At 72.4% G+C, this 102,694-nt stretch carries 86 protein-coding genes and 3 pseudogenes; 51 read left to right on the top strand and 38 right to left on the bottom strand.

What is annotated here, in order from left to right; all coding sequences use genetic code 11:
* Nucleotides 1-1,037 precede the first annotated feature (1,037 nt).
* Nucleotides 1,038-2,174 (bottom strand): threonine aldolase family protein, encoded by a 1,137-nt coding sequence (locus AVW11_RS08795; RefSeq protein WP_076043691.1) that lies wholly within the window; start codon nucleotides 2,172-2,174, stop codon nucleotides 1,038-1,040.
* A gap of 54 nt (nucleotides 2,175-2,228) precedes the next feature.
* Here AVW11_RS08795 and AVW11_RS08790 point away from each other — a divergent pair, with 54 nt between their 5' ends.
* From AVW11_RS08790 to AVW11_RS08770, 5 genes are read left to right on the top strand one after another with little or no spacing between them, the layout of a single operon-like run.
* Complete coding sequence (locus AVW11_RS08790) at nucleotides 2,229-3,194, top strand: Rossmann-like and DUF2520 domain-containing protein (RefSeq protein ID WP_381785869.1); 966 nt, start codon at nucleotides 2,229-2,231, stop codon at nucleotides 3,192-3,194.
* Nucleotides 3,191-4,183 carry a pantoate--beta-alanine ligase gene (gene panC, locus AVW11_RS08785; RefSeq protein ID WP_030846091.1) on the top strand — a complete coding sequence of 331 codons (993 nt, stop codon included), beginning with the start codon at nucleotides 3,191-3,193 and terminating at the stop codon, nucleotides 4,181-4,183. The genes AVW11_RS08790 and panC overlap by 4 nt, the downstream gene beginning before the upstream one ends.
* Complete coding sequence (locus AVW11_RS08780) at nucleotides 4,180-5,916, top strand: L-aspartate oxidase (RefSeq protein ID WP_060176984.1); 1,737 nt, start codon at nucleotides 4,180-4,182, stop codon at nucleotides 5,914-5,916. The genes panC and AVW11_RS08780 overlap by 4 nt, the downstream gene beginning before the upstream one ends.
* Before the next feature lie 2 nt (nucleotides 5,917-5,918).
* Nucleotides 5,919-6,887: a carboxylating nicotinate-nucleotide diphosphorylase gene (nadC, locus tag AVW11_RS08775; RefSeq protein WP_030846085.1), complete on the top strand. Its 969-nt coding sequence runs from the start codon at nucleotides 5,919-5,921 to the stop codon at nucleotides 6,885-6,887.
* 3 nt (nucleotides 6,888-6,890) lie between these two features.
* Entirely contained in the window at nucleotides 6,891-7,700 is an 810-nt protein-coding gene (locus AVW11_RS08770) for a type III pantothenate kinase (RefSeq protein ID WP_030846082.1), read from the top strand.
* Nucleotides 7,701-7,900: 200 nt separating this feature from the next.
* Here AVW11_RS08770 and AVW11_RS39075 read toward each other — a convergent pair.
* A pseudogene (locus AVW11_RS39075) lies at nucleotides 7,901-8,185 on the bottom strand (ATP-binding protein); the annotation flags it as partial.
* Nucleotides 8,186-8,371: 186 nt separating this feature from the next.
* Here AVW11_RS39075 and AVW11_RS08760 point away from each other — a divergent pair.
* Nucleotides 8,372-9,223, top strand: coding sequence for a helix-turn-helix domain-containing protein (locus AVW11_RS08760; RefSeq protein WP_060176986.1), 852 nt, complete (start codon nucleotides 8,372-8,374; stop codon nucleotides 9,221-9,223).
* A 13-nt stretch (nucleotides 9,224-9,236) separates the two neighbouring features.
* Nucleotides 9,237-9,437 (top strand): DUF397 domain-containing protein, encoded by a 201-nt coding sequence (locus AVW11_RS08755; protein WP_076043690.1) that lies wholly within the window; start codon nucleotides 9,237-9,239, stop codon nucleotides 9,435-9,437.
* A gap of 83 nt (nucleotides 9,438-9,520) precedes the next feature.
* On the opposite strand, the gene AVW11_RS08750 is transcribed toward AVW11_RS08755, so the two are convergent.
* The gene (locus tag AVW11_RS08750) at nucleotides 9,521-9,730 is read right to left on the bottom strand and encodes a hypothetical protein (protein ID WP_030846073.1); all 210 of its coding nucleotides are present in this window, start codon (nucleotides 9,728-9,730) and stop codon (nucleotides 9,521-9,523) included.
* A 198-nt stretch (nucleotides 9,731-9,928) separates the two neighbouring features.
* Between AVW11_RS08750 and AVW11_RS08745 the strand changes: the two genes are divergently transcribed.
* Together AVW11_RS08745 and AVW11_RS08740 are read left to right on the top strand one after the other, a co-directional pair.
* Nucleotides 9,929-11,053, top strand: a complete 1,125-nt coding sequence (locus tag AVW11_RS08745) for a DUF5937 family protein (protein WP_060176988.1) — start codon at nucleotides 9,929-9,931, stop codon at nucleotides 11,051-11,053.
* A 250-nt stretch (nucleotides 11,054-11,303) separates the two neighbouring features.
* Nucleotides 11,304-12,854 (top strand): M28 family metallopeptidase, encoded by a 1,551-nt coding sequence (locus tag AVW11_RS08740; RefSeq protein WP_030846067.1) that lies wholly within the window; start codon nucleotides 11,304-11,306, stop codon nucleotides 12,852-12,854.
* 62 nt (nucleotides 12,855-12,916) lie between these two features.
* Here AVW11_RS08740 and AVW11_RS08735 read toward each other — a convergent pair whose 3' ends face one another.
* A complete protein-coding gene (locus AVW11_RS08735; RefSeq protein ID WP_076043689.1) occupies nucleotides 12,917-13,816 on the bottom strand; it encodes a hypothetical protein in 900 nt (299 codons plus the stop codon).
* 158 nt (nucleotides 13,817-13,974) lie between these two features.
* On the opposite strand from AVW11_RS08735, the gene AVW11_RS08730 reads away from it, so the two are divergent.
* The 5 genes from AVW11_RS08730 to AVW11_RS08710 all read left to right on the top strand — a co-directional run bounded on the left by AVW11_RS08730 (nucleotide 13,975) and on the right by AVW11_RS08710 (nucleotide 20,891).
* Nucleotides 13,975-15,225, top strand: a complete 1,251-nt coding sequence (locus tag AVW11_RS08730; protein ID WP_240528151.1) for a CapA family protein — start codon at nucleotides 13,975-13,977, stop codon at nucleotides 15,223-15,225.
* A gap of 125 nt (nucleotides 15,226-15,350) precedes the next feature.
* Nucleotides 15,351-17,585 (top strand): HAMP domain-containing protein, encoded by a 2,235-nt coding sequence (locus tag AVW11_RS08725; protein WP_076043695.1) that lies wholly within the window; start codon nucleotides 15,351-15,353, stop codon nucleotides 17,583-17,585.
* A 6-nt stretch (nucleotides 17,586-17,591) separates the two neighbouring features.
* Nucleotides 17,592-19,277 carry a poly-gamma-glutamate synthase PgsB gene (pgsB, locus tag AVW11_RS08720; protein ID WP_076043688.1) on the top strand — a complete coding sequence of 562 codons (1,686 nt, stop codon included), beginning with the start codon at nucleotides 17,592-17,594 and terminating at the stop codon, nucleotides 19,275-19,277.
* Nucleotides 19,274-19,756, top strand: coding sequence for a poly-gamma-glutamate biosynthesis protein PgsC/CapC (locus tag AVW11_RS08715; protein ID WP_030028214.1), 483 nt, complete (start codon nucleotides 19,274-19,276; stop codon nucleotides 19,754-19,756). The genes pgsB and AVW11_RS08715 overlap by 4 nt, the downstream gene beginning before the upstream one ends.
* Before the next feature lie 64 nt (nucleotides 19,757-19,820).
* On the top strand, nucleotides 19,821-20,891 hold the full coding sequence (locus tag AVW11_RS08710; protein WP_060176991.1) for a C40 family peptidase: 1,071 nt from the start codon (nucleotides 19,821-19,823) through the stop codon (nucleotides 20,889-20,891).
* A 34-nt stretch (nucleotides 20,892-20,925) separates the two neighbouring features.
* Here the strand turns inward: AVW11_RS08710 and AVW11_RS08705 are convergent, their stop codons facing one another.
* Nucleotides 20,926-21,915: an SAM-dependent methyltransferase gene (locus tag AVW11_RS08705; protein ID WP_076043687.1), complete on the bottom strand. Its 990-nt coding sequence runs from the start codon at nucleotides 21,913-21,915 to the stop codon at nucleotides 20,926-20,928.
* 106 nt (nucleotides 21,916-22,021) lie between these two features.
* On the opposite strand from AVW11_RS08705, the gene AVW11_RS08700 reads away from it, so the two are divergent.
* Together AVW11_RS08700 and AVW11_RS08695 are read left to right on the top strand one after the other, a co-directional pair.
* A complete protein-coding gene (locus tag AVW11_RS08700) occupies nucleotides 22,022-23,224 on the top strand; it encodes a sensor histidine kinase (RefSeq protein WP_030846044.1) in 1,203 nt (400 codons plus the stop codon).
* Between the two features lie 17 nt (nucleotides 23,225-23,241).
* Complete coding sequence (locus AVW11_RS08695) at nucleotides 23,242-23,916, top strand: response regulator transcription factor (protein WP_030846041.1); 675 nt, start codon at nucleotides 23,242-23,244, stop codon at nucleotides 23,914-23,916.
* 168 nt (nucleotides 23,917-24,084) lie between these two features.
* Here AVW11_RS08695 and AVW11_RS08690 read toward each other — a convergent pair whose 3' ends face one another.
* Both AVW11_RS08690 and AVW11_RS08685 read right to left on the bottom strand, forming a co-directional pair.
* The gene (locus tag AVW11_RS08690) at nucleotides 24,085-25,392 is read right to left on the bottom strand and encodes a PH domain-containing protein (RefSeq protein WP_420856370.1); all 1,308 of its coding nucleotides are present in this window, start codon (nucleotides 25,390-25,392) and stop codon (nucleotides 24,085-24,087) included.
* Between the two features lie 146 nt (nucleotides 25,393-25,538).
* Nucleotides 25,539-26,030, bottom strand: a complete 492-nt coding sequence (locus tag AVW11_RS08685) for a PH domain-containing protein (RefSeq protein ID WP_060176993.1) — start codon at nucleotides 26,028-26,030, stop codon at nucleotides 25,539-25,541.
* Between the two features lie 31 nt (nucleotides 26,031-26,061).
* Between AVW11_RS08685 and AVW11_RS08680 the strand changes: the two genes are divergently transcribed.
* From AVW11_RS08680 to AVW11_RS08670, 3 genes are read left to right on the top strand one after another with little or no spacing between them, the layout of a single operon-like run.
* Complete coding sequence (locus tag AVW11_RS08680; protein ID WP_076043686.1) at nucleotides 26,062-27,204, top strand: NADH-quinone oxidoreductase subunit D; 1,143 nt, start codon at nucleotides 26,062-26,064, stop codon at nucleotides 27,202-27,204.
* Nucleotides 27,205-27,250: 46 nt separating this feature from the next.
* Nucleotides 27,251-28,132, top strand: a complete 882-nt coding sequence (locus AVW11_RS08675; RefSeq protein ID WP_030846031.1) for an arylamine N-acetyltransferase family protein — start codon at nucleotides 27,251-27,253, stop codon at nucleotides 28,130-28,132.
* Nucleotides 28,133-28,160: 28 nt separating this feature from the next.
* Nucleotides 28,161-28,376 (top strand): hypothetical protein, encoded by a 216-nt coding sequence (locus tag AVW11_RS08670; protein ID WP_076043685.1) that lies wholly within the window; start codon nucleotides 28,161-28,163, stop codon nucleotides 28,374-28,376.
* Between the two features lie 19 nt (nucleotides 28,377-28,395).
* Here the strand turns inward: AVW11_RS08670 and AVW11_RS08665 are convergent, their stop codons facing one another.
* Nucleotides 28,396-29,277: an NAD(P)-dependent oxidoreductase gene (locus AVW11_RS08665; protein WP_420856371.1), complete on the bottom strand. Its 882-nt coding sequence runs from the start codon at nucleotides 29,275-29,277 to the stop codon at nucleotides 28,396-28,398.
* A gap of 99 nt (nucleotides 29,278-29,376) precedes the next feature.
* On the opposite strand from AVW11_RS08665, the gene AVW11_RS08660 reads away from it, so the two are divergent.
* On the top strand, nucleotides 29,377-29,970 hold the full coding sequence (locus AVW11_RS08660) for a TetR/AcrR family transcriptional regulator (protein ID WP_030846022.1): 594 nt from the start codon (nucleotides 29,377-29,379) through the stop codon (nucleotides 29,968-29,970).
* Nucleotides 29,971-30,069: 99 nt separating this feature from the next.
* Here AVW11_RS08660 and AVW11_RS08655 read toward each other — a convergent pair whose 3' ends face one another.
* The 4 genes from AVW11_RS08655 to AVW11_RS08640 form a co-directional block, all read right to left on the bottom strand.
* Nucleotides 30,070-31,068 carry a hypothetical protein gene (locus tag AVW11_RS08655; protein ID WP_206281890.1) on the bottom strand — a complete coding sequence of 333 codons (999 nt, stop codon included), beginning with the start codon at nucleotides 31,066-31,068 and terminating at the stop codon, nucleotides 30,070-30,072.
* A 97-nt stretch (nucleotides 31,069-31,165) separates the two neighbouring features.
* Nucleotides 31,166-32,146 carry an ABC transporter substrate-binding protein gene (locus tag AVW11_RS08650; protein ID WP_030846016.1) on the bottom strand — a complete coding sequence of 327 codons (981 nt, stop codon included), beginning with the start codon at nucleotides 32,144-32,146 and terminating at the stop codon, nucleotides 31,166-31,168.
* Between the two features lie 32 nt (nucleotides 32,147-32,178).
* Nucleotides 32,179-32,847 carry an ABC transporter permease gene (locus AVW11_RS08645; RefSeq protein WP_060176996.1) on the bottom strand — a complete coding sequence of 223 codons (669 nt, stop codon included), beginning with the start codon at nucleotides 32,845-32,847 and terminating at the stop codon, nucleotides 32,179-32,181.
* 3 nt (nucleotides 32,848-32,850) lie between these two features.
* Nucleotides 32,851-33,549, bottom strand: coding sequence for an ABC transporter permease (locus AVW11_RS08640; RefSeq protein ID WP_030846012.1), 699 nt, complete (start codon nucleotides 33,547-33,549; stop codon nucleotides 32,851-32,853).
* A gap of 150 nt (nucleotides 33,550-33,699) precedes the next feature.
* Between AVW11_RS08640 and AVW11_RS08635 the strand changes: the two genes are divergently transcribed.
* Entirely contained in the window at nucleotides 33,700-34,665 is a 966-nt protein-coding gene (locus AVW11_RS08635; protein WP_060176997.1) for an ABC transporter ATP-binding protein, read from the top strand.
* Between the two features lie 75 nt (nucleotides 34,666-34,740).
* Here the strand turns inward: AVW11_RS08635 and AVW11_RS08630 are convergent, their stop codons facing one another.
* On the bottom strand, nucleotides 34,741-35,850 hold the full coding sequence (locus tag AVW11_RS08630) for an alpha/beta hydrolase (protein WP_030846009.1): 1,110 nt from the start codon (nucleotides 35,848-35,850) through the stop codon (nucleotides 34,741-34,743).
* A gap of 152 nt (nucleotides 35,851-36,002) precedes the next feature.
* Between AVW11_RS08630 and AVW11_RS08625 the strand changes: the two genes are divergently transcribed.
* The 6 genes from AVW11_RS08625 to AVW11_RS08600 all read left to right on the top strand — a co-directional run bounded on the left by AVW11_RS08625 (nucleotide 36,003) and on the right by AVW11_RS08600 (nucleotide 40,997).
* On the top strand, nucleotides 36,003-37,853 hold the full coding sequence (locus AVW11_RS08625) for a phosphatidylglycerol lysyltransferase domain-containing protein (RefSeq protein WP_030846007.1): 1,851 nt from the start codon (nucleotides 36,003-36,005) through the stop codon (nucleotides 37,851-37,853).
* A gap of 160 nt (nucleotides 37,854-38,013) precedes the next feature.
* Nucleotides 38,014-38,886: a dihydropteroate synthase gene (gene folP, locus AVW11_RS08620; RefSeq protein ID WP_030846005.1), complete on the top strand. Its 873-nt coding sequence runs from the start codon at nucleotides 38,014-38,016 to the stop codon at nucleotides 38,884-38,886.
* Nucleotides 38,887-38,915: 29 nt separating this feature from the next.
* Nucleotides 38,916-39,359 (top strand): nuclear transport factor 2 family protein, encoded by a 444-nt coding sequence (locus AVW11_RS08615; RefSeq protein WP_030846003.1) that lies wholly within the window; start codon nucleotides 38,916-38,918, stop codon nucleotides 39,357-39,359.
* Between the two features lie 132 nt (nucleotides 39,360-39,491).
* The gene (folB, locus tag AVW11_RS08610; RefSeq protein WP_030010912.1) at nucleotides 39,492-39,851 is read left to right on the top strand and encodes a dihydroneopterin aldolase; all 360 of its coding nucleotides are present in this window, start codon (nucleotides 39,492-39,494) and stop codon (nucleotides 39,849-39,851) included.
* Nucleotides 39,848-40,456 carry a 2-amino-4-hydroxy-6-hydroxymethyldihydropteridine diphosphokinase gene (gene folK, locus AVW11_RS08605; RefSeq protein WP_030846001.1) on the top strand — a complete coding sequence of 203 codons (609 nt, stop codon included), beginning with the start codon at nucleotides 39,848-39,850 and terminating at the stop codon, nucleotides 40,454-40,456. The genes folB and folK overlap by 4 nt, the downstream gene beginning before the upstream one ends.
* A 52-nt stretch (nucleotides 40,457-40,508) precedes the next feature.
* Entirely contained in the window at nucleotides 40,509-40,997 is a 489-nt protein-coding gene (locus AVW11_RS08600) for a DUF3180 domain-containing protein (protein ID WP_030845999.1), read from the top strand.
* Between the two features lie 21 nt (nucleotides 40,998-41,018).
* Here AVW11_RS08600 and folE read toward each other — a convergent pair whose 3' ends face one another.
* The 6 genes from folE to dacB form a co-directional block, all read right to left on the bottom strand.
* Nucleotides 41,019-41,627 (bottom strand): GTP cyclohydrolase I FolE, encoded by a 609-nt coding sequence (gene folE, locus AVW11_RS08595; RefSeq protein WP_030845998.1) that lies wholly within the window; start codon nucleotides 41,625-41,627, stop codon nucleotides 41,019-41,021.
* 105 nt (nucleotides 41,628-41,732) lie between these two features.
* Nucleotides 41,733-43,757 (bottom strand): ATP-dependent zinc metalloprotease FtsH, encoded by a 2,025-nt coding sequence (gene ftsH, locus AVW11_RS08590; protein ID WP_030845996.1) that lies wholly within the window; start codon nucleotides 43,755-43,757, stop codon nucleotides 41,733-41,735.
* 204 nt (nucleotides 43,758-43,961) lie between these two features.
* Nucleotides 43,962-44,522, bottom strand: a complete 561-nt coding sequence (hpt, locus tag AVW11_RS08585) for a hypoxanthine phosphoribosyltransferase (protein ID WP_030228417.1) — start codon at nucleotides 44,520-44,522, stop codon at nucleotides 43,962-43,964.
* Between the two features lie 65 nt (nucleotides 44,523-44,587).
* Nucleotides 44,588-45,658 carry a tRNA lysidine(34) synthetase TilS gene (tilS, locus tag AVW11_RS08580; RefSeq protein ID WP_030845994.1) on the bottom strand — a complete coding sequence of 357 codons (1,071 nt, stop codon included), beginning with the start codon at nucleotides 45,656-45,658 and terminating at the stop codon, nucleotides 44,588-44,590.
* Between the two features lie 312 nt (nucleotides 45,659-45,970).
* Nucleotides 45,971-47,122: a zinc-dependent metalloprotease gene (locus AVW11_RS08575; RefSeq protein WP_030845992.1), complete on the bottom strand. Its 1,152-nt coding sequence runs from the start codon at nucleotides 47,120-47,122 to the stop codon at nucleotides 45,971-45,973.
* A gap of 38 nt (nucleotides 47,123-47,160) precedes the next feature.
* Complete coding sequence (gene dacB / locus AVW11_RS08570) at nucleotides 47,161-48,633, bottom strand: D-alanyl-D-alanine carboxypeptidase/D-alanyl-D-alanine endopeptidase (protein ID WP_079250562.1); 1,473 nt, start codon at nucleotides 48,631-48,633, stop codon at nucleotides 47,161-47,163.
* Nucleotides 48,634-48,766: 133 nt separating this feature from the next.
* Here dacB and AVW11_RS08565 point away from each other — a divergent pair, with 133 nt between their 5' ends.
* Together AVW11_RS08565 and AVW11_RS08560 are read left to right on the top strand one after the other, a co-directional pair.
* A complete protein-coding gene (locus AVW11_RS08565; RefSeq protein ID WP_030031597.1) occupies nucleotides 48,767-49,261 on the top strand; it encodes an inorganic diphosphatase in 495 nt (164 codons plus the stop codon).
* A 177-nt stretch (nucleotides 49,262-49,438) separates the two neighbouring features.
* Nucleotides 49,439-51,082 carry a threonine/serine exporter family protein gene (locus AVW11_RS08560; protein ID WP_030845983.1) on the top strand — a complete coding sequence of 548 codons (1,644 nt, stop codon included), beginning with the start codon at nucleotides 49,439-49,441 and terminating at the stop codon, nucleotides 51,080-51,082.
* A 138-nt stretch (nucleotides 51,083-51,220) separates the two neighbouring features.
* Here AVW11_RS08560 and AVW11_RS08555 read toward each other — a convergent pair.
* From AVW11_RS08555 to AVW11_RS08530, 6 genes and pseudogenes are all read right to left on the bottom strand, one after another.
* Nucleotides 51,221-51,901, bottom strand: a pseudogene (locus tag AVW11_RS08555) (VTT domain-containing protein); the annotation flags it as partial.
* Between the two features lie 118 nt (nucleotides 51,902-52,019).
* Nucleotides 52,020-52,778 (bottom strand): MerR family transcriptional regulator, encoded by a 759-nt coding sequence (locus AVW11_RS08550; RefSeq protein ID WP_076043682.1) that lies wholly within the window; start codon nucleotides 52,776-52,778, stop codon nucleotides 52,020-52,022.
* A 79-nt stretch (nucleotides 52,779-52,857) separates the two neighbouring features.
* Nucleotides 52,858-53,370, bottom strand: a complete 513-nt coding sequence (locus tag AVW11_RS08545) for a DinB family protein (protein WP_060177000.1) — start codon at nucleotides 53,368-53,370, stop codon at nucleotides 52,858-52,860.
* Nucleotides 53,371-53,456: 86 nt separating this feature from the next.
* Nucleotides 53,457-55,556 carry a penicillin-binding protein 2 gene (mrdA, locus tag AVW11_RS08540; RefSeq protein WP_078094816.1) on the bottom strand — a complete coding sequence of 700 codons (2,100 nt, stop codon included), beginning with the start codon at nucleotides 55,554-55,556 and terminating at the stop codon, nucleotides 53,457-53,459.
* Between the two features lie 96 nt (nucleotides 55,557-55,652).
* Nucleotides 55,653-57,110 (bottom strand): aldehyde dehydrogenase family protein, encoded by a 1,458-nt coding sequence (locus tag AVW11_RS08535; RefSeq protein WP_076043681.1) that lies wholly within the window; start codon nucleotides 57,108-57,110, stop codon nucleotides 55,653-55,655.
* Nucleotides 57,111-57,199: 89 nt separating this feature from the next.
* Nucleotides 57,200-58,078 carry a helix-turn-helix domain-containing protein gene (locus AVW11_RS08530; protein ID WP_060177001.1) on the bottom strand — a complete coding sequence of 293 codons (879 nt, stop codon included), beginning with the start codon at nucleotides 58,076-58,078 and terminating at the stop codon, nucleotides 57,200-57,202.
* Between the two features lie 338 nt (nucleotides 58,079-58,416).
* On the opposite strand from AVW11_RS08530, the gene AVW11_RS08525 reads away from it, so the two are divergent.
* Nucleotides 58,417-58,926, top strand: a complete 510-nt coding sequence (locus AVW11_RS08525) for an ATP-binding protein (protein WP_076043680.1) — start codon at nucleotides 58,417-58,419, stop codon at nucleotides 58,924-58,926.
* 102 nt (nucleotides 58,927-59,028) lie between these two features.
* Here the strand turns inward: AVW11_RS08525 and AVW11_RS08520 are convergent, their stop codons facing one another.
* Together AVW11_RS08520 and AVW11_RS08515 are read right to left on the bottom strand one after the other, a co-directional pair.
* The gene (locus tag AVW11_RS08520) at nucleotides 59,029-59,274 is read right to left on the bottom strand and encodes a DUF397 domain-containing protein (protein ID WP_030656519.1); all 246 of its coding nucleotides are present in this window, start codon (nucleotides 59,272-59,274) and stop codon (nucleotides 59,029-59,031) included.
* Nucleotides 59,275-59,449: 175 nt separating this feature from the next.
* Nucleotides 59,450-60,625 carry a DUF2786 domain-containing protein gene (locus AVW11_RS08515; RefSeq protein WP_076043679.1) on the bottom strand — a complete coding sequence of 392 codons (1,176 nt, stop codon included), beginning with the start codon at nucleotides 60,623-60,625 and terminating at the stop codon, nucleotides 59,450-59,452.
* A 147-nt stretch (nucleotides 60,626-60,772) separates the two neighbouring features.
* Between AVW11_RS08515 and AVW11_RS08510 the strand changes: the two genes are divergently transcribed.
* The gene (locus AVW11_RS08510; protein ID WP_076043678.1) at nucleotides 60,773-62,488 is read left to right on the top strand and encodes a bifunctional 3'-5' exonuclease/DNA polymerase; all 1,716 of its coding nucleotides are present in this window, start codon (nucleotides 60,773-60,775) and stop codon (nucleotides 62,486-62,488) included.
* Nucleotides 62,489-62,551: 63 nt separating this feature from the next.
* Here AVW11_RS08510 and AVW11_RS08505 read toward each other — a convergent pair whose 3' ends face one another.
* Both AVW11_RS08505 and AVW11_RS08500 read right to left on the bottom strand, forming a co-directional pair.
* Entirely contained in the window at nucleotides 62,552-63,004 is a 453-nt protein-coding gene (locus tag AVW11_RS08505; RefSeq protein ID WP_076043692.1) for a SigE family RNA polymerase sigma factor, read from the bottom strand.
* Between the two features lie 100 nt (nucleotides 63,005-63,104).
* Nucleotides 63,105-64,358, bottom strand: a complete 1,254-nt coding sequence (locus AVW11_RS08500; protein ID WP_076043677.1) for a serine hydrolase domain-containing protein — start codon at nucleotides 64,356-64,358, stop codon at nucleotides 63,105-63,107.
* 143 nt (nucleotides 64,359-64,501) lie between these two features.
* Here AVW11_RS08500 and AVW11_RS08495 point away from each other — a divergent pair, with 143 nt between their 5' ends.
* The 12 genes from AVW11_RS08495 to AVW11_RS08440 all read left to right on the top strand — a co-directional run bounded on the left by AVW11_RS08495 (nucleotide 64,502) and on the right by AVW11_RS08440 (nucleotide 80,760).
* A complete protein-coding gene (locus AVW11_RS08495; protein WP_076043676.1) occupies nucleotides 64,502-66,073 on the top strand; it encodes an outer membrane protein assembly factor BamB family protein in 1,572 nt (523 codons plus the stop codon).
* Between the two features lie 34 nt (nucleotides 66,074-66,107).
* On the top strand, nucleotides 66,108-66,941 hold the full coding sequence (locus AVW11_RS08490) for a DUF8017 domain-containing protein (protein ID WP_076043675.1): 834 nt from the start codon (nucleotides 66,108-66,110) through the stop codon (nucleotides 66,939-66,941).
* Nucleotides 66,942-67,130: 189 nt separating this feature from the next.
* A complete protein-coding gene (locus AVW11_RS38255) occupies nucleotides 67,131-67,541 on the top strand; it encodes a hypothetical protein (protein WP_078094808.1) in 411 nt (136 codons plus the stop codon).
* 109 nt (nucleotides 67,542-67,650) lie between these two features.
* Nucleotides 67,651-69,006: a type VII secretion integral membrane protein EccD gene (gene eccD / locus AVW11_RS08480; protein ID WP_030845926.1), complete on the top strand. Its 1,356-nt coding sequence runs from the start codon at nucleotides 67,651-67,653 to the stop codon at nucleotides 69,004-69,006.
* 21 nt (nucleotides 69,007-69,027) lie between these two features.
* On the top strand, nucleotides 69,028-70,389 hold the full coding sequence (locus AVW11_RS08475; RefSeq protein ID WP_076043674.1) for a MinD/ParA family ATP-binding protein: 1,362 nt from the start codon (nucleotides 69,028-69,030) through the stop codon (nucleotides 70,387-70,389).
* Nucleotides 70,390-70,391: 2 nt separating this feature from the next.
* The gene (eccCa, locus tag AVW11_RS08470; RefSeq protein WP_076043673.1) at nucleotides 70,392-74,366 is read left to right on the top strand and encodes a type VII secretion protein EccCa; all 3,975 of its coding nucleotides are present in this window, start codon (nucleotides 70,392-70,394) and stop codon (nucleotides 74,364-74,366) included.
* Between the two features lie 16 nt (nucleotides 74,367-74,382).
* Nucleotides 74,383-75,801, top strand: a complete 1,419-nt coding sequence (locus AVW11_RS08465) for a DUF6177 family protein (RefSeq protein ID WP_076043672.1) — start codon at nucleotides 74,383-74,385, stop codon at nucleotides 75,799-75,801.
* 131 nt (nucleotides 75,802-75,932) lie between these two features.
* Complete coding sequence (locus AVW11_RS08460) at nucleotides 75,933-76,265, top strand: hypothetical protein (RefSeq protein ID WP_030845914.1); 333 nt, start codon at nucleotides 75,933-75,935, stop codon at nucleotides 76,263-76,265.
* Between the two features lie 61 nt (nucleotides 76,266-76,326).
* On the top strand, nucleotides 76,327-76,641 hold the full coding sequence (locus AVW11_RS08455) for a pore-forming ESAT-6 family protein (RefSeq protein ID WP_030845909.1): 315 nt from the start codon (nucleotides 76,327-76,329) through the stop codon (nucleotides 76,639-76,641).
* A gap of 56 nt (nucleotides 76,642-76,697) precedes the next feature.
* On the top strand, nucleotides 76,698-77,126 hold the full coding sequence (locus AVW11_RS08450; protein WP_030845906.1) for a DUF6507 family protein: 429 nt from the start codon (nucleotides 76,698-76,700) through the stop codon (nucleotides 77,124-77,126).
* Nucleotides 77,123-79,900 (top strand): hypothetical protein, encoded by a 2,778-nt coding sequence (locus AVW11_RS08445; protein ID WP_076043671.1) that lies wholly within the window; start codon nucleotides 77,123-77,125, stop codon nucleotides 79,898-79,900. The genes AVW11_RS08450 and AVW11_RS08445 overlap by 4 nt, the downstream gene beginning before the upstream one ends.
* Nucleotides 79,900-80,760 carry an immunity 49 family protein gene (locus tag AVW11_RS08440; RefSeq protein WP_225884896.1) on the top strand — a complete coding sequence of 287 codons (861 nt, stop codon included), beginning with the start codon at nucleotides 79,900-79,902 and terminating at the stop codon, nucleotides 80,758-80,760. The genes AVW11_RS08445 and AVW11_RS08440 overlap by 1 nt, the downstream gene beginning before the upstream one ends.
* Before the next feature lie 80 nt (nucleotides 80,761-80,840).
* On the opposite strand, the gene AVW11_RS08435 is transcribed toward AVW11_RS08440, so the two are convergent.
* From AVW11_RS08435 to AVW11_RS08425, 3 genes are all read right to left on the bottom strand, one after another.
* On the bottom strand, nucleotides 80,841-81,509 hold the full coding sequence (locus AVW11_RS08435) for a DUF5825 family protein (RefSeq protein WP_076043670.1): 669 nt from the start codon (nucleotides 81,507-81,509) through the stop codon (nucleotides 80,841-80,843).
* Nucleotides 81,509-83,422 (bottom strand): RiPP maturation radical SAM C-methyltransferase, encoded by a 1,914-nt coding sequence (locus tag AVW11_RS08430; protein WP_051700198.1) that lies wholly within the window; start codon nucleotides 83,420-83,422, stop codon nucleotides 81,509-81,511. Before AVW11_RS08430 ends, AVW11_RS08435 begins: the two co-directional genes overlap by 1 nt.
* A gap of 163 nt (nucleotides 83,423-83,585) precedes the next feature.
* Nucleotides 83,586-86,714, bottom strand: a complete 3,129-nt coding sequence (locus AVW11_RS08425) for an AfsR/SARP family transcriptional regulator (protein WP_158076122.1) — start codon at nucleotides 86,712-86,714, stop codon at nucleotides 83,586-83,588.
* Nucleotides 86,715-86,885: 171 nt separating this feature from the next.
* Between AVW11_RS08425 and AVW11_RS37345 the strand changes: the two genes are divergently transcribed.
* The 8 genes from AVW11_RS37345 (at nucleotide 86,886) to AVW11_RS08385 (ending at nucleotide 98,517) form a co-directional block, all read left to right on the top strand.
* Nucleotides 86,886-87,095 carry a hypothetical protein gene (locus AVW11_RS37345; RefSeq protein ID WP_076043669.1) on the top strand — a complete coding sequence of 70 codons (210 nt, stop codon included), beginning with the start codon at nucleotides 86,886-86,888 and terminating at the stop codon, nucleotides 87,093-87,095.
* A 53-nt stretch (nucleotides 87,096-87,148) separates the two neighbouring features.
* Nucleotides 87,149-88,486 carry a SidA/IucD/PvdA family monooxygenase gene (locus AVW11_RS08415; RefSeq protein WP_076043668.1) on the top strand — a complete coding sequence of 446 codons (1,338 nt, stop codon included), beginning with the start codon at nucleotides 87,149-87,151 and terminating at the stop codon, nucleotides 88,484-88,486.
* A gap of 11 nt (nucleotides 88,487-88,497) precedes the next feature.
* On the top strand, nucleotides 88,498-89,877 hold the full coding sequence (locus AVW11_RS08410) for an aspartate aminotransferase family protein (RefSeq protein WP_030845874.1): 1,380 nt from the start codon (nucleotides 88,498-88,500) through the stop codon (nucleotides 89,875-89,877).
* Nucleotides 89,874-90,692, top strand: a complete 819-nt coding sequence (locus AVW11_RS08405; protein ID WP_076043667.1) for a homoserine O-acetyltransferase/O-succinyltransferase family protein — start codon at nucleotides 89,874-89,876, stop codon at nucleotides 90,690-90,692. Before AVW11_RS08410 ends, AVW11_RS08405 begins: the two co-directional genes overlap by 4 nt.
* Nucleotides 90,693-90,748: 56 nt before the next feature.
* On the top strand, nucleotides 90,749-91,963 hold the full coding sequence (locus AVW11_RS08400; RefSeq protein WP_143568823.1) for an aspartate kinase: 1,215 nt from the start codon (nucleotides 90,749-90,751) through the stop codon (nucleotides 91,961-91,963).
* A 21-nt stretch (nucleotides 91,964-91,984) separates the two neighbouring features.
* Nucleotides 91,985-93,286: an MFS transporter gene (locus tag AVW11_RS08395; RefSeq protein ID WP_060177016.1), complete on the top strand. Its 1,302-nt coding sequence runs from the start codon at nucleotides 91,985-91,987 to the stop codon at nucleotides 93,284-93,286.
* Between the two features lie 74 nt (nucleotides 93,287-93,360).
* Nucleotides 93,361-97,446, top strand: coding sequence for a non-ribosomal peptide synthetase (locus AVW11_RS08390; protein ID WP_076043665.1), 4,086 nt, complete (start codon nucleotides 93,361-93,363; stop codon nucleotides 97,444-97,446).
* A 186-nt stretch (nucleotides 97,447-97,632) separates the two neighbouring features.
* Complete coding sequence (locus AVW11_RS08385; RefSeq protein WP_076043664.1) at nucleotides 97,633-98,517, top strand: helix-turn-helix domain-containing protein; 885 nt, start codon at nucleotides 97,633-97,635, stop codon at nucleotides 98,515-98,517.
* Nucleotides 98,518-98,553: 36 nt separating this feature from the next.
* Here the strand turns inward: AVW11_RS08385 and AVW11_RS08380 are convergent, their stop codons facing one another.
* The 6 genes and pseudogenes from AVW11_RS08380 to AVW11_RS39215 form a co-directional block, all read right to left on the bottom strand.
* Entirely contained in the window at nucleotides 98,554-98,886 is a 333-nt protein-coding gene (locus AVW11_RS08380; RefSeq protein WP_076043663.1) for a hypothetical protein, read from the bottom strand.
* Nucleotides 98,883-99,395: a hypothetical protein gene (locus AVW11_RS08375; RefSeq protein ID WP_076043662.1), complete on the bottom strand. Its 513-nt coding sequence runs from the start codon at nucleotides 99,393-99,395 to the stop codon at nucleotides 98,883-98,885. The genes AVW11_RS08380 and AVW11_RS08375 overlap by 4 nt, the downstream gene beginning before the upstream one ends.
* On the bottom strand, nucleotides 99,392-100,615 hold the full coding sequence (locus AVW11_RS08370) for an ABC transporter permease (protein ID WP_076043661.1): 1,224 nt from the start codon (nucleotides 100,613-100,615) through the stop codon (nucleotides 99,392-99,394). Before AVW11_RS08370 ends, AVW11_RS08375 begins: the two co-directional genes overlap by 4 nt.
* Nucleotides 100,612-101,496 carry an ABC transporter ATP-binding protein gene (locus AVW11_RS08365; RefSeq protein WP_076043660.1) on the bottom strand — a complete coding sequence of 295 codons (885 nt, stop codon included), beginning with the start codon at nucleotides 101,494-101,496 and terminating at the stop codon, nucleotides 100,612-100,614. The genes AVW11_RS08370 and AVW11_RS08365 overlap by 4 nt, the downstream gene beginning before the upstream one ends.
* Nucleotides 101,489-102,067: a methyltransferase gene (locus AVW11_RS39220; protein WP_076043659.1), complete on the bottom strand. Its 579-nt coding sequence runs from the start codon at nucleotides 102,065-102,067 to the stop codon at nucleotides 101,489-101,491. The genes AVW11_RS08365 and AVW11_RS39220 overlap by 8 nt, the downstream gene beginning before the upstream one ends.
* Nucleotides 101,958-102,500 (bottom strand): annotated as a pseudogene (locus AVW11_RS39215) (methyltransferase family protein); the annotation flags it as partial. The gene AVW11_RS39220 and the pseudogene AVW11_RS39215, both read right to left, overlap by 110 nt.
* Nucleotides 102,501-102,694 lie beyond the last annotated feature (194 nt).

Here is a 102,694-nt window from a genome sequence, read left to right as displayed (position 1 = left end):
CGGCGGGGGCGGCCAGCGGCGGCGGGGGCCGGCCGACAGCAGCGGGGCCGGCCGACGGCCACGGCAGGGGTCCGGCCGGCAGCGGCGGGGCCGGCCCGGCAGCGGCGGGGGTTCGGCCGGCTGCCGCGGGGGCGTCCGGCTACGGCGGGGCCCGGCCTGCGGCGGCGGGGCCGGTTGGGCACCTTCGGGGCCAGCCGGCGGCGAAGGCCCGGCCGACAGCTGCGGGGGCGGCCGGCGGCCACGGCAGGGGTCCGGCCGGCAGCGGCGGGGCCGGCCCGGCAGCGGCGGGGGGTCGGCTGGCTACCGCGGGGGCGTCCGGCTACGGCCGGGGCCCGGCCGGCGGCGGGTCCGGCCGGGCAGCTTGGGGGGCCGGCCGGCTGCCGCGGCAGGGGTCCGGCCAGCAGCGGCGGGGGTCCGGCCGGGCGGCCGCGGGGGCAGCTGGCAGCGGCGGCGGGAATCCGGCCGACTGCGTCGGGGCCCGCCCGGCGGCAGCAGGAGTCCGGCCGACAGCCGCGGGGGCGGCCGGCAGCGGCGGGGGTCCGGCCTGCGGCGGCGGGGGCGGCCAGCGGCGGCGGGGGCCGGCCGACAGCAGCGGGGCCGGCCGACGGCCACGGCAGGGGTCCGGCCGACAGCGGCGGGGCCGGCCCGGCAGCGGCGGGGCCGGCCCGGCAGCGGCGGGGGTTCGGCTGGCTACCGCGGGGGCGTCCGGCTACGGCCGGGGCCGGCCGGCCGCGGCAGGGGTCCGGCTGGCAGCGGCAGGGGTCCGGCTGGCAGCGGCGGCGGGAATCCGGGCCGACTGCGTCGGGCCCGCCCGGCGGCAGCAGGGGTCCGGCCGACAGCCGCGGGGGCGGCCGGCAGCGGCGGGGCCGGCCGGCGGCCACGGCAGGGGTCCGGCCGGCTGCCGCGGCGGGAGTCGGGCTGGCAGCGGCAGGGGTCCGGCTGGCAGCCGCGGGGGCGGCCGGCAGTGGCGGGGCCGGCTGGCTGGCGCGGGGGTGGCCGGCTGTGGCTGGGCACCGGCCGGCCCCCGGCGGGCGGGGTCAGATGCGGGTTGTGAAGGCCGAGACCGCCTCGTGGACGTCGGATTCCGTCCACGACAGGCCCGGTTCGGTGACGTCCACCTCGGTCACCGCCAGGCCCGGCGGGCCGCCGGGCGACCAGCGGCGGAAGAGGACCGTGCCCGTCTCCTCGGCCTGCCGCAGGGCCGCGTCCGTCAGCCGGTCCGGCTCGTACGGCAGCCACACCTGGAACTGGTGCGTGTGCGGCTCCTCGGGGTGCACCCGCGACCACGGGACGCCGGACTTCGCCAGGGCCTCGCGCAGCGCCCCGGCCACCATCCGCGCCTGGGCCACGTACGACGGCAGCCGCGGCAGTTCCCGCTCCAGCCCGGCCAGTGCGGCCAGGGCCTGCGGGAACTGGCGGAAGATCTGGCCCCCGTAGCGGTGGCGCCAGACCCGGGTCTCCTCCACGAACTCCCGCGGCCCGGCCAGGGCCGCCCCGCTCAGGCCGCCGAGCGACTTGTAGAACGAGACGTACACGGAGTCGGCGAGCCCGGCGATCTCCGGCAGCGGGCGGCCGAAGTGGACGGTGGACTCCCACAGCCGGGCCCCGTCGAAGTGGATCGCCGCCTCCCGCTCCCGGCCGGCCTCCACCAGCGCCCGGAGCTCCTCCCATGTGGGCAGCAGGAACCCGGCCTCGCGCAGCGGCAGCTCCAGCATCAGCGTGCCGAAGGGCTCCCGGACGTCCTCGACCTCCTCCGCGGTCATCTGGCGCGACTCGGTCGTCGGGTGGACGACCCGCAGCCCGGAGACCGTCGACAGGGCCTCGCCCTCCCACATCTCCGGATGGCTCAGCGGGTGCAGCGCCACGACCGGGTTGCCCGTCCGGCCCGCCCAGCAGCGCAGCGCGACCTGCTGCGCCATCGTGCCGCTGGGGAAGAACGCGGCGTCCTGCGTCCCGAGCAGCTCCGCGACGCGCCGCTCCAGCTCGGCGACGATCCCGTCGCCGTAGATGTCGCCCGGCGCGTCCATGTCGTAGGCGTACGGGGCCTCGGCGAGCCGTGCCAGCGACTCCCCCACCGTGGCTTCGCGCGGGCTGCGGGTCAGGGTCCTGCCCGCCGCCCGCCAGGCCGCCACGAGCCGGGCCGTGCGCTGCGCTTCGTCGTTGCTGTCGTTCATGACCCCTGATCCTCGCCCCTCGTCCCCGACCGGCCAAGAGCCCCACGGGCTAGCATGGCGGCGTATCGTCCGGTACCCCCGCGGACTGGAACGGAAGGCATTCCCCGCGTGAATCCATCACAGCAGCCACGCCCTGCCCGGCTCACCGTCGGCGTCGTCGGGGCGGGCCGGGTCGGCCCGGCGCTGGCCCGCGCGCTCCAGCAGGCGGGCCACCGTCCCGTCGCCGTGTCGGGCGTCTCCGACACCTCCGTGCGCCGCGCCGCGCGGATGCTGCCCGACGTGCCGCTGGTGCCACCCGCCCAGGTGCTGGAACTGGCCGACCTGGTCCTGCTGACCGTGCCCGACGACGCGCTGCCGGCGCTCGTGGAGGGGCTCGCGGAGACCGGAGCGGTCCGCCCGGGACAACTCCTCGTGCACACCTCGGGCCGGTACGGGACCTCCGTGCTCGACCCGGCGCGCCGGGCGGGCGCCCTGCCGCTGGCCCTGCACCCCGCGATGACCTTCACCGGCACCGAGGTCGACGTGCAGCGGCTGGCCGGCTGCTCCTTCGGCGTCACCGCCCCCGACGAGCTGCGGCTGGCCGCCGAGGCCCTGGTCATCGAGATGGGCGGCGAACCGGAGTGGATCGCCGAGGAGAACCGCGCGCTGTACCACGCGGCCCTCGCCCTCGGCGCGAACCACCTGGTCACGCTGGTCGCCCAGTCGCTGGAGCTGCTGCGCAAGGCCGGGGTCGCGCACCCCGACCGGATGCTCGGCCCGCTGCTCGGCGCGGCCCTCGACAACGCCCTGCGCTCCGGGGACGCGGCCCTGACCGGGCCGGTGGCCCGCGGTGACGCGGGGACGGTCGCCGCGCACGTCTCGGAGCTGCGCCGGCACGCGCCGGGCACGGTCGCCGGCTACCTGGCGATGGCCCGCACGACCGCCGACCGGGCCCTCGCGCACGGTCTGCTCAAGCCCGAACTCGCCGAGGACCTGCTCGGCGTACTCGCCGACACGGACCCTGACGGGGGCGACCAGTGACCGAGCTGCTGCTGCACACCGCCGATGAGCTGCACAAGCTGCCGCGCACCGGACGGCGGGCCGTGGTGATGACCATGGGCGCCCTCCACGAGGGCCACGCCACCTTGATCCGCACGGCCCGCGAGCAGGCCGGGCCCGAGGGCCAGGTCGTCGTCACCGTCTTCGTCAACCCGCTGCAGTTCGGGGCGGGTGAGGATCTCGACCGCTACCCCCGCACCCTCGACGCGGACCTCGCGATCGCCGAAGAGGCGGGCGCCGACGCGGTGTTCGCCCCCGCCGTGGACGAGGTCTACCCGGGCGGGGACCCGCAGGTGCGGATCAGCGCCGGCCCGATGGGCGAGCGCCTCGAAGGGGCCACCCGGCCCGGCCACTTCGACGGAATGCTGACCGTCGTCGCCAAGCTGCTGCACCTGACCCGCCCCGACCTGGCCCTCTTCGGCCAGAAGGACGCGCAGCAGCTGGCCCTGATCCGGCGGATGGTGACCGACCTGAACTTCCCCGTCGAGGTGGTCGGCGTACCGACCGTCCGCGAGGAGGACGGCCTGGCCCTGTCGTCCCGCAACCGCTACCTCTCCCCCGCGGACCGGCAGACCGCCCTGGCGCTGTCCCGCGCCCTGTTCGCCGGCCGCGACCGGCTCGCCGCGCAGGCGGCGCTGCGGGCCCGTGCCGAGGCCGCCCCGGCCAGCGACGAGCGGGCCACCGCCCTGGCCAGGCTGGGCGAGATCCGTGCCTCGGCCGACGCCCACGCCGTCTCGGCGGCCTGCACGGGCCTGCCGGACGCCGTACGGGCCGCGGCGGGCCATGTGCTGGACGACGCGGCCCGCTCGGAGCCGCCGCTCGTGCTGGACTACCTGGCGCTGGTGGACCCGAAGGACTTCACCGAGGCCGGTCCCGACTTCACCGGGCAGGCCGTGCTGGCCGTCGCCGCGAAGGTCGGCACGACCCGGCTGATCGACAACATCCCATTGGAATTCGGAGCACACTCGTGAGCACCCCTGGCAGAGGCCCGGCCGGCAGCACCGGCATACGGCTGCACGCGCCGGCGCCCGGCTGGTCCCTCGACGCCGACGTCGTGGTCGTCGGCTCCGGTGTGGCGGGTCTGACCGCCGCGCTGCGCTGCGCGGCCGCGGGCCGCCGTACCGTCGTGGTCACCAAGGCCCGGCTCGACGACGGCTCCACCCGCTGGGCGCAGGGCGGTATCGCCGCGGCCCTCGGCGAGGGCGACAGCCCCGAGCAGCACCTCGACGACACCCTGGTCGCGGGCGCCGGCCTGTGCGACGAGGAGGCCGTACGGCTGCTCGTCACCGAGGGCCCGGACGCGGTGCGGCGGCTGATCGACACCGGCGCGGTCTTCGACACCTCCGCCGAGACCGGGGAGATCGAGCTGACCCGGGAGGGCGGCCACCACCGCCGGCGGATCGCGCACGCGGGCGGCGACGCCACCGGCGCCGAGATCTCGCGGGCGCTGGTCGAGGCCGTGCACGCCGCGGGCATAGAGACCGTGGAGAACGCCCTCGTCCTCGACCTCCTCCAGGACGCGCAGGGCCGTACCGCCGGGGTCACCCTGCACGTCATGGGCGAGGGCCAGCACGACGGCGTCGGCGCCGTCCACGCGCCCGCCGTGATCCTCGCGACCGGCGGCATGGGCCAGGTCTTCTCCGCCACGACGAACCCGTCGGTGTCCACCGGCGACGGAGTGGCGCTGGCGCTGCGCGCCGGGGCCGAGGTCTCCGACCTGGAGTTCGTGCAGTTCCACCCGACGGTGCTGTTCCTGGGGCCGGACGCCGAGGGGCAGCAGCCGCTGGTGTCGGAGGCGGTGCGGGGCGAGGGCGCGTACCTCGTCGACGCGGACGGCGTGCGCTTCATGGTCGGCCAGCACGAGCTCGCCGAGCTGGCCCCGCGCGACATCGTCGCCAAGGGCATCATGCGCCGCATGCAGGAGCAGGGCGCGCAGCACATGTACCTGGACGCCCGGCACTTCGGCGCGCGGATGTGGGAGCAGCGCTTCCCGACGATCCTGGCCGCCTGCCGCTCGCACGGCATCGACCCGGTGACGGAGCCGATCCCGGTGGCGCCCGCCGCGCACTACGCCTCCGGCGGCGTACGGACCGACCTGCACGGCCGCACGACCGTCCCCGGCCTGTACGCCTGCGGCGAGGTCGCGTGCACGGGCGTGCACGGCGCGAACCGGCTCGCCTCCAACTCGCTGCTGGAGGGCCTGGTCTTCGCCGAGCGGATCGCCGCGGACATCACCTCGCGGGAGCACGGCGGGGGCGGCCCGGGCGTACCGGTCCCCTCGACCGGCCCGCTGCAGCCCGCCGGGGCCCGCTACGAGATCCAGCGGATCATGACGGACGGCGCGGGCGTGCTCCGCTCCGCGGCCTCGCTGGAAGCGGCGGCCGACGCCCTGGAAGGGCTGTACGCCGCCGCCCTGAACGATCTCGAGGCGCACGGCAAGACCGCCGAACCGGGTGTGGACACCTGGGAGGCCACCAACCTGCTGTGCGTGGCACGGGTCCTGGTCGCCGCCGCGCGGCGGCGTGAGGAGACCCGCGGCTGCCACTGGCGCGAGGACCACCCGGACCGGGACGATGCCCGGTGGCGCCGCCACCTCGTGGTCCGGCTCTCGGCCACCGAGAAGCGGGCCCTGGTCGTCGTACCCACCGACTCCGCGGACCTCCCGTCCGTGCACCCCCTGAGCAACCCGAGCCTGGAGCAGTGACCGTGAGCACCCCCGAACTTCCCCTCATCGACCAGAACGACGGCGGCTGCGGTGACGACTGCGCCTGCGGCGACGGCGAGGAGAGCGGCCTCGACCCGGCGCTCGCCCAGCTGCTCGCGGACGCGGGCCTGGACCCGATCGAGGTCGAGGACATCGCCCACATGGCGCTCTCCGAGGACCTCGACGGCGGCGTGGACGTCACCACCGTGGCCACGGTCCCCGAGGACGCCGAGGCCGTCGCCGACTTCGTCGCCCGCGAGGACGGTGTCGTGGCGGGCCTGCGCATCGCCGAGGCGGTGTTCTCCGTGGTGTGCACGGAGGCCTTCGAGGTGGAGCGGCACGCGGAGGACGGCGACACCGTCAAGGCCGGCGAGGTGCTGCTGTCGGTCCGCGCCCGCACCCGCGACCTGCTGACGGCCGAGCGCAGCGCGCTGAACATCCTGTGCCGGCTCTCGGGCATCGCGACGGCCACCCGCCGCTGGGCGGACGTCCTGGAGGGCACGAAGGCCAGGGTCCGCGACACCCGCAAGACCACGCCGGGGCTGCGCTCGCTGGAGAAGTACGCGGTCCGCTGCGGCGGCGGCGTCAACCACCGCATGTCCCTGTCGGACGCGGCGCTGGTCAAGGACAACCACGTGGTCGCCGCGGGCGGGGTCGCGCAGGCCTTCAACGCGGTGCGCGAGGCGTTCCCGGAGGTCCCGATCGAGGTCGAGGTCGACACGATGCACCAGGTCCGCGAGGTCCTGGACGCGGGCGCCGACCTGATCCTGCTGGACAACTTCACCGTCCCGGAGACCGAGGAGGCCGTCACGCTGGTGGCCGGCCGCGCGGTGCTGGAGTCCTCGGGCCGGCTGACGCTGGACACCGCCCGGGCGTACGCGGAGACCGGCGTGGACTACCTGGCGGTCGGCGGGCTGACCCACTCCTCGCCGATCCTGGACATCGGTCTCGATCTGCGCGAGGCGGTGTAACCGGTGCTCCTCACCATCGACGTAGGCAACACCCACACGGTCATGGGCCTGTTCGACGGTGACGAGATCGTCGAGCACTGGCGCATCTCGACCGACCCGCGGCGCACGGCCGACGAGATGGCCGTGCTGATGCAGGGCCTGATGGGCATGCACCCGATGCTCGGCAGCGAGCTCGGCGACGGGATCCACGGCATCGCGATCTGTTCGACGGTGCCGTCGGTCCTGCACGAGCTGCGCGAGGTCACCCGGCGCTATTACGGCGACGTGCCGGCGGTGCTGGTGGAGCCGGGCATCAAGACGGGTGTGCCGATCCTCATGGACAACCCGAAGGAGGTCGGCGCGGACCGCATCATCAACGCGGTCGCGGCGGTCGAGCTGTACGGGGGCCCGGCGATCGTGGTCGACTTCGGTACGGCGACGACCTTCGACGCGGTGTCCGCGAAGGGCGAGTACGTGGGCGGGGTGATCTCCCCGGGGATAGAGATCTCGATGGAGGCGCTCGGCGTACGGGGTGCCCAGCTGCGCAAGATCGAGTTGGCCCGGCCGCGCCACGTGATCGGCAAGTCCACGGTCGAGGCGATGCAGTCGGGCGTGATCTACGGTTTCGCGGGTCAGGTCGACGGGGTCGTGGCCCGGATGGCCAAGGAGCTGGCCGGGCCGAACGGCGATCCGGACGACGTCCGGGTCATCGCGACCGGCGGTCTGGCCCCGATGGTGCTGGGCGAGTCGTCGGTGATCGACGACCACGAGCCGTGGCTGACGCTGATCGGTCTGCGGCTGGTGTACCAGCGCAACGCGCCGAACTTCGAGTGACGCCGCCGGGACGGGGGCCGTACCCCACGGGGTACGGTCCCGGTCCCGTCAGGCGCGGACCTCGACCCACAGCAGCTTCCCCCGGCGTCCCCGTACAGCCCCGTTCCACCGAGCGGGTAGCCGCCCCAGTTCGCGGCGTACGCCCGTACGGGGAACAGCCCGCGGCCCCGCTCGGCGCCCGACGGCGATGCCTCGGCGCAAGGATCCGCTCCGAAGGGCGCAGGGATGTGCTGATTGCTGTCCCAGACGCTGACGCGCAGCCGGGTGGATCCCATGGCGCGGAGCCGGAGTGTGTAGGGGCCGTCGGAGTAGAGGTAGGCGTTGGCCAGCAGCTCGCCGGCCAGCAGCTCGGCCGTCTCCGCGAGTGCGCTCATGGCGTGTGTCCGGAGCACGGACCGCAGGGTCTGGCGGGCGAGACCGGGGGCGCGGGGATCTTGCGGGAGTTGCAGGCTGTAGGCCCACGACGGAGATACGGTGGCAGGCATGGAAGTCTCCGATCCCGGAGGGGTGTTGGTGGCATTGCGCGTGCTGCCCGGTGACCGTGCCGCTCCGTCGAGCGGGGTACTTCCGGGCGGGGTGGCCTGCGTCCCAGACTAGAGGTCGCCAAAGATTCTTTGCGCGAATCCAAGGGCTTCGATGCCTCGATTCCCTCGTGTGAGTGAGGAGTGAACATGGTCACCCGCCCCGTAGCCACGGCCCGTCGCGCCCGGCTCGGCGCCGAACTGCGCAAACTCCGCGAGCGGGCCGGTATGACCGCCGCCGAGGCCGCGACTGCGATCGGCACGAGCTCGGGCCAGCTGAGCAATGTGGAAAGCGCCAGGTTCGGAGTGAGCCCCGACCGCGTCCGTGCGATGGCCCGGGTCTACTCCGTCTGCGACCCACAACTCGTCGACGCACTCGCCGCGATGGCCGCCGACCGCACGAACGGCTGGTGGGACCAGTACCGGGAGGTCCTTCCGCCCAGCCTCCTCGACCTGGCCGAACTTGAACACCATGCGCTGACGCTGCGCGCCGCCTGCACCGCTCACGTCCCAGGCCTCTTGCAGACCGCGGACCATGCGCGGGAAGTCTTCCGGCAGGTGGTTCCGGAGCTGACCCCACCCGAGGTCGAACACCGGGTGTCCCACCGGATCAAGCGACAGGACGTGCTCTACCGGAGCGACCCCATCCCGTATACCGCGATCATCCACGAAGCGGCCCTGCGGATGCAGTTCGGCGGACGTGCCGTCGTGAAGGGGCAGCTCGCCCACCTCATGGAGATGGGGCAACGAAGCCAAGTCCGGATCCTGGTGATCCCCTTCGACGCGGGATCGTTCCCCGGCGCCGGCCAGTCGATCTATTACGCCCACGGTCCTGTGCCGCAGCTCGACACGGTCCACCTCGACCAGTCACACGGTCCGGCACTGGTGGACGCCGAGGCCCGGCTGGACGGCTACCGGCTCCTCCTCGACCACATGGAGACCATGGCCCTCGGCCGCGAGGAGAGCAGCCAGTTCATCCACAGCATCCTGCGCACCCTGTGAAGGGAACACCTCCATGTCCGTGCTCAGCTGGCAGAAATCGTCCTACTGCGGCACCGGTGAAGCCTGTGTGCACGTCGCGACGGCCACCCCGGGGGCGGCCGTGAAGGTGGCCGGCAGCGCCGACCCCGGCAAGGACCACCTCACCGTCTCCCCCGCCGCGTGGACGGCCTTCCTCCAGTCGGTCAAGGGTGCGCCACGGGCGGGACAGGGCTAGTCCAGGGCCGGGCAGGGGCGGGCGGTCCGCCGGCACCGGCCGGCAGTCACCTCCGGCGGCCACCGGTCACTTCCGGGCACGGTTCAGCACGGGTGCGGGCGGGTCAGTATGCGGCGCAGGGCGGCGCGCCAGGGGCGGCGGGCCTCGCCGCCGTCCAGGACGGCCCGGAACTGCTGGTAGGAGCGGGCCGCGCGGACGACGGCGACGTCGTCCCGGCCGGGCGGCGGGGGCATGGGGTCCCCGTGCTGGGACGCGCGGTAGGTGTCGATGAGGTACTGCTCGATCGCTGTCATGACTACACCCTCACCCGGTCGGCCCCGTCCCGCACGACGGTTGACGTTCCGCGTCAATCGTCCCGGCCGGCGGCCGCCGCGGGGCGGTGACGATCACTCGTCCGGCGGCCGTGGCGGGGCCCGCGCGGCCACCCGTACGGCAGGCGCCGGGCGCCCGGAACCGCCGTCCCGACGTGCGGGAACGGACAGAATGGCCCGATGAGCGTCACCATCGACATCGCCGGGCTCCCCCACGAGCGGATCACCTTCGCGCCGTCCCCCCTCGCGGAGCTCTGCATGGCCCTGCACGCTCTCTCGCAGCCGTCGCACCACCCGCGGCTCGCCGCCTGGACCGCCGCCACCTCCGCCTCGCTCGGTCCGTGTCTCGCGGACCGGCTGCTGGAGGCCGACTTCCTGTGGCGCAGTTCCTTCTCCGACATCTTCATGGCCTTCGCCGGGATCCCCGGCGGGTCCGGGCGGCCGGCGGCGACGCTGGCCGAGGAGCTCGACGTGGTGGACCGGCTGGACGACGAGCGGTTCGTGGGGGCCGCCCTGGAACACTGCCGGCTGGGGCTCTACAACGAGGGCGGCGGGCCCTCGCCGCTGAAGGACGCGGCGGCCCGGGCCAGGGCGCTGGAGGCGGCCGCCGCCCGCGGCCCGCGGCAGCTGGACTTCTCCGTGCGGCTGCTGGACGACACCGCGGCCGTGCGGGTGTGGCTCAGGCGGCTCCTGGAGGACTGCGACGAGGCGTTCTTCGCCGCGACGTGGCGGCGCGTGGAGCCCGGGCAGAGCGCCGACGCCCGGCACAAGGCCGAGCTGCTGCGCCGCAAGGGCCTGCCGGCCGCGCTGAAGGACGTCTCGGCGGCCCTGAGCGTCGACGAGGGCCTCACCACCGTCACCGCCGACAAGATGGTCCACGGGACCACCACGGCCACCGACCCCCGAATAGGCAGCGGCCTCGTCTTCGTGCCGACCGACTTCGGCTGGCCGCACCTGCTGGTGCTGCACGCACCGCAGTGGCGGCCGGTGGTCCACTATCCGCTCGACACCCCCGGGCCGGCCTCCGGACCGGGCTCGGTGGAGCTGCTCCAGCGGCGGATGGAGGCGCTGGCGCACCCGATGCGGATGATGCTGTGCCGGAGTCTGGCCCGGGCCCCGTACACGACGAGCGAACTGGCGAACGTGCACGGGATCACCGCGCCGGAGGTGTCGCGGCACCTGGCCGTCCTGAAAAGGGCCGGTCTGATGCATACGCGAAGGCAGGGCCGTTATGCCCAGCACCAGTTGGATCTGGGCGCTGTTGCGCGTATCGGATCCGACTTCCTGGAGGGTGTCCTCCGCTAGGAGCAAACAGCGGGCGGATGGCCGGATTTGACCGGCCCAGAGTCACCGATATACGGAATTCATAAACCGAAATCAGCGAAAACTCTGGCCATGATGGCCACTTGCTGTCTAACGTGCGCTCACTGTTCCCCCACGCAACGCGCACCGCGTCCGCAAGAGCGGTCCGTCGCGTTCCGCCGTGCTGTGCCTGCTCCGCCTTGTCGTGCCCAGCTACGCCTGCCCTGATCGCCTCTGTCGTGGAAGGACCTTCATGCCCTCACGCCGTATAGCCGCAGCAACCGCCGCCCTGGCAGCCGCGGCCCTCGCCTCACCGCTGCTGCTCGCCGGACCGGCCGGCGCCACCAGCCCGCAGAGCGACGCCGCCCGCGGCGACGCTCTGGCCCGGAAGCTGGTCAAGGACGCGACCGGCAAGGGAGCCTTCAACCACCTCAAGGTCTTCCAGTCGATCGCCGACTACAACAACGGCAACCGGGCGGCCGGTTCCAAGGGCCACGAGCAGTCGGCCAAGTACGTCGAGGCCGTGATGAAGGCGGCCGGCTACACGGTCACCCGCAACGAGTTCGACTTCGTGTACGTCGAGGCACTCGCCGAGAAGCTGACGGTGAACGGTGCGAACGGGCGCGACATCCCGGTGCACCTGATGACGTACACGACGAGCACCCCCGAGGGCGGCGTGACGGCCGAGGTCGCCGTCGCCCCGGTCGACGCGGACGGGACGAACGGCTGCGAGCCGGGCGACTTCGCCGCGGGCGCCTTCACCGGCAAGATCGCCCTCGTCAAGCGCGGCGGCTGCACCTTCGCGGCCAAGCAGGCCAACGCGGCCGCGGCCGGCGCGGTCGGCGCCGTCATCTACAACAACACCGCGGGCGCCCTGAACGGCACCCTGGGCGACCCGACCGTCGGCAAGGTCCCGACCGGCGGCATCACCCAGCAGGACGGCGAGAAGCTGGCCGCCGAGGCCGCCGCCGGTCCCGTCGAGCTCACCCTCGACATCCGGGAGCTGCGCGAGAACCGCAAGACCTTCAACGTCATCGCCGAGACCAAGGGCGGCGACGAGGACAACACCGTCTTCCTCGGCGCGCACCTCGACTCGGTCGCGGCCGGCCCGGGCATCAACGACAACGGCTCCGGCTCGGCGGGCATCCTCCAGGTCGCCCAGCGCCTCGCGAGCGAGCAGAAGAAGGTCAAGAACAAGGTCAAGTTCGCCTGGTGGTCGGCGGAGGAGTTCGGCCTGCTGGGCTCCGAGGCGTACGTCGGCGGTCTGACGGACGCGCAGAAGAAGCAGATCAAGCTCTACCTGAACTTCGACATGATCGCCTCGCCGAACGCCGCGTACTTCGTCTACGACGGCGACGACTCCGACGGCGTCGGCGCGGGCCCCGGCCCGGAGGGCTCCGCCCAGCTGGAGAAGGGGATCACCGACTTCCTCGACTCGAAGAACATCCCGCACGCGGGCACGGACTTCTCCGGCCGCTCGGACTACGGCCCGTTCATCGAGGTCGGCATCCCGTCCGGCGGCACCTTCACCGGCGCCGAGGGCATCAAGACGCCCGAGGAGGCCGCGAAGTTCGGCGGTCAGGCCGGTGTCGCCTACGACGTGAACTACCACGGCAAGGGTGACGACATCACCAACATCGACCACAAGGCACTCGACATCAACGTCGACATCATCGCGGACGCGGTCGGCCACTACGCCCACGACCTCGCCCCGCTGTCGAAGCCGGTCGTGTCGACGCCGACCCCCGGCGGCAGCGGCGGTGGCGGCGGCCTCCACACGGGCCACGACGAGGTCACGCAGTAGTCGCACACCGACGGCCGAGGGGGCCGGGATCCCGCGAACGGGATCCCGGCCCCCTCGCAGCACTAGCGGGTGTCCCGCGACCACCCCGTGGTGACGTACGTGATCGCCCGGGCGGTCTCGTCCATCCGGCGGGAGCCTGAGCGCAGGGTCCTGCTCAGTTCCACGTGCAGGAAGCGGGTCCCGTGCCGGGCGGCGAGCCGGCCCTGCTCATTGGTCCGGCCCGACAGCTTGCACGGGGCGGACCACGCCCGGCACACCGCGACGTCCTGCCCGGCCAGCTTGTCGGCGAGCCGTTCGGCGTCCGGCACCGCCCGGCTCCCGGCGCCGGTGGAGACGACGGAGTCGCTGCCGGGGACGGAGTCGTCGGCGAAGCCGTGCAGCTGGATGCCCGGCAGGCCGCGCCGGGTGAGTTCGGCGACCACGGCGTGGAAGACCGAGTCCGTGCGGTGCGCCATGTCGGCCGGGTCCCCCTCGTCCCCGCCGTCCGCCACGTCGCCCGCCCCCTCCGCCTCCGCCGCGCCCGAGCCTGCCGCCGAACCCGCCGTACGGTGGGCCCCCGCCATGACCATGACCCCGCCGGGGGCGCCGCGCAGGACCCTGGCCCCGAGCCGTTCGGTCCCCTGGTCGGCGACGGGGTGCGGGACCTGGACCGACCAGCGGGGAGGCGCGCCGAGGTCGACGTAGACGCGGCCCCAGCCGCGGTGGGCGGACCCGGGCCGGCCCGCCGCGTCGGAGACCTCCGCGAAGCGGCGTCCGCCGCCGGCGTCGGTGAAGGTGTCGAGCGTGTAGTCCACCTCGGCCAGCCGGTCACGCGCCTTGTCGACATTCCCGTCGAACAGGTGGGAAACGCCGTCGACGATGATCGCCTTTTCGGCCTGCGTGGGCGTGCGGTAACCGCCCGTCACACCGAACTCCCCGGCGAAGCGGGTGACACGGTCCAGTAGATCTATGTCCTCCGCCACAGGGGGCGCGGAGCGAGTGGCTCCCTTTTCGGCCGAATTGCCTGGATCAAAAGTGGCGTAAGCCACCAGCGCCGCGATCACGCCGCACAAGATCACACCAATCGTTACACCCTTTGTGAACTCCGCAGTCTGCACTGGCTGAAAATAGCCGAGTGAAAATCGCTCCTCCCCGTCCGGCCCCCGCCCTGACCCGCGCGGCGCTCCTCGTCCTCCCGCTGAGCCTCTCGCTCGCGGGGTGCGGCCTCCTCGGCGGCCCGCAGGAGAACCAGGGGCCGTCGGGCGACGCGGCGGGCTCCGGCGCCAAGGGCGCGGGCCGCTCCTTCACCGTCGCCGCCGCGGGCGACATCCTCATCCACCCGCAGCTGACCGACCAGGCCGCCCGGGATGCCCGGGCCGCCGGACAGACGGGGTACGACTTCGACCGGATCATGGCGGGGGTCAAACCGGTCATCAGCAAGGCCGACCTCGGCATCTGCCACATGGAGCCGGTCCTGGGCAAGCCGAACGGCCCCTTCCAGACCTACCCCGACTTCCTCGTCCCCCCGCAGATCGCCAAGGCGATCAAGAACGTCGGCTACGACACCTGCTCGACGGCCTCGAACCACACCCTCGACCACGGACCGGACGGCGTGTTCCGCACCCTGGACACGTTGGACCACGAGGGCCTCAAGCACACCGGATCCGCCCGCAGCCGGGAGGAACGCGACACACCCCTGATCCTGGACGTCAAGGGCGTCAAGGTCGGCCAGATCTCCTTCGCCTTCGGGTTCAACGGCCGCGAGGTCCCCAAGGACAAGCCCTGGCTGGCCAACCTCACCAGCTTCAAGGCCATCGCCGCGGCCGAGAAGAAGGCCCGCGCGGCCGGCGCCGAGGTCGTGATCCTCTCCATCCACTGGGGCCGCGAACACCAGCCGAACCCGAGCAACCCGCAACTGGAACTGGCCCGCAAGATCGCCAAGGAGACCGGGATCGACCTGGTCATCGGCCACCACGCCCACGTCGTGCAGCCGATGGAGAAGGTCGACGGCACGTGGGTCGCCTACGGGCTCGGCAACCAGCTCGCCCGCCACGACGTGCCCAGCGGTCTGACCGAGGAGGGCGCCATCGGCTGGTTCGAGTTCAGCGAGAAGAACGGCACTTGGGACGTACAGGCCCGCTTCGTGCCCACCTTCACCGACATCCCGCCGGACCCCGAGGGCACCCCGGGATCGGAGCTGCCCGGCACGGACGCGCAGCCGGTGCGCGACCACCGCCTGGTCGACGTCGTGGAGGCCCTCGGCAAGGACAGCGGCCTGCTGCCGGAACAGCGCGCCCGCTACCGCCTGGCCTTCGAGCGCACCCAGGGCACCATGCTCAACCGCGGCGCCGGCAAGGACGGGCTGCGCCCCCTGCGAGGGCTGCCCGGGTGACCCCGCTCCGTACCTCAGCAGGCGAAGAAACGACCTCCCCGCTCTCCGAGCCGTCCCAGGAAGGACAACCAGCCGTGGCCGCACCCCGCAGCAAGCGGCGGCGCAAGGCCGGCCGCAGGGCCGACATGTCGCTGCTCGGCGGGATCAGGCCGCCGATCACCGTGCTGTCGGTGCTGCTGCTCGCCCTGGCGGGGTTCACCGCGGTGACCCTGGGCAACGTCCGCGAGGGCCGGCTGCCCGCCGCGGTGCTCACCTCCCAGCAGCACTTCGCGGAGGACGGCGCGGTCGCCCTGCGCGCCTCGCTGGACGAGAGCGTCACCGACCTCGACCGGGCCGCGGCCCTGTTCTCCGCCGGGAAGCCCGTCCCCCCGGACGCCGTGCTCGACAAGATCGGCAGCGTCTACCAGAAGTGGCGCGGCACCGCGGTCGTCGAGATCAGCTCGGGCCGGCTGCTGGCCGCCCGCGGCGAGAACCTCCCCCTCACCGCGATCGACCGCACCCGGCTCACCGGCGAGGGCGGCCTGGCCCCCCGCATGGTCAAACTGGCCAACGGCGAGACCCGGCTGCTCACCCTCTCCCTGCTGTCCTTCAAGGACCAGCCCCAACAGCTGCTGGTCGCCTCCAGCAGCCTGCGCTTCCCCGGCATCAGCCTCGGCAACTTCCGAGCCATCGCCGTCGTCGGCTCCGACGGCACGGTGCTCAGCAACGACGGCATCCCCGAGCCCGAGATGGTCCTCACCGACCTCCAGCGCGCCGACGTCAAACGCGACACCAAGCAGCTGCGCTCCTTCGCCAAGACCGCGGCGAAGCGGACCAAGGCCAACCCCCTGACCACGAAGGAGCCCGGCTCCGGCGGCTTCCCCGGCGTCAGCGGCAGCCTGACAGGCGGCGAATGGGGCGGTGAACGCGCCGCCGCGGGCTACGCCCGCCTGGCCGGACCCGAACCGGGCGTCGGCACCAGCGCCACCAGCCTGGAGCTGACCGTCGTCGCCATGGTCAACGTCGCGCAGAACCCGGCCCGCACCTCCGACGCCTTCGCCGGACTGGTCCTGGCCGGCGCCCTGCTGCTGGTCGGCGCCCTGGTCGTGGCGCTGCTCGTCGCCACCGTGCAACGGCCGCTGATCACCCTGTTCCTGGAGAGCCGGCGACTGACCCGCGGAGACCTGGCCCGCCCGGTGTCCGTCCCCCGCGGGAGCGAGGCGGCCCGGATCGGGACCGCCCTGGAGCGGTTGCGCGGCCAGCTGGCTGACCAGGACGCACCCCAGCCGCCCGACCCCTCCGGCAGGCGGAAGCGCCGTACGGGCGCCCGCACCCTCCTCGCCCTGTGCGGGGTCCTGCTGCTGGCCTGGTGCGTGCCGCTGGGCCTGCTGGTCAACCGGGCCGGCGCGGACGTCGTCGTACCGCAACAGCTGGTCAACGACCAGCGGGAGCGCACCGACACCCTCAACGACCGGATCCGGCGCGCCCTCAACGAGGGCCAGGCCGACCTGCAGTCCGTCGCCTCGCTGATGGGCGACGACACGACCCCGCAGCACATGACCACCGTCCTGGAACGCACGGCCCGGGAACACCTGCGCTACGACTCCCTCTACGTGCTCGACGCCGGCGGCAAGGTCCTCGCCCAGGCCGGCGGCACACCGCAGGCCGCCGGCGCCAAGGGCCCCCGCAAGGAGCCGATCACCCTCCACGAGGGCAAGAAGCCGGTCGTCGTCGCGACCGCCCAGCTCCCGGGCGACACCGGCTCGGCGGTCGTCGGCGAGCTGCGCATCGACTTCCTCAACTCGCTGCTCAAGCGGCCGGGCCTGGGGGAGATCCGGGTGGTCGACTCCCAGCACCGGGTCATCGCCTCCAACAACGGCTACCGCGCCTTCGAGAAGCTCGGCGACGAGCGGCTCGACGCCCTCGTCGAGGGCTCCGCCCTCAAGGTCGGCATGGCCCCGCGGCCCGGCAGCGTCCTGTACCGCAGCGGCGGCGACCACGTCATCGCGGCAGCAGCGCCGTTCGTGGGCGGCGGCGCCGCCAAGCCCCTGGACTGGACCGTGGTCAGCTGGCAGTCCGCCAAGGGCCTGGCCATCCACGAGTACAGCCTGCAGAACCGCACCGTGCTCGCCGGCCTGCTCGGCTTCGCGGTCGGCGCGGCCTGCCTGGGCTGGCTCCAGATCATCGTGATCGCCCCGCTGCGCGAGCTCGCCCGGCGCGCCGAGGCGCTCGCCGACGGCGGCCGCCGCACCGTCCTGTACCCGCGCCACCACGACGAGGTGGGCGCCGTGACGCGGAGCCTGGAGATCATCCGCCAGCAGCTCCAGCAGCAGCGCAAGCAGGCCGGCGGGCGAGTGTCCGCACCGGCCGGAAGGAACTGATCCCCCGTGCTCTTCCTCTACTGCGTGCTGCTCGCCTGCTGCGCGATCATGCTCGTCGCGGGCATTGTGGAACAGCGGCGGCACTTCGCCAGCCTGCACCGCATACCGAACCGGGTGCTGGTCAACGGCATCCGCGGCAAGAGCTCCATCACCCGGCTGTGCGCGGGGGCGCTGCGCGGCGGCGGTCTGACCACCGTCGCCAAGACCACCGGCACCGCAGCCCGGTTCATCCACCCCGACGCCACCGAGGAGCCGGTCTACCGCAAGTTCGGCATCGCCAACGTCGTGGAGCAGATCGGCATCGTGCGGCGCGCCTCCGCCTACCGCCCCGACGCGCTCGTCATGGAGTGCATGGCGGTCATGCCCGCGCTCCAGGAGATCAACCAGTCCAAGCTGATCCAGTCGACCATCGGCGTCCTGTGCAACGTCCGCGAGGACCACGTCGCGGAGATGGGCCCGACCCTCGACGACATCGCGCGCTCCCTGTCCCGGTCGATGCCGTACGGCGGAATCTGCGTCACCGCCGAGAAGGAGCGCTTCGACGTCCTGAAGGAGGAGGCCGACGCCCGCGACTGCCGGCTGCTCTACGCCGACCCCGACACCGTCAGCGACGAGGAGCTGCGCGGCTTCAGCTGGTTCACCTTCAAGGAGAACGTCGCCATCGCGCTGCTGGTCGCCGAGCTGCTCGGCGTCGACCGGGAGACCGCCCTGCGCGGGATGTACGAGGCCCCGCCGGACCCGGGTGTGCTCTCGGTCGAGCGGTATCTGGCCCCCGGCGGGAAGCGGCTGCGGTTCGCCAACGTCTTCGCGGCGAACGACCCCGAGTCGACGCTGATGAACATCAACCAGCTGCTGGACCTGGGTGCGGTGGACCGCCCCCTGAGCGTGGTGATCAACTGCCGGCCCGACCGGGTCGAGCGCAACGGCCAGATGGGCGCGATCATCCCCGAACTGCGGCCGGACAAGGTCTTCGTGATCGGCCACCCCGCCAAGAGCGCCATCGACGCGATCCCGGCCGAGTGGCGCGACCGCGCCGTCGACCTCGGCGGCGACCACCGCGACGGCGAGGAGTTCATGCAGGAGCTGCTGGGGCACCTCGGTCCCAGCTCCTCGCTCGTCGCCATCGGCAACATCCACGGCCAGGGCGAGGTGCTGCTGGAGCACCTCGCCGAGCTGCCGGCGGACGAGGCGGCCGACTCCGAGGACGGCGGCCCCGCGCGGGAGGCCGACCCGGCGGTCCGGGCCGACCAGGCCTTCCCCCCGCACGCGGACGCCGCGTACGGCCAGGACCCGTACGCGCGAAGTCCGTACGACGCCGACCCGTACGCCCCGGTCCCCCACACGCGGAGCCCGTACGCGCAGGTCCCGTACGCGCAGGGCCCCGCCGCCGACGTGCAAAGCCCGCACGGCCAGGTCCCGTACCCCCAGGTCCCGCACCCCCAGGGCCCCGCCCCCGACACGCAGGTCCCGTACGGCCAGGGCCCCTACGGCCGGGTCCCGTACCCGCAGGGCCCGCACGGCCAGGGTCCGCGCCCGCAGGCCCCCGCCCCCGCCCCCGACCCGCACGGCATCCGCGCCGCCACGCCCGTACCGGCCTGGCCGCAGCAGCAGCAGCAACAGCAACAGCCGCGGCCGCAGATCCACCCGAGCCCCCCGCAGGGGCAACGGCACACCCCAGGAGAACCCCGTTGATCCCCGCCGTCCTCACCCCCGAGATCGCCGCGATCGGCATAGCCCTGGGTCTGCTGTTCTCGCTCGTCTGCTACCTCACCACCAACCTCTCCCCCGGCGGAATGATCACCCCGGGCTGGCTGGCGCTGACCCTCCTGGAGGACCTCCAGCGGGCCGCCCTCGTGGTCGGCGTGACCGTCGCCACGTACGCGCTCACGCTGGTCGTGCAGCGCTTCGTGATCCTCTACGGCAAGCGGCTGTTCGCGGCCGTCGTGCTGCTCGGCGTCCTGCTCCAGGCCACCGTGGTGATCGTGCTCCAGATGGAGTTCCCCCTCCTCTACGCGAACCAGACCCTCGGCTTCATCGTGCCCGGCCTGATCGGCTACCAGCTGGTCCGCCAGCCGAAGGGGGCCACCCTGCTCGCCACCGGCAGCACCACGCTCATGACGTACGTCGTGCTGACCGCCGGCATCCTGCTCGGCGTCATGCCGGCCGCCTAGCCCCCAGGCCGTCCACCACCGCGCCCGCGCCGTGCCCCTCCCCAACCGCTCCGGAGCCCCTCGCATGACCGCCAAGTCGAAGAGCCGCACACGTTCCGCACTGCACGCGGTGATTCTGATCGCCCTGCTCGCGGGCAGCGGCTACCTCACCTACACGCTCCGCGCGCAGGAGCAGGCCAAGGCACCCGCCGTCCAGGTCGTCGACGGACAGATCATGGCCGGCTCGGGCGAGGCCGGTGCCCACAAGTGGGAACGGCTCTCCAGCCCCGACCGGTCGGTGGTGCGCGACGGCAGCGGGCAGGTGCTGGCCACCTTCACCGACGGCGCCCGCACCGCCACTCTCACCGGGCCCAGCCGCACCTTCACCGAGCCGGCGAACACCACGACCCGGGTCGTGACCGAGAACTGGGTACGCCTCATGCCGGAGCCGTGGAAGGCGGGCGCGGAGAACGAGTCGTGGTTCAAGGAGTGGTTCAAGAAGTACTTCGGCAGCCAGGAGGACGACATCTTCGCGATGGCGTTCCAGTACGGCGACCAGGCTCCGGTGAAGAAGGACGCGCAGGGCACCTCGTACGCGGGCGACGCCTCCTTCGGGCCGCTCAACCCCAACGGCTCGGCCGGCAGCGACCTGCGCCTGGAGCAGTCGGACTTCTACGACTACCTCGGCACGCCGTACACCTTCCGCGACGGCACCAAGAAGCAGCCCCAGACCGCCCGGTACCGGTCGATGGACTGCTCCGGCTTCGTCCGCGCCGTCTTCGGATACCGCGCCCGGTACCCGCTCCTGTCCGGCGACAAGGCCGGCGCCGGTCTGCCGCGGACCGCGAACGGCATGGCCCGCGCCACCCTGGGCACCGACATCCTCCCCCTCAAGGGCGTCGGCGCGCAGGACCGGCCCGTGAACATCGACGTCATCCAGCCGGGCGACCTGCTGTTCTTCAAGCTCGACGCGCGCACCGGGGACCGCCTCGACCACACGGGCATCTACCTGGGCACGGACACCGACGGCCACAAGATCTTCATCTCCAGCCGGGAGGAGGCCAACGGCCCGACCATCGGCGACAAGGGCGGCACCTCGCGCCTCGACGGCAACGGCTACTACGCGACGACCCTGCGCAGCGCGAAGCGGCTGTAGGAGGCCTCGGGGGCGCTCCCGCGCTCCGTGTGCGTCAGCTCCCGCCGGGCCCGTCCCACGGCCACGCCCGCACACCCACCGGCTGCACCAGCCAGCCGAAGGCGCCGAGGCCGGAGCGGGAGGTCAGCTCCGCCGCCTCGCCGGCCGAGGCCAGGGCGCGTACGTAGGCCGCCGGGTCCGAGGAGGCCAGGGCGAGCGGGGGCCGGGCGCCGGAGATCCCGAGGGCGGTCAGGGCCTCGGCCTGCGTCAGCAGCACCGCTCCCGGCCCGGCGCAGGCGTCCAACGCCACGTGGGCGGTGACGTCGCAGCTGCCGTCGGGGACCGGCGGGACCTCCCGGCCGCCGCGGAAGCCCGTCAGGGTGCCGAACGGGGGCCGGCCGCTCCGGGTGTGGGCGTAGTCCACCGCCACCGCCAGGCCCCGCTCCAGGCTCCCCGCGGCTGCGGCCCAGGCCTCGTCGCGCGGACGGCCGATCTCCGCGCGGCCGCCGCCCGGCCACCAGCGCTCCAGCCAGGCCCGGTCGGCGTCCTCCAGCGGGCCGCCCCGGCTCTCCGTACCGTCCGGCGCGACCAGGACGTAATGCCCGTCCTCGGCGACGTCGAGGGGGACGTTGTCCAACCATTCGTTGGCGAAGAGCAGCCCCGTCACCCTCTCGGGCACCTCTGCGGTCCAGCGGATCCGCGCGTCGAGCCCCTCGGGCCGCGCCGCCCGCTCCACGGCGTACGGGCGCACGCGCGCGGCCGTCCGCGGGTCCAGCGCGGCGAGCACCCCGGTCAGCAGCTCCGCCCGCCCGGCCCCCACGTCGACGAGGTCGAGCTGCGCCGGCTGCCCGAGTTCCGCGTCCACCCACCGCAGCAGCCGGGCCACGGCCCCCGCGTACAGGGCGGAGGCGTGCACGGACGTACGGAAGTGGCCGGCCGGCCCCGGCCCCGCGGGGCGTACGTAGAAGCCGTCGGGCCCGTACAGCGCGGCTTCCATCGCGCTGCGCCACCGGACCGCCGCGCCGGGTCCACCTGGAGTGCTCATCACCGAAGGCTATGCTCACCCTCCACCTTGGGGAGTATGTCCCCGGTGTCAGGTTCGGACCTCTGGTTGACTCCAGCACCTATCTCCGTTCCCTACTCTGGGTTACGTGCAGCGCCTCTACGACTTCCTCCGCAGACACCCGACGGGCGTCGACAGCTTCTGGGCTGTGCTCTTCTTCGGGGTCTCGATGCTGAACGTCACGGGCGAGCCCGACATCAGCCGGCCCCTGAAGATCGTCGCCGTTCCGGTGGTGATCGCTCTGAGCACGGCCCTGGCCCTGCGCCGCAAGTGGACGCAGGCGATGTTCTGGCTCACCCTCGGGGCGGGCCTGCTCCAGCTGGGCGCGGGGATCGTCGCCGGCTTCTACGACATCGCCATGTTCGTGATCCTCTACACGGTCGCCGCGAGCGAGGTCCCGCGCTGGGTGTCGCGCACCGCGCTGGGCTGGGGGCTGGCGGCCGCGCCGCTGTACTTCCTGCGGTACGGCGTGGACAAGGGCGCCAACGACGTCGACAACGTCCTCTTCGCCATCTTCATGATCGTCCCCTTCGTCCTGGCCTGGGTGCTGGGCGACTCCCTGCGGACCCGGCGGGCCTATTACGCCCAGCTGGTGGAGCGCAACCAGCGGCTGGAGAAGGAGCGCGAGGCCCAGTCCAAGGTGGCCGTGGCCGCCGAGCGTGCCCGGATCGCCCGCGAGCTGCACGACGTCGTCGCGCACAACGTCTCGGTGATGGTGGTGCAGGCGGACGGCGCCGCGTACGTCATGGACGTGGCCCCCGAGCAGGCCAAGGAGGCCCTCCAGACCATCTCCGGCACCGGCCGCCAGGCCCTCGCCGAGATGCGCCGGCTGCTCGGCGTGTTGCGCACGGGCGAGCCGCAGGAGTCCGAGGACTACGTGCCGCAGCCCGACGTCGAGCAGATCGAGGTCCTGGTCGAGCAGGTACGGGCGGCCGGGCTCACGGTGGACTTCGCGGTCGAGGGCGCCCCGCGGCCCCTGCCCAGCGGTGTCGAGCTGACGGCGTACCGGATCGTGCAGGAGGCCCTGACCAACACCCGCAAGCACGGCGGGCCCGAGGCGAAGGCCAGCGTCCGGCTGGTCTATTTCGACGACGGGCTCGGCCTGCTCGTCGAGGACGACGGCCGGGGCGCCGCCCACGAGCTGTACCAGGACGGCGGCGCGGACGGCGCCGGACACGGGCTGATCGGCATGCGCGAGCGGATCGGTATGGTCGGCGGAACCCTGGACGCGGGACCGCGGCCCGGTGGCGGCTTCCGGATCAGCGCACTGCTGCCCCTGAAGAAGAGATGACGAGGACGAGGTAACTGATGTCCATCCGAGTGATGCTGGTCGACGACCAGGTCCTGCTGCGCACGGGCTTCCGCATGGTGCTCGCCGCCCAGCCGGACATGGAGGTCGTCGCCGAGGCGGGTGACGGCCTGGAGGCGCTGGAGGTGCTGCGGGCCACGAAGGTGGACGTGGTGCTGATGGACGTCCGCATGCCGAGGCTCGACGGTGTCGAGGCGACGCGGCGGATCTGCGAGCCGGCGGAGCACCCGAAGGTGATCATCCTGACCACCTTCGACCTGGACGAGTACGCCTTCTCGGGCCTGAAGGCGGGCGCGAGCGGCTTCATGCTGAAGGACGTGCCGCCGGCCGAACTGCTGGGCGCCATCCGCTCGGTGCACAGCGGGGACGCGGTGGTGGCCCCGTCCACGACGCGGCGCCTGCTGGACCGCTTCGCGCCGATGCTGCCGACGACGACGCAGGAGCCGGAGCACAAGGAGATCGAGCGGCTGACGGAGCGCGAGCGCGAGGTCATGCTGCTGGTGGCGCAGGGGCTGTCGAACGGCGAGATCGCGGCGCGGCTGGTCCTGTCGGAGGCCACGGTGAAGACCCACGTGGGCCGCATCCTGACCAAGCTGGGCCTGCGCGACCGGGTCCAGGTGGTGGTCCTGGCCTACGAAACGGGCCTGGTCCGCGCGGGCGGCGGAGCCGGCTAGCCGGTACGGCGTGATCAGGGCCGACGTGCCGGGTTGTCCGGACCCGGCCCCGGTCCGCCGGGCGCCCCGAGGCGCCTGCCCCGCCGCCGGAGGCCCGGGCCGAGGGGCCCGGGCTGGCGGGTGCCGGGCCGGCGGGTGCCGGGCCGGCGGGTGCCGGGCGGGGCAGGGTCAGGCGTCGGGGTCCGGGGAGGTCATCCAGCGGTCCGGGCGGGCCGTCGCGCGGGAGGTGTGGGAGCGGGCGGCCTGGTCGTGCAGGAGCTGCGCGGCCTCGGCGGCCGCCCGCAGCCGGGCGGTCACCGTGCCGTTCGCGCCGGTGTCCACATGGACGTCGGCGACACCACGGGCGCGGGCCCACGGGCCCTGGGTGAACCGGACGCTCTGCACCTTGGCGTGCGGGACGATCTCCGTACGGCGGCACAGGCGGCCGTGCCGGGCGGCGAACACCTCCGGGGACAGCGCCAGGGCGTAGCCCTTCCACCACACCGGGACCACCCAGCGCGACCCGGTGTCGGGGGAGCCCGAGAAGGACAGGCCCGCCAGGTCCACCCCGGGCAGGACCCGGGCGATCACGGCGTACGCGGCGGCCCGGGAGGCCACCGGCACCAGGACCTCGTTCTTCGATCCGGCCACGGCCAGCTCCACGCGGACCCGGTCGCTGCGCCGCCACAGCAGCGGCTCCACGATCCGTACGGTCTGCACGCGCCCCGGCGGCACGGTCTCGTGGGCCCGATCCAGCATTCCGTGGTCCAGGCGCAGCCCGTCCGGGGACTCCGCGACCCGCCAGTCGTACTCGGTGAGGAAGCGGCCGACGGTGGCCGCCCACACCGCGCCCAGCATCGGGAGCAGGGTGACGACGGCCGCCCACGGGCTGGAGCTGATCCACCACACGAAGAACGGCGCGACGATCCCGCCGGCCAGCGCGGCCCAGACGCCGAGGCTGAGCACCAACGACACGGCGAGCTCGCGCGGGGCCACCCGCAGGAGTTCGCGCTGCGGTGCCTCGCCGAGGCGCACCGCCTCCTCGGGGGCGAAGCCCGCGGCGCGGGCCAGGAGCTCGGCGCGCAGGGCGACGGCCTCCTTCTCGCCGAGGAACGCCAACCGGTCCTTCTCCTCGGTGCCGATCACGTCGAGCCGCAGGCTCGCGACTCCGGTCAGCCGGGCCAGCAGCGGCCGGGTGACGTCCACGGCCTGGAGCCGGTCCAGCCGGATGTGCGCGGTGCGGCGGAAGAGCAGCCCGGTCCGGATGCGCAGTTCGGTGTCGGTCACCGCGTAGTGGGTGAACCACCAGCTCAGGAACCCGTACACGCCGAACACCAGGACCACGCCGACCAGCGTCACCAGCCGCAGGGGCGTGGACAGGTCCGCCATCCAGCGCGCCGCCCGGTCGCCCTGCTGGGCGAGGATGCCGACGGTCGCGGCGATGGGCACCCAGGCGCGGCGCAGCGGTGTGAAGGGGTGCAGCCGTCGCTCGGCCACCGGCCCGCCGCCTCCCGCCACCGGGGCACCCGGACCGCCGTCCCCCGGACCCGGACCGCTCGCCCCGCCGCCCGCAGCCCCGTCGCCCACCGGACCCGGACCGCTCGCCCCGCCGTCCGCAGCCCCGTCGCCCACCGGACCGGCGGTCACAGGCCCGCCGACCTTGCCTCGCCGAGCGCGGCGAGGCGGTCACGCAGCCGCTCCGCCTCGGCCGGCACCAGGCCCGGGATCCGGGCGTCGGTGGCGGCCGCCGCCGTGTGCAGTTGGAGGGAGGCCAGGCCGAAGCGCCGCTCCACCGGGCCGGAGGTGACCTCGACCAGCTGCATCCGGCCGTACGGGACCACGGTCTGCTCCCGCCACAGCACCCCGCGGCTGATCAGGAGGTCGTCCGCGCGCTCCGCGTACCGCCAGGAGCGCCAGTTGCGGCCGATGAGCACCCAGCCCCAGACCCCCGCGGCGAGCCAGAACGCCCCCACCGCCGCCCATGCCGGGCCCACGAGCAGGCCGAGCAGCAGCCCCGTGGCCACCGCGAACAGAGCGCACCAGAACGCGAGCAGCGTCCGCCGCAGCCTGAGCAGCCCGCCCGGCAGCCCGACCCAGCCGGGCTCGCCCGTCCCACCCTTCGTCCCCGTATCCATCCCCCCACCTTAGGACTGAGACAATGCCCGCATGACGGAGACCACGGTCGGCATCGGCGGAGCGGCGGAGAGCACCGACATGGTGCTCAACATCGGCCCCCAGCACCCTTCCACGCACGGCGTGCTGCGCCTGCGCCTCGTCCTGGACGGCGAGCGGATCGCCAGCGCCGAACCGGTGGTCGGGTACATGCACCGCGGCGCCGAGAAGCTCTTCGAGGCCCGTGACTACCGGCAGATCGTCATGCTGGCGAACCGCCACGACTGGCTGTCGGCGTTCTCCAACGAGCTCGGTGTCGTCATGGCGGTCGAGCGGATGCTCGGCATGGAGGTCCCCGAGCGGGCCGTGTGGATGCGGACCCTGCTGGCCGAGCTGAACCGGGTGCTGAACCACCTGATGTTCCTCGGTTCGTACCCGCTCGAACTGGGCGGTATCACCCCGATCTTCCACGCGTTCCGCGAGCGTGAGGAGCTCCAGGCCGTCATGGAGGAGATCTCCGGCGGCCGCATGCACTACATGTTCAACCGTGTCGGCGGCCTCAAGGAGGACCTCCCGGCCGGCTGGCTGGGCCGGGCCCGCGCCGCGATCGCCGACGTCCGCACCCGGATGGACGTCTACGACAGGCTCGTCCACGGGAACGAGATCTTCCGCGGCCGTACCCGCGGTGTCGGGGTGCTGTCCGCGGAGGCCGTGCACGCCTACGGTGTCTCCGGCCCCATCGCCCGCGCCTCCGGCGTCGACTTCGACCTGCGGCGGGACGAGCCGTACCTGGCCTACGGAGAGCTCCAGGACGTCCTGAAGGTGGTCACCCGCACCGAGGGCGACTGCCTGGCCCGCTTCGAGTGCCTGCTGGACCAGACCCACAACTCCCTCGACCTCGCCGTGGCCTGCCTGGACCGGATGGAGGAGCTCCCGCCGGGGCCGGTCAACCAGCGTCTGCCCAAGGTCCTGAAGGCGCCGGAGGGGCACACCTACGCCTGGACCGAGAACCCGCTGGGCATCAACGGCTACTACCTGGTCTCGAAGGGCGAGAAGACCCCGTACCGGCTGAAGCTGCGCAGCGCCTCCTACAACAACATCCAGGCGCTGGCCGTGCTGCTGCCGGGGCAGCTGGTCGCGGACATGGTGTCGATCCTGGGCTCGCTCTTCTTCGTGGTCGGCGACATCGACAAGTAGCCGTAATTCAAAAGGAGTAGCGGACACCAGCCCTTAGCCTGGCCGGATGACACCGGACTTCTTCGACGGCTACTTGCGCCGCCTCGGCGTCGCCGAACCCGCCCTCGGCGCCCCCAGCGCGGAGGGCCTGTTCGCGCTCCAGCGCGCGCACCTGGAGCGCATCGCCTACGAGAACATCGACATCCAGCTCGGCCGGCCGCCGGGCATCGACCCCGAGCTGTCGGTGCGGCGGTTCGCCGCGGGGCGGGGCGGCTACTGCTTCCATCTGAACGGTGCCTTCGCCCTGCTCCTGGAGTCCCTGGGCTACGAGGTGACCCGGCACCTCGGCGCGGTGAACTCCGACGCCGCGTCGCGGGCGGTCCGGGGCGACCACCTCGCGCTGACCGTACGCGTCGGGGGCGCCGAGTACTGGGTGGACGCCGGGCTCGGGGACATGGGCCCCTACGAGCCGCTGCCGCTGCGAGCCGGCACCTACGAGCAGAATGGTTTCACCTACTCCCTGGAACGGCTGGACCCACTGGAGGGCGAGGGCCCCGGCTGGTCCTTCTTCACCTCTGCGGGAGGCGCGCCACGGATGAACTTCCGCGACGCCCCGGCCACGACGGCCGATTTCGAGGCCATGCACGCGTGGCTGTCCACGAACGAGGAGTCGCCCTTCGTGCGGGTCTTCGCGGTGTTCCGCCGCGACGCGGGCGGCGCGGACAGCCTGCGCGGCAAGGTCCTGACCCGGCTGGAGCACGGGCGGCAGGCGCACGAGCGGGTGCTGTCCGGGCCGGAGGAACTCCTCGCGGTCCTGGGCGGGCTCTTCGAGCTGGACCTCGGCGACCTGACCCCGGCCGACCGGGCCGCCCTGTGGGCCCGGGTGGAACGGGTCCACGAGGTGTGGCTGAGCCGGCGGCGGGCGGGTGCGGAGCCGGCGCGGGCCTGATGTCGGTGCGGCAGGGCAGACTTGGCGCATGTCCCACTCCCCCCGCCGGGCCTGCCCCGCCTGCGGCCGCGACTGCGCCGTCACCGCCGGCCGCATCGCCCGCCACGACCCGCCCGCCGCGCGGGACCGCGCGGATCTGGTGTCCTGCCCGGGATCCCGCGCGCGGGTGGTGATCGGCGCCTCCGCGCCGACGCTGGACGGCTTCGTCCTGCCCGAGTTCCCCGGGCAGCTGCCGCTGTTCTGAGGCGCCGGCCCGCCCGCGCTCAGGCCGCCTCGGCGGCCAGCAGTCCGATCAGCCGCGAGCTGCTCTCGGCGCCGTAGCCCGCCTCGACCCCGCGGCGGTACAGCTCCGCGTGCGCGGCCAGGATCGAGGTGTCCACGCCGGAGTCGGCCGCGGTGTGCAGGACGTGCTCGACGCTGGCGGCGCACATCGCCAGGCGCTGGTCCACGCCGCTGTGGTCGTCGGCGTCGACGAGCGCGGCGCTCTCGGTGTAGAAGCCGCGCATGGTGTCGGCGGTGTACCCGGCGTAGGGCAGGATGTCCGACGCCGTCAGGCCGTTGGCGCGGGCCACGGCGACCGCCTGGTACCAGCCCGTGTAGGCGGTCCAGAAGAGGATCATGTTGAGCTGGTAGTAGAGCTGCGCGTAGCCGGGGTCGGCGCCGCGGTAGTCGGTGGCGGCGAGCAGGTCGAGTGCCGGCCGGTGCTCCTCGTAGACCTCCCGCGGGCCGCTGACGAAGATCGAGGACCCTTCCTGTCCGATGCCGGCGGGCGGCACGTTGACCCCGCCCGTGAGGTACGCGGCCCCGCGCTCCTCGGCCCACCGTGCGGCCGCGCGGGCCTTGTCCGGGAGGTCGGAGGAGAGGTTGGCGAGCACACGGCCGGTGAGGTCGGCCTCGCCGAGGGTGCCGTACATGGCCTCGACGTCGATCAGGCTGAGCACGACCAGCGGACTCGCGGTGACGGCTTCGGCGACGTCCGCCGCGCGGTGCGCGCCGCGGGCGACGAGCTCGGTGTCCTTGCCGGCGCTGCGGTTCCAGACGGTGACCTCGTAGCCGGCGTCGAGGTAGGCGGCGGCCATGGCCCGGCCCATGGGGCCCAGGCCGACGACGGTGACCTTGGTGGTGTTCATGGAGCTCTCCCCCAGGCATCGTGAGTAGAAAGAACGCTCTATCCAGCGCTCGGCACGACCGTAGCACGGGACTAGAACGAACGCTCTATCCAATCCTCCGGGTAGGATCCGTCCATGGCAGCGACAGGGACGAAGACAGAGCTGGGAACGCGCGAGCGGCTGGTCCGCACCGCCTCCCGCCTCATGCAGCACGGCGGCTACGAGAACACCCCGGTCAAACAGCTGGTCCGCGAGGCGCAGGCCACCCTGGGCTCGCTGTACCACTTCTTCCCGGGCGGCAAGCAGGAGCTCGCGGTGGCCGCGATCCACTTCGGCGACGAGGAGTTCGCCGCGCTCCTGCGGGCGGGGCTCGCCGCCCGCCCGGACCCGGCGGAGGCTGTCGAGGCGGTCACCGGCCTGCTCGCGGAGGCCCTGGAGGCGTCCGACTGGCGCGACGGCTGCCCGGTGACGGCCACCGCCCTGGAGACGGTGGGCCGCCTGCCCGATGTGCAGGCGGCCTGCGCCCGGGCCTTCGCCCACTGGCAGGAGCTGGTCGCCGCGAAGCTCCTGGCGTCCGGCTACCCGGAGCAGGAGGCGCGCGATCTGGCGGTCACCGTGGTCAACACCCTGGAGGGCGCGGAAATGACCTCACAGGTCACCCAAAGCCGGACCCCGCTCCTGACGGCGGGCCGCCACCTGGCCCGACTGGTGGCCTCGTACGGTCCCTGACCGGCGGGCACCGGGGCCGGCCAGGTCAGGACGGGCAGCCCGAGGCGAGCGGGAAGGGCGGGACGGCGCCGGGCGGGGCGGTACGGCGCGGGGCGCAGACTACGAGATCGCGGTGCGCAGCCGGACCACGTCGATCGGCTCGGTCTCGTCGTGCGCCGTCAGGTCGATGACCTGGCCCACCGCGCGGGTCTCGTCGGTCGGCGGCTTGAACTCCGGCTCGGCCGTCTCCTGCGCGGACTCCGCCTTGTGCACGGCGAGGGCCTCCGCTCCCACCACGTCGGCCAGGTCCTCGTTCTGCACCGCCTCGATCGCCGCACGCGCCTGCGCCGAGTTCTTGGTGCCGAAGAAGTCGAAGCCGCCCTCCACACGGGAGGCCGTACGCCGCTGGGCCGCGTACGGGGCCACGGCGGCCGCCTGCCGGCGGGCCGGGACCGAGGTGGCGGTGGCCGTGGCCGACGCGGGCAGCTCCCCCACCGCCCGCGCCTTCGGCAGCGCCCGCTCCTGGGCCTTGCGGGCCAGCGCCGCCATGGCCGCGTGGGCCCGGGCATAGCCGACCGAGGTGGGTGCGCCCGCCGAGGTGCGCTCCTCGGAGACGGCCGGGAGCTGCTTGGGGTCGGCCCCGGCCGTGCTCGACGAGGCCTCGATGGCCAGCAGCCGACGCTTCTCCAGAGCGCTGGCGCGCTCGGTCTCGGCCGTGGCGTACCGGCGCAGCAGCGCCGCGTGCTCGCCCCGCAGGCCCGCCAGTTCGACGCGCTTGGCGCGCAGCTTGGCGTCGAGCCTGGCCCGCAGCATCCGGGCCTCTTCGAGGTCGGACTCCAGCTCGGCTATCCGCTCCTCGGTGCGCCACTCGTCCTTGACCCGCTCACGGGCGAGTTCCGCGACCCTGCGGCCCGCACTGCGGTCCCAGGCTCGCATCACGACGGCGCCGGCGATCCCGGCGGCCGCGGCGAGCGCCACGAGCAGCCTCAGCGCGGTGGCGTCGTCGGGGCCGGCCAGCAGCCAGGCGGCGCCGGCGCTGATGACGGATACACCGGCGACGGCCGTCGGCGTGAGCAGCCGGTGCAGGGGTTCGGGATTGCGGTGGCGTCCACGGGGCATGGCCTGAAATTTACAGTGCGTAGAGGTCGTATGGGGTACCCACCCGGCAATCTGTTCCCGGGCAGTTACCCCACATTTCTCCATCAACCAGTAGGCACTACTTCTTCACAAGGCCCTTCGACTCCAGGTAGGCCTTCGCGACGTCGGCCGGCTTGGCGCGCTCGGCGTCCACCTTCCGGTTCAGGTCGACCAGGTCCGCGGTCGTGAGCACCTTCGTCAGCCTGTCGAGCGCAGCCGCGATCTCGGGGGCTCCGGCGTCCTTGGCGTTGACCACGGGCAGGACGTTGTCGGCGTTCTGGAGCTTCTTGTCGTCCTCCAGCAGGACCAGGCCGAAGCTGTCGAGGGTGGCGTCCGTGGTCGTGGTGAGCACGAGCTGGTCGACGCCGTCCTTGACCGCCTGCTTGGCCTGCGGGGTGCCGACGCCCTTCGGGTCAATCCCGGAAACCTGAATTCCGTATCTTGCGGTCAGCCCCGGACCGCAGAAGGGCCGCACGGCGCATTCGTCGCCCGCCGCGATCTTCACCTTCAGCCCCGACTTGCCAAGATCGGAAAGCGACTTGAGGTTGTTCTTCTCGGCGAATTCCTTGGTCACCGCGAATGCGTTCTGGTCGACCGCCGAGCCCGCGGGCAGCACCTTCAGCCCGAGCGGGGCCGCGAGCTTCTCCAGGCCCGCCACCGTCGCCGCGACGTCGCTCGACGCGACCGGCTTCTCCTCGGGCGCCTTGGGGCCGTTCACCTTGGCGTTCAGGAACTCCGCGAGCGTGGCCGCGTACTCGGGGACGACGTCGATCTCGCCCTTCTCCAGCGACGGCTCGTACAGCTCCCGGTTGTTGACCGTCTTGACGGACGTGCTGTAGCCCGCGTCCCCCAGGACCTGCGCGTACAGCTCCGCCAGCACGTTCGACTCGGTGAACCCGGCCGCGCCGATCACCAGGCTGCCCTTGCCGCCCGCGGCCGGGGCGGCGGAGGAGCCTGCGTCCTTGCTCTTCTCCAGGCTGTCGCCGCCGCACGCGGCCAGCGACACCGTCAGGGCCAGGACGCCCAGGGACGCGCCGAGGGCGCGCGTGGACTTGGTCATGGAGTTGCTCCGTTCGAGAAGGGGGACGGGAATCAGCGGTGGGCGCCGGTCCGGGGCAGCAGCCGTTCCGCCGCCACCAGTACGCCCTCCACCAGCAGGGCCAGGGCGGCCACGAGCAGGGCCCCGGCGACGACCTGCGGGGTGTTGTAGGTGTTGAAGCCGGCGGTGATGATCCGGCCGAGGCCGCCCTGCCCGACCATGGCGGCGATCGTGGCCGTGGCGATGACCTGCACGGAGCCCGAACGCAGCCCGGTCATCACCAGGCCGCGCGCGAGCGGGAGTTCCACCCGCCAGAAGAGCTGCCCGCCGGACATGCCCATCCCGCGGGCGGCCTCCACCACCGAACGGTCCACCCCGCGCATGCCGACGTAGGCGTTGGTCAGCAGCGGCGGGACGGCGAACAGCACGAGGGCGGCGACCGTCGGCAGGTAGCCCGCGTTGCGCAGCGGGGAGACCATGAAGAGCGCCAGCACCGCGAAGACCGGAACGGCCCGACCGGCGTTGGAGACGTTGACCGCGAGGGTTCCGCCCCGGCCGAGGTGGCCGAGGTACAGGCCGACGGGCAGCGCGATCGCGCAGGCGATCGCCAGGGCGAGCCCGCTGACGTAGACGTGCTCGCCGAGCCGGTGCCACACACCGTTCTCCCCGGACCAGTTGGCGCCGCTCGCGAGCCACTCCCAGGCCCCTGCCGCCACACCCATGGGTCAGGCCCCCTTCGCACGGCCGGCCGGCCGGACGCCGGCCCGCGTCCACGGCGTGAGCAGCCGCTGCAGGCCGAGCAGCAGCAGGTCCGCGACGAGCGCCAGCAGCACGCACAGCACCGACGCGGTGAGGACCTGCGCCTTGAAGGAGCTGTTCACCGCGGGCGCGATGAGGTTGCCGAGGCCGCCCTTGCCGACGATGGAGCCGACCGTGGTCAGCGCGACCGTCGAGACCGTGGCGATCCGTACGCCGGCGAGCAGCGCGGGCAGCGCCAGCGGCAGTTCCACCTGCCACAGCAGCCGCCCCGGGCCGTATCCCATGCCGCGCGCGGCCTCCCGCACCTCCTCGGGGACCGCCTCCAGGCCGGCCAGCGCGTTGCGGACCAGGATGGTCAGCGAATACAGCACCAGACCGGTCACGACCAGCGCCGCCGAGAGCCCGAAGACGGGCAGCAGAAGGGAGAACATGGCCAGCGAGGGGACCGTGTAGAGCAGGGTGGTGAAGGTGAGCACCGGCGCCGACCAGCGCCTGCCGCGGCGGGCCAGCAGGGCGAGCGGCACGGACACGACCAGGCCGATCAGGACGGACGCGCCGGTGATCCACACGTGCTCGACGGTGGCATCGGTGAGCTCCTGGGAGCGGGAGGTGACGTAGTCCCAGCAGATCCAGTCGTTCGCCACCAGGCAGTTCTGCCCCGACACGCGCCCCACCCCCCGTCTCCACACGCACACACGCTCGATCACCCGGCCTTGAACGACCCTAACCCCCCTCGCAGTCGATGGCCGGAATCCTTCGCACGGGGGCAACACGCCCTTCACAATCGGGCGGCGCCCGTGGGGAAAGATGGGTCCGTGATCCGATTCGAGCATGTGACCAAGCGCTACCCCGACGGGACGACGGCCGTCGAGGACCTGTCCTTCGAGGTGGCGGAAGGAGAGCTCGTCACGCTGGTCGGGCCGTCCGGCTGCGGCAAGACGACCACGATGAAGATGGTCAACCGGCTCATCGACCCCACCTCCGGCCGGATCCTGCTGGACGGTGAGGACATCGCGGCCGCCGACCCGGTCGAGCTGCGCCGCCGCATCGGGTACGTCATCCAGCAGGTCGGGCTCTTCCCGCACAAGACCGTGCTGGAGAACACCGCGACCGTGCCGCAGCTGATCGGCACCCCCAGGGCCGCGGCCCGCGCCCGCGCGGCCGAGCTGCTCGAACTGGTGGGCCTGGACCCGTCGGTGTACGGCGGCCGGTACCCGGAGCAGCTGTCGGGCGGGCAGCGCCAGCGCGTCGGCGTCGCCCGCGCGCTCGCCGCCGATCCGCCGGTGCTGCTGATGGACGAACCCTTCGGCGCGGTGGACCCGGTGGTGCGCGAGCGGCTCCAGAACGAGTTCCTGACCCTGCAGAAGACCGTGCGCAAGACGATCCTGCTGGTCACGCACGACCTGGAGGAGGCGATCCGGCTCGGCGACCGCATCGCGGTCTACGGGACGGGCACCATCGAGCAGTTCGACCGGCCGGCGGCGGTGCTGGGAGACCCCGCCACCCCCTACGTGGCCTCCTTCGTCGGCGCCGACCGCGGCCTCAAGCGGCTCGCCGTCACCACGCTCGGGGCCGGCGACCTGGCACCGGCGGAGGGGCCGCAGCCGCCGCGGACGTCGGTGGCGCTCGGCGCGACGCTGCGCGAGGCGCTCGCCGCACTGCTCCAGGAGGACTCCGGCCGCATCGGCGTCACCGACCCGGACACCGGCGAGCTGGCCGGCGTACTGACTCCCGAGGGTGTCCACCGGGCGCTGCGCCGGGCGCAGTTGCAGGAGGCATGAGAAGGCGGAGGGGATGAGACGAAGGGCCCGACCTCCCGGTCGGGCCCCTGCTCCGGCCGCCGCACCGCACGACCGTCAGGCCTGGATGCGGCCGCTCATCCACACCAGCATCGGCGGGATCTCACGGCGCCACGTGTTGAAGTTGTGGCCGCCGCTGTCGAGGATGATGGACGAGACCCGGTCCGGGCCCTGCACCTTCTTGATGAACTTCCTGGTGTCCGCGAGGTTCGGCTCGCCCTTCTCGCTGCTGGTGACGAGGAAGGACGTACCTGCCGGCTTCTTGTTCTCCATCACGTGCAGGATGTCCGCGCGCTTCTTCAGCTTCTCGTCGCCGTGGAACAGGTCACCGGTCGTCGGGTCGTCGGGAGCGTCGTAGTAGGCGGACAGGCCCGCGGCGGCACCGAACGTCTGCGGGTAGTGCGCGGCGATCTTCAGGGCGCAGTAACCGCCCGTGGAGTTGCCGATGAAGCCCATGTTCTCGGGCTTCTTGCCGACCCGGAAGGTGTCCTGGATGGCCTGCGGGAGGTCCACCCCGAAGAAGGTCTCGGTCTGCGGGCCGCCGGGGATGTCGACGCACTCGGTGTCCCGCGGGGGCGCCACCGTCGGACGCAGCATGACCAGGATCATCGGCTTCATCTTGCCCGACTTGGACAGGCTGAAGGCCTTCATCGGGTAGTCGAGCCCTTTGATCAGGTTCTCCGCGGTGCCCGGGTAGCCCGTCAGGACGACGGACACGGGGAAGTTCTCGTCCTTGTGCTGCGGCTGGAAGTACTCCGGCGGCAGCCACACGTAGCCCGGGCTCGTTATCTTCGACTTCTGCCCGGATATGGCGACCTTCAGGATCTGACCGCCCACCTGGGGCTTGGCGCCGCCGGGCACGTCCAGCTTCTGCTTGTCGACGACCTTGATGTCCTTGCTGCTCATCGAGTGGTCGACGACCTTGCCCATCGACGTCTCCTGGCCGAACAGGTCGGCCCAGGAACCGTAGAACAGGAACGACTTGTTGGCCGCGAGGCCCACAGCCGAGAACAGCGCCAGCTGGGTCGCCAGCAGGAGCCCGATCCGGCCGGCGAACGCACGCCAGGTGCGGCCGGAGAGCTTCGGCCAGAACCAGATGGTGGCGGCGAACAGCAGCACACCGGCGAGGACGGCCAGCGCCAGGACCGTATTACTGGTGAGACCCATGAGCAGTCAGTCGACTTTCTGATGGCAGGACTGGAAATTTCCGGCGGAAGAGTGAACCCGTTCCCCGCCGCTGTCGTCCTAAGGGACGCACCACACACCGGAGGCTGTCGCGGCCTTCGGCCACTTGATCTCTCGCGGAGCAACGGGAAGCGATGTCTAGCAGGATAGATGGCGATAAGTCGGGACAGGTTCCGAGCCGGATCCGCCGAATCCTCAGAGGCCCACAGCCGGAGGCGGTGCCCGGCCTGGTAGGTACGGCCGTCACGATCGTCGGCCTTCTGGACATCGCGGCGGGTGTCTTCCCGCGCTTCCGGCACAGCCGGATCCACGCGGTCACCGAAGTGCTGCCGGGTTCCCTCGGCCCGTTCGCGGCCGCCCTCTCGATCAGCGCGGGCGTCCTGCTCCTGCTGCTCGCCCACGGCCTCAAGCGGCACAAGCGGCGCGCCTGGCGGGCCGCCGTCGTCCTGCTGCCGGCGGGCGCGGCGGCGCAGTTCATCTACCGCAACTCGATCATCGGCGTGGTCATCGCGGCAGTGCTCCTCGCGCTGCTCCTGCGCCACCAGGGCGAATTCAGGGCGCTGCCCGACCCGCGCAGCCGCTGGAAGGCACTCGCGAACTTCGTCCTCATGAGCGCCGGCTCCATCGGCCTCGGACTGGTCATCGTCAACGTCCACCCGGGCAAGGTCGTCGGCAACCCGGGCCTCTCGGAGCAGCTCTCCCACGTCATCCAGGGCCTCTTCGGCTACGAGGGCCCCGTCGCCTACGCCGGCCGGGTGTCCTGGACGGTCGGCTACTCCCTCGGCGCCCTCGGCATGCTGACCGCGCTGACCACCATCTACCTGGCCTTCCGCCCCGAGCACCCGGCCGCCCGCCTCACCGCCGACGACGAGGCCCAGCTGCGCGGCCTCCTCGCCAAGCACGGCGGCCGCGACTCCCTCGGCCACTTCGCGCTCCGCCGCGACAAGGCCGTCGTCTTCTCCCCCAGCGGCAAGGCCGCCGTCACCTACCGCGTCGTCTCCGGCGTGATGCTCGCCTCCGGCGACCCCATCGGCGACGTCGAGGCGTGGCCCGGCGCGATCGAGCGGTTCATGGAGGAGGCCAAGGCCCACGCCTGGACGCCGGCCGTCATGGGCTGCAGCGAGACCGGCGGCGAGGTCTGGACCCGCGAGACCGGCCTGGACGCCCTGGAGCTGGGTGACGAGGCGATTGTCGATGTCAAAGACTTCTCCCTTTCGGGCCGCGCCATGCGCAACGTCCGCCAAATGGTGAAGCGCATCGAGCGCAACGGCTACACCACCAAGGTCCGCCGGGTCAGCGAGCTGACCGAGGAGGAGCTGGAGCAGGTCCGCGGCGCCGCCGAGGCCTGGCGCGGCACCGACACCGAGCGCGGCTTCTCGATGGCCCTGGGCCGGGTCGGCGACCCGGGCGACGGCGACTGCTTCATCGCCACCGCACACCGCGTCGAGGAGGGCGACACCAGCCCCTTCGGCGACCTGAAGGCCATCCAGCACTTCGTACCGTGGGGCAAGGACGGCATGTCGCTGGAGCTGATGCGCCGTGACCGCGGCGCCGACCCCGGCATGAACGAGCTGCTCATCGTGGCCTCCCTGGAGGCCGCCCCCTCCCTGGGCATCGAGCGGGTCTCGCTGAACTTCGCGATGTTCCGCTCGGCACTGGCCCGCGGCGAGAAGATCGGCGCCGGCCCCGTCCTGCGGATGTGGCGCAGCCTGCTGGTCTTCCTCTCCCGCTGGTTCCAGATCGAGTCGCTGTACAAGTTCAACGCGAAGTTCCGCCCCCGCTGGGAGCCGCGCTTCGTGGTCTTCCGCGCCACCCGCGACCTGCCCCGCATCGGCTTCGCCGCGATGCAGGCCGAGGGCTTCGTGACGCTGGCCCTGCCGCGCCTGTTCGCCGGCCGCCGCCGTCCCAAGCCGGTCCGCACCTGCACGCACAACCTGGTGGCGGCCGTCCCGAAGCAGGTCGAGCGCGAGGTCCAGGCCGCGTAGCCCGCGCCCCACCCGCGACATCCCCGAAGGCCCGGCCGGCCCCCGCCCGGGCCTTCGGCGTACCCCACCCGGGTCCCGCAGCCGGGGTCGGGGCGGGGCGGGCTCGGCCCGGGAACCGCGGCAGGAGCTGTCCTGTCCAGGTCAGCCCTACCCTTGACCCATGAACACGAAGCGCGGAGCCACCGGCCGGGGCCGGGTCGCGGGACTGCCGGACTGGGACCGCTGCGCGGTCATGGGCGTCGTCAACGTGACCCCCGACTCCTTCTCCGACGGCGGCCGCTGGTTCGACACCACCGCCGCCGTCAAGCGCGGGCTCGACCTCGTCGCCCAGGGCGCCGACCTCGTCGACGTCGGCGGCGAGTCCACCCGCCCCGGCGCCACCCGCGTCGACGAGGAGGAGGAGCTGCGCCGCGTCGTCCCCGTGGTGCGCGGCCTGGCCTCCGAGGGCGTCACCGTCTCCGTCGACACCATGCGCGCGGCCGTCGCCGCCCGGGCCGTCGACGCCGGCGCCGCCCTGGTCAACGACGTCAGCGGCGGCCTCGCCGACCCCGCCATGATCCCGGCCGTCGCGGCGGCCGAGGTCCCCTTCGTGGTCATGCACTGGCGCGGCTTCAGCGCCGACATGAACAGCCTCGCCGTCTACGACGACGTGATCGCCGAGGTCACCGCCGAGCTGCGGGCCCGCATCGACGCGGTCGTCGCCGGCGGCATCGCCCCCGAGCGGCTCCTCGTCGACCCCGGCCTCGGCTTCGCGAAGAACGCCGAGCACGACCTGGCCCTGGTCGCGCACATGGCCGACCTGCGCGCCCTCGGCTTCCCGCTGCTGGTCGCCGCCTCACGCAAGCGCTTCCTCGGCCGGGTCCTGGCCGGCGGGGCCGACGCCGCCCCGCCTCCGGCCCGCGAACGCGACGCCGCCACGGCCGCGGTCTCCGCGATCGCCGCCCACCAGGGCGCCTGGGCCGTACGGGTCCACGAGGTACGGGCGACCGCCGACGCGGTTCGGGTGGCCCGCGCCGTGGAAGGGGCACTCTGACCCCCATCGACGGACCGACAAGGAGAACGGTGAGCAGAACCGACATCGAAGCGGTCGAAGAGGTCAACACGGCCTTCTACGAGGCAATGGAGCGGGGGGACTTCGACGCTCTGTCGGCGCTCTGGCTGGAGGACGAGATCTCCTGCGTACACCCCGGCTGGCCGGTGCTCTCGGGCCGCGGCGAGGTACTGCGCTCGTACGCGCTGATCATGTCCCACACCGAGTACATCCAGTTCTTCCTCACCGACACCAAGGTGGCCGTCATAGCCGACACGGCCCTGGTGACCTGCACGGAGAACATCCTCAGCGGCGGCCCCGCCGAGGACGGCGGAGAGCTCGGCCCGCTCGTCGGCCAGCTGGTCGTCGCCACGAATGTGTTCCGACGCACATCCGAGGGCTGGCGCCTCTGGTCCCACCACGGTTCTCCCGTCCTCACGGAGTCCGACGAGGACGACGAGGACCCCTCCTCCTGACCCCTACGGCGGGTACCGGACTGTTTCGCAGGTAAATTCGAAGTCGGACGACGCCGACCGCACTCGGCGCAGGCCCATGGCCCCGGGGCAGCCCCGAGGCCGGAAGCACCTACGAAAGCAGGAGTGATTCGCGTGGATCGTGTCGCGCTGCGCGGCCTCAAGGCTCGCGGGCACCACGGCGTCTTCCCCCGGGAACGCGAGGAAGGCCAGACCTTCATCGTCGACCTGGTGCTGCACCTCGACACCCGCCCCGCGGCGGCCGGGGACGACCTGGCGAAGACCGTGCACTACGGGGTGGTCGCGGAAGAAGTCGTCGACGTCGTCCAGGGCGAGCCCGTCGACCTGATCGAGACCCTGGCCGAGCGGATCGCCCAGCAGTGCCTCAAGCACGAAGCGGTGGCGCAGGTGGAGGTCGTCGTCCACAAGCCGGACGCACCCATCACCGTCCCCTTCGACGACGTGACCATCACGATCACCCGGAGCCGCGCATGAACAACGGACTGAACGCCCAGAGCGACCCCACCGTCCAGCCGGTACCCGCCTGTGTCGTCGAGACGGTCGACGCGGCGGACGTGACCCTGTCCAACCCGAAGGGGGCCGTCATCGCGCTCGGCGCGAACCTCGGCAACCGGCTGGAGACCCTCCAGGGCGCCATCGACGCCCTCGGCGACACCCCCGGCCTGCGGGTCAAGGCCGTCTCCCCCGTCTACGAGACCGAGCCGTGGGGCGTCGAGCCCGGCTCGCAGCCCTCGTACCTCAACGCCGTCATCGCGGTGAGGACCACCCTGCCCCCGTCCTCGCTGCTGGAGCGCGGGCACGCCATCGAGGAGGCGTTCGACCGCGTCCGCGAGGAGCGCTGGGGCCCGCGCACGATCGACGTCGACATCGTGGCGTACGCCGACCGCGTCTGCGACGACCCGGTCCTCACCCTCCCGCACCCCCGCGCCCACGAGCGCGCCTTCGTGCTGGCCCCCTGGCACGACATCGACCCGGAGGCCCAGCTCCCGGGCCGCGGCCCGGTCTCCGCCCTCCTGGCCGGAATCGGCCTGAGCGGCGTCACGCCGCGCCCCGACCTGGAACTCCACCTCCCCGAGTAGTCGTTAGCCTGTGGACTGCTGACGGACTGTGCGGAAGGCGGGGAGCGGGCAAGTGAAGCAACTGAGGCCGGGGATCCTGGCGGGCATCTTCGTGGTCGCCGGGATCCTGTCCTGGGCCGGTGCCCGGCTGTGGAACGCCTACGGCACCCTGCCGGGCGTTCCGCTGGCCGCGCCGATCGTCCTGGCGGCCATCGCCGTGGTGCTGCTGGCCACGGCGCTGTCCCTGAAGGCCCGGCTCAAGGCCCAGCGGGAGCGCCGCCCGGGCGCGAAGGGCGTGGAGCCGCTGATGGCGGCCCGCGCGGTGGTCTTCGGGCAGGCCAGTGCGCTGGTGGCCGCGCTGGTGGCGGGCATGTACGGCGGTGTGGGGGTCTTCCTGCTGACCGACTCCCTCGACGTCCCCGCCCGCCGCGACCAGGCCTGGTACGCCGGCTTCTCCGTCCTCGCGGGCATCGCGGTCATCGCCGCCGCGCTCTTCCTGGAGCGCGTCCTGAAGCTCCCCGAGGACGAGGACCCCACCCCCGAATCCCCCGCCCGGGCCTGAACCCGGGCGGGTGGGCGCCGGTCAGCGGGCCATGATCAGGCTCATCGCCTCGTTGCGGGTGGCGGGGTCGCGGAGCTGGCCGCGGACCGCCGAGGTGATGGTCTTCGCGCCGGGCTTGCGGACCCCGCGCATGGTCATGCACATGTGCTCGCACTCGATGACGACGATGACCCCGCGCGGATCCAGGATCTCCATCAGGGAGTCCGCGATCTGCGTGGTCAGGCGCTCCTGCACCTGGGGGCGGCGGGCGAAGACGTCCACCAGGCGGGCCAGCTTCGACAGGCCGGTGATCTTGCCGTCGGTGGACGGGATGTAGCCGACGTGCGCCACGCCGTGGAACGGGACCAGATGATGCTCACATGAACTCATGACTTCGATGTCCTTCACGAGGACCATCTCGTCGTGACCCAGGTCGAACGTCGTCGTCAGGACCTCTTCGGGCTTCTGGTACAGGCCGGCAAATATCTCCCGATAGGCGCGCGCCACACGGGCCGGGGTCTCCAGGAGTCCCTCACGGTCCGGGTCCTCGCCGACCGCGATCAGGAGTTCACGGATCGCCGCCTCCGCGCGCTTCTCGTCGAACTCGCCGATCCTGCCCTCGTCACCGGTCAGGGTCACTGGGTCGGTCATCTCATCCTCGTTCCTGTCCGCACACGCGGTCGTACAAATGTGCCGCGCCCCCCAGGCTAGAACCTGGGGGGCGCGGCTTCCATTCCGGGTGGGTCGACCCTCCGGTTACTCGGGGCGGTCCTCCGGAGCCACCTCGATGCCCTTCTCCGTGGAGACCGGCGCGACGGCGGACATGCCATTCGCCGCGTTCGTCAGCTGCAGCTCCTTGGGGGAGAGCACCGGCGGACGGGTGGAGGGGGTGCGGCGGGAGGATCCGGTCCACGCGGGGCGGGCCGGACGCTTGACGATGGTCGAGAAGATCTCGGCGATCTCCTCCTTGCCCAGCGTCTCCTTCTCCAGCAGCGCGAGGACCAGGTTGTCGAGGACGTCGCGGTTCTCGACGAGGATCTCCCAGGCCTCGTTGTGCGCGGTCTCGATGAGCTTCTTGACCTCTTCGTCGACCAGCGCCGCGACCTCTTCCGAGTAGTCCCGCGGGTGCGACATCTCGCGGCCCAGGAACGGCTCGGTGTTGTCGCCGCCGAACTTGATCGCACCGAGACGCTCGGTCATGCCGTACTGCGTGACCATGGCCCGCGCCGTGGCGGTGGCCTTCTCGATGTCGTTCGCCGCGCCCGTGGTCGGGTCGTGGAAGACCAGCTCCTCGGCCGCGCGCCCGCCCAGCATGTACGCCAGCTGGTCGAGCATCTCGTTGCGCGTGGTCGAGTACTTGTCCTCGTCGGGCAGGACCATGGTGTAGCCCAGAGCCCGGCCGCGGGACAGGATCGTGATCTTGTGGACCGGGTCGGAGTTCGGCGAGGCCGCCGCGACCAGGGCGTGGCCGCCCTCGTGGTACGCGGTGATCTTCTTCTCACGGTCCGACATGATCCGGGTCCGCTTCTGCGGGCCCGCCACGACGCGGTCGATCGCCTCGTCCAGCATGTGGTTGTCGATCAGCTTCTTGTCCGAGCGGGCCGTGAGGAGCGCGGCCTCGTTCAGGACGTTGGAGAGATCGGCACCGGTGAAGCCGGGGGTGCGGCGGGCGACGGCCGAGAGGTCGACGTCCGGGGCGACCGGCTTGCCCTTCTGGTGGACCTTGAGGATCTCCAGACGGCCCTGCATGTCGGGACGGTCGACCGCGATCTGCCGGTCGAAGCGGCCCGGGCGCAGGAGCGCCGGGTCGAGGATGTCGGGCCGGTTCGTGGCGGCGATCAGGATGACGCCGCCCTTCACGTCGAAGCCGTCCATCTCGACGAGCAGCTGGTTGAGGGTCTGCTCGCGCTCGTCGTGGCCGCCGCCGAGGCCCGCACCGCGGTGCCGGCCGACGGCGTCGATCTCGTCGACGAAGACGATCGCCGGGGCGTTGGCCTTGGCCTGCTCGAACAGGTCGCGGACACGCGAGGCACCGACGCCGACGAACATCTCGACGAAGTCGGAACCGGAGATCGAGTAGAAGGGAACACCGGCCTCGCCCGCGACGGCACGCGCCAGCAGGGTCTTTCCGGTGCCGGGCGGGCCGTAGAGGAGCACGCCCTTGGGGATCTTGGCGCCGACGGCCTGGAACTTCGCCGGCTCCTGGAGGAACTCCTTGATCTCGTGGAGTTCCTCGACGGCCTCGTCCGAGCCCGCGACGTCGGCGAACGTGGTCTTCGGGGTGTCCTTGGTGATGAGCTTGGCCTTGGACTTCCCGAAGTTCATGACTCGGGAGCCGCCGCCCTGCATCTGGTTCATCAGGAACAGGAAGACAACGACGATGAGGACGAAGGGCAGGAGCGAGAGCAGCACGCTCAGGAACGGGCTGGTCTTGTCCGGCGTGACGGAGTAACCGTCCGGGATCTGACCGGCGTCGTACTTGGTCTGGAGGCTCTGGGCGAGCTGGACGCCCTGATCCCCGATGTAGTTGGCCTGGAACTTGGTGCCGTCGTGCTTGCCGAGCTTCTGGCCTTCGCTCAGCTCGATCTTGATCATCTGGCTGTCGCCGGTGGTCAGCTTGGCTGTCTCCACCTGGCCAGTGTTGATCGCCTTGATGACCTCGCTGGTGTCCACCGACTTGTAGCCGCCGCCGGAGCCGACGACATTCATCAACACGACCACGGCGAGGACGGCCAGCACGATCCACATGACCGGCCCACGGAAGTATCGCTTCACGTCCATCCATACGGGGCGCCAGGCACCCCGTCCCTCCTGCCCGTAGGTAAATGCTGCTGTGTGAGTAAAGACTGTTCTTCGGAATGTACCCCTGAATTGTCACCCGCGGCCCGTGGGACGGGTGACAGACCCGCCTTCCCCTGCTCCAACGGCGGGAATCGCCCCCAGGTTCCCCGGCCGGGCCGGGGATCGCCCGGGGGCGGCGCGGCGTCAGCCGCCGTAGACGTGCGGGGCGAGCGTGCCGACGAACGGCAGGTTGCGGTACTTCTCCGCGTAGTCGAGGCCGTAGCCCACGACGAACTCGTTGGGGATGTCGAAGCCGACCCACTTCACGTCGATCGCGACCTTCGCGGCCTCGGGCTTGCGCAGCAGCGTGACGACCTCGAGGGAGGCCGGCTGGCGGGAGCCCAGGTTCGACAGCAGCCAGGACAGCGTCAGACCGGAGTCGATGATGTCCTCGACGATCAGGACGTGCTTGTCCTTGATGTCGGTGTCCAGGTCCTTGAGGATCCGCACCACACCGGAGGACTGGGTCCCGGCGCCGTACGAGGACACCGCCATCCAGTCCATGGTGAGCGGGGTGGACAAGGCGCGTGCCAGGTCCGCCATCACCATGACCGCGCCCTTGAGGACGCCCACGATGAGCAGGTCCTTGCCCGCGTACTCCGCGTCGATCTTCGCGGCCAGCTCGGCCAGCTTCGCGTCGATCTCTTCCTTGGTGATGAGCACCGACTGGAGGTCGCTGCCCATGTCCTTCTCGTCCACCCGCATCACTTTCGTTGTCGGCCGGGGCTCCGGGGTGCCCCCCGGAGGACTCAGCCGTGTTTCAGCACCAATCAGCCCTGCCGGATGACAAGTCTGCCACCCTGCCGCTGGGCCTCCACCCGGCCGGGCAGGTTGATGGCGCCCTGACCGCGCCATCCGGTGATGAGACGGTCCACTTCCTCGATGTGGCGGGCGAAGAGGGAGCCCGCGGGGGACCCGGCGGCGACGACGGCCCTGCGCAGCACCCGGCGGCGGACGGCCGGGGGGAGGGCGTACAGCTTGGCGCACTCCAGGCGGCCGTCCTCGTCGCGTACGCCGCGGTCGGCCTCGGCGGCCCAGGCGTCCAGGGCGTCGGCGTCGTCGCGGGAGAGCTGGGCGGTGCGGGCGAGTGCCTCGACGACGCCCTTGCCGAGCGCCTTCTCCAGGGCGGGCAGTCCCTCGTGGCGCAGGCGGGAGCGGGTGTAGGCGGGGTCCATGTTGTGCGGGTCGTCCCAGACGGCCAGGGACTGGACCATGCACGCCTTGCGCGCGGTCTGGCGGTCGACCTGGAGGAAGGGGCGGCGGTAGCGGTGGCTGCGGCCGGGTCCGCCGGGGCCCTGCGAGACCTCGGGCATGCCGGAGAGCGAGCGGATGCCGGATCCGCGGGCGAGTCCCAGCAGGACGGTTTCCGCTTGATCGTCCCGGGTGTGGCCGAGCAGCACGGCGGCGGCGCCCAGGCGGTCGGCGGCCTCGTCCAGGGCGCCGTAGCGGGCGTCGCGGGCAGCGGCTTCGGGGCCGCCGTCACGGCCGACGCGCACGGCGACGGACTCCACCGGGTCGAGGCCGAGGGCGGTCATGCGGGTGACGACCTCGGCGGCGCGCTGGTCGGAGCCGTCCTGCAGTCCGTGGTCGACGGTGACGCCGCCGGCCCGGATGCCGAGTTTGGGGGCCTCGAAGGCGAGGGCCGAGGCGAGGGCCATGGAGTCGGCGCCGCCGGAGCAGGCGACGAGCACGAGTGGCGGGGTGCCCGCGCCGGTGCGACGGTCGGCACGGGGGATACCTCCGGACGGGGTCCGGGGGAGGTCGGTGAGCTCGGTGAGGACGTCGTGGAGTACGCGGCGGACCGCCAGGCGTATCGCCGCGACCGCAGGATGGGGACCCATGTCCGGTGCCCTTCGATGGAGTTCGGATGCCTCGGAGGCTTCGGGTGGTGTGCTGGGGGGCGCTCGCCCGGCCGCCCCCGCGAAACGGAGAGGATGTCACTCAGAGTGCATTGATGGTGACAGAGCCGAGCCGTTCCCCGAGCATCGCACGCCCTTCTACGGCTCACGGTCCCTCGGACGGGTGATGCTGCTTCCCCCAGTGAGACATGTTTAGGCCTCTTCGTCGCGTGTGGCAGGGGTGAACGCGGGGGAAGCGGCGGGGGATGCGCGGGCACGGGCGCCCCGTCGCGCGGCGGGCCCGTGCTTGCGCTGTCACCCCTCGCGGTCCTCTGCGCCCCCCTCGCCGCCCTTGCCGTGGACGCGGGCCACCCAGTCCGCGGGCCGGTCGATCTCCGCCTTGGTGGGCAGCGTGTTCGGGGAGGTCCACACCCGGTTGAAGCCGTCCATGCCGACCTGGCCGACGACGGCCCGCACGAAGCGCTCGCCGTCGCGGTACTGGCGCAGCTTGGCGTCGAGGCCGAGCAGCTTGCGCAGGGCGGCGTCGAGCCGGCCCGCCCCGTTGGCGCGGCGCTGCTGGAACTTCTCGCGGATCTCGGCGACCGAGGGCACCACCTGGGGGCCGACACCGTCCATGACGAAGTCGGCGTGGCCCTCCAGCAGGGACATGACGGCGGTGAGGCGGCCGAGGATCTCGCGCTGCTCGGGGGTCTGCACGAGCTCGACGAGGGAGCGGCCCTCGTCCCCGTGCTCGGCGTCCGGGCGGGCGCCGGCGAAGGACTGCGCGGCGTCCCGGATGCGTTCCAGGACGGTCATCGGGTCCACTTCGGTGGCGCCCAGGAACGTCTGGATTTCGCCTTCCAGGTGGGCGCGCAGCCACGGGACGGCCGTGAACTGGGTACGGTGCGTCTCCTCGTGCAGGCAGACCCACAGCCGGAAGTCGTGCGGGGCCACCTCCAGCTCGCGCTCGACGTGCACGATGTTCGGGGCGACGAGCAGCAGCCTGCCGCCCGCCGCTGCGGCCGGCAGGTCGCGGGAGGCGGGGGCGAAGGTCTCGTACTGTCCCAGGACCCTGGAGGCCAGGAAGCTCAGCAGCATGCCGAGCTCGACGCCGGTGACCTTGCCGCCGACCGCGCCGAGGACGGCCCCGCCGGGGGCGCTCGCGCGGCGGTCCTGCATCTTGCCCAGGAGCGGCAGGAGCAGCTCCCGGAATCCGGCGACGTTGGCCTTGACCCAGCCGGCCCGGTCGACGACCAGGACGGGGGTGTCGGGGACGGCGGCCCCCTCGGGGATCATCCGGGTGAACTCGCGCACGTGCCGTTCCGAGGTCCTGGCGTGCCCGCGCAGCTCGGCGACGACGGCCCGCGCCTCGTCCCGGGTGACCTCCGGGCCGGGCCGTACCAGCCGGGTCGCGGTCGCCACCGCGAGGTTCCAGTCGACCATCTCCGCACCACTGATGCTCGTCATGCGTCAACCGTACGTGGGCGAGGCGTCCGGCGGACCCCCTACGGAGCGCCCGCGACGGCCGCGGCCAGCTTGTCGAGGCCTTTCTCGGCGCCCTCGGGGCCGGGGCTGCCGGCGGTCAGGAAGGCGAAGGCGAGGAGCCTGCCGGTGGAGTCGACGACGGTGCCGGACAGGGAGTTCACTCCGGTGAGGGTGCCGGTCTTGGCGCGGACCAGGCCGGCGGCGGGCGAGGTGCCCGCGTTGCGGGCGCGCAGGGTCCCGGTGAATCCGGCGACGGGCAGCCCGGTGAGGACGGGACGCAGCTCGGGGTGCCGGGGGTCGGCGGCCTTGGCGAGCAGCCCGGTCAGCAGGCCGGCGCTGACCCTGTCGGCGCGGCTGAGGCCGCTGCCGTCGGCGAAGCGGGAGCCCGTCATGTCGACGCCGAGGCCGGTGAGCCGGGCGGTGACGGCCTTCTCGGCCCCTTCGAAGCTGGCGGGCAGGCCGGAGGCGAGGGCGGTCTGCCGGGCGAGGGCCTCGGCGATGTCGTTGTCGCTGTTGGTCAGCATGCGCTCGACGAGTCCGGCCACCGGGGTGGACTGGGTGACGGCCAGCGGCTGGGCGCCGGCGGCGGCCTTGGCCCGGGCGGGTTCCCCGGTGACCTTGATGCCGCGTTCGGCCAGCAGGGTGCGGAAGGCGCGGGCGGCGGCCCCGGCCGGGTCGTCGGTGCGGTCCACGGGCCCGGAGGTGGAGTCGTCGGGGCGGCCCTCGTCGGCCGCCAGGGCGGTCACGGGGGCGATGTTGGGGTTGACGCCGATCGGGTGCCGCACGGGGCCGCTGTAGAGGCTGTCGTCGTATCCGAGGGTCACCGTCTCGGTGCCGGCGGCCCTGAGGGCCTGGGCGGCGTCGGCGGCGAGGGCGACGAGGCTGCCGCCGGATCCGGCGGGGCTCTTCTTCTTCGCGGTGAGGGAGGGGTCGCCGCCGCCGACGAGGACGACCTGGCCGGGGATGGCGCCGGGGACGACGGTGGTCCTGATCCGGTGCTCGGGCCCGAGCGCGGCCAGCACGGCCGCCGCGGTGGCGATCTTGACGGTGGAGGCGGGGGTCATGGCGTTGCGGGCGCCGGACTCGTAGAGCACCTGCCCGGTGGCGGTGTCCACGACGGAGGCGGTACGCACGGTGCCCAGTGCCGGGTCGGCCAGCAGCGGCCCCAGCCTGGCGGCCAGCGTGCCGGACGGGGCGGCCGCGGCGGCCTGCCCCCGCGGGACGCCGGGGCCGACGGCGCCCAGCACCCCGGGGGCGCTGGGTGCGGCCTGCGGAAGGGGCCCGGCGCCGGCCGCGCCACCGTGATCTGCGCCACCCGTACGGCCCCAGGAGGCGGCCTTGTCCCGCTCGGCCTTACGCTGGCCGGAGTCCCACGGACCGGCGGCGGCCACCGCTGCCACCGACAGGGCGAGGCCGGCGACGGCCGCACCCGCGGTGAGCTGCCACGTCTTCACCAATGGCACCTCGGACCAGCCCCTTTCGCGATCACACATATGCGTGAGGGACACTTAACCACTGCGTCTTGCCGCGAGCATGGCACCCCACCCGACAGGGATGGGCCGGACGCGCACGCAGTTGAATCAATGCCGTCTCGAAGCAATGAAGCTGATCATGGAGGAGCAGGACGTGGAGTTCGACGTCACCATCGAGATCCCCAAGGGTTCGCGGAACAAGTACGAGGTGGACCACGAGACCGGCCGGATCCGTCTGGACCGTCGCCTCTTCACCTCGACCAGCTACCCGGCCGACTACGGCTTCGTCGAGAACACCCTCGGCGAGGACGGCGACCCGCTGGACGCGCTGGTCATCCTTGACGAGCCCACCTTCCCGGGCTGCCTGATCAAGTGCCGCGCCATCGGCATGTTCCGCATGACGGACGAGGCGGGCGGCGACGACAAGCTGCTGTGCGTGCCGGCCTCCGACCCGCGTGTCGAGCACCTGCGCGACATCCACCACGTCTCCGAGTTCGACCGCCTGGAGATCCAGCACTTCTTCGAGGTCTACAAGGACCTGGAGCCGGGCAAGTCGGTCGAGGGCGCGAACTGGGTCGGCCGCGCCGAGGCCGAGGCCGAGATCGAGGCCTCGTACAAGCGCCTGGAGGCGCAGGGCGGCCACCACTGAGCCCACGCTCGGCGGTGACGGGCCGGGGCCACTGCCCCGCGCCCCCGTGACATGGCGGGCGGCATCCCCTCGGGGATGCCGCCCGCCGTCGTGTTCCCGGGCCGGAGAACCAGGTTTCGACGGGGAGGAAACGGTTCCGCATACTGATACTCCGGGTGATCACGAACGGGAGGACGCGTGGCGGAGGCCGACGGGGCGGAGGACAGGAAGCCCCAGTCCGACGAGGCGCACAGCGCCTTCGCGCCGCCTCCCGGCATGGAGCCGGGAGTCCCCGAGGACGAGCAGCCCACCTCGGAGTTCGTCCGCCCGCCGCACACCGAACCGGCCCCTCCCGAGCAGGAGGGCTCCGCCTTCGCCGCGCCGGCCACCTACAGCGCCGCGCAGTCCCCGCCCGCCTACACCCCCGGCCAGGGCTTCCCCGTCGCCCAGATGAAGGAGTCGCCCTGGCAGGACCGGATGCGCACGATGCTGCGCATGCCGGTCGACGTGCGCCCCGTACCGGACCTCGTGCAGCGGCCGAGCGAGGCGGGGCCCGCCGTGGGGCGCGTGCTCGACCTGACGCTGCGCATCGGCGAGCTGCTGCTGTCGGGCGGCGAGGGCTCCGAGGACGTGGAGGCCGCGATGTTCGCCGTGGCCCGCTCCTACGGGCTGGACCGCTGCGAGCCGACCGTCACCTTCACCATGCTGTCGATCACGCACCAGCCGTCGCTGGTCGACCACCCTGTCTCGGCGAGCCGGACCGTACGCCGCCGGGGCACCGACTACACCCGCCTGGCGGCCGTGTTCCGGCTGGTGGCCGACATCAGCTCGCCGGACGCCGACATCACGCTGGAGGAGGCCTACCGGCGCCTCGCCGAGATCCGGCGCAACCGGCACCCGTACCCCACGTGGGTGCTCACGGCGGCTGCCGGGCTGCTCGCCGGGGCCGCCTCGACCCTGGTCGGCGGCGGGGTGCTGGTCTTCTTCGCGGCCGCCCTCGGAGCCGTGCTCGGCGACCGGCTCGCGTGGCTGTGCGCCGGGCGCGGGCTGCCGGAGTTCTACCAGTTCGTGGTCGCCGCGATGCCGCCGGCCGCCTTCGGGGTGGCCCTCAAGCTCGCGGAGATCGAGAACATCAAGGCCTCCGCCGTGATCACCGGCGGGCTGTTCGCGCTGCTGCCGGGGCGGGCCCTGGTCGCGGCCGTGCAGGACGGCCTGACGGGCTTCTACATCACCGCGGCCGCCCGGCTCCTGGAGGTCATGTACCTCTTCATCGGCATCATCATGGGCGTGCTGGTCGTGCTCTACCTCGGGCTCCAGTTGGGCGCCGCGCCCAAACCGGAGGAGGTCCTGCAGATCACCCAGCGGCCGCTGGTGCAGATCGCGGCGTCGATGGTGCTCGTCTTCACCTTCGCGATCCTGCTCCAGCAGGAGCGCTCCACGGTGTGGATCGTGACCCTCAACGGCGGGGTGGCGTGGGTGACGTTCGGGGCGCTGCACTACGCGGGCGGGATTCCGCCCGTGCCGTCCACGTGCGTCGCTGCCGGGCTGGTGGGCCTCTTCGGGCAGCTCTTCTCCCGCTACCGCTTCGCGTCCGCCCTGCCCTACGTCACGGCCGCCATCGGGCCGCTGCTGCCCGGCTCGGCGACGTACTACGGGCTGCTGCTGATCGCCGAGGACCGGCTCAACGAGGGCCTGGGCTCCCTGGTGAACGCCGCGGCCATCGCGCTGGCCATCGCGATCGGGGTCAACCTGGGATCGGAGACCTCCCGGCTGTTCATGCGCATCCCCGGTGCGGCGAGCGCCAAGGGCCGCGCCGCGGCGAAGCGGACCCGCGGCTACTGACCGCCCCCTGCCGCCCCGGCCCGGCCCCGCGGACACGCAGCGGGCCGCACCCCCTGCCCCTTGGGGGCGGGCGTGCGGCCCGTTCGACGTGCCGTCCTGCGTGCGGCCTCAGCGCTTGGCGTGGCGCCCGCGCGGGCCCGGGGACTGCGGGCCGGTGCCGTCGGCCGCGGCGACCGGCTCCGGGGCCTGGCCGGCGTTCGCCTTGGCCTCCTTGCGGGCCTTCAGGACCTCGAAGACCACCGGGATGACGGAGACGAGGACGATGCCGACGAGGATCGGCTCGATGTTGGTCTTGATGAACTCGATCTGGCCGAGCCAGTAGCCCGCGACGGTGACGCCCGCGCCCCAGCCGATACCGCCGATGATGTTGTAGGTCAGGAAGGTGCGGTACTTCATCGCGCCGGCGCCCGCGACCATCGGGGCGAAGGTGCGGATGATCGGCACGAAGCGGGCGAGCACGATGGCCTTGGGGCCGTGCTTCTCCATGAACTCGTGCGCCTTGTCCAGGTTCTCCCGCTTGAAGAGCTTGGAGTTCGGCCGGTTGAAGAGCTTGGGCCCGAAGTACTTGCCGATCATGTAGCCGACCTGGTCGCCGATGATGGCGGCGGCGACGATCAGGGTGCAGACCAGCCACAGCGGCTGCTTGATGTACTGCCCGTCCGCGACCAGGAGGCCCGCGGTGAAGAGCAGGGAGTCGCCGGGCAGGAAGGCGAAGAGACCCGACTCGGCGAAGACGATGACCAGGATGCCGATCAGGCCGAAGTGCGAGATCAGGTAGTCCGGGGACAGCCACTCAGGGCCGAGCGCAAGCGTATACACGGGTTCCGGGCTCTCCTGGATCGAGGGGAAATGCCGATGGGGGCGGTTTCAATTATCAACGCACACGACCCCCGCCCGGTTCCAGGTACCGGCGGGGTCGTGCGCGTGACATTCCGCTTTATACCTTGCGCACGCCGTTCGCGAGGATCGCGTCGCGCAGGTGCACGGCCATGCCCGGCATCATCGCGTCGTAGAACGCGGTGAAGCGCTCGTCCGCCACGTACATCTCGCCGAGGCAGGTGTGCATCTCGTACGGGCAGTCGTAGAACCATCTGTGGATGTGCAGGCGGTGCTCCTCGGCCAGGTCCATCGCCCGCTCGCCGTCGGCGGGCTCGCCCGCCTCCAGGGCCGCGGCGTACCGGCGGCCCCACTCGGCGGCCTCGTCCCGCATCCGCTGCCAGTCGTCCTTGGTGTACGAGGCCGCGCGGCGCTGCGACTCGGCGTACGCCGCGCTCTCGCCCCAGCGTTCCTCGGCCTCCTGCGCGTACCGCTCCGGGTCCTGTTCCCCGAAGACCTCGAACTTCTCCTCGGGCGTGAGGTTGATGCCCATCTTCTGCGCCTCCATGGCGTGCTCAACGGCCTTGGCCATCTGCTGGAGCCGGGCGATCCGGTCGGTCAGCAGGGCATGCTGCCGGCGCAGATGCTCCTGTGGATCCGCTTCCGGGTCGTCCAGCAGGACCGCGACCTCGTCGAGGGGGAAGCCGAGCTCCCGGTAGAACAGGATCCGCTGCAGCCGGTCCAGGTCGGCGTCGTCGTACCGCCGGTGTCCCGCGTGGCTGCGGCCGCCCGGGGAGAGCAGCCCGATCTCGTCGTAGTGGTGCAGGGTGCGCACCGTGACCCCGGCGAAACCGGCGACCTGGCCCACGGAGAAGCCCACTTCTTCCCTCCTCTGCTCGGGTACGCCCTCCACTGTGGTTCCTCACGCCGCGTGAGGTGCAAGTCCGATCGGGCGGCTTCTAGCCCATCGCCTTGGTGCCGTCGATGGATTCGCGGACGATGTCCGCGTGGCCCGCGTGCCGGGCGAACTCCTCCACCAGGTGCAGCAGCATCCAGCGGACCGACACCTTGGCGTCCTTGGGGAACCACGGCGCCGGCGGCAGCGGGAACGTCTCGTCCAGGCTCGCCACGGAGGCCACGTACGCCTCGGTCTCCTGCCGGACCCCGTCCCAGAAGGCCAGGACGGACGGGATGGACTCGCCCTCGACGAGGCGGAAGCTGTCGCCGTAGCTCGCCTCGTCTCGCATCCGCTCGTTCGGCCGCTGCTGGGCCAGCCGCAGCCAGTTCAGCTCGACCTCCGCCACGTGCTTGAGCAGCCCGGACAGGCTGAGCTCGCTGGCGCTCGGGCGGCTCGCCGCCCGCTCCTCGTCGAGCCCGCGGAGCGTCTCGCGGACCGCCGCGCGCTGGGCCTCGACGAAGGCGAGGAGCGTGCCGCGCTCGTCACCAAGGACCTCGGGGGACATCTGGGCCATGACCGGACCGCCTCTGCGTGGGGTTTCGCCGGGGGCCTCTCCCCCGACACCTCCTACGCTACGGACCGATGCGGTCAGATCCTGTCCTAGTTCGCGGCTCCGTTCGCAGAGATCTCGTCGTCCGGCCGGATCGCGGGCAGCGCCGTGGCGGGCTTCGGCAGCAGCGCCTTGGCGAGGTCCTGCCGGCCCGTCGGGTCGAGCCCGTACATCGCCTCGTAGATCTTGCGGACGGCCGGTCCGGAGGCCCCGGAGCCGGTGCCGCCCTGGGAGATCGTCATGACGATCGCGTAGTCCTCTGTGTACGAGGCGAACCACGAGGTGGTCTGCTTGCCCTGGACCTCGGCCGTGCCGGTCTTGGCGTGCATCGGGATCTGCTTCTGCGGCCAGCCGCCGAAGCGCCAGGCGGCGCTGCCGTCGGTGGCCACGCCGGCGAGGGCCCTGTCGATGTTGTCGCGCGTCCTGGCGTCCATCGGGAGCCTGCCGGTCTCCTTGGGGGCGATCTCCTTCACCGACGTGCCGTCGGCGCTCACGATCGCCTTGCCGACGCTCGGCTGGTGCAGGGTGCCGCCGTTGGCGATGGCCGCGTACACCGACGCCATCTGCAGCGGGGTGACGAGGGTGTCGCCCTGCCCGATCGAGTAGTTGATGGCGTCACCCTCGCGCAGCTGGTTGCCCTGGCGGCAGTTCTCGTAGGCGATCTTCTCGGCGAAGCTGCCGTTCTTCTTGCCGTCCCGGCACCAGGCGTCCTTGTTGGCGTCGAAGAAGTCCTGCTTCCACTTGCGGTCGGGGATCCGGCCGGGCACCTCGTTGGGCAGGTCGATGCCGGTGCGCTTGCCCAGACCGAACGCGTGGGCCGTCTTGAAGAACCAGTCGTTCGGGTCCTTCTTCGGCTTGATGCCGCCGTCCTTCTTCCACTCCTGGTCCGCGATCAGGTAGTAGACGGTGTCGCAGGAGACCTCCAGGGCACGGCCGATGGTGATGTCGCCGTGGCCCTGCGACTCGAAGTTCGTGAAGGTCTGATTGCCCACCGAGTACGAGCTGGGGCAGGGGTAGCGGTTGTTGAAGGGGTAGCCGGCGTTGACCGCGGCGGTCGAGGTGACCACCTTGAAGACGGAGCCCGGCGCCGCCTGCCCCTGGATCGCCCGGTTCAGCAGCGGGTAGTTGGACTCCTTGTCGGTGAGGGAGGCGTAGTCCTTCGCCGAGATGCCGCCGACCCAGGCGTTCGGGTCGTAGGTCGGGTTCGAGGCCATCGCCACGATCCGCCCCGTCTTGGTCTCCATCACCACGACCGCGCCCGAGTCGGCCTCGTAGGTGCGACCGGTGTTCCTGTCGTGCACCTTGCGGGCGTCGATCATCGCGTTGTTCAGCTCGCGCTCGGCGACCGCCTGCACGCGGGAGTCGATCGAGGTCACGATGTTCGAGCCGGGCTGCGCCGGGTCGGTCCGGCCCTGCCCGATGACGCGCCCGAGGTTGTCCACCTCGTAGCGGGTGATGCCGGCCTTGCCGCGCAGCTCCTTGTCGTAGGTGCGCTCCAGGCCGGAGCGGCCCACCTGGTCGGAGCGCAGGTACGGGGAGTCGGTCTTCTTCGCCTTGGCGATCTCCTCGTCGGTGACCGGGGAGAGGTAGCCCAGCACCTGGGAGGTGTTGGCCCCGTCCGGGCCCGCGTAGCGGCGCAGCGCGGTCGCCTCGGCCGTGATGCCCGGGAAGTCCTCGGGGTGCTCGCGGATCTGCAGCGCCTGCTCCGTGGTCGCCTCGTCGCTGACCGGGATCGGCTGGTAGGGGGAGCCGTTCCAGCAGGGCTGCTTGGTCTTGGAGTCGCAGAGCCGGACCTTGTCGATGACCTCCTGGGGGTCCATGCCCAGGACCCCGGCGAGCCGGGTCAGGACGGACTTGCCCTTGTCCTTCATGGTCAGCAGCTCGGTGCGGCTGGCGGAGACCACCAGGTGCGTGGCGTTGTCGGCGAGCGGGACCCCGCGCGAGTCGAGGATCGAGCCGCGTACGGCCGGCTGGACCACCTGCTGGACGTGGTTGTTCTTCGCCTCGTCGGTGTATTCCGTGCCGTTGCGGATCTGGAGGTACCAGAGCCGTCCGCCCAGCGTGAGCAGGAGGGAGAAGACCACGACCTGGATGACCACGAGCCGGTTCTGGACCCGAGGGGTCCGGCCGGTCTCCGGTATGTTGCTCAACTCGATCTCCCCCGGGCGGCTGCCTACGCCCGGTCGAGTCTAGGGGGTCTTCGACCCTGATCCGCCGGACACCGCCCAGGGTGCCGGGACCCTCGATCAGAACGGGAAGGCAGTCCGGCCGTGCTGTACGGAGATCCACTTCTGGGTGGTGAACGCCTCGACCGTGGCCTCGCCGTTGAGCCGGCCCAGGCCCGACGCCTTCTCCCCGCCGAACGCGGCCAGCGGCTCGTCCCCGATCGTGGAGTCGTTGACGTGGATCATCCCCGTCTCGATCCGCTGGGCGAAGCGGACGCCCCGCTCGACGTCCCGGGTGTGCACGGCGCCGCTGAGCCCGTAGGGGGTCGCGTTGGCCAGCCGTACGGCCTCGTCCTCGCCGTCGAAGACCACCAGCAGGGCCACCGGGCCGAAGATCTCCTGACCCAGCAGCGGGGAGTCCTCGGGGATCCCGGCGAGCACCGTCGGCTCGACCAGGTTGCCGCGCGTAGACCCCCGTACGAGTGCCTGGGCGCCGGATTTCACGGCCTGGTCGACGAGGGCGGTCAGGGCGTCGGCCTGGAAGGAGTTGATCAGCGGGCCGATGTGGGTGTCGGCCTCGTGCGGGTCGCCCGTCTTCAGGCCCCGTACGCGGGCGGTGAACTTCTCGGTGAACTCCTCGGCGACGGAGGCGTCGACCAGGATCCGGTTGGCGGCCATGCAGACCTGGCCCTGGTAGACGAAGCGGCTGAAGACGGCCGCGTCCACCGCGTAGTCGAGGTCCGCGTCGTCGAGGACGACGAGCGCGCTGTTGCCGCTGAGCTCCAGGACCGTGCGCTTGAAGTGGCGCGCGGCGACCGCGCCGACGTGCCGGCCGACGCGGTCCGAGCCGGCGAAGGAGATGACCTTGGGGACGGGGTGCGTCAGGAGCGCGTCGCCTATCTCGGCGATGTCGGTGACCAGCACGTTCAGCAGGCCGGCCGGGAGCCCGGCGTCCTCGAAGATCTTGGCTATCACCCCGCCGCCCACGACGGGGGCGTTCTGGTTCGGCTTGACGACGACGGCGTTGCCCAGGGCCAGGGCCGGCGCGACGGACTTCAGGGTGACCAGGAAGGGGAAGTTGAAGGGGCTGATCACGGTGACGACGCCGACGGGCAGCCGCTGGACGCGGTTCTCCTTGCCCTCCACCGGGGAGGGCAGGATCCTTCCTTCCGGGCGGACGGCCAGCTGGAGCGACTCGCGGATGAACTCCATCGCGAGGCGGACCTCGTACTCGGCCTTGGGACGGGTCCCGCCGAGCTCGTCGATCATCGCCTCGACGATCTCCTTCTCGCGCTCCTCGGTGATCCGCAGGGCGCGCTCCAGGACCGCGCGTCTGATGTACGGGCTGGTCGCCGCCCACTCCCGCTGGGCGCGCTCGGCGCCGCGGTACGCCTGGTCCACCTGCTCGACGGTGGCCACGGTGATGGCCGCGAGCTTCTCCCCGTTGTACGGGTTGACGTCGATGATGTCCCACGAACCGTTGCCGGCCAGCCATTCGCCGTCTATGTACTGGTGAGCGAGGTCGCTGAATATGGACATGCCATCCCTTACTGCGAGCGCGCACCCGTGCGCTGCACCGGAGACCGATCGGTCATCATGCACTGATCAGACGTCATACTACGTGCGGATCAAGACAGTTGGAGTAGGCCGCGGAGAAGATCCCGGGTCCGGTCGGGATCGGGGCAGTCGGCCTGGAGCCGCTCCATCGCCCGCTCGTACTGCCCCACTTCCTCGTCCTTGTCCAGGTAGAGCGCGCTGGTGAGCTGTTCCAGATAGACGATGTCCTGGAGGTCGGACTCGGGGAAGCGCAGCAGGGTGAAGGCTCCGCTCTCGCCCGCGTGTCCGCCGAAGGAGAAGGGCATCACCTGGAGCTGCACGTTGGGCCGCTCGGAGATCTCGATGAGGTGCTCCAGCTGTCCGCGCATGACGTTGCGGTCGCCGTACGGGCGGCGCAGCGCGGCCTCGTCGAGGACGGCGTGGAAGACGGGGGCGCTCTCGGAGACGAGCACCTTCTGCCGCTCCAGGCGCAGCGCGACACGGCGGTCGATCTCGGCGGCGGTGGCGCCGGGCATGCCGCGGCTGACGACGGCGTGGGCGTAGGCCTCGGTCTGCAGCAGGCCGTGGACGAACTGCACCTCGTAGATCCGGATGAGCGACGCGGCACCCTCCAGCCCGATGTACGTCTGGAACCAGCCCGGCAGCACGTCGCCGTAACTGTGCCACCAGCCGGTCGCGTTGGCCTCGCGGACCAGTCCCAGCAGGGACTCGCGCTCGGTGCTGTCCGTGACTCCGTAGAGCGTGAGGAGGTCCTCCACGTCCCGTGCCTTGAAGCTCACCCTTCCCAACTCCAAGCGGCTGATCTTCGATTCGGATGCGCGGATCGAGTAGCCGGCCGCCTCACGGGTGATGCCGCGGGATTCTCGGAGTCGCCTGAGCTGGGAGCCCAGGAGGATGCGGCGCACCACAGAACCGCTTGCTTCTGCGGTCACTAGTACTGCCCTCCCCATCGCATTGGCGTGCGCGTGGTGTGCGCGTGCTCGGGGCCCCCGCACCCCAGGGGCCGCAGTCTGCCACCAAAACGCATCGGGCCGTACTCGTTCTGTAACGGAATCCCGTCTCCGGGAAAAGAAGTCCGTAAGTATGCGTAGGAAGAAATGAGCAAGAACCGTCACGTGAGCGGACAGGTCCGGCGCGTGCACGTGCATCTGCCCTTGCATCCGGCCCGAGCATTCGGAACGATGGTCCCCGCGCACCTGCGTGCTCTTCGCGCCGGCGCGGGACCCACCCCGCAGTTCTCTTTGGACACAAGCCACCGCTTCGTCCGCGAATCCCGGGAGTGCCTCGCATGGGGACGAATGGATCGACCATGCTCGAGCCGTTACGGCAGGGGCTTCCCCCGGTCGACCCCACGGCTGTCTCCGGGTCCGCCTCCTGCGCTCTGCCCGCACGGTTCGACGCGGTGCGGGGCGCGCGCACTTTCACCCGCTCGACGCTGTCCCAGTGGGGCCTCGATGAGCGCTTCGACGATGTGGCACTGGTCGTTTCCGAGCTCGTCACCAACGCCCTGCGGCACGCCCTGCCCGAGGAGTTGCGGGGGCCGGAGGCCGAACCGGAGCCGCCGGTGCGGCTGCACCTGATGCGGTGGAGCACCCGGCTGGTGTGCGCGGTGCGCGATCCCAGCGAGGACCGGCCCGGCGGGGCGTTCTCGCCGGAGCGGACCGAGGAGAACATCGACCTGGAGTCCGGGCGCGGGCTGTTCCTGGTGGACTCGTACAGCGACAGCTGGGGCTGGCACCCGCTCGCGGGGCGGCTCACCGGCAAGGTGGTCTGGGCGCTGTTCCTGCTCCACGACTGAGCCGCGCCCGCACGCCGCGCATACCGGACGACTGGCCGGGACCGATCACTGCGATCGGTCCCGGCCAGTGCACGTGCATGGCTCGATCAGTGCGCTGTTCCGTCAGCCGATCAGGTGATCGAACTCGCCGTCCTTGACGCCCAGGAGCAGGGCCTCTATCTCGGCCGGTGTGTAGACGAGAGCCGGTCCGTCCGGGAAGCGCGAATTGCGCATGGCGACGTCGCCTCCCGGCAGCTTCGCGAACTCCACGCAGGAACCCTGCGAGTTGCTGTGTCTGCTCTTCTGCCACGTCAGCTCAAACAAGGAAGCGAGTTCTGCAGCTGCCATCCCGTTGTACGCGTGGTCCACAGGAAGCCCCCGATAGTGCAGATGTCAACTCCACCGGATCATAGCTCTGTTCACCAGCTGCTGCATGCGCAGATGCACGTGCACGCGGGGTGTTCCGGTGATCACAGACAGGTCCGTCCTCGTCCCGGCCGGGCCCGGCGCGCGGACGACACGACGCCGCGGCCGACGACGCGGCCTAGGGCAGCGGGCGGCGGCGGCCGCCCATGTGGGCCCGGTCGGCGGCCGCCGTGCCGTCCTCCCAGCCCGCGTGGTCGGTGGCGCCGCGCAGCCGGGTGGTGGTGGTCCGCGGGAACATCTCCTCCGCCCGGGAGGTGACCGCCACGTCGCGGGCCACCAGGGCCGGGAGGTTGTCCGGGGCCTCGGCCGCCGCGTGCTCGGCGGTCTCGGCGAGCCGGTGGCCGAGCCGGCTCGCGTAGGCCAGCAGGAAGGACTGCCTGAAGGTCTTGGTCCGCTTGCGTCCCCCCGACCGCTGCGCGGCCTCCGCGCGGGTCATCGCGGCCGTTCCCTGCACCAGGAGCGAGGTGTAGAGCAGTTCGACCGCCTCCAGGTCGCTCTCGAAGCCGACCACCGTGGAGAACTCGAAGGCGCTGTTCCACACCGCCCGGCAGCGGTTGGCGGTGGCCACCGCGTCGAGCAGGACCGCCTTCGCCTCCTCGTACGGCGGCTCGACACCGATCCGGCAGGCCGCCGGCACCTGGGCGGGGCCTTTGCCGCTCGCCGCGAGCAGCGCCTCGTCCACGGTGTGCCGGGCCATCAGCTCCTGGGCCTTCGCGCTCAGCGCCTCGGCCTCGTCCGGGTAGGTGGTCGCCTCGGCCTTGGCGAGCAGGGCCCGGATCCGGCCCAGCATGCGGGGCTCGATGTGGGCGTGTTCGGCGAGGGCGTCGACCGGATCGCCGGGCAGCGGACCCACCGGCTCGATCGACGGCAGCCGGATGAGCAGCCGCAGCACCTCCAGGAAGGCGGTGGCCAGCGTGAACCGGTCGGCCCGCTCCCGCCGCGCGAGGGCGTCGGCGTACTCCCCGTCGCTCTTCCACCACACGTCGGCGGCGGTCCAGCGCTCCGGGAGCCGCGCGTAGCGGCGCGCCTCGGCGGCGATCAGGTCCCCGGTGATCCGCAGGTGCCGCTCGTCGAGGTCCCGGCGGACCAGCCGCAGCACGTCGGCCGGCTGCCAGCCCCGCTCCCAGCCCTGCCGCACGTACGCCTCCCCGCGCGCCAGCAGCTCGCGGCCCACCCCGGACCAGTGCCGGGAATCGGCGACGAGCAGCGAGGCCCCGGTGTCCAGCCCGGCGTCGTCCTGGGCGTAGAGGGCCGCGGCGAAGGCGCGGTCGACGGTCTCGGCAAGGTCGGTCACACCCCTCAGCTTGGCATGTCGCCTTCGCGTCCCGACGTCGGCGGTCGAGGCGCCGCAGGGCCGGGGCCGCGGCCCCGCAGCGGCGCCGCGCCCGGCCCGCGGCCCGCCGCCCGGCCGCTGTCGGACCCCGGTGGGACACTCGCACCCATGAGCGACCGCACTCCCCGGTGGGCCCTCGCCGAGGACGGCGACGGGTGGTGGCACGCCGCACCCGTCGACCCCGCCGACGGAGTCCGGATGCGCGTCCGCGACCCCGCCGACGCGATCCGCTCCGCCCCGCCCGGCACCCGCTGGGTCTGGCGGTCCACCGCCGCCGTGTACCCGCGCCTGCTCGCCTCCGGTGTCCGCGTCGAGCGGTGCCACGACATCGAGGACGCCGAGCTGCTGCTCCTCGGCCACGAGGGGCGCTCCGGCGAGCCCCGCTCGGCCGCCGCCGCCTGGGCCCGGCTGAACAACGCCCCCGTGCCGCCCGATCCGCCGCAGCGCGCCGCCGACCCCCGCGCCCAGGACTCCCTCTTCGACCCGCAGCCCGCCCCGGTCTCCCTGGACGCCGTGCTCGCCGTCCACGCCGACCAGGCGAGACGGCAGGGCGCGACCGCCCACCCCGACCGGATGCGGCTGCTCGTCGCCGCCGAGTCCGCGGCCTTCCTCGTCGCCGCAGAGATGAACCGCGCCGGCCTGCCCTGGCGGGCCGACGTGCACCGGGCCCTGCTGTCCGAGCTGCTCGGGGAGCGGTACGCGGGCGGCGGAGAGCCCCGGCGCCTCGCCGAGCTGGCCGACCGCGTCTCGGCGGCCTTCGGCCGGCGGGTGCGCCCCGACCTGCCCGCCGAGGTTGTACGCGCCTTCGCCAAGGACGGGATCAAGCTGAAGTCCACCCGCCGCTGGGAGATCCAGGAGCTGGACCACCCCGCCGTGGAGCCGCTGATCGAGTACAAGAAGCTGTACCGCATCTACACCGCCCACGGCTGGTCCTGGCTCGGCGACTGGGTCCACGAGGGACGGTTCCGCCCGGAGTTCATCCCCGGCGGCACGCTCACCGGCCGCTGGGTCACCAACGGCGGCGGGGCCCTGCAGATCCCGAAGGTGATCCGCCGGGCCGTCGTCGCCGACCCGGGCTGGCGGCTCGTCGTCGCCGACGCCGACCAGATGGAACCCCGCGTGCTGGCCGCGATCTCCCGCGACCCCGCCTTCATGGAGGTCGCCGGGCGGCCCGAGGACCTCTACACCGCCGTCTCCCGCCAGGGCTTCTCCGGCGACCGCGACAAAGCCAAGATCGCCGTGCTCGGCGCCGTCTACGGGCAGACCTCCGGGGACGGCCTGAAGAACCTGGCCGCGCTCCGCCGCCGCTTCCCGCAGGCCGTCGCCTACGTCGACGACGCGGCGAAGGCCGGGGAGGAGGGCCGGCTCGTACGCACCTGGCTCGGCCGCACCTGCCCGCCGCCGGCCGGCTCCGGCGAGGGCTACGAGGCCGGGGACGGGGGCGTCGACCCGGGCGAGGGGGAACCGGACGGCGACGCCGGGGCCCGGCAGGACCGGGAGGACGGCTGGACACCGAGTTACGCCTCCACCAACTCCCGGGCCCGCGGCCGGTTCACCCGCAACTTCGTCGTCCAGGGCAGCGCCGCCGACTGGGCACTGCTGCTGCTCGCCGCGCTGCGGCAGGCGACCGCCGGGATGCGCGCGGAGCTGGTGTTCTTCCAGCACGACGAAGTGATCGTGCACTGCCCGGCCGAGGAGGCCGCGGCCGTGGCGGAGGCGATCCGGGCCGCCGGCGAACGGGCCGGCCGGATCGCCTTCGGCGACACCCCGGTCCGCTTCCCCTTCACCACGGCGGTCGTGGAGTGCTACGCGGACGCCAAGTAGCACCCCCCCGCACAGGCGGGCCGCCCCTGCCGGATCCGGCCGGGCCAGGCGGTGGCCGGCGGCTCACGGCCGGGCCGGGCGGACAGCCCGGGCCGCCCGTGCCGCCCGCCCCCGAGCCGCCGGACACGGGCCGGCTAATGGGTACCGCAGCACCAGGACCGCCCGGTCCTTGGGCGCCAGCCGTCCCAGCGCCTCCAGCAGGGTCATCCGCAGCGCGGGATCGCCGCCGGCCGCCGCGGCTCCCGTGTCGGGGAACTCCCCGACCGGGCGCTCCCCCGCCGAGCGGCGGCGCCGGTGCGTGAGGTAGGCCCGTACCAGCACGGTCTGCGCGTACGCCGCAGGATTGTCTATGCGCGAGATCCGGCCCCAGTGCAGGTACATCCGGCCCAGGGTCTCCTGCACCAGATCCTCCGCGAGATGGGTGTCCCCGCTCGCCAGCAGACAGGCCGACCGGTACAGGTGCCCCGACCGGCCTGCCGCGAACTCACGGAACCCGTCCCTGCGGCCCTGTCGCATCCACTCCCCCTCGCGTCCGTCCCACTCCATTGACGCGGCGGCCGTGCGGGAATGTTTCACCCCTCGGCGGAAGCCGCCGCGCCCAGGTCGGGGTGGCCGCTCAGTGCCCGGTCACGGGCTGGGCCGGCAGCGAGAACACGTGATCCGGGGTCACGATCCGGGTGATCGCCTGACCGAAGAGGGTGCTGGGCGCGCTGCCCCGGTAGTCGGTGTCCGTGTTGAGCAGGACCACCAGGGTGGCCTGCGGGCCGGGCAGGTAGACGGTCAGCGACTGGTAGCCGGGCAGGGAGCCGTTGTGGCCGATCCAGCCCTGGACGTTGAAGATTCCCAGGCCGTAACCGGCTCCCGGCAGGGACGGGACGACCTTCAGCCGCTCCGCCTGGGTGGCGGGCTTCAGCAGGGTCCCGGTGGCCACCGTCTTCGCCCAGCTGCGCAGGTCGGAGAGGTTCGAGATCATCGCTCCGGCCGCCCATCCCCAGGACGGGTTCCAGTCGGTGGCGTTCGCGGTCTTCCCGGACAGGGTCTGGTCGGTGTAGCCCTGGGCGTGCGGGGCCGGGAACTCCGCGCCGACCGGGAAGAGCGTGTGCTTCAGCCCGGCGGCCGCGACGACCTCGCGGTTGATGTAGTCGTCGAGCCGCTGCCCGGTGACCTTCTCCACCACCAGCCCCAGCAGGATCAGATTCGTGTTGCTGTAGTCGAACTCCGCGTTCGGCTCGAAGAGCACCGGGTGCTTGAAGGAGTACGCGAGCAGCTGCTGCGGGGTGAAGGGCCGGCGGGGGTCGGCGAGGAACGCCTTGCCGAAGTCCTCGTCCGCCGAGTAGTTGAACAGGCCGCTGCGCATGCCCGCCAGCTCGCGCAGGGTGATCCGGTCGCCGTTCGGGACGCCTTCGACGTACTTCCCGATCGGGTCGTCCAGCCCGACCCTGCCCTGATCGACGAGCTGGAGCAGGGCGGTCACGGTGAAGGTCTTCGTCTCGCTGCCGATCCGCGTGTTCAGGCCGGGGGACATGGGCATGCCCGTCTCCTGGTCCGCGACGCCGAAGGAGCGGACGTACGTCCCCTTGCCGGGCGCCGACAGGGCCACGATCACCCCGGGCACCTTCGCCTCGGCCATGACCTTCCGGATCGCGGAGTCCAACTCCCGCGCCACGGACGGGGTCAGCCGCGGGAACTCCCCGGTGACGGGGGTGGGGGCGGGAACGGGGACCGTCACGGCCGGCCGCGCCGGGGCGGCCGCGCCCGCCGCGTACGCCGCGCCCTGCGCGTACGCCGCTCCCGCACCGGCGCCCAGCGGTGACACCGCCAGGACGAGAGCCGCCGCGGCCACGGCCGCGCTGTGCCGGCGTGTCCTCATGTCCGGCCTCCTCACCCGACAGGACGAAGACCCGGGATCCACGCTAACCCCGCGCTCAGGGGAGGGCGACCCGGGCATCGGGGGACCCGAAGAAGTCTGAATATCTGTTCTGGAAAGGTCTTCGCGGCGGCGAGACTCTCCCCATGACCGGTCGCACACCCGGCACGCCGCCGGAGCCCGAAGAGCAGCGGCCGAGCGCCGGGCCCCCGCAGGTTCCCGCCGGCTTCGGGCCCCCGCCGGCGCCGTTCGAGCAGCGGCGCGGCGGCCCGGTCGGCCGCCGCCGGACCGGCCGCCGCCGGACCGCCGTGCTCGTGGGCCTGACCGCCGCCCTGCTCGCCGCCGGCGCCGGCGCGTACCTGGCGGTCCGCGGCGGCGGCGCTGCGGGCGAGGACCCGGCCGCCGCGCCCTCCGGTACGCCCTCGGTCGACCAGGGCGACGGCAAGGGCCCGGGGGTCGGACCGCACGTCTACGACCCCAACGCCGGCATCCGGCCCGGCGAGGCCAGGGTCTGGCTGCGCGACCACGAGGGCGAGGTCGCCGGCGGCGGAGCCTCCCAGTACGGCCCGTGGCGGGTGGGAGACGTCGTGGTCAGGGCGACGGCGGCCGAGTTCGTCGCCCATGCGGCGGCCGACGGCAAGGAGCGGTGGAAGCTGCCGCTCCGGACACCGATGTGCGGAGTGCCGCACGCCCCGTCCGCCGACGGCAAACTGGTCGTGGGGGTGAAGGAGAGCGGCTCGCAGAGCTCGCACTGCACCGACCTCCAGCAGATCGACCTCACCGCCGGCAAGGCCGGCTGGACGGTCCGGGTGCCGGCGGAGAACGACCAGGACAGCGCCCTCTCCTTCGAGATGGCGATCGCCGGGGACACCGTGGCCGTCGCGCGGACGGCTGTCATGAGCGGCTTCTCGGTCACCGACGGCCGCAAGCTCTTCGGCACGTCGAAGACGAACGGCTGCACCCCGGCCGCCTTCGCCGGCGGGGCCCGGCTGGTGGCCCTGCGCCACTGCTTCGACCGCGGCGACGCCCTCGCCGGCGGGCGGTCGATGGTCGAGGAGCTCGATCCGGCCACGGGCGCCTCACGGTGGCACCACACGTACGAGAAGGACTGGACCGTCGGCCGGGTGCTCTCCGTGGACCCGCTGGTCGTCACCGCGCACCACAAGGACAAGAAGACCTGGAGTGTCACGGCGTTCGCCGCCGACGGCCGCGTCCGCTCGCAGAGCACCCCCGGCTTCGGGGTGAGCGGCCGCTGCAACGGCTTCGGCAACTCCACGGGCCACCAGGAGTGCTACGCCGCCGCGACGGACGCCGACACCCTCTACATCGGCGCGGGCAAGCCCGGGAAGACCCTCGCCGTCGAGGACACCCACCAGGTCGTCGCCGTCGACCTGGACACGGGCAGGGAGAAGTGGCGCACCGCCGAGCAGCCCAAGGGCCGCACCATGTGGCCGCTCGCGGTGCAGGAGGGGCGCGTCGTCGTCTACGTCTCGCCCGGCAGCGGCCAGGCGGCCTCGGTCATCTCCCTCGCCGCGGCCGACGGCTCCGCGCAGCCGGTCCTCCAGAGCCCGGCCGTGGCCCGCGGCGCCGAGGGCGTCTTCTACGCGCACGGCATCCGCCTGGCCTGGGCGGACGGCCGGGTGTTCCTGGTCAACGGCAGGGTCTACAGCCCGGAGCCGCGCAAGACGACCCGGGCGATCCTCTCCTTCGGCAAGTAGCCCCGTACGACAGCCGGTCGACCAGGAGGGCGACGTGCAGACCCCCACCCCGAACCCCAACCCGCACCCGAACCCGTACCGGTTCCCGCCCCCGCCGGCGCCCCCGCCGGCACCCGTGCGGAAGAGCAGGAGCAGGGCCGCGACCGCCGGTATCGGCGCGCTGACCGCCCTGGCGCTCGCAGCCGCCGCGACCGCGGCCGTGGTCCTCTTCCGCGGGGACGGGGAGCGCCCGCCGACCGCGCCCGCCGACCCGACGAAGCCGCTCGTCGCGGGCTGGAAGACGGTGGTGAACCCGCAGCACGGCACCGCCTTCGACGTCCCGCCGGACTGGGAGGTCCTCGCCCCCACCGTGTTCAGCGGCCATGTGGACGACGTCGACCCGGACAAGGTCCTCATCGGGCACACGGCGCCCGCCTTCTACAAGTCGAAGTGGTGCAGCATCGACGGGGACGGCGACGGCCAGGTCACGGACGTCAGGCTCGCGAACACCGGCACCAAGGGCGCCGTCGGGGCCAAGGACGCCGCGGAGGTCGCCGAGAAGAGCGCGCCGACCTGGGTCTACGCCGCGTACACGCAGCCGGACAAGAGCGTCGTGAAGTGGGACGAGCCGAAGGAGTACACGACGAGGACCGGGGTGAAGGGCAGCTATGTCAAGGCCCGTTCGCAGGGCGCCGCCCGCCCCAACCGCTGCGCCGGCGACGGCCGGGCGGTCGTCTTCGGCTTCAAGAACTCCCGGGGCGACCTCGTCGCCTGGAACTTCTACGGCCGTACGGGCGTGCCGGGCGCCGTCGGTGACGCCCTGGTCATGCGCATCATGAGCACCGTCCGCCTCGCGGGCGAGCCCAAGGACCCGGCCGCCGGGCCGTGACCGGCTGGAGGGCCGCCGCTCTCCGCTTCCGCCGCGGGTCGACTCCCCGATCCGGAGGTGCCGGATTCGGATGCATGCTCTATGTTGCAGAGGCAAAACACGGGGGCTCGGCCTGGCGCACACTCAGCAGCCGTGCCCTGGAGCGGTGGCAGGCGCTCGACGAGCCGGGACTGGGGCGACGGACGACAGATGGCACGGGACTACGACAGCCAGCTTCTGGAGTCGGTGGCGGTACGCCGCCGCAGGATGAGGGACGCCCTGCTGTTCGGCGCCCAGCGGGCGCGGCGCACGGCGGACGAACGGCTCGGGAAGCTGTTCGCGGGCATCGCCATCGCGGCCGTCCTGTGCGCGGGTTGCGTCGGCTGGTCCTTCGTCCAGCACACGCTCGCCAAGCAGAAGGCCGAGCAGCAGAGGCAACAGCAGCAGCAACAGGGGCAGATGCAGCCGCTCGGACAGCCCGGCACGTCCCAGCAGCCGTCCGGTCCGGCGAGCCCGTCGCCGTCGAATCCCTCGAAGCCCTCGAAGTCCCCGAAGCCTGCGAAGACGTCACAGCCCGCTCCCTCGCACTCGGCCACGTCGCCCGCGCCGGTGCAGTCGTAGAGGAAGAAGCTCCAGGCGTGCAGATCCGGGAGATTTCACGGACCGGCAGCAGCACCCTGTCCCCCTTCGCCCCGAAAGGTCGCAAACCCGCGATGATAGGTTCCCGCAAGTGGTGAGCACAGCAACGACTTCCCGGGCGCAACTCAGCAGGGTGACCCTGATCGGCGAGCGTCGCCGGGCCGACCTGGTCCTGCCGTCCGACACGCCGATCGGTCAACTGCTCCCGGACATACTCCAGCTGCTCGACGACCGGGCCGCCTCGCGCCCGCTGACCCGTCAGCTGATCGCGCCGGACGGTTCCGCGCTGCCGCACGACAGCACGCTCGCGTCGGCCGGCATAGCCGACGGAGCCGTCCTGCGCCTGGTCCGGAGTCACTCCGCACCGCCCGCCCCGGTGGTCCACGACGTCACCGACCTGGTCTCCGACGACCTCGACCTCCAGGCCTGGCGCTGGCGTCCCGCCGCCCGGCGGGGCAGCGCGGGCGTGGCGACCGTCGCGTTCACCGTGACCGCCGCGCTGCTCGCCCGCCGCGAGTTCGCCCTCGACTCGCTGGCCGGCGCCCTGGCCGCCCTCACGCTCGCCTTGATGGCGACCGGCGCCGTCGTCTCGCGGATCGGCCAGGGCAACCGGGGCCTGGCGACGGCGCTCCTGCTCGCCTCCGGCGGGCTCGGCGTCCTGGCCGCGTGGACCGCCGCGGACGCCTACGGCTGGCCGGGCACCGCGCGGCTCGCCGCCGTCGCGGGCGCGCTCGTCCTGACCCTGGCCCTGCTCGGCCACTTCTCCCCGCTCGGCCGCGGCGGGCTCTTCGGCGCCGCGGCCACCGCCGTGATCACCGCCCTGTGGGAGGCCGTCGCCGCCGTGCAGAGCGAGCCGGCCCGGCTCGGCGCGGTCATGGCCCTCGTCTCCGTGGTGCTGCTCGGCCTGCTGCCCCGGCTCGCCCTGATGGCCTCGGGGCTCACGGCCCTCGACGACCGCCGCTCGGGCGGTGCCTCCGTCAGCCGCCACGAGGTGGGCAACGCGCTCGCCGCCACGCACCGCGGGCTCGCGCTCGCCACGATCGTCACGGCGATCTCCGCCGCGGCCGCCGGCTGGCTGCTGACGCTCGCCGAGAAGCCCTCCGTGTGGACGGTCGCGCTGCCGTCGCTCGTCGCCGTCGTCCTGCTGTCGAGGGCGCGCGCCTTCCCGCTGGTGGCCGAGGTCGTCGCGCTGATCGCCGCCGCGGCGCTGCTCGTCGTACGCCTGGTGGTGCTGTGGATCGGCCACGACGGGGGCGCCGGCCCGCTGGCCGTCCTGGCCGTGGCGGCGCTGCTGCCGCTGCTCGTCCTCGCGGTGCAGCCGCCGGACCACGTGCAGGTCCGGCTGCGGCGCACGGCCGACCTCGTCGAATCGGTGGGCATGGTGGGGCTCTTCCCGCTCGCCGTCGGGGTGTTCGGCGTCTACGGGCAGCTGCTCAACAAGTTCTGAGGAAGAGGGGCAGGGGCAGACATGCCGAACGCAGAGAACTGGCAGGGCGACGTCCTGCGCGACCTCAAGGGCGGGGCCCGGCCTCCGGTGCAGGGCCCGGCGGGGCCGCAGCAGCAGTCGGCCGCACCTCCCGCCGGGCAGGCCCCCGCCCCCGGCGCCGCGGCCCCCGCGCACGGGCATCCGGGGGCGCACCAGGTCCCGGGCGCCGGACCGCAGCACGCCGGCGCGGCGCAGCCGCCGGCGGCCGGCCCCGGCGGGCCCGCTCCCGCCCAGCCTCCCGCGTACGGCTACCCGCAGCAGGGCTCCGGCCCGGGCGCGGCCGCCCCGGCGCCCGCCGGCCCCCAGGGCAGCCCCCCTCCGCAGGCCCATCCGTACCCGCAGGCCCAGCCCCACCCGCAGGCCCCGCCGCAGCCGCAGCCCCAGGCCGCGTACGCCGCCGCGGGCCAGGGGCAGCGGACCCGTACGCCCGACTCCAAGCCCGCGGTGGACCGCCGGCTCTCCGGGACCGGCCGCAAGCCGCGGCACGGGGAGTCGTTCAGCGCCCGCGCCCTGCGCGCCGTACGGAGAACCGTTTCCTCGTCGGCGGCACGCGAGGTCGCCGAAGCCACCCGCGCCGCGGAACTGCTCCAGCAGCCGGTGACCACCGGCCGCCAGATCGCCGTCACCTCCATCCGCGGCGGCGCCGGCAAGTCCACGGTCGCCGCCCTGCTCGGCACCACCTACGCGCACTACCGCCAGGACCCCGTCCTGTTCGTCGAGGCCGATCCGGCGCTCGGCTCGCTGCCCATCCGGCTCGGCGCCGAGAGCCTGCGCTGGACCACCGGCGACGTCGCCGACATCGTCGAACCCCAGATGTCACTGCTCGACATCACCGGCTACCTGGTCCAGCTCCGCGACAACGCCTGGCTGCTGCCCGGCAGCCAGGGCCAGATCGGCGCGATGCTCGACACCCGCGCCTACGAACGGGCCATGGTGGCGCTGCGCCGCTACTTCGGCGTGGCCGTCGTCGACTGTGAGACCCTCCCCGCCGAGGTCGCCCGCGTCGCCCTCTCCGCCTCCCAGGCGCGCGTACTGGCCACCCCCGCCACCCTGGACGGCGTCAGCAGCACCTTCGCCGTCCTCCAGTGGATGAAGGGCCTGCCGCCGCACATGCTGGCGAGCACCGCCGTCGTCATCACCGAACAGGCCCCGCACTCCGGCGTGGACCTCGCCGACGCGGTCCGCACCCTGGAGGCCGCCGGACCGAGCGTGCACGTCCTGCCCTACGACCGCCACCTGGCGGACGGCGGCCACATCCGCACCGAACTGCTCGCCCACTCGACCCGGCAGACCGCCGCCCGGCTCGCCGCGGACGTCTTCCAGCTCTCCCAGAAGCGCCACTGACGATGAGTACCCGACTGATCCACCGCCCGGCGCGGACCGTCAGGCCGCCGGCGCCCCCCGAGGCGCGCACCATCGAGGCACCGCCCAACCTCCCCGAGGGGAAGGCGGGCAGCATCGCGATGTCGCTGCTTCCCGTGGCCGGCGTCATGTCGTCCGTCGTGATGATGACGGTCGTCCGCAACAGCCAGTTCGCCGCGCTCGGCGCCCTCATCCTCGTCGTCACCATCGTCGGCTCGATCGCGCTCGTCTTCTCCCAGCGCGGCAAGGCCCAGCGCACCCGCCGCACCCAGCGCGAGGCCTACCTCGCCTACCTGGAGGACCTGCGCGAGGAGCTCTCCGCCGAGGAACGCGAACGCGGCGAGCACGCCGACGTGCTGAACCCGCCGCCCCACGCCCTGTACGACATCGTCCGCGACCCGGCCCGGCTGTGGGAACGGCGCCGCACCGACGGCGACTTCCTGCGCGTGCGCGTCGGCACCGGCGAGATGCCCGTCCGCGACCTGCAGATCGGCCAGCAGGGCTCCACGGTCCTCACCCCGCCCGACCGGTTCATGCTGAACGAGGCCTCGGCGCTCACCGCCCGCTTCCGCAACGGCACCGAGCTGCCGCTCACCGTGCCGCTGGACCGCGTCGGCAACATCAGCGTCATCGGCCCCCGCGAGGACTGCCTGCGCGTCGCACGCGCCCTGATGGTCCAGGCCGCCGCCCTGCACGCCCCCGACGACGTGGCGATCGCACTGGCCGCACCCGGCGACCGGCTCCCCGACTGGGAGTGGGCCAAGTGGATGCCGCACCTCCTGGACACCGAGCAGCTCGACGGCCCCGTCGCCGCCCGCCGCATCGCCCCCTCCGCCGACCAGCTCGCCCGGCAGATCGGCCCGGAGCTGCGCCGCCGCGCCTCCTACGCCGCCGAGGTGCGCCGGGGGCTGTCCGGCAAGGACGCCCTGTCCATGACGTCCCGACTGCTCGTCGTGGCCGACGGGCACGGTGCGGACGCCGTCGAACTGCCGCGCCCGGACGACGCGGTCGGCCTTCGCGAGATGGGCGTCACCGTCCTCCACCTGCTCGAACAGCGCATCCAGGAACCCGGCCACGTCGGCGTGCGGATCACCGTGGACGGCGACCGGGTGCTCATCGAGGACCTGCGCCAGGACGAGCCCATCAGCGCCCACGGCACCGTGGACGAGGTCGGCATCCCCTTCGCCGAAGGCCTGGCCCGGATGCTCGCCCCGCTGCGCCTGTCCGCCGAGTCCCTCATCGACGCCCCGCTGTCCGGGCCCGTCGACTTCGCCGACCTGCTCGGCATCGACGACGTCGCCCGCCTGGACCTCGCGAGCCTGTGGGCCCCGCGCGGCGAACGGGCCTTCCTGCGCGTGCCCATCGGCATCAGCGACGCCCGCGAGCCCGTGCTGCTCGATCTGAAGGAGTCCTCCGAGCTGGGCATGGGCCCGCACGGCCTGTGCGTCGGCGCGACCGGTTCCGGAAAGTCCGAGCTGCTGCGCACCCTCGTCCTCGCCCTGGTGGCCACGCACCCGCCGGAGGACCTCGCCCTGGTCCTCGTCGACTACAAGGGCGGTGCGACCTTCGCGCCGTTCGCCGACCTCCCGCACGTCGCCGGCGTCATCACCAACCTGGAGAACCAGGCCGGTCTCGTCGAGCGCGTCCACGCCTCCCTCGCCGGCGAGGTCAAGCGCCGCCAGCAGGTCCTCAAGGACGCCGGCAACGTCGCCGACATCGGTGACTACGCCGCCCTGCGCGCCGACCGCCGGCCCGACCTGGACCCGCTCCCGCACCTGTTCGTCGTCATCGACGAGTTCGGTGAACTGCTGACCGCCAAGCCCGACTTCATCGACCTGTTCCTGTCCATCGGGCGCATCGGCCGGTCCATCGGCGTGCACCTGCTGCTCTCCAGCCAGCGCATCGAGGGCGGCAAGCTCAAGGGCCTGGACACCTACCTGTCGTACCGTCTGGGCCTGCGCACCTTCTCCGCCGACGAGTCCCGCACCGTCCTGGACACCACCGACGCGTTCCACCTCCCGCCGCTGCCCGGATTCGGCTACCTCAAGGTCGACACCAGCCACTACGAGCGCTTCAAGGCGAGCTACGTCTCCGGCGCCTACCGGGGTCCCGTCCAGCGCTCCGCGGACGAGGACAGCGGCCCGCTCGCCCTGGAGTACGGGGCCTTCAACTCCCTGTCCGAGCCGGAGAAGACGGGCGGCCAGGAACCCTCGGCGCGCCGCCGCGAGACCGGCCCCACCGAGATGGGCGTCATCGTCGACCAGCTGCAGCACGCCGCCGGACCGGTGCGCCGCATCTGGCTGCCCCCGCTGCCCGACGCGGTCGCCCTGGACTCCGTCGCCGGCCCCCTCGACGTGGGGGTGCGCGGCATGCAGCTCACCGCGCGCCGCGACCGGCTCGTGGTGCCGCTCGGCCTGCTCGACGACCCGACGAAGCAGTGGCAGGGCCGGTGGTACCTCGACCTCACCGTCGCGGGCGGCCACGTCGCCGTCATCGGCGGCCCGCAGTCCGGCAAGACCACTCTGCTGCGGACCCTGGTCCTCTCGCTCGCCCTGACCCACACCCCGCAGGAGGTCGGGGTCTACGGCCTCGACCTGGTCGGCGGCGGCCTCCAGGCCCTGTCCGGGCTGCCGCACGTGGGCGGGGTCGCGGGACGCGCCGACCGCGAGCGGGCGGCCCGCACCGTCGAAGAGGTACGCACCATGCTCGCCCTGCGCGAGGACCTCTTCCGCGAGCACGGCATCGACTCCGTCGAGCAGCTGCGCACCCTGCACGCGGCCGGCCGGCTGCCGCAGCTGGCCTCCGCCGAGATCGTCCTGGTCATCGACGGGTTCGGGGCGCTGCGCGACGACTTCGAGGAGCTCGACGACGCCGTCGTCGACATCCTCAAGCGCGGCGGCGGCTACGGCATCCACGTCGTCGCGGGCATGCTCCGCTGGAACGACGTCCGCATCGCCACCCAGTCGAACTTCGGCACCCGTGTCGAGCTGCGCCTCAACGACCCCAGCGAGTCCAGCATCGAGCGCAAGCTCGCCGAGACGCTCTCGCCGGACGAGCCGGGCCGCGTCCTGACCGACGGCAAGCTCTTCGCGCAGGTGGCGCTGCCCCGCACGGACGGGCTCACCGACACCTCGGAGCTGGGCGCCGTACTGGAACGCACGGCCCGCACGATCCGGGCCACCTGGAGCGGCGACGCCGCCCAGCCGGTGCGGGTGCTCCCGCACGTGCTGGAACCGCACCTGCTGCCGGGCCCGGTCGCCGAGCCGAAGCGGGTGCCGATCGGCCTCGACCAGACCGCGCTGGCGCCCGTACTCCTCGACCTGTTCCACCACGACCAGCACCTGCTGGTCATGGGCGACAGCGAGTGCGGCAAGACGAACCTCCTCAAGACCATCGCCGGCGGCCTCATCGAGCGCCACGGCGAGGACGAACTCGTCTTCGCGATCATGGACCCGCGGCGCAGCCTGCGCGGAGTGGTCCCGGAGGAGTTCAACGGCGGCTACGCCTACAACGCCAAGATGTGCGCCGGGCTGGCCGCGGGCATCGCCACCGAGCTGGAACGGCGGATGCCCGACGACAGCGCCCCGCTGGAGGACCTGGAGCCGGGCAGCTGGGGCGGCGGCCCGCGGATCGTGGTCCTCGTCGACGACTACGACGTGCTGACCACCGCGGGACAGTCACCGCTGGCCCCGTTCGTCCCGTACATCCCCTCGGCGGCGGACATCGGCCTGCACTTCGTGCTGACCCGCCGCGTGGCGGGCGCTTCGCGCGGCATGTACGAGCCGCTCGTGCAGGGCCTGCGCGAATCGGGTGCCTCGGCGGTCGTCATGGCCGGCGACCGGAGCGAGGGCCAGCTGTTCCCCGGGGTGTACGCCGCCCAGCACCCGGCCGGCCGCGGCGTCCTGGTGCGCCGCGGCCAGTCCAACCGCCTGATCCAGACCGTGTACGCAGCCGAGTGAAGGGCCGCAGGACCACATGACCAAGGACGTCGTCGCACTGACTCAGCAGATGCCCTCCCCTTGGGCGGTGCTCGCGGGCCTCCTCGCCGGGGGCCCCGACAAGCTGGTGGACACGGCCGGCGAGGGTGCGGTGGTCCAACTCTGCGACGAGCAGGGGCGGCCCCTGGTCTCGGTCGAGGCGCCCTTGCTGGTGCAGGTCGAGGGGGAGGCGGAGCGGCTGCTCGGGGCCACCCCGCCGCGGGTGCCCTACTGGTGGACCGAGGCCCGCGCCACCACCGGCGTGCCCGAGGCGGAACGCCTCGCGGGCGCCTTCGCGGCCCGCCTGGCCTCGCTCTCCTCGGGGAGCGCCTGGCCGCCGGAGGCCGCGCGGTCGGTGGCGGTGGTGGAGAGCGACGGGATCAGCGTGGCGCCGACGCCGGCGGCGGCGCAGCCCGCCGTCGACGTGCTCACCCCGAACGTCGCCGTGGTCATCATGGACCGCCCGGTCGTCGCGATGACGGCCTGGCTGTCCGACGCCTTCCGGGCCGCCGCCGCGGCCGAGCGCGGCCTGCAGATCGTCACCCCGCCCGGGACGGTGCTGTCCCCCGCGGTGCTGGCCAACATGCCCGACTGGCCCTCGCGTTGGGTCGTGCAGGACCAGCGGGAGGGCTACTACGACGGCCTCTCGGGCGCGGTGCTGCGCTGGCAGGAGGGCATGTTCGCCACGGTCGTCGCGCCGGACGCCACCGAGGACGACCCGAGGACCGCGGTGGCCGCCTCGTACCAGGAGGTCCGGGAGACGCCGCAGCGGCAGCTGGCCCTCACCTTCCGCACCATCCACCCCGCGGACGACCGGCTGGTCCTCGGCGGTGCCCTGGAGACGGTGTGGCGCGAGCTGACCGGCGCCCCTCCGGCGGGCTGGGGCACGGCCGAGCCCGCCAACCTGCCCTGGTCGCCGGGCCGGCTGACGGACGTCGCGTTCACACGGGCCCCCGAGCCGACCTGGTTCGTGGTCGTGGGCGGCCGGGAGCGGCCCGGTCTTGCGACGGTGCGGATCAGCCGCACGAAGGCGGGGGTCGAGGAGACCGTGACGATGGCGCTCGGCTACGGCGAGGGCGAGCAGCCGCCCCTGGACGCCCTGCCCCGGGTCGCGGAGGCCCTCGTCACCCGCCACCGCCTGCAGTCGATGCTCGTACAGCTCCGCAAAGCCCGCCGTGACCTGCTGGTACCGCCGCGCTTCGAGGGGCCGGGGGTGCCGCTGGCCTTCGTCCTGGGCTCGGAGGAGGTCCGGGGCATGCCCGACGACCGGGCCCGGCACACGCCGCTGGCCGCGCAGCCGGTGCGGCTGGGCCCCAAGTCCCGTCCGGCGTACTACTACCCGCTGCCGGGCGATCCGTCGGACCTGGCGGGGTGGGCCGACTTCGAGCGGCTGATGGGCCATCTGAAGGGTTCGTGAAGATGGCCTGGCGGTTTGTCATGGGTCGGTCACAACTGTCTCGTTGCTGGTTGCAGGTGCGATGTATGTTGATAGAACTGGTCATACCGATGACCGGTTGACGTCCTTTCGGGAGTGCGGGGGAGTCTGGGATGAAGTTCGACATGGGGACTCAGGTTCTGACGAACCTGATGTCGGGGTCGCGTAACTCGAACACCGACCTGGGTGCGCTGGTGAAGCAGCTGGTGGTGGCGGCGCAGCCGCTGGAGGGCAAGTTCCAGGGGCAGGGCAAGGTGGCGTTCGACTCGTTCAAGCTGCGTGCGGACGGGATCGCCAAGGAGCTGAACGCCTCGCTGGCGGCGATCCTGGGCGGCCAGTCGGGCATGGAGCAGGCGTTCGGGTCGGGTGACCAGGAGCAGGGCGAGAACGCACGGCAGACGCAGGGCTCGGCGAACTTCGACGCGGCCCGCTTCCGCGGCCGCTAGGCCCACCGGGTCTGGCGGGTCTTCCTTTCGGGTCTTCTTCTTCACGGGGAGTGTGGTTGTCATGGGTACGGGTGGGACGGACCGTCGCGCGTACGACGTGGGTGCCTCGACGGAGGTGCAGGGCGGCATCAAGGCGGTGATCGGCCAGCTGGAGCAGGTGATCGCGGCGCGTGAGGCACAGGTGGCCGCGGCGATGTCGGACTTCGCGGCGGACGGCGTGGCGGATGACTACCACGCCAAGGAACTGCGGTGGAAGAACGCCTCCCAGGAGGTCAAGAACATCATCCAGCTGCTGAACACGACGCTGGAGAAGAACGACACGACCGCGCGCCAGACGCTCCAGCGGGCGAAGGCCGCGGTCGACAACATCGGCTGAGCGGGATCGCTTCAGCGGGTCGGTAGGAGAGTCGGGGACACGGGGGTAGTACGTCCATGACGTCGTGGGACATCAAGCCGCAAGGTGTACAGGGCCACTTGAAGACCGTCGGCGGGAACGCCGGCGAGCTGGAGAAGGCGTTGAACGCGCTGCTCACAGCCATGTCGGAGGCGGCCCAGGCCGCGGGGACGGCCGTCCCCGGCTCGCAGGCGGAAACCAAACTGCAGGGCCCGGTGGCTCCCGGGCAGCCGCCGCTGAGCCAGAAGGCGATGGGGCCGGTCGCGGCCGCGCTGGGCGAGTACCTGACGGCCCGCAAGCCGGAGTTCAAGTCGATGGCCGAGCGGATCGAGGCGTGCATCCTCGGCGCGGTGGCGGCGACGAACGAGTACCTGGAAGGCGACCTGGAGCAGGCCAAGGCCGCCCAGGACGCCGCGAAGTCCGTGAACCTCGACATCCTGCGTGAGAAGACCGGGGGCAAGAAGTGAGCGGGGACGCGCCGGTCGATCCGGCCGAGGTGCCGGTGTTCACCGGGAATCTCGCGGTGCTCGACGAGAAGGTGAAGGCGATCTCGTCGGGCGGGGCCGCGGTCTCGACGAAGGCCTCGGACGTCCACACCAGCTTCGGCGGCCTCCAGGCCTTCTACCAGGCGCCGGAGGCCGACCAGCTGTTCGCGACGACGAAGCCGGTCTCGGACCTGGGCCTGAAGCTCAGCTCCGACATGTGCACGATCGCGGGCGCGCTGGGCACGTACTCGCGTGACGCGGCACCGGTCGTCAAGAAGCTGGAGAACCTGAAGGCGGAGGCGGCGGCGTTCCGCACGAAGGTTTCGAAGGAGGACAAGTGGCGTGAGGACGGCGACCTGATCGACGAGAACCTCGAACGCCGCAACAAGATCGCCGAGGTGTGGGCGGAGTTCCAGGAAGTGGAACGGGCCGCCCACGCCAAGATCGTCGCGCTGGTCGGGGGCAAGCCCCTGCGGGTCAACGACGGCTCCAACGCCAAGGACATGTACGGCTACGACGCCGAGGCGATGAAGCAGGCCAAGTCCCTGCCCTGGGGCGACGCGGTCGAGGAGTCCATCCCGGCGTGGCAGGTGTGGGAGCACGCCTGGGAGTTCGGCAAGGGCATCGTCGTCGACGGCGTGTGGGGCACCCTCAAGGGCCTCGGCGGCCTGGTCGGCCTCCAGGGCTGGGACGTGTTCAAGCAGTCCTGGACCGGCCTGGCCAAGCTGGGCACCGGCCTGGCGATCCTGTCGATCCCCGGCGCCGGACCGTTGTTCCTGTCCGCGCCGGACGACAAGCTGCCCTCGTGGCTGCGGGACTCCCGTACGGCGATGAAGGAGACCGGCAAGGCGCTGCTGGCCTGGGACCAGTGGGGCTCCAACCCGTCCCGCGCGGCGGGCGCGGTCACCTTCAACGTCGTGACCACGATCTTCACGGGTGGCGCGGGCGGCGCCGCCGCCGGCGCGGGCAAGGCCGGCGCGGTCGCCAAGACCCTGTCCTTCGCGGGCAAGGCCGGGCACGCGATCGACCCGATGACGTACATCTTCAAGGGCGCGGGCGCGGGCTTCTCGAAGATCGGCGACGTGATGGCGGGCCTGAAGGGCATGGGCAACGTCGAGGTCCCGAACATCAACCTCGACGGCGCGGTCGCCCTCCCCGAAGGAGCGATCCACCTCCCCGACGGCGCGATCCACCTCCCGCCGGGCGCCGTCGTCCCGGACGGCGCCACCAAACTCCCCGACGGCAACATCAAGCTGCCCGAGGGCACCACGACGTTCCCGCCGGGCACGGTCAAGCTGCCGGTGGACGGCCCGGCGCAGTTCATGGACCCCAAGGGCAACATCTACGAGGCGGACGGCTCACTCTCCCAGGCCGGCAAGGACTCCCCGAAGGAGCAGGCCGCAAACGTCCCCCGCGTCGAAACACCGAAGGTCGACACCCCGGCCACGGTCAGGGTCCCGGAACTCGAACTCGCCGGGGTCGGCGGCCGCGGCGGCGACGACGCCATCCGCCTCGGCTCCGACATCTCCGACCCGCTCCACACGCTGGACAACGGCCCGCGCGGCGTCGACAACACCCCGGGCGGCCACGCCCCGGACAACATGCCGCGCAACGACCTCAACCCCCCGTCCCGCGGCGGCGACACCCCGTCCCCGACGGGTGCCACCCACGCGGACACCCCCTCCACGGCCGGCACCCACGCGGACGGCCCGGGCACCGGAGCCACCCACGGCGACGGCCCGGGCGGCACGGGCGGCCCGCGCCCGGACACTCTGGGCACGGGCAACAGCCTCCCGGACGCACCCGGCACGGGCGGCGTCGACGACGCGACCCGTGCCGGCGACGACACCGGCCCGTACCAGCCGGGTGACCTGCGCTACGGCGAGGGCAGCACCGAGTGGGTCCAGCGGACGCCCGAGCAGGCGAAGTACTGGCACGACGAGCACGTTCGGCTGGCCAACGAGGACGAGGCCTGGCGACTGCAGCACTACGAAGCCACGCGCGGCCACCGGCTCGACGCCGACCGGATCGTCGACGGACAGCGCCTGCCCAAGCTGACGGAGGGAACCGACCCGAAGTGGCTGGCGACCGACGACCTGCCCTCCGCGGACCGCGAGTACTACCGCCTCCCCTCCAAGCCGGTGGATGTGGCCTCCGTGCAGACGCACGTCAGCCCGAAGCTCGACGAGCTGGCCGGCACCCACCAGAAGTACCTGGACCTCGGTGACGCACAACGGGCGTACGACAAGTCCAAGACCGCCGAGAACCTGGCGAAGCTCGAAGCCGCCAAGGACGCCATGGGTGATGTCCCCAACAACACCAAGGTCGGCGAAAATCTCGGTGAAGGCGCGGCAAGACTGCACGTCGTTCCGGCCGAGTTCACCAATCCGCAATGGATCGATCTCATGGACACCGGCCACGGTGCGCGGAGATTCGACCAGCTGTACCGCCTCGACAACGGCACGGGGGACTTCCTCATCGTCGAGGCCAAGGCACCCGGTGGAGAGCTGGCCTGGCGCCAGGGTGCAGGCCCCCACGCCAACATGAAGGTCAAGCAGGGCACGATCGAGTACGTCCGCACGATCCTTGAGGAAATGAAGGCTCGAGGCGGCACGGACAAGAAGATCGCAGATCAGATGATCCCGGCCCTCCGTAGGCAGAAGGTCCAATATGTGATGGTTCAAGCCAACAAACACACCGGGACTTATGCTGGGGCCGAACTCAGTTACTTCGATCTCTACCGAGGAGGACGCTAGTGGCGGTCTCTGTTCCGCGTCATGAATTCCTCCGCGATGACCTTCCGGGGCGTGACCCCGTACTCAGCGACGGCGTCGTGTGGGCGCTGGAAGACCTGCGGGAGGCGCCCGAAGCCATCGCCGACGCCATGTCCGACGCTCTGCTCCTCGCCCAGGAGCGGAGTGTGCCGGACCCGGCGGCAGGATGGCTGGAGACATGGGAGGCGTGGGTGGTCGCCATGCAGTCCGGTTCGGCGATGTTCGCCGCTGCGGCCACGGCCTCCGAGAGCGTCGACTGCCTCATCCACCACGAGATGCGCTCTCTCCCGGCCACCGGGCCGCGGTCCTGGGTGAACACCGGTTCCTGGATCAACGTCTTCTTCTTGTCGGTGATCTGCCGCGACAAGGCACGGCTGGACGCGCTCTGCGAGATCCCGCCGAGCCTGCTGCAGGCATCCGGGGCCGAGTTCGACCCCTATATCCACCCCTGGTCGGAGACGCTCCGTTCGTACTGGCTGAGCCGGCCGGACCTCGGCGACCACCTTCTCCAGGCCGCAGAGGGACTGGCTCCACTGGCTGCTCCGATCTCCGGACCCGAGATGACCACGAAGATCCTGTGGCCCGTCGTGGACCTCTTCCACCGTTTCGTCACCGGCGATCACGAACAGTTCAACCGCTCCCTGGTCAACGCCCTCACGCTGCACAAGCAGTACTGGACCGCGGACGAAGGCCTCGCGCGCGACGCCCGTGGGCTCGTCGCAGTCGGCCCGCTCGCCATGGCCTGCCTCGCCTACGACGCGGGTTTCCCTGTCGACGTGGAGTCCGACTACCTGCCCAAGCACCTGCTGAAGCGCACGTGGGTGGGCGAGTTCGCCACCTGACCGTTCGGGGCGGGGTGACCGGCCCGGCTCTGGTTTCGCTCGACCGCTCTGAGCCGCCGGGGCGTGTCGGCTCCGGCCGGTCAGACCCGGAAGGGCGGCTGCGGCCAGCGGTGGGGGCGGTGGGGGGCCCACCACCAGAGGTCGCCGACCGCGAGCAGGAGGGACTCCGCCGCGAGATCGCCGCGGACGGAGGGGCTGACGCCGTCGGCCGACGGGTCGGCCCGGACCGCCTCGACGGCGGCGAGGTACTCCGGTTCGTCGATCACGATCCGGTTCAGCACACCGGGCCGGTGGTCGCGGATCTCCAGGAAGCCCGGCCCCTTCCGGACGAGGCACTTGCCCAGGAAGAAGCCCTCGGCCCAGACCGACCGGAGCTCGGCCGCGTCGGCCGGCCCCTCGACCCGCGACGGCGGGTACAGGTGGCTGAGCGTGTACGCGGACGGGCCGCCCGGGCACGCTCCGGCGTCGGGCAGCCGTACGCGCCAGTCGACGACGACGCCCCAGGCGGTCAGCTCCCGGACCAGGTCCAGGATTCGTACGGCGCTGGTCGGTTCGGCGGTGGCGGACAGATCGACCAGGGCGCTGAACTCGGCCCTGCGCACGCCCGTGCGGTACAGCTCGCGAGCGGTGTGCGCCGCGTCCACGGAGGCGTCGCAGACGGTGACGCTGCCGAGGTGCATGCCGGGGAGCGTCCGCGCGTGGTCCCGGTAGTCACGCCAGAGGTCGATCACCGGCTTGCGGGCCGCCATCACAGGGTGTCCTCGGGGCCGGGGCCGGCGGCCCGCGCGAAGTCCCGGGTCAGGTCCGGGGCGCAGCCGCCGAGGCGGGTCAGCTCCGCGTTGGTGCCCAGCGGCACGACGTGGACGTACCGGTCGGCGTCCTCGTAGAGCAGCCCGTCCTGGCTCCACTGCGCGAGCAGTTCGCCCACGCGGGCCGGGGAGACGCTGGTGGGGAATCTGGCGCGGAGCCGGTGGGTCAGCGACTGCACGCTCCGCGGGTCCTCCAGCAGCCGGAACGCGGACACCTCGACCGGGTCCGTGATGCTCCTCGTCGTCCAGTCGAAGTCCTCCCGCCGGTTGTTCAACACGATTCTCGATCCGATGTCGTAGCGGGTGAGGCTGCTGTGCAGGTGCTGGTCGCGCCACCGCTCGACGGCGGCGCCGAGCTGCTTGGCGAGGGTTTCGCCGATGCCGGCGTGCGGGGCGTCGAAGAGGTAGGCCAGGTCGTACAGCTCCGTCTCCGGCAGGTCGTACACGACGGCATAGTGCGCGGCCGGCCGCAGCGGGGAGAAGCCCAGTTCCGGGCGGTCGAAGTAGGGGCTGAACCGCTCGATCTCGATGCGGGTGACGCCGTCGGGCGGGGTGAGGTGGGTGAGGGCGGGCAACTGCCGGATCACCTCGGTGTAGTCGCTCTCCCTCTCGCCGGGGAAGCCGTAGAGGTAGTTCCACGTGGCCCAGAGGCCGGCCGACTGGGCGTCCCGCAGGTGGCGCACGTTCTGGCAGCCGGTGACGCCCTTGTCCATCAGGCGCAGGACCCTGCTGCTGAGGCTCTCGATACCGGGCTGCACCTGGACGAGGCCGGCATCGGCGAGCGTCTGCAGCTGGCGGTGGCGGAGGTTGGACTTGATCTCGTAGTGGAAGCGGAGGTCGTGGCCCGCCTCGATCAGGGCGGGCATCACGCTGCGCAGGTAGCCCATGTCGAGGATGTTGTCCACGACGAGGACGTCGAGCACCTGGTGCAGCCGGGCCTGTTCCACGATCTCGCTCACGAACGCCTCGGGGGCCTTGCTGCGGAAGGCCATCGACGATCCGTTGAGCCCGCAGAACGTGCAGTGGTGCTTCTCGCCCCACCAACATCCGCGCGAGCCCTCCAGCACCAGCTTCGGCTCGATCCTGGAGCGGGCCGCCGACTGCTGCACCCGGGCGAAGTAGGGCCGGTAGTCGGGCTGCTTCAACTCGCCGGGCGGCAGGGGGAAGCGGGACATCGCGTTCGCCCGGTGCGCGCCGTCGTCCCCGCGCCAGCACAGCCCCGGGATCGTCCCCGGCTCCACCTCGCCGCGGACCGCGTCGAGCAGCAGGGGAAACGCCCGCTCGGCCTCGCCGCGCACGACGTAGTCGACGGCGGGGAAGTTGCGGTGCAGCGCCTCCCCCTGCGGTCCGTCGCAGTTGGCGCCGCCGAGCACCGTGGCGGTGCCCGGCGACAGCCTTTTGACCGCCGCGGCCGTGGCCAGGGCGGCGGTGTTCTGCTGGAACGTGGTGGTGAACCCCACCAGGTCCGGACGGGTGTCGGCGATCTTCACGGCCAGTTCCTCGACGAACCGGGCGGACGCCTCGTGCAGGGCCAGGCACACGGCCCGCAGGTGCGGGTTGAGGCCCGACGCCATCCGGTCCTCGAACTCCCGCACCCGCCAGGCCGGCACGCCGTGGAGGGCACCGGAGAACACCCAGTCCCCGTAGCCTTCGAAGTACGCGTGACTGGCGAAGAACTCGTAGTCCTCGACCCGCAGTCCGATCGCTTCCGCCGCCCAGTCGTAGAAGTCCAGGTTGGCGTTCACCGTCTCCACGTCCGCCCGGTGGGAGCGGCCGATGGAATGCAGGATCCCCAGTGCGAGGGACGGCGTGTCCAAGGAAGCCCACGGCATGTTCACCAGAGTCACACGCATGTGCCGAGCAGCCCTCCGGTCGGTCTCAGAGTCCTTCCGCCGCAAGAGTCCTGCGCACGCCGATGACGTCCGTGCCCGATCTCTTGCTCTCCGCCATCTCGCGTGGGTCGACGTGGATGGTGGTCTTCTTCACTTCGATCGCCGTCCGTTTCCGTTTCCGTGGTCAATGGAGCGGTTGCAGAACCGGAACTCTAGACAGGGTCACTACCGGATTCCTTCCGGTCACCCTGCGTGAGACCTGGGCGAGGATCGACTCGATCCGGTGGGCGGGTGCCCGTGCGCCGACGCAGGCGGACAGTTCGGCGAGTTCCCTGCGCAGGACCCGGCCCGCCGCCGGGTCCCCGGCGTCCAGGGCCCGGCAGAGCAGCTCGACGGCGGAGAGCAGCACGTGGTGGACGGGCTCCGTGCCCAGCCACCGGATGGACTGGGCCAGCCGGTCGACGGCCCGGTCGATGTGGCCGTCGGCGAGTTCGAGGGAGGCGAGCACGTAGAAGAGCTCGCCCATGCCGAACTCCAGGTTCATGTCCCGCAGGACGGCGTGCCCCTCCTCGATGAACCGCCGGGCGGACGGGTCGCGCAGCTCCAGCAGGCTCAGGCCCAGGGTGAGTCCGCTGAACGCCTCGTAGGGGCGGTCGCCCAGCTCGTGGAACGCCGCGAGGGCCGTCTCCGCCTTCTCCCGCGCCTCCTGGAGCTCCCCGCGGTGGCGCAGTACGACGGCCCAGTGCCGCAGCGCGAGGGCTTCCTCACGCCGGTTCCCGGCCAGCCGGCTGAGCCGGACCGCCTCCTTGAAGGCGGCCGACGACAGCTCCCAGCTCCGCTGCTCGTAACGGATCGTGCCCAACTCGCGGGCGGCCAGCGCCTGCGCGAGCCCGCTGGAGGAGGCCTGCGCGGACTCGGCGGCCCGTGTCACCTCGGCGAGGGCGGGCTCCAGCCTGCCCAGCGCCCGCAGCGCGCCGGCACGGATCACCCGGCACTCGCTCTCCAGGGCGGCGAGGCCCAGCTCCTCGAAGACGGCGACCGCCCGGTCGGCGAGTTCCAGGCCGGCCTCGGGGTCCCTGCGGATGCACCGCAGGCCGGCCAGCCGCAGGGACATGACGCCGACACCGACGGTGTCGGCGTCGGCCTCGGCCGCCGCCAGGGCGAGGCGGTGGCTGGCCTCCCAGTCGTCGTAGAGGTGGCGCAGCTCCAGGAAGTCGGTGGTGCTGTCGGCCAGTTCCCAGGCGATCCGGCCGAATCCGTTCGAGCAGGCCATCGCGACCGCGGACGCCAGGGCAGGGCGCTCGGCCTCGAACCAGAGATAGGGGTCCTCGACGATGTAGTCGACGTCGGAGCGGTCGAAGCCGTCGTAGCGGTGCGCCGCGCCCCGCTCCGCCGCCGGCCACTCCCGCGACCGCGCGCCGGTGATGCGCTGCGCCGCCGTGGTGGACAGGGTGAGCCACCCGTCCAGCACCCTGGAGAGCGCTTCCCGGCACTGCGCGGGCGAGTACTCGGCCTGGGCGCGCTCCTTGGCGTAGAGGCGGACCAGGTTGTGGTAGCGGTAGCGGGTCTGCCCGGCGGCGTCGCATCCGACGACGTCGAGGAGCTGGGTGCTGACGAGTTCCTCGATCAGGTCCTCGGCCTCGTCGATGGTGATGCGCAACAACGGGGCGAGTAACCAGGACGCGAAGTCCGGTGTGTCGATCAGCCCCAGCAGGCAGAACGCCTCCCGCTCACGCGGCTCCAGCTCCTGGTAGCCGGTCGCGAGCGTGGCCCGCACCTCGAGGTCGCCGGAGACCAGCACGTCCAGCCGCCGCCGTTCGTCGGCGAGGCGGCGGGCGAACCGGGTGATGCCGCCCTGGGAGTGCTGGGCGAGCCGCGCCGCCGCGATCCGGACGGCCAGGGGCAGATAGCCGCACAGCCGGGCGACCTCCGCCGTCGTGGCCTCGTCGCCGGCGACGCGGTGCCGTCCGGCGATCCGTTCGATCAGGGCCCCGGACTCCTCCGCGTTGAACACGTCGAGGTCGACGTGCGTGGCGGACTCCAGTCCGGCGAGCCGGGGCCGGCTGGTGATCAGCACGACGCAGCCGGGTGAGCCGGGGAGCAGCGGTCTCACCTGCGCCTCGCTGACGGCGTCGTCGAGCAGGATGAGCATGCGGGACGAGGCGGTGCGACTGCGGAAGAGCTCGCTGCACTCCTCCAGGTCGTCCGGTATGCCCTCCTCCCCGACGCCGAGGGCGCGCAGGAACCGCTTGAGCGCCACCAGCGGGTCCAGCGGCCGGGCGTCGGCGGTGCGCAGGCGTATGTACAGCTGGCCGTCGGGGAACTGCTCGGCCACGCGGCGCGCGGCCTGCACCGCGAGGGTGGATTTGCCGACCCCGCCCTTGCCCGAGAGGGCGACGAGCGCCAGTGATTCCTTGTCGCCCGTCGTCAGCGTCTCGCGGATGCGGCCGACCTGCTCGGCGCGTCCGGTGAAGTCGGCTATCGACGGCGGGAGTTGGGCGGGAACGACCTGGGCGATGGGAGACCAGACCCGCTCGGGCGCCTCCTCGGAGGCGGGGGTCTTGCGGGGCAGGTCGAGGCCGGGACCGCCGACCAGGATCGCCTCGTGGAGCCGTTGGAGCTCGCCCCCCGGCTCCAGGCCCAGCTCCTCGGCGATCAGGGTGCGCCCGGCCTGGTAGACCGCCAGGGCGTCGGCCACCCGGCCGCAGCGGTACAGGGCCAGCATCAGCTGGCCGCGCAGCCGTTCCCGCAGCGGCTGCTCACCGACGAGCGCCTTGAGCTCGCTGACGAGTTCGCCGTGGCGGCCCAGGGCCAGCTCCGCCTCGATGCGCTCCATGACGACGCCGATCCGGCGCTCCTCCAGCGCCGGCGACTCGGTCCGGATCAGCTCCTCCGTGCCGTCGGCCAGTGGCTCCCCCCGCCACTGGGCGAGGCCGGCGCAGTACGCCTCCACCGCGTCGAGTCGGCGGTCCTGCCCGAGCGCGGCCCGCGCGTCCGCGACGGCCTGGTCGAAGGTCCTCAGGTCGAACCGGTGCTCACCGAGCTGGAGGCGGTAGCCGTTGCCCGACCGGATGATCAACTCCGGCCCGAACTCGCCGCGCAGCTGGGACACGCACTTCTGGATCTGGGCCACGGCGGTCGGCGGCGGCGATTCCCCCCACAGGATCGCGACGAGTCGTTCCACGGGGACGACGTGGTCGGAGCGGAGCAGCAGCGCGGCCAGCACCGATCTCGTCTTGCGCCCGTTGAGCCTGACTGCGAGTCCGTCGCGCCATGCAGTGATCGGCCCGAGAACACGGAACTCGAATGTCACGCAGCCCCCTCCTGATCCCGTCCGCCCCATGCGGATACGGGACTCCCACCCCCACCTGATGACCTGCGGTTCTGGACGATACCGCACGGTCGGAAGCCTGGCGGAAGCCAACCGGTAGCGGTCAGTGAAAAGCTCATTACATCTCGGACGGCGACGGAAGCTGCAGTTCAAATGACCAGAAATGCGGACACCGATCGATCGGCCGGGGACACCGCCGACCCCGCGTCGGCAAGCGACCTCACCGGCCCGGACGCCGCGCAGTGGGCGGTCCCGCACGCAGCGGGGACCCTCAGCGACGGCGCGTTCTTCGCCGGCCGTCATGCGGCCGGGCCGTACTCCGACGGCGCTTGCGCGGATGTGCAGGCGGTCTCCCGTCCGTGAATCAGCCGGCATGCCGTCGGCATGCCTGTGCAACTCAACTTTGGAGATTCAGCGTGCACGATGCATATGACGTCCTCTGTGTGGGATACGGACCCGCGAACGTCGCCGTCGCCGTCGCGTTCGAGGAGCTGTGGCCGCAGGCCCGGGTGAAGTTCCTGGAACGCGAGCCCGGCCCGTACTGGCAGCGCGCCATGCTCCTGGACGGCTCGGACATCCAGAACAATCCGCTGCGCGACCTGGTGACGCCGCGCAACCCGCGCAGCCGCTACACCTTCACCAACTTCCTGCACGAGCAGGGCCGTCTCTTCAAACACCTCAACCTTCCCTCCCACTATCCGCTGCGCAAGGAGTACGCGCGCTACGTCCAGTGGGTCGCCGAGACCGTGCAGGCCGACGTGGACTACGGCCGCGAGGTCACCGGCATCAAGATGGCGGCGTCCGTCGACGGCCCCCTGGTCGAGGTCACCGTCGCCGACGGCACCACCTACCACGGGCGTTCCGTCGTCGTGGCCCCGGGCCGCACCCCGAACGTGCCCGCCGTCTTCGGCGACGTGCCGGCCCCGCATCTCTTCCACACATCCCAGTTCCTTCCCAACGTCGCCGATCTGGAGCGGGACTTCGACGGCACGCTCGCCGTGGTCGGGGCCAGCCAGAGCGCGGTCGAGGTGGTGCTCGACCTGATCGGGCGCTTCCCCGCCGCCCGCATCGTCAACGTCATGACCGGCTTCGGCTACCGGCTCAAGGACACCAGCCCGTTCTCCGAGGAGGTCTACTTCCCGGAGTTCGTCGAGTACTACTTCCACGCCACGGAGGAGGGCAAGAAGCGGCTGCGCGACCAGCTGCGGCCCACCAACTACTCCGCCGCCGACGCGGACGTGGTCAGCGCCCTGTACATGCGCATGTACGAGGACGAGCTCGACGGGCGCGAGCGGATCCGGCTCGCCACCAACCGCCGCATCGAGTCCGTGGAGCGCACCGCCGAGGGTGTGGCCCTGGACGTCACCGAGCACATCACCGGTGAGCGCGAGCGGATCCACGCCGACCGGGTGGTCCTGGCCACCGGCTACCTGGACCTGGGCATCACCGGCCGCACCGAGCAGCTCCCGCCGCTGCTCCGGGACCTGGCGGACGTCCTCGGCGTCACCGACGACCAGCCGCTGTCCGTCGGCTACGACTACGGCGTCGTCCCGCACCCGGCCTTCGAGCGGGAGGTGCCGCCGATCTTCGTCAACGGGCTGTGCGAGTCCACGCACGGGCTCGGCGACGCGGGCTCCTTCAGCCTGCTGGCGCTGCGCTCCCAGGCCATCGTGGAAAGCCTCGAACGGCGCCTGGTCGCCGAGCAGGGGACCGCCGACCTCGTCGCCGCCCAGGCGGCCGGCTCCGAGATCTGAGAAGGACGATCATGCAGACCCTTGATGCGGCCTCCCCGAAACCGTCGCTCGACCTCGCCCGGCCCGGTCCCAACGGGCGCGTGCTCCTCGACAGCCAGGCCGCCACCGAGTCCAACGCCCGCACCTACCCGCGCCGGATCCCGGTCGCGATCGCCGAGGCGTCCGGTTCGTACATCACCGACCTCGACGGCCGCCGCTACATCGACTTCCTCTCGGGCGCGGGCGTCCTCGCCCTGGGCCACAACCATCCCGAGCTGGTCGCCGCCGTCACCGAGCAGCTGCCCAAGCTGACGCACGGCCTCGACTTCCCGACTCCGGTGCGCGAGGAGTTCAAGCGCCGCCAGATCGCGATGCTGCCCGAGCACATGCGCGACGACGTCAAGATGCACTTCTGCGGCCCCACCGGCTCCGACGCCGTCGAGGCCGCGATCAAGCTGTGCAAGAAGGCCACCGGCCGCGGCCAGGTCGTCGTCTTCCAGGGCGCCTACCACGGCTCCACCCAGGGGGCCATGTCCCTCACCTCGGAGCACGCGCCGAAGGCCGGTCTGCACAACCTGCTGCCGGGCATCCACTTCACCCCGTACTCCTACTGCCACCGCTGCCCGATCGGCCTCGCCCCGGGCGCCTGCACCACCAACTGCGCCGAGGTCCTGGTCAACACGCTGACCGACACCCACGGCGGGGTGCAGCTGCCGGCCGCGATCATCATGGAGCTGGTCCAGGGCGAGGGCGGGGCCATCCCGGCCCGCCGCGAGTTCGTCCACCGGGTCGCGGACACCGCCCGCGAACTCGGCATCCCGCTGATCGTCGACGAGGTCCAGACCGGCTGCGGCCGCACCGGCACCTGGTTCGCCTTCGAGCAGTACGGCATCACCCCGGACGTCGTCGTGGCCTCCAAGGGCCTCTCCGGCATGGGCCTGCCCGTCGCCGCGATCCTGTACCGCAAGCACCTGGACACCTGGTCGCCGGGCAGCCACATCGGCACCTTCCGCGGCAACAACCTGGCCTTCGCCAGCGCCAACGCCTTCCTGGACGTCGTCGAGCGCGAGGACCTGCTCGGGCACGTCCGCGTCATCGGCGAGCACCTCCTCGGCGAACTGAAGCGGATCGGCGACAGCCCGCTCGTCTCCGACGTGCGCGGCCTGGGCCTGATGCTCGGCATGGAGATGGCCGGCACCGGGGCGGTCGACGCGACCGCGGTCGCGGCCAGGTTCCAGCAGGAGGCCCTGGGCCGCGGACTCATCGTCGAGCTCGGTGGCCGCGGCGACAGCGTCGTACGGCTGCTGCCGCCCCTGAACGTCACCCGTGAGGTCGCCGACGACGCCGTGGCGATCCTGCGCGACTCACTCGCCGCCCTGGAGGCGGAACTCGCCGCGGAGGACAGCCGATGAGCACGCTCGTGTCCGGAGGAACCGGACGCCCGCCGCGGATCGGCATCGTCAACCTGATGCCGAACGCGGAGCAGTACGAGAACTGGCTCATGCCGCAGCTCGCCCTGTCGGGACCGTTCGAACTGCAGTGGATACGGATCTCCTCCCGCCGCTACCACCTGGACGACCCCGCCCGCATCGCCGCGACCTACCGCACCTACAAGGAGGCCACCGCGGACGCACCGCTGGACGGCCTGATCGTCAGCGGCGCCGCGGTGGAGCACCTCCCCTTCGAGGAGGTGCGGTTCATGGACGAGCTCAACGACATGGTCCAGGACGTCCACGCGCAGGGCTCCCCGCTGCTGGGCCTGTGCTGGGGTGCGATGGGCGTGGGCCACCTGGTCTACGGCCTGCCCAAGGACATCTACAGCGCCAAGATCTCCGGCATGTACGAGACGGAGCTGCTGGCGCAGGACGGCCCCATCGCCTCCTCCCTCGACGACCGCTTCTGGTCGACGCACAGCCGCTTCGCCGGCTTCGACGACAAGGCGCTGGACGCCAGCACCACGGTCCGCGCCCTGGCCCGGGCCGACGGCGCGGGCACGGTGATCGCCGAGTCCTACGACCACTCCGTGCTCATGCACACCGGCCACCCCGAGTACTACGGCTCGCGCCTGGCGGAGGAGTACCGCAGGGACGTGGGCCAGCAGGTGGCCGGGGTCAAGGCACCGGTCGGCGTGGACCTCGACCGGCCGCTGCGGCTGTGGCGCAGCCACAGCCTGGCGTTCTTCGCGAGCTGGGTCCGACTGGTCGGCGACCAGTCGGCCGCGCGCTAGAGGACGGGGGGGGACCTGTGTCCGCAACACACCCGAACGGGCGCGCACTGCGGCCGGTGGTATGGAAGTTCGGCGGCTCCTCGGTGGGCGACATGGACCGGCTGCGCCGGGTCGCCCAGCGGCTGGTGGAGGCCAGGCGCGCGGGGGCGGACGTCGTCGCGGTCCTGTCCGCGATGTCGGACACCACCGACGACCTGCTGGAGATGGCGAACGTCCTCACGGCGCAACCCGACGCCCGGGAGCTGGACGCGCTCCTCGCGGTCGGCGAATCCATGTCGTGCGCGCTCGCCGCGATCGCCGTGCACGAGCTCGGCGAGCGCGCCGTCTCCCTCAACGGCCGCCAGGCCGGAGTGCTGACCGACACCGCGCACGGCAACGCCCGTATGCAGTCGATCGACCCCGGGCGGATCGTGGCCGCCCTCGAAGAGGGGCTGATCGTCCTGGTCACCGGCTACCAGGGCGTCACCGACGACGGTGACGTCACCACCCTGGGCCGCGGCGGATCGGACGCCTCGGCGATCGCCGTGGCGGCCGCGCTCGGCCTGCCCGAGTGCGACATCTGGACCGACGTCCCGGGGGTCTTCACCGCCGACCCCCGGGTGGTCCCCGACGCAAGGCGCCTGGACCGGCTCGGCCACGAGGAGATGCTCCAACTGGCCGAGGCGGGCGCCCAGGTGATGCAGCCGCGGGCGGTCGAGCTCGCGGCGGCGCACGGCGTCGCCATCCACGTCCGGTCCTCGTTCACCGGCGAGCCGGGGACGTGGATCACCGAAGCCAGGGAGGAGAACGACATGTTCGAGACCGCCAGGATCATCGGCGTCGCCCACCGCCGGCACGACCCGCTCTACCAGGTCGACAGCCTGACGCCGGCGCAGGTCTCGGCCGCGCTCGCCGGGCACGGCCTGCCGGTCGGATCCATCATCGGCAGCCCGGGAGAGCTCCGGTTCACCTCGCCCGGCGCCGAACCGCAGGCGGTCATCGCCGCCCTCGGCGACATCGGCGCCACCGTCAGGGTCCACGACGAGGAGCTCGGCAGCGTGAGCGTGGCCGGAGACGCCTGCGGCAACCGGTCCGAGGTCACCCTGCAGATCCTGGAGTCCCTGGAGCGCACGGGCATCAGACCGGTGCTGGTCACCAGCACCCCCAGCCGGGTCTCCTGCCACGTCGCCTCCGGTGCGGTCGACGAGGCCGCCCGGGTCCTGCACCGCGCCTTCAACCTGCACACCGACGCTGCCGCCCCGCAGCCCGTCGGCGCGGGACTGGCCAACTGAGAGACGGAGAGGGGCGGGAGCATGACCACCACGCAGGGGCGTGAGGACACCGCGGGCCGACGCGGCGTCCTCGCCAACCGGGACTTCGTCAAACTCTGGAGCGGGCAGACGGTCTCCCTCGTCGGCTCGCAGGTGACCGACATCGCGCTGCCGCTGGCAGCGGTCATCACCCTGAACGCCAGCGCGTTCCAGATCGGCCTGCTCAACGTCGCCAGGTTCGCCCCGTACGTACTGGTGACCCTGCTGGCCGGAGTCTGGTTCGACCGGCGGCGCAGACGGCCGACCCTGATCGCCGCGGACGCGGTCCGGGTCCTGCTGATCGGCGCGCTGCCGCTCGCGCACCTGCTCGGCGTGCTCTCGCTCCCCTGGCTGTACGCCGTCGGATTCCTGGCCGGCGTGGCGACGGTCCTCTTCGATGTGGGGATCCTCTCCTACATCCCGGGGCTCGTCGACAAGGACGACCTGGCGGACGCCAACAGCAAGATGACGGCCAGCTACTCCGTGGCCGGCATCGCCGGCCCCGGGCTGGCCGGCTTCCTGGTCGGCGCGCTGACCGCACCCGTCGCGCTGACCGTGGGCGCCGCCACCTACCTGGCCTCGGCCGTGGCCCTGTGGTGGATCCGCCGCCCCGAGGCCGAACCGGAGCGGCCCGCCGAGCCGAAGTCGGTACGCGCCGACATCGTCGAGGGCCTGCGCACCGTGGTCGGCAGCCGGATCCTGCGCCACCTGGCGACACAGTCGGCCGTGTTCAACCTGTTCGAGAACGTCATGACGACCGTCTTCCTGGTCTACGCGGTGCGGACACTGGGAATGACCCCGTTCCAGCTCGGCCTGGTCGTCGGCGCCGGCTCGGTCGGCGCACTGCTGGGCGCGACGTTCTCCGGGCGCATCAGCAAGCGCATGGGCTTCGGCCCGGCGCTGCGCCTGGTCACCCTGCTGGCCTGCCTGTCGCCGCTGGTCCTGCTCGTGCCCGGCGACACGGGCCCCGTCTCCCTGACGATCCTGGGCACGACGCTCGCCGTGCACGGCTTCCACCTGGCCGTCTTCAACGTCAACTCGCTGACGTTGCGCCAGACCGTCACCCCGGCCCGCCTGCTGGGGCGGATGAACGCCAGCTACCGGCTCATCCTCTACGGCACGATCCCGCTCGGCGCACTGCTGGCCGGCTCGCTCGCCTCCCTGTTCGGGCTGCGCGCCGCCCTCGCCGTCGGCGTCGCGGGCATCGCCCTGCCGGCCGTGTGGATCGCCTTCTCGCCCGTGTACCGGCTGCGCGAGATGCCACAGGGTCCCGTCGAGGCGGACCAGCCCCAGACCGTCGCCTGAGTCACGCGCGGCCAAGTCGTGACCGTGCACCTGACGCTGCCCCATCCACTGTTCGAAAGAAGGACCAACCAGTCATGTTGACCGATTCCCAGCGGGCCGCGCTGACCGCCAGGCTGCGTCGCACGGCCCCCCCGATCTCCTCGATCCCCCGCCGCTCGCCCGCGCTGCAGGACCTGCCCCTCTCGTACGGACAGGAGCAGCTCTGGTTCATCGACCAGCTGGCGCCCGGGGAATCCACCTACACCATCGCCGGCGCGGTCCGGATGGCCGGCGCCCTCGACCGCCCGGCCCTCGGCGCGGCCCTGGACTCCCTCGTCGCCCGCCACGAAGCCCTCCGCACCCGCCTGGTCACCGTGGACGGCGCCCCCGTCCAGGTGGTCGACCCGGCCGGCCCGGTCGAGCTGGCCTTCCTGGACCAGCGGTCCGTCGCCTCGGACGAGGTCGAGCAGCACTGGCGCGCTGCCGCCCAGAAGGAGACGGCCCGCCCGTTCGAGCTGGAGCGCGGCCCCCTGTTCCGGGCGCACCTGCAGCAGCTGGCCGACGAGGACCACGTCCTGCTGATAACCGTCCACCACACCGTCTTCGACGGCTCCTCCTTCCCCGTGCTGCTGGCGGAGCTGGCCGAGTCGTACGCAGCCGCCGTCACCGGCACGGCCGCGCAGCTGCCCGAGCTGCCGGTCCAGTTCGCCGACTTCGCCGTCTGGGAGCGCGACCGGCTGCAGGGCGAGACGCTGAAGGAGCTCACCGAGTACTGGAGCGAGAACCTCCAGGGGGCGCCCGTCCTCCAGCTGCCGACCGACCGGCCCCGCCCCCTCGTCCAGACCTACCAGGGCACCACGGAGTCCCGGGACCTCGGCGACAAGATCCTCACCCGGCTCACCACCCTGGGCCGGGACGAGGGCGCGACCCTGTTCATGACCCTGATGGCCGCCTACCACGTCCTGCTCCACCGCTACAGCGGCCAGGACGACATCGTGGTCGGCACCGTCAGCGCCAACCGCAGCCGCCCCGAGCTGCAGCCGGTGATCGGCTACCTGATCAACACCCTGCCGGTCCGCGTCGACGTCTCCGGCGACCCGACCTTCCGCGAGGTCCTGGAGCGCACCAAGGCCGCCACCCTCGGCGCCTTCGGCCACCAGGACCTGCCCTTCGCGAAGATCGTGGAGGCCGCCAAGGCCCCCCGCGACCCCTCGCGCTCCCCGGTGTTCCAGGTCGGCTTCATGCTCTCCGACGACCAGAAGCGCGACCTCCGGCCGGCCGGCATGACCTGGGCCTCCGAGGAACTCCCCGCCGAGGCCGCCAAGTTCGACCTGCTCGTCTCCGCCGTCGAGAGCGGCGGCCGGCTGGGGCTGAACCTCAGCTACGCCACCGCCCTGTACGACGCGGCCACCGCGCAGCGCCTGCTGGGCCACTTCGAGACGCTGCTCGACGGCGTCGTGAACGACCCCGACGCCCGCATCTCGCAGCTGCCGATCATGACCGAGGCGGAGCTGCACCAGGAACTCGTCACCTGGAACAGCGACAAGGCCGACTTCCCCGACTGGAACCTGCACCAGGCCTTCGAGGCCAAGGTCGCGGCGCACCCCGACGTCATGGCCGTCGAACTCGACGGCGAGGGCCTGACCTACGCCCAGCTCGACGCCCGCGCCAACCAGGTCGCCCGGCGGCTGCGCGAGCTCGGCGTCGGCCCGGAGTCCCTCGTCGGCGTCAGCATGCAGCGCACCGTGCGCCGTATCGTCGGCCTCATGGGCATCCTCAAGGCCGGCGGCGGCTACGTGCCGCTGGACCCGGAGTACCCGGCCGACCGCCTCGCCTTCATGGTCGAGGACGCGAAGATGACCGTGGTCCTGACCGACGAGGCCAGCGCGTCCGCGGTGCCGACCGACGACGTCACCGTCCTGGACCTGGACCGGTCCTGGACCGAGCTCACCGCGCTGGACGACAGCCCCGTCGAGGCCACGGCGAGCCCCTCGGACGTCGCCTACGTCATCTACACCTCGGGCTCCACCGGCCGCCCCAAGGGCGTGGTCGTCGAGCACCGCAACGCCGTCAACTTCTGCTACGCCGAGATCGAGTTCTGGCCGCTCGGCCCGGGCGACCGGATCCTGCAGTTCGCCTCGCTCAACTTCGACGTGTCCGTCCTGGACATCTTCGGCGCGCTGCTGTCCGGCTCCACCCTGGTCCTCGGCAGCACGCAGACCCTGCTCTCCCCGCCGCGGCTGGCCGACCTGATCCGCGGCGAGGGCATCACCTTCATGTGCCTGCCCCCGGCCGTGCTGAACCTCCTCGCGGAGGAGGAGTTCCCCAGCCTGCGCGTGGTCATCGCCGGCGGCGAGGCCTTCTCCTCCGAACTGGTCCGCAACTGGGCGCGCCCCGGCATGCGCTTCATCAACGGCTACGGCCCGACCGAGACCACGGTCGGCTCGACGATGGCCCGGTGCCAGGACGACGGCATCGACCCGCCGCCGATCGGCCTGCCCCTGACGAACTACACGGCCTACGTGCTGGACAAGCACCTCAACCCCGTACCGGTCGGCGTCGCGGGCGAACTCCACATCGGCGGTGCCAGCGTCACCCGCGGCTACCTCGGCCGGCCCGAGCTGACCGCCGAGCGCTTCATCACGGACCCGTTCAGCGAGGTCCCCGACGCCCGCATGTACAAGACGGGCGACCTGGCCCGCCGCCTGCCGGACGGCAACCTCCAGTACCTCGGCCGCCTCGACCACCAGGTCAAGATCCGCGGCCTGCGGGTGGAGCTCGGCGAGATCGAAGCCGTACTGGCCGCCCACCCCTCCGTCGCCCAGGCCATCATCATCGTCGGCGAGGACCAGGCCGGCCAGAAGAACCTCATCGGCTACGCGCGGACCAACCCCGACGCGCCGGCCGTCACCACCGCCGACCTGCGCGCACACCTCGGCGAGGCGCTGCCCGCGTTCATGGTCCCCGCCCACCTGGTCATCCTCGACACCTTCCCGCTCAACGCGAACGGCAAGGTCGACCGCGCCGCCCTGCCCGCGCCGGACGGCGCCGGGGACGCGGGCGACTACGTCGCCCCGCGCACCATCCTGGAGACGGTCCTCGCCGACATGGTCTCCGACATCCTCAAGCTGCCGCGGGTGGGCATCGAGGACAACTTCTTCGAGATGGGCGGCAACTCCCTGCAGGCGATGCAGGTCATCACCCGCCTGCGCAAGGACCTCGGGGTCGACACGGACGTGACCGCGATCTTCCTGGCCCCCACGCCCGCCCGGCTCGCCGCGACCCTGGTCGCCAAGCACGGCCTCGAGGACGCCCCCCTGGACGAGCTGGAGGGCCTCGACGAGACGGACGGCGCCGCCGCACCGGCCCTCGGCACCGGCCCCGCCCCCTCCGGCTCGGACACGGTCGTGCCGCTGTCGGAGAAGACCGACGGCGACCCGCTGTTCCTCATCCACGCCGTCGGCGGCACCGTCTACCCGTACTTCGGGCTGATGCAGGAACTCCAGGACCGCTACCGGGTGCTCGGCGTGCAGGCCGCGGGCCTGCGGGCCGGCAGCGAGCCGAGGAAGGACCTGGCGGAGATGGCCGACGCGTACACCGCGGCCGTCCGCGAGGCCCAGCCGTCGGGCCCGTACCGCCTGGCCGGCTGGTCGATGGGCGGCCTGCTCGCCCTCCAGGTCGCCCGCCGCCTGGAGGCCTCCGGCGAAGAGGTGGCCTTGGTCGGCCTGCTGGACACCCCCTTCACCGCGGACGACGTCTCCGGTGTGAGCGAGCAGGCCTTCGCCGCGCAGTTCGTCCTGGACGGCGCCCGGGCCCTCGGCCCCGACGCGGGCGAACTGCCCGACCCCGAGACGACGCCGGTGGCCGAGCAGCTGCGCTGGTTCGGCGAGAAGCTGACCGGCGGATCGGGTGACTCCGAGGAGGTCCAGGAGGACATCAACCGCAGGTTCCAGGTGTTCAAGGCGCACATCACCCTGATCGGCGGACACCGCCCGGAGCCCGTGGCAGCCCCCGTCGTGGTGGTCTCGGCCGAGCAGTCCCCCGACCTGTCGGCGCTCTGGACCGCGCTCCTCGGAGCCGGCACCCGGACCGTCCGCGTCCCCGGCGACCACTACACCTTCCTGCGCGCCCCCGGCGTCCAGCAGGCCGCCAAGGCACTCCTCGGCACGGCCGAGCACTGACACGGGCCGGTCGGTGTGCGGCGCCCTCACCCGCCGCACACCGGCCGACGCCCCACACCGCACCGCCGAACCACGAAACCCCAGGCCGGAAGGTTCCGGCCTGGGGTTTCCACACGTTCGCGGACGACCTGGCCGACTCCGGGGCCGTGGCGTGACTGTGACGACACCGAGGCCGTGGAATCCGTGTTGAACACGCTCGTGGCCCTGGGCATGGCCACCGCCGACGGGGCGGAGGTCTACCGGCCGGTCGCGCCGAGCACGGTGGTGGCCCGGCTCGTCGAGCGGCGGCTCAAAGCCCTCCACGAAGAAATGCGGCACGTCTCGGAGACCCGGGACCTGCTCGAATCCCTGCTGCGCGAACAGGAATTCGAGAACGCCGGCCCGTACGGCGACACCCAGACCGACGCGCCGCTCATCGAACGGCTCGAAGGCCTGCTCAAAGTCAGGGAGAAACTCGACGAGCTGTCGTTCTTCTGCCGGACCGAACTGCTCGCCACCCAGCCGGGCGGCCCCATGACGAAGGACAACATCGCCGCCGCCCGGCCGCTCACCGAGCAGCTCCTGCGGCGCGGGGTCGCGATGCGCACGATCGTGGAGAGCGGCGCCGTCGCCGATCTGGCCACCGCCGCCTACCTGCAGGAACTCACCGCCAAGGGGGTACGGATCCGGGTCGTGGAACGGACCGCCGAACGGCTGCTGATCTTCGACCGGCAGACCGCACTGGCGCCCATCGACCCGAACGACTCGACGCTGGGCGCGGTGGCCGTCCGCGAGCCGGGCCTCGTCGGCGGCATGATCTCGCTCTTCGACCGGATCTGGGCCGAGAGCCGCGAGCTCGACGAGGTCGTCGGCAGCCCTGCGGAGGGCGAGGGCCCCGAAGGGGGACTGTCCGAGCTGGAAAGGCAGATCCTGGCCACCATGCAGATGGTCGACAAGGACGAGATCGGCGCGCGCGAGGTCGGCGTCTCCGTCCGCACCTACCGCAAGTACGTGGCCGCGCTCATGGGCCGGCTGGACGCGGCCAACCGCTTCCAGGCGGCGCTGCTGGCCCGCGACCGCGGCTGGATCTGACCAGCCGGTCCCACGGGGCCGAGGCCCCCGGCCGCGTCAGCGGCCCGGGGTGTCCTCGGGGTCGAGCAGCCACTCCCAGCCGACCAGCCCCGGGTCCTGCCACAGCCTCCGCAGCTCCTCGGTGACGGCCTCGGCGGCCGTCGCCCCCGGCAGGACGACCGCCAGCGAGAAGCCGACGGCGAAGAACTGCACCGTTCCACGCCATCCCGACGGCAGCAGGGACGACACCCGCACCGCCGTGGTCTCCGGCGCCCCGGGCCGCTCGTGGGCCGGCGCGGACGCCGCCGCCGGGGACGGCATCACCAGGACGCGCAGGAAGGTCAGCGCACCGGTGTCCCGCGGCGCGGGCTCGTGCGGGCCGTCGTTCATACCGCCCGCCCGCCCGGCAGGGCCCGCGCCGCCTCGTCCGTGTTCGCCATGTCAGCCGTCTCCGTCAGGTCCGCCGCGTCCGTCCGCACGACCAGGGCCGTCAGCGGGCGCTCCGCGACCATCCGTACGGCTGCTCGGGAGACATCGGCGAGCGGGGCCTCGCGCAGCGCCCGGGGCAGGCGCATGAGCCAGGTCGCGTCGTGCCCGTAGGCGGCGGTCTGACAGAGCATGTCCGCAAGGGTCTCCTGCGTGTCGAACACGCGTCCGGTGCCGATCATCAGCAGGGCGGCCCGGGTGAGTCCCTGGCCCTGCTGGACCTGCTGGACCAGCTCGGCGACGACCAGCGGCAGTGCGAGGGTGGCGGCGGCGGAGACCGCCGCGAGCAGGGCGATCACGGCCATCTGGAGCCGGTTGCCGGGCCGGAACAGCTCGCGCAGGATGCGCAGTTCGCCGTCCCAGGAGTCGGCGGCGCGCTCGGCGGCCGCCTCGGTCTCGGTGGTGGCGGTCACGACATTCCCCCCAGTCGGGCGTTGCGCAGGGCGGTCCGGGCCTTGACGATGCCGCCGTGCTGGAGCAGGCCGCCGATGTAGATCCGGCCGCCGACGCGCAGCAGCGCGGCGATCGAGGCGAGCAGCAGGACGGCGGCCAGGGCGACCTCCCACCACGGCACGTTCTCGCTCGCCATCCTGACCGGCATGACGGCCGAGGACAGGCCCGGCACCAGGGAGAACAGCCGGGTGAGGGTGTCGCTGATCCCGGTGAAGGGCGCCAGCGCGGCCATCAGGCTGAGGGTCTGGAGCATGCTGACCGGGCCGGCCGCGTGCTGGAGGTCCTCGGCCCGGGAGGCCAGGGCCCCCGCGACGGCCCACAGGGCGGCGAAGCCCAGGAAGCCGGGGATGAACCAGAGCACCACGGACACGCTGGTGCCGATCGCGTCGGCCGGCGCGTCCACCAGGTCGGCGGCGACGGCGACCGTGACGCCGCCCGCCGCCATGGCGCTGATCTGCACGAACGCCACGAGCCCGATGCCGAGCACCTTGCCCGCCAGCAGCTGCCAGGCGTGCACCTTGGCCAGCAGCACCTCCACGATGCGGCTGGACTTCTCCTCCAGGACGCCCTGGGCGATGCCCTGGCCGAACATGAAGGTCAGGAAGAACAGGGCCATCACGCCGATCGCGGCGGTCATGGTCGGCTCGGTCCTGCGGTCCGCGTCCGGGTCGAGCGCGGACACGGTCAGCGGCTGTACGGCCAGGGCCCGCGCGATGGCGGCGTCGGTCAGTCCGCCGTCCCGCAGCCGTTCGGTGGTCTGTGCCGTGCGGTGGGCCTCGTACAGCGGGCCGGCCAGCGGCTCGGGGAGCTTCTCGCGGACCAGGACCCGGCCCTCGCCGACCAGCGCGGCGTCGGCCTTCTCCGCCCGTACGGCGGCCTCCGCGGCCGCCTCGTTCTCGTAGGAGACGACCTCCACGCCGCGCGCGCCACCGTCGCCGGATGCCCCGGCGGTCTGCGCGCGCAGCGATTCGGTCAGGTCCCGGTGTTCACCGACGACGGCGAGGACCGGGCGGTCCGCGGCGCCGGTGAAGACCTTCTGCAGCCCGAGGGCACCGCAGAACACCAGGATCATCATGACGAGGGAGGCCCACAGCTCCTTGCGCTGGAACTGCGTGACGATCTCGCGCCAGGCGACGAGGCCGACGAGGGTGAGCGGCCCGTGCGGGGTGTTCCGGTTCATGCTGTCACCGCCTCGCGGAAGATTTCGGTCAGGGACGATTCGCGCCAGGCGAAGTGGACGATGTCGCCGTGGGTCTGGGCGGCCGAGAGGATCTCCCGTACGGGGACCTGCTCCTCGACCTCCAGCGTGTAGCGGTTGTGGCGCGCCTCGACGACGCGGGTGCCCGCAACGGCCGACGCCCACCCGGCCGGAGCGCCCTCCAGGGCGATCTCCAGGCGACGGGTGGTTCTGCCGCGCAGTTCCTCCACCGTCCCCTCGGCGACCAGGGCGCCGTCGCGGACGATGCCCACCCGGTCGCACAGCCGCTCCACCAGGTCGAGCTGGTGGCTGGAGAAGACGACGGGGACGCCGTCGCGGGTGAACTCGGTCAGCGCCTGCGCCATCGCGTCGGAGGCGACCGGGTCAAGGCCGGAGAACGGCTCGTCCAGGATCAGCACACCCGGGCGGTGGATCAGGGCGGCGATCAGCTCCTTCTGCTGATTGCCCAGCGACAGCTTGTCCAGCACGTCCTTGGGGCCCATCTTGACCCCGAGGCGCTCGATCCACTCGTCGGCCCGGGCCTTGGCCTCGCGGGCGCCCATGCCGCTGAGCCGGGCGAAGTAGACGAGCTGGTCGCGGGGGCGCATCTTGCCGTACAGGCCCCGCTCCTCGGGCATGTAGCCGATGAGGCGGCGGCCGGCGCTGTCGACGGGGCGGCCCTCGAAGCGGACCTCACCGGTGTCGGCGGCCAGCATGCCGAGCGCGATGCGCATGGCGGTGGTCTTGCCGGCGCCGTTGGCTCCGCAGAACCCGTACAGCTCACCGGGGCGGACCTGGAAGGACAGTCCGCGCAGGACCTTCTTGTCGCCGAACCCCTTGGTGAGAGCGTCGAACTCAAGCACCGGCCACCTCCGGGACGCGGTCCCCGGCGACGGCCGGGGAGAACTCGACGACGGACCGCACCGGGGTGACCGGACCCTGCCAGGTCGGGGTGAGACCGGCCCGGCCGGCCAGGTCCTTGACGGCCTCGACGGTCCGGGCGGGGACCGGGACGGTGGCGGCGACGCGCAGCGCGGTGTCGGCGGCGGCCAGGCCCGTACCCGTCTCGGGCAGGTTGATCTCGGCGAGGAGGACCCGCCCGTCGGGGCCGGCGGCCTCGGCGACGCGGCGCAGGATGGCCACGGACTTCTCGTCGCTCCAGTCGGCGAGGATCCCCGACAGCAGGTAGACGTCGTGTCCCTTGGGCAGTTCCTCGAAGAAGCTGGCGGCGACGGCGGTGCCGCGGTCGGCCAGGCCCCGCCTCCTCGATGCGCCGGGCGGCGATCCCCGCGACGTTGGGCAGGTCGATGACGGTGCCCCGCAGGTGCGGGTGGGCGCGCAGCAGCTCGATGAGCAGGGTGCCGTTGTTGCCGCCGACGTCGGCGACGTTGCGGACCGTCGACCAGTCGTACCCGCGGATGGCCGCGTCGGCATCCCAGCCGGCCTCGGTCGGCCCCTCGGCCTCCAGGGCTCTGACGTAGACCGGGTCGGTGTTGATCTCGTCCCAGTAGTCGCGGCCGAACACGGCGGCGTGGGAGGCCTCGCCGGTTCGCACGGTGTGCAGCAGGCCCACCAGTCCGAGGGAGACCCGGCCGAACAGGCCCTCCATGCTGAGGTACTGGGCGAGGCTCGGCTCGTTGGTGCGCAGCAGGGGGCGGGAGAGGTCGGTGAGGGCGTGGACGCCGTCGGCGTCGACCGTGAACAGCCCCAGTTCCACGAGGTAGCGCAGGAGCTTCGCGAACACCTCGGGGTGCGCGCCGGCCCGTTCGGCCGGCGTCGCGGCGGTGCCGCCTCCTTCAGCCACCAGGTCGGCGATGCCGAGGGTGGCGGCCACGCGGACGGCGTTGGGCTTGAGGAGGTCGGACATGTCGAGGAGGGTCTGGGTGTGTGCGCTGCTGTCGGTCATTCGCCTGGGCTTCCCGTTGTGGAGGTGAGGGGTTCGATGGGCACGGGGCCCGGAAGTGGGGCGGGCACGGTGCCCGGAAGTCAGGTGCGGGCGCGGGGGCCCGGGGCGGGTGGGGGACCGTGAGGCCCCGGGGGGGCGGCGGGTGCCCGGAGTCG

Origin of the sequence: Streptomyces amritsarensis (genome assembly GCF_001953875.1) — a bacterium.
In the GTDB taxonomy this organism is placed as follows: Bacteria; Actinomycetota; Actinomycetes; order Streptomycetales; family Streptomycetaceae; genus Streptomyces; species Streptomyces amritsarensis.
The sequence above is the reverse complement of the archived record's forward strand: the minus strand, read 5'-3'. Positions and strand labels throughout refer to the sequence as shown.

What these genes read in the sequence shown, in the direction of transcription:
- AVW11_RS08795 (WP_076043691.1), bottom strand. Translation starts at nt 2,174, where the DNA reads ATGAACGACAGCAACGACGAAGCGCAGCGCACGGCCCGGCTCGTGGCG.
- AVW11_RS08790 (WP_381785869.1), top strand. Translation starts at nt 2,229, where the DNA reads ATGGCGGCGTATCGTCCGGTACCCCCGCGGACTGGAACGGAAGGCATT.
- AVW11_RS08760 (WP_060176986.1), top strand. Translation starts at nt 8,372, where the DNA reads ATGGTCACCCGCCCCGTAGCCACGGCCCGTCGCGCCCGGCTCGGCGCC.
- AVW11_RS08755 (WP_076043690.1), top strand. Translation starts at nt 9,237, where the DNA reads ATGTCCGTGCTCAGCTGGCAGAAATCGTCCTACTGCGGCACCGGTGAA.
- AVW11_RS08750 (WP_030846073.1), bottom strand. Translation starts at nt 9,730, where the DNA reads ATGACAGCGATCGAGCAGTACCTCATCGACACCTACCGCGCGTCCCAG.
- AVW11_RS08745 (WP_060176988.1), top strand. Translation starts at nt 9,929, where the DNA reads ATGAGCGTCACCATCGACATCGCCGGGCTCCCCCACGAGCGGATCACC.
- AVW11_RS08740 (WP_030846067.1), top strand. Translation starts at nt 11,304, where the DNA reads ATGCCCTCACGCCGTATAGCCGCAGCAACCGCCGCCCTGGCAGCCGCG.
- AVW11_RS08725 (WP_076043695.1), top strand. Translation starts at nt 15,351, where the DNA reads ATGTCGCTGCTCGGCGGGATCAGGCCGCCGATCACCGTGCTGTCGGTG.
- AVW11_RS08710 (WP_060176991.1), top strand. Translation starts at nt 19,821, where the DNA reads ATGACCGCCAAGTCGAAGAGCCGCACACGTTCCGCACTGCACGCGGTG.
- AVW11_RS08705 (WP_076043687.1), bottom strand. Translation starts at nt 21,915, where the DNA reads ATGAGCACTCCAGGTGGACCCGGCGCGGCGGTCCGGTGGCGCAGCGCG.
- AVW11_RS08695 (WP_030846041.1), top strand. Translation starts at nt 23,242, where the DNA reads ATGTCCATCCGAGTGATGCTGGTCGACGACCAGGTCCTGCTGCGCACG.
- AVW11_RS08685 (WP_060176993.1), bottom strand. Translation starts at nt 26,030, where the DNA reads ATGGATACGGGGACGAAGGGTGGGACGGGCGAGCCCGGCTGGGTCGGG.
- AVW11_RS08680 (WP_076043686.1), top strand. Translation starts at nt 26,062, where the DNA reads ATGACGGAGACCACGGTCGGCATCGGCGGAGCGGCGGAGAGCACCGAC.
- AVW11_RS08675 (WP_030846031.1), top strand. Translation starts at nt 27,251, where the DNA reads ATGACACCGGACTTCTTCGACGGCTACTTGCGCCGCCTCGGCGTCGCC.
- AVW11_RS08670 (WP_076043685.1), top strand. Translation starts at nt 28,161, where the DNA reads ATGTCCCACTCCCCCCGCCGGGCCTGCCCCGCCTGCGGCCGCGACTGC.
- AVW11_RS08660 (WP_030846022.1), top strand. Translation starts at nt 29,377, where the DNA reads ATGGCAGCGACAGGGACGAAGACAGAGCTGGGAACGCGCGAGCGGCTG.
- AVW11_RS08655 (WP_206281890.1), bottom strand. Translation starts at nt 31,068, where the DNA reads ATGCCCCGTGGACGCCACCGCAATCCCGAACCCCTGCACCGGCTGCTC.
- AVW11_RS08650 (WP_030846016.1), bottom strand. Translation starts at nt 32,146, where the DNA reads ATGACCAAGTCCACGCGCGCCCTCGGCGCGTCCCTGGGCGTCCTGGCC.
- AVW11_RS08645 (WP_060176996.1), bottom strand. Translation starts at nt 32,847, where the DNA reads ATGGGTGTGGCGGCAGGGGCCTGGGAGTGGCTCGCGAGCGGCGCCAAC.
- AVW11_RS08630 (WP_030846009.1), bottom strand. Translation starts at nt 35,850, where the DNA reads ATGGGTCTCACCAGTAATACGGTCCTGGCGCTGGCCGTCCTCGCCGGT.
- AVW11_RS08625 (WP_030846007.1), top strand. Translation starts at nt 36,003, where the DNA reads ATGTCTAGCAGGATAGATGGCGATAAGTCGGGACAGGTTCCGAGCCGG.
- folP (WP_030846005.1), top strand. Translation starts at nt 38,014, where the DNA reads ATGAACACGAAGCGCGGAGCCACCGGCCGGGGCCGGGTCGCGGGACTG.
- folK (WP_030846001.1), top strand. Translation starts at nt 39,848, where the DNA reads ATGAACAACGGACTGAACGCCCAGAGCGACCCCACCGTCCAGCCGGTA.
- folE (WP_030845998.1), bottom strand. Translation starts at nt 41,627, where the DNA reads ATGACCGACCCAGTGACCCTGACCGGTGACGAGGGCAGGATCGGCGAG.
- ftsH (WP_030845996.1), bottom strand. Translation starts at nt 43,757, where the DNA reads ATGGACGTGAAGCGATACTTCCGTGGGCCGGTCATGTGGATCGTGCTG.
- hpt (WP_030228417.1), bottom strand. Translation starts at nt 44,522, where the DNA reads ATGCGGGTGGACGAGAAGGACATGGGCAGCGACCTCCAGTCGGTGCTC.
- tilS (WP_030845994.1), bottom strand. Translation starts at nt 45,658, where the DNA reads ATGGGTCCCCATCCTGCGGTCGCGGCGATACGCCTGGCGGTCCGCCGC.
- AVW11_RS08575 (WP_030845992.1), bottom strand. Translation starts at nt 47,122, where the DNA reads ATGACGAGCATCAGTGGTGCGGAGATGGTCGACTGGAACCTCGCGGTG.
- dacB (WP_079250562.1), bottom strand. Translation starts at nt 48,633, where the DNA reads ATGTGTGATCGCGAAAGGGGCTGGTCCGAGGTGCCATTGGTGAAGACG.
- AVW11_RS08545 (WP_060177000.1), bottom strand. Translation starts at nt 53,370, where the DNA reads ATGGCCCAGATGTCCCCCGAGGTCCTTGGTGACGAGCGCGGCACGCTC.
- AVW11_RS08535 (WP_076043681.1), bottom strand. Translation starts at nt 57,110, where the DNA reads ATGTCCATATTCAGCGACCTCGCTCACCAGTACATAGACGGCGAATGG.
- AVW11_RS08530 (WP_060177001.1), bottom strand. Translation starts at nt 58,078, where the DNA reads ATGGGGAGGGCAGTACTAGTGACCGCAGAAGCAAGCGGTTCTGTGGTG.
- AVW11_RS08525 (WP_076043680.1), top strand. Translation starts at nt 58,417, where the DNA reads ATGGGGACGAATGGATCGACCATGCTCGAGCCGTTACGGCAGGGGCTT.
- AVW11_RS08510 (WP_076043678.1), top strand. Translation starts at nt 60,773, where the DNA reads ATGAGCGACCGCACTCCCCGGTGGGCCCTCGCCGAGGACGGCGACGGG.
- AVW11_RS08505 (WP_076043692.1), bottom strand. Translation starts at nt 63,004, where the DNA reads ATGCGACAGGGCCGCAGGGACGGGTTCCGTGAGTTCGCGGCAGGCCGG.
- AVW11_RS08500 (WP_076043677.1), bottom strand. Translation starts at nt 64,358, where the DNA reads ATGAGGACACGCCGGCACAGCGCGGCCGTGGCCGCGGCGGCTCTCGTC.
- AVW11_RS08495 (WP_076043676.1), top strand. Translation starts at nt 64,502, where the DNA reads ATGACCGGTCGCACACCCGGCACGCCGCCGGAGCCCGAAGAGCAGCGG.
- AVW11_RS38255 (WP_078094808.1), top strand. Translation starts at nt 67,131, where the DNA reads ATGGCACGGGACTACGACAGCCAGCTTCTGGAGTCGGTGGCGGTACGC.
- AVW11_RS08475 (WP_076043674.1), top strand. Translation starts at nt 69,028, where the DNA reads ATGCCGAACGCAGAGAACTGGCAGGGCGACGTCCTGCGCGACCTCAAG.
- eccCa (WP_076043673.1), top strand. Translation starts at nt 70,392, where the DNA reads ATGAGTACCCGACTGATCCACCGCCCGGCGCGGACCGTCAGGCCGCCG.
- AVW11_RS08465 (WP_076043672.1), top strand. Translation starts at nt 74,383, where the DNA reads ATGACCAAGGACGTCGTCGCACTGACTCAGCAGATGCCCTCCCCTTGG.
- AVW11_RS08460 (WP_030845914.1), top strand. Translation starts at nt 75,933, where the DNA reads ATGAAGTTCGACATGGGGACTCAGGTTCTGACGAACCTGATGTCGGGG.
- AVW11_RS08455 (WP_030845909.1), top strand. Translation starts at nt 76,327, where the DNA reads ATGGGTACGGGTGGGACGGACCGTCGCGCGTACGACGTGGGTGCCTCG.
- AVW11_RS08450 (WP_030845906.1), top strand. Translation starts at nt 76,698, where the DNA reads ATGACGTCGTGGGACATCAAGCCGCAAGGTGTACAGGGCCACTTGAAG.
- AVW11_RS08435 (WP_076043670.1), bottom strand. Translation starts at nt 81,509, where the DNA reads ATGGCGGCCCGCAAGCCGGTGATCGACCTCTGGCGTGACTACCGGGAC.
- AVW11_RS08430 (WP_051700198.1), bottom strand. Translation starts at nt 83,422, where the DNA reads ATGCGTGTGACTCTGGTGAACATGCCGTGGGCTTCCTTGGACACGCCG.
- AVW11_RS37345 (WP_076043669.1), top strand. Translation starts at nt 86,886, where the DNA reads ATGACCAGAAATGCGGACACCGATCGATCGGCCGGGGACACCGCCGAC.
- AVW11_RS08410 (WP_030845874.1), top strand. Translation starts at nt 88,498, where the DNA reads ATGCAGACCCTTGATGCGGCCTCCCCGAAACCGTCGCTCGACCTCGCC.
- AVW11_RS08405 (WP_076043667.1), top strand. Translation starts at nt 89,874, where the DNA reads ATGAGCACGCTCGTGTCCGGAGGAACCGGACGCCCGCCGCGGATCGGC.
- AVW11_RS08395 (WP_060177016.1), top strand. Translation starts at nt 91,985, where the DNA reads ATGACCACCACGCAGGGGCGTGAGGACACCGCGGGCCGACGCGGCGTC.
- AVW11_RS08390 (WP_076043665.1), top strand. Translation starts at nt 93,361, where the DNA reads ATGTTGACCGATTCCCAGCGGGCCGCGCTGACCGCCAGGCTGCGTCGC.
- AVW11_RS08380 (WP_076043663.1), bottom strand. Translation starts at nt 98,886, where the DNA reads ATGAACGACGGCCCGCACGAGCCCGCGCCGCGGGACACCGGTGCGCTG.
- AVW11_RS08370 (WP_076043661.1), bottom strand. Translation starts at nt 100,615, where the DNA reads ATGAACCGGAACACCCCGCACGGGCCGCTCACCCTCGTCGGCCTCGTC.
- AVW11_RS39220 (WP_076043659.1), bottom strand. Translation starts at nt 102,067, where the DNA reads ATGCCGACGCGGCCATCCGCGGGTACGACTGGTCGACGGTCCGCAACG.